A 113,205-nucleotide genomic window follows, 5' to 3' on the forward strand; every position below is an offset into this window, starting at 1 on the left:
GTACCAACCTCAACGCCATTCTTGCGGCCAACACGCTGGCCCAGGTATTGCCCAATTTTGTGCGCAGCCCACTGAACACGCTGGGCCAAGTCAGCGCGCGGCAGGCACCGGTCAGCTTTCCACTGCCCGAGCGGCTGATGGCGAAGCTTGAAGGCGAAGGCGACCTGGAAAACCTGCTGCGTCTGGCAGCCGGGGCCATTTCCAGGTTACAGAGCCACCAACTGTCGAGTCTGGAACAGACCGGCACTACCGCCGATGGCCGCCTGCAAACCACCTGGCAGTTGGAAATCCCTATGCGCACGCTGCAGGACATCGTGCCGTTGCAGGTCAAGTTCCAGCGCGAAGAACCGGCGCCAGACAAAGACCAGCCCGAACGCAAAGACCGCAAAGACCCCAAGCAAATGCTATGGCGCGTCGAGCTGGCATTCGATATGGAGCCGCTGGGGCCGTTGCAGGTCCAGGCACAACTGACCCAGGGCAAACTGTCGAGCCAACTGTGGGCAACACGCCCGTTCACCGCCAGCCTGATCGAAAGCCATTTGGGCAACTTGCGCGAGCGGCTGGTGACTTCGGGGATCAACGTCGGCGACCTCGATTGCCACCTGGGTACGCCACCACGCGGGCCGAAAACCGGACTGGAGCAACGCTGGGTGGATGAAACCGCATGAAGAACTCCAACCCACCGCGCCAGGCGATTGCCCTCAAGTACGACGGCCAGCAAGCGCCGACCCTGACCGCCAAGGGCGACGATGCCCTGGCCGAAGCCATCCTCAAGTTGGCGCGGGAAAATGAAGTGCCGATCTATGAAAACGCCGAGCTGGTAAAGCTGCTGGCGCGCATGGAACTGGGCGACAGCATTCCGGAGGAGTTGTACCGCACCATCGCGGAGATCATTGCGTTTGCCTGGACCTTGAAGGGCAAGTTCCCGGTGGGCTATGACCCGGAAGCGCGGCCTGTGGAGCGGGACGTCACGGAGCGTGGCGACGACTACTGAATAGCCACAGGCACACAAAGGTCCAAATGTGGGAGGGGGCTTGCCCCCGATGGCAGAGTGTCAGTCACCTGATGTGTGGCTGAAGCACCGCTATCGGGGGCAAGCCCCCTCTCCCATTTGGACTTGTGTTCAGTTCAGGACTTCGCTCAGCGGGATGAAATTAACCCGATCACCGAGTGCCAGCGTCGTCCCTTCCAACACCTCCACAAACCCTTCCGCCCACGCCGCGCTGCGCAGCACGCCAGAGCTTTGGTTACGGTAGATGATCGCCTTGCCCTGCTCGATGCGCCCGCGCAGATACTCGCGACGATTGCCCGGTTTCGGCCAGACGAATCCCACCGGGACTTCGAACCGCAACGGCTCCACGTCGGCCACACCTTGGCGACGCAGGATGTAGGGGCGCGCCAACAGTGCGAAAGTCACCAGGGTCGAGGCCGGATTACCCGGCAGGCCGATCACCGGCACGCCACGGAAATGCCCGACCGTCAGTGGCTTGCCAGGTTTGATCGCGAGCTTCCACAGGGCCAGTTCGCCTTCTTCACGCAGGGCGATGCCAAGGAAGTCCGCTTCACCTACCGACACGCCACCGGTGGACAGGATCAGGTCGACACTGCCCAAGCCCGCCAATCGCGTGCGGGTCTGTTCCAAGTCATCCGGCAGGATCCCGGCGTCGATCACTTCACAGCCCATGCGTGAAAGCCAACTGCACAGTACGCGACGATTGCTGTTGTAGATCTGGCCGGGCCCCAGCGGCAAGCCGGGCTCGATCAACTCGTCGCCGGTGGACAGCACGGCCACGCGCGGGCAGCGCACTACATTCAGACGATCACAGCCGAGGGACGCAGCCAGGCCCAGCTCAATCGGGCCCAAGCGCGTCCCGGCTGACAAAACGAGTTCACCGACCGTGGTTTCCTGGCCCTGAGGGCGGATGTTCTGGTCTGCGTGCAGGGGCTCGGTAAAGCTCACGCGCTCATCGGCGTGAACCACGGCATTTTCCTGCATCTCCACGCAATCGGCGCCTTGCGGCACCGGTGCGCCGGTGAAGATGCGCGCGCAAGTGCCCGCGGCCAGAGGTTCAGGCGCCTGACCGGCAAAGATGCGCTGGCTCACCACCAGCGGCTCACCGGTCCAGTCCGCCAGGCGCAGCGCGTAACCGTCCATGGCACTGTTCGGCCACGCCGGCAGGTCGAGGGTGGAGACCAGATCCTGCGCCAATACCCGGCCATCACACTCGGCCAGGGGCAAGGCGTACGGCTCGCGGATCGGCGCAGCTTCGGCCAGCGCCAACAAGTGCTGCAGCGCCTCTTCCACGGGCATCAGCGCGCCGGTCTTGCCAGGCTTACCCACGGGATTCACAAGGCGCGGCCTGTTTCAGGTGCGGGACGAAGTTGCAGGGGCGATGGCGGTTGTCCAACTGCTCGGCAAGAATGCCGTCCCAACCCGTGCGCACCGCATTGGTGGAGCCCGGCAGGCAGCACACCAGGGTGCCATTGGCCAAGCCGGCCAGGGCACGGGATTGCACGGTGGAGGTGCCGATGTCGGCCACGGATATCTGGCGGAACAGTTCGCCAAAGCCGTCGACCTGCTTGTCGAGCAGGCAGCTCACGGCTTCGGGAGTGCTGTCACGGCCGGTGAAACCGGTGCCGCCGGTGATCAGCACCACTTGCACCACGTCTTCGGCAATCCAATGAGCAACCTGGGCGCGGATCTTGTAGAGATCGTCCTTGAGCAGTACGCGCTCGGCCAGGTTGTGCCCGGCGGCGGTGAGGCGGTCGACGAAAACCTGGCCCGAGGTGTCGGTGTCCAGGGTGCGGGTGTCGCTGACGGTCAATACAGCGATATTCAGGGGTACGAAGGGCGCATCAGCCTTGGCTTTCATGGCACGGTCCGGTTGTCGGAGGAACAGCCCGGTGTTATATCACAGGCCCCTATTTACCTGCCGCAGCGGAACCTTTATGTCGTTAGATTCTTCGCCCCTTCCCTGCTCGATTTTGCTGTTATCCGGCGGGCGCGGCCAGCGCATGGGCGGCCAGGACAAAGGTCTGTTGGCATGGCGCGGCCAGCCATTGATCGCCCATCTGCAGCGCTTGGTGCGAGCGTTGACGGATGACCTGATCATCTCGTGCAATCGCAACCAGGACCTCTACGCGCCCTATGCCGACATGCTGGTGAGCGACGACAGCCCGGACTTTCCGGGCCCGCTCGCCGGGATCCGCGCCGGGCTGGCCGCAGCGCGCCATGAGCACCTGCTGATATTGCCGTGCGATGTGCCGGCTATCGACGCGATCCTACTGGCCGACCTGCGTAAGACCGCGCGGCAAAACCCATCGGTGCCCGTGATGGTGCGCCACGGCGAATTCTGGGAACCCTTGATCTGCATCATCCCTACACACCTCAAAACCGAGGTAGAACAGGCCTGGCAAGCCGGCGAGCGAAGCCCGCGCAAGATATTCCTGCAATTGGGCGGCGTGGGGCTGGAGTGCCCGGCGGATGACCCACGGCTGGCAAACCTTAATACGCCGGAGCTGTTACAGCCGAGCTCTGACGTGTCAGAATGAACTTTCGCACAAGGAACTTTGGCGACGCCTTACGCGTCTCAAGGTCAGCAATTAAAAAGTATTCTCTCGGAGACAAACCCATGACTCAACGGACCATCGCCGCTCTCATGCTTGCACTGGGCATCGCCACCCTCGCCGGTTGCGCTTCGCCGACAGTGATCACCCTGAATGACGGTCGCGAAATCCAGGCCGTCGACACCCCTAAATTCGATAAGGATTCGGGCTTCTACGAGTTCGAACAACTGGACGGCAAGCAGACCCGTATCAATAAAGATCAGGTCCGCACCGTTAAAGACCTGTAAGTCTTAGCGTTTGCCTACAAGGCCCGCCTCGCGCGGGCCTTGTCGTTTCCGGGGGTTACCAATCGAGGGTGATCTGGCTGCGAAAACGACGCTCTTCGCCGGTGACCGGGTCGATAAACCGTACGCCCTGGGCCAGCAGCTTGAGCGGGTTGGCGTAATCGTCGACGGCATCCTTGAGCACGTCCGGGTAGAACGGGTCATTGCAGATGCTCGCCCCCAGCGCGGTCATGTGAACGCGCAGTTGGTGCTTCTTACCGGTCACGGGAAACAGGCCGTAGCGCCAGAGATCGCCATTTTTTTCCCGCACCTCCACCGCCGTTTCGGTGTTGCTGGCGCCCTCGCCTTCCTGCATGCGGAAGAAGGGTTCGCCGTCCACAAGGCGACTTTTGTGCACCAACGGGAACGTCAAACCAGGTAAGGCCGGGGCAATGGCTTCGTAGAATTTATCGATCTGGCGCTTGGGGAACAATTGCTGATAGGCCGAGCGGCTGGCGGGGTTGGCCGAGAACAGCACCAGCCCGGCGGTGTGCCGGTCGATACGGTGCAGCGGCACCAGCGACGGATTATCCAGACGGCGAATCAGGCGGCGCAGCAGGGTTTGCTCGACGTACTCTCCGGCCGGGGTCACGGGCAGGAAATGCGGTTTATCCGCGACCACCAAGTGCTCGTCGGCGTACAGGATAGTTTCCTGCACCGGAATCACCTTTTCGTTCGGCACTTCACGGAAGTAGTAAATGCACAGACCTTCCTTGTAGGCGAGGTCCAGCTTGATGGGGCTGCCGTTGATATCCAATACCCGTCCGCGGGCGATGCGGTCCAGCCAGTGCTCACGGCTTATCGCCGGGAAGTGCTCGCACAGGCAATCGAGCACGGTCGCCCAAGGGCCTGGCGGCAAGTAGAGAGTGCTGGCTTGGTGTTGGGACGCGGAAAAACCGGAAGTGGACATGCCGATGCTCGAAGCCTTGAAAAAACCGATGGGCATTATCCCGCACGACGCGGGATTGAGCCTAGGGCGGATCTCAGGCTTTGGCTAATTGCGTGCGCAGGATCGGCGACGCACTGGCCGCTTCGGTGAATTCCTTGAGCCAACGCAGCACATCCACCGCTTCCCAGCGACCGGGATCGTACAAGGCGTAGAGCAAGCCCTGATAACCCACCACATCCAGTTGCTTGTGGTAACCGGCGCGCTGGAACAACGCTTCTATCTCCGCGAAGCAGGTATTGAAATGCACTTTGTTAAAGGGCGTCTTGCCTTCCGTGACCAAGCCATCGAGGCGCAGCTCGTTCACCGCGTCGCGCACGACGTCGGCGGACATGCGATTGACGCTGCTTTTCAGTTGTTCAACATTCACCACGGGCGTTCCCTCTATTCAATCGCTGTACAAACATACAGTAACGTAATAATTGGAAACCCGCCATCGCATAAACGTCAGCGCAGGAAGGCAACGACCTGTTCAGCGTCAAAGGGCCAGTCCAATTCGGCGCCGGTATCCACCCGTCGAAGCACCGGAATCCGCAGCCCATAGAGGTCGGTGAGATCTTGGGGATCGGTGATGTCAACCAGCTCCACCAACAGCCCGTGTTCGACGAGCGGCATGATTTCGGCTTCGGCAATCTCACAAAGATGGCAACCCAGGGTGCCGAACAACTGGCATTCAGGAAGCATGGCGAAAGGACCTGATCAGAAAACAGATCAACATTCTAGGCTTGCGTAAGACCCGTGGCGAGCCGATAAACCCTGACACAGATCAGCATGACGTATAACTGATTCAGCGATTCTCGCGGCTTTTTGCCCGCTCACCCTGCAACGGAGATGCTCGTGTTCGCCAACCTGCTGATCATTTTGGCCTCATCCCTTGTGGTGATTGCGCTATTTCGCCGACTGCAACTGCCGCCCGTTCTGGGCTACCTGTGTGTGGGCCTCGCCGTGGGACCTACAGCGCTGGACTGGGTGAATGACAGCGAAGAGCTACCCGACCTCGCCGAGCTTGGCGTGGTGTTCCTGTTGTTTTCCCTGGGCCTGGAGTTCTCCCTGACAAAGATGCTCGCCCTGCGCCGCGTGGTCTTTGGCCTGGGCAGTTTGCAGGTGCTGGGGTGCAGTGCGCTGCTTGGAGGCTTGTTGATGGCCTTTGGTGTGGCGCCCGGCATCGCGTTGCTGCTGGGTGCGGGCTTGGCATTGTCATCCACGGCCATCGTCAGCAAAGAGCTGACCAGCCTCGGAGAAATCTTCAGCAGCCATGGCCAGAACGCGATTGGCGTGCTGCTGTTCCAGGACGTGGTAGCCGTGTTGCTACTGACCTTGGTGCCCGTGTTTGCCGGCAGCAGCGATCAAGCCTGGTACTGGGCGCTGCCGCTGACGCTGGGTAAAACCGTGTTGCTGTTTGTTGGCCTGCTGCTGGCCAGTCGCTGGTTGTTGCCGCGCCTGTTCCATGAAGTCGCCGCGTCCCACTCGGCGGAGCTGTTTGTGTTGCTTGCACTGGTGATCGTGTTGCTGACCGCCTGGCTCACCCATTTGCTCGGTCTGTCGCCGGCCCTCGGCGCCTTCCTGGCCGGCATGCTGCTGGGCGAAAGCCATTACCGCCATCAGATCGAAGCGGATATCCGACCGTTTCGCGACATCCTGCTGGGGCTGTTTTTCGTCAGTATCGGCATGTTGATCGACCTGCAATTGTTCATCAGCCACAGTCTGCTGATCCTCGGCCTGACCCTCGCGCTGATGCTGATCAAGGGGTGCGTGGTAGCGGTGCTGGTCAAGCTGCGGGGCAGCGACAGCGAAACCGCCTGGCGCAGCGGCTTGGCCCTCGCCCAGGGCGGTGAGTTCTGTTTTGCGTTGATGGCGCAAATGCAGCAAAGCCGGCTGATCCCGGATGAATTCAATGGCTTGCTGCTCGCCGCCACGTTCTGCTCGATGCTGCTGACGCCACTGCTGTTGCGCGCCGCCCCGGCGATTGCCCTGCACCTGCACCGCAAACCCAACCAGCAAGTGCAACTGGAGGAAATCACCGCGCTCAATGCTGAGTTACGCGGCCATGCAGTGATCTGTGGCTACGGCCGTGTCGGGCAGTCCATCGGGCGCTTTCTGCGGCGGGAACAACAAGCCTTTATCGCCCTGGACGACGACCCGGAACGGGTACAGGAAGCCGCCACCGAGGACAGCAGCGTGCATTACGGCGACTGCCGTCGCGGCGCCCTGCTCAGTGCGGTGGGCCTGGAACGCGCGCGGTTGGTGGTCATTGCCGTGGACAACAGCGATGTCGCCCTGGTGGTGTTGAAAGAGGCGCGCCGTATCAACCCTGAGGTGCCGATTCTGGTGCGCACTCGCGATGACAGCCAGTGGGCCGAACTGAAAGCTGCGGGCGCCAGCGAAGTGGTGCCCGAACTATTGGAGTCGAGCCTGATGCTCGCCTCCCACGCCTTGATCCTGCTGGGCCTTCCGGACCACCAGGTACAGGCGCGGGTCGATGAAGTGCGACACAACCGCTATCGCCTGCTGCACGGCTCTTTCACGCCGCCGAACAGCGACGATCAATCCTGACTGACCGCGCCGATCTTGTGGATCGACAGGTCCGCACCGTAATACTCCTGCTCCTGACTCAGGCGCAGGCCACCGACGCGTTTGATCACCCCATACACCAACAGGCCGCCGCCGAACGCGACTGCCACGCCGAGGCCGGTGCCGATCAACTGGCTAACCAGGTTCACGCCACCCAGGCCGCCCAGCGCGGTCTGGCCAAAGATGCCGCAGGCAACCCCACCCCACACACCGCACAGGCCATGCAATGGCCACACGCCCAGCACGTCATCGATCTTCCAGCGATCCTGGGCGGCGATAAAGCACCAGACAAACAGCCCACCGGCGACCACACCGGTGACCAGCGCGCCTACCGGGTGCATCAGGTCGGAACCGGCGCAGATCGCCACCAGCCCGGCGAGCGGGCCGTTATGCAGGAAGCCTGGGTCGTTACGGCCGATCACCAGCGCAGCAACGGTGCCGCCGACCATCGCCATCAACGAGTTGACCGCCACCAGGCCACTGACGCCGTTGAGGGTTTGCGCGCTCATCACGTTAAAGCCGAACCAGCCGACGATGAGAATCCAAGAACCCAGCGCCAGAAACGGAATGCTCGATGGCGCAAAGGCGACCAAGCGTCCTTCCCGATAACGTCCGTTACGCGGGCCCAACAGCAACACCGCCGCCAGCGCCAGCCAGCCGCCCATGGCGTGCACCACGACAGAACCGGCGAAGTCATGAAAGCTGGCGCCAAAGGTGGCGAGCAACCAGGCTTGCAGGCCGAAATTGCCATTCCAGACCATGCCTTCGAAAAACGGGTAGATAAACGCCACGATCAACGCGGTAGCGCACAACTGCGGAGCAAACTTCGCGCGCTCGGCAATGCCGCCGGAGATGATCGCGGGGATCGCTGCCGCAAACGTCAGCAGGAAGAAGAATTTCACCAAGCCATAGCCATGGTCCGCGCTGATCACTGCCGCCGGTTGCATGAAGCTCACGCCGTAGGAGATCCAATAGCCTATAAAGAAATAGGCCAATGTAGAGATGGCGAAGTCGCTGAGGATCTTCGACAGCGCGTTGACCTGATTTTTTTGGCGAACGGTGCCGACTTCCAGGAATGCGAAGCCGGCGTGCATCGCCAGTACCATGACCGCGCCGATCAGGATAAACAGGGTGTTTGAACTGTGGACCAGAGTGTCCACCGCACTTTGCAAATTTTCCATGAAGGTTGGCAGGCCTGCATTAAAGGCAAAAAGCACCAAAGCGGTTCAAGCCACGGTTGCACGCACTAAATTGGCACCGCCGGTACCACCCCTCTTCACAGGGCGTGAACCGCTTTAGCGCAGCGATCAACACAACAGGCTGTTGCCGACAGGGTTTTTCCGCGAGTTTCAGTTATTTAAGGTAAGGTTTTTGATGGCTTGAGGCCTTACCGCCCAGATTCAGCGCAGGCACCCGTGCATGCGCACCAAGGCAAAGCAAAAGCTGTACCACGCAATTGCAGTGAACCTTCACCGACGCCGGTGACTCGAAACCACACGTACCGATCAGCCAATCACGGAGATAACCATGGCCAGAAAAACAGCACAGACAGCCCAAGAGATACTGATGGCGGATTTTCAAACCCTGGTCAGTGATACCGAAAAGCTACTGGATGACACCGCGATCCTGGCGGGTGATCAGGCCGACGAGCTGCGCAGCAAGATTCATGAAAGCTTGCTCAAGGCCCGTGAAACCCTGCAACTGACCGAAGACTCCCTGCGCGAGCGCGGCCAAGCTGCGGTCACCGCTACTGAAGACTACGTACAGGCCAATCCCTGGCAGTCGGTGGGTATTGCCGCTGGCGTGGGCTTTCTGATCGGCCTATTGGCTACAAGGCGCTAACATTATGTCTATCGGCGAAAGCGGCTCGGCCACGGGCGCAAGTTCTACCTCAAGACGCCTGGGCGCGGCCGTTCTAGGCTTGCTGCACAGCCACGTCGAACTGTTCGGCATCGAATTGCAGGAGCAGAAAGCACGCACCGTCAGCCTGCTGCTGTTTGCCGGCTTGGCCTTGGTGTTTGCCCTGTTGTTGCTGGTCGGGTTGTCGACGCTGGTGATGATCCTGGTCTGGGACACCGGCTACCGTCTCACCGGGATCATCTGCCTCTGCTTGTTCTACAGCCTGGCCGCCGCGTTCTGCGGGGTGCGCTTGAAAGCAGCAGTTTTCGATGAGTCCACGCCCTTCCACGCCACGCTTGAAGAGCTGGCCAATGATCGGGAGCGCCTGCTGCCATGAGCATGACTGAGATCCCGCACAACACATCCCGTCGAGAAATGCGCAAGGCACTGATCCGCCTGCGCATGGAAATGCACCGCCAGGAAATCCGTCATGAGTCCCAACAATTGATGGCTCCGCTGCACAAAGTGCGCGACATGCGCCACAACTGGCAGGACAGCCTGGGCATCAAGCACGCGCCGCTGTGGGGCGTGGCGGCGGTGACGCTGATGGGCTTTTTTACCGGGAAGGGTGCCAAGGGCGGCAGTATCAGCAGCGTGACCCGGCTGGTGCGGCTGGGCGCAGGTTTGATCCCGCTGATCAAATTAGCGATGGCAGGTACTTCCCGAAAAGGATGAGCCCTGCTGGCTGCATTCTTGCAAACAGAATCGGCCCGGCCTTCGTCATTGAAGGCCGGGCCTCTTTTTTTCGCTACCTCTCATAAGGAGGTCCTGTGATTGACGGGCAACCGCTCGCCTGCTTCCAGCCGTTTATTGACACTGCCACCGGACGCATTGCCGGCGTCGAGGCCTTGGGTCGCCTGCGCCAGGCTGACGGCAGCTTGCAGTCTGTGGGCCCATTGTTCGCGGACCCGCGCACGCCAGGCACGACGTTGCGACGCCTCGACCGTCAGATCCGCGACAATGCCTTGAGCCGCCTGCATGAAGCCCCCGACGATTGGTTTCTGAGCCTGAACATCTCGCCCCGCTGGATCAACCGGTTGCGTCCGGGCCAGGCCCTGCCGAGCTTGAAACAAATCCACGCCCACGGCGTTGACCCGCAGCGCGTTGTGTTCGAGATCACCGAACTGGGTGGCGATATCCAGCGCTTGGCCGATGTGGTCGCGCGTTATCGCGAGGCCGGTGCGCGTATTGCCATTGATGACTTCGGTGCCGGCTATTCCCAGCTTGACCGGGTGCTGGCATTGCAGCCGGATATCCTCAAGTTGGACATGCGCCTTTTCCAGGAAGCCGCCAAGGGCGGGCCAAGCAGTGACGTCGTGCGGGCGCTGGCGCAGATGGCGGAAAAAACCGGCTGTTGGATCATTGCCGAAGGCGTGGAAACTGAAGCACAACTGAGCTTTGCCCTGGAATGCGGCTCGCGCTATGTACAGGGCTATCTGTTCGCGCAGGCACAGCTGGATTGGTTTGCCACCGACGCCTTCGTGCCACGCTTTGCCCAACTGCGCGCAGCGTACGTCCAGCAGAAGCTGGCAGAGCGTGGACGCATCATGGACCTGCGCCAGCAGTTGGCCGAGCTGATGAAAATCCTCCAAAGCTGGGCCCTGGGCCAGGCACCGCTTAGCCAGTTACCACAATTGCAGGATTTCCCATGGCTGCTGCGCTTTTATCAGTGCGACCGACATGGCACGCAACTCACGCCGAACTTCGAATGGCGCCAGGACGCCTGGCAGGCCGACACGCGTTACCTGGGCCACAACTGGTCATGGCGGCCGTATTTCTATCACCTGCTGGCCGAAGGTTGGGACGAGCGGCGCCTGACCTTGTCGTCGACGTATCGCGACGCCACCACCAACCAGTATTGCCTCACTGCCGGACAATTCTTCGATAACGGTCAGCGCTTGCTGTTAATTGATATCGACGCCGCCGGGTTGTAGATTTTCGCTTGCCCCGCCAAGGTGGAACCGGGAAGCTGGGAGGGTCATTCACCGCACGGAGAGTACCCGCCTTGGATTGGCCTACCCTGCTTACCCGCGAACGGCTTGGAAAGCCCCTGCACAGCCCGGAAGAACTCGGCCGCAGCCCTTTTCACAAAGACCATGACCGCATTATTTTCTCCGGCGCATTTCGCCGCCTGGGCCGCAAGACCCAGGTGCACCCGGTGTCCAGCAACGACCATATCCACACCCGCCTGACCCACTCCCTGGAAGTCAGTTGCGTGGGCCGCTCACTCGGCATGCGCGTCGGTGAAACCCTGCGCAGTGCACTGCCCGACTGGTGCGAACCGAGTGATCTGGGCATGGTGGTGCAATCAGCCTGCCTGGCCCATGACATTGGCAACCCGCCGTTCGGGCATTCGGGCGAAGACGCCATCCGGCACTGGTTCCAACAGGCCGCCGGGCGTGGCTGGCTGGACGACATGAGCAGCGCCGAGCGCAACGACTTCCTCAATTTCGAAGGCAATGCCCAAGGCTTTCGGGTACTGACACAGCTCGAATACCATCAGTTTGACGGCGGTACACGACTGACCTACGCGACCCTGGGCACCTACCTGAAATACCCCTGGACCGCTCGCCACGCCGACGCCCTTGGCTACAAGAAACACAAGTTCGGCTGCTACCAGAGCGAACTGCCGATCCTCGAACAGATCGCCCACAAGCTCGGTCTGCCGCAACTGGAAGAACAACGCTGGGCCCGTCACCCATTGGTCTATCTGATGGAAGCCGCAGATGACATCTGCTATGCCCTGATCGACCTGGAAGACGGCCTGGAAATGGAGTTGCTGGAATACGCCGAAGTCGAGTCGCTGCTGCTCGACCTGGTAGGCGACGACCTGCCGCAGACCTATCGGCAATTGGGATCTCAGGACTCGCGCAGACGCAAGCTGGCGATCCTGCGCGGCAAAGCCATCGAGCATTTGACCAACGCGGCGGCGCGAGCCTTCGTCGAACAGCAGGATGCCTTGCTGGCCGGCACCCTGCCCGGCGACTTGGTGGAGCATATGCACGGGCCGGCCAAACGCTGCGTGCTGGATGCCAAAGACATGGCACGCAAGAAAATCTTCCAGGACAAACGCAAGACCTTGCATGAAATTGGCGCCTATACCACGTTGGAAATACTGCTGAACGCTTTTTGCGGCGCGGCATTGGAGCAGCATGGCGGACGAACGCCCTCCTTCAAGAACCGGCGTATTCTCGACCTGCTGGGTAACAATGCACCGAACCCGGCTTGGCCGTTGCACGCCTCGTTCCTGCGCATGATCGACTTTATCGCTGGCATGACCGACAGCTATGCCACCGAGATGGCGCGGGAAATGACCGGGCGTTCGAGCCCTCAGTAACGTCATTTATCAAGTTGCCTGTTCCCTGAAGAGAATCGCCCTACGACGGGAACAGAGCGGCCTGATCGAATTCGCACAAACTCCCGAGGAATAATCGCTCACGCTCCGGGCAAATCTGGCGAACAGTTCCTACATGCCCTCCATCGACGCTTCACTCACCGTGTGCCCTCTATGCCCAATTACCCCCTTCGAATCCTGTTGGTGGAGGACCATCCCTTTCAACTGCTCGCCACCCAGTGCCTGCTCAAGAGCTTTGGTTTTGAGCAACTGACCCCGGCGGAAAACGCCGGACAGGCAATCCGTTTGATGACGCAGGCCCAAGCGCCCTTCGACATCCTCCTGTGCGACCAGTGTCTGCCCGACCTGCCCGGGCTTGAGTTGATTGAAATCGCCAGTCGCCAATGCTTTATAAAGGCCGCCATCTTGCTCAGCGGGCTTCCCGAGGCAGAACTGTCAGCGCTGCATAACCAAGCCCTTGAACGTGACCTGCCATTGCTCGGCTATTTGCAAAAGCCGTTGAATAAAGATGAACTTGCAGGCTTGATCCATATATTACTCACGCTATAAGTGTAGGAACTTAAACAAACTAGGCCGTCGAAAAGTTTACGTATAAGTGTCGCAAACTCCTTGCAATCACACGCTAACCCATCCCCTTGGGAAACCCTGGCCGCTCGTCTCGCGACGCCTTCACGCCCGGTAGGGCTTTACCTTTTTAATGTAGGAACTTTCCTGTTTTATACCTGCACCCCCTCAAGTTCATGCTTACCCCTCACCTTCTGAGCTAATGTGCCCGCTTTATTTGCACTTGCATGGAATATGATCATGAACACAGTTTTTATTATTGATGACCACCCCGTTATAAGACTGGCCATACGCATGTTGTTGGAGCACGAGGAAAACTTCAAAGTAGTCGGCGAAACGGATAATGGATGCGACGCGATACAAATGGTCCGCGAATGCATGCCGGACCTGATCATCCTGGACATCAGCATTCCTAAACTCGATGGACTCGAAGTGCTTTGCCGATTCAACGCCATGAGCGCTTCGATGAAAACCCTGGTTTTAACGGCTCAATCCCCCACTCTCTTTGCCACACGCTGCATGCGTTCGGGGGCCGATGGTTATGTATGCAAGGAAGGCGATCTGAGTGAACTGATGAGCGCCATCCGTGCCGTACTGTCCGGCTACAACTATTTCCCCAGCCAGGCCTTGAACGCCAACGATGAGAGCTGCAAGGAACTTGAACTGTTCAAGGCCGTTAATGATAGAGAGTTGATGGTATTGCAACTTTTTGCACAAGGCCGAACCAACAAGGAAATCGCAAAAGGCATGTTCCTGAGTAACAAAACCGTAAGCACATATAAAAAGAGGCTGATGCAAAAACTTCAAGCCAAGTCCTTGGTAGAACTTATCGAGTTGGCAAAACGAAACGCGCTAGTGTGAGAAACCGGATGCCCAGGCGTATAAAGGACTATTTGATTATATTGAGTGCCGGCTTGTGCTTCAGCACCGCTGTGCCTGCGACACCTCCAGCGAGCACGGAACATTTCAACCTATTGAGTCGAGCAAGCTCCGTACAGCTGGAAACCCACTTGGACAAGGGCCAGCGCCAATGGCTCCAGAACAAACGCGAACTGGTGCTGGGCACTGCGTTCCCTGACTACCCACCTTTTGACCTCACCTCCAGCGGGCGCGACTATGAGGGACTCACCGCTGATTACGCTGGCTTGCTGGCCATGGCACTGGCCTTGCCGGTGAAAGTGATGCGCTACCCCTCCCGAGAAGCCGCCATTCGTGCCCTCGAAGCAGGGGATATCGACTTACTGGGCTCTTCCAACAGCTTTGAAGCGGCAAAACCTAACCTGATCCTGTCGGAGCCCTATGCCGTGGATCGACCCGTCCTAGTGACCCGCGAAGGCGAAACCCGCAGTCTGAGCGAGGGGTTGGCCGGGATGCGCCTGGCACTGGTCTACCACTATCTACCACTGGCCGAGGTGGAAAAGCTGTACCCCAAAGCCGTCATCCGCGCCTACCCCTCTTACCAAAACGCTTTGAATGCAGTGGCTTTCGACCAGGCTGACGTCTTTCTCGGCGATACCATTTCCACCCACTACATGATCAACAAGGGCTACCTGAAAAACATCCGCATGGCCAACTTCGGCAAACATGAAGCCTATGGGTTCAGCTTCGCAATGCTCCAGGACCAGCAAACACTGTTGAGCATCGTCGACGCGGCACTGAGGGCCGTGCCGACCACCGAACGGGAGGCGATCGCCAAGCGCTGGAGTGCCGGCAGTGACATTCTGCTAACCGACCAAAAGCTGCAATTGACCCCGCGCGAAGAACGTTGGCTAAAGGATAACCCGGTGGTCAAGGTGATCGTGAACCCCACCTTTGCGCCGCTGACGTTCTTCGACAACGATGGCAACTTTCGCGGAATCACCGCTGACCTCCTGGAACTGATTCGCCTGCGCACCGGGTTGCGCTTCGACATCCAGCGCGCGCGTGATGTGGACACGATGATCGAACAGGTCGAGGCCGGCAAAGCAGACATCATTGGCGCTATCGCCCCCAGCGTCGAGCGGGAAGCCCAACTGAACTTCAGTCGCCCCTACCTGGAAAACTCCTACGTAATGTTGACGCGTAAGGACGGCCAGGCACCTACAAGCCTGGAGGAAATGTCGGGCAAACGACTGGCGATCACTCAAGGCAGCCCACTGAAGAAACTCCTGATTGAGCAGTTCCCAAAGATTCAATTAGTAGAAACGGGTGACACCTTCAAATCAGCCGAACTCCTCGTACAAGGCAATGTTGAGGGGGCCGTGAATACTCTGGTAGTCGCCAACTACTTCCTGACCTCGCAGATGTTCCAAGACAAGATTCAAATCAGCTTCAGCATTGGCACAATGCCCGCCACCTTTGGATTGGCAACATCACGCAGCGCCACCGAACTCAGTTCGATCCTCGACAAGGCCTTGCTCAGCGTCGCCCCTGACGAGTTGGGTGTGATCAATAGCCGTTGGCGCGGCTATACCGCCGCCTCCGACAGCTACTGGCGTGACTATCACCAACTGATTGCGCGCATCATCATCGGCACCGGGTTGTTGTTGCTGATTTCACTGAGTTGGAACGCTTACATGCGCCGCCAAATCAGGCACCGGAAAATGGCCGAGCGCGCCCTCAATGACCAGTTCGAGTTCATGCGCGCACTGGTCAATGAAACCCCGCATCCGATCTACGTGCGTGATAACAAGGGACTGTTGCAGACCTGCAACGATAGTTACCTGCAGGTCTTCGACGTCAAGCGCGAAGACGTGATCGGTAAAAGCGCAGTTCAGATCAGTACAGCTCTTGCGGCAGAAGCGGCGCAATATCATGCCGACTATCAACGTGTGGTGGCCGAAGGCAGGCCAATGATCGTGGACCGCACCCTGCATATTCGTGGACAGAAACTGACGATCTACCACTGGATCCTTCCCTACCGCGATTCCGTCGGTGAAGTTCAGGGCATCATCGGTGGCTGGATCGACATCAGCGAGCGACGTCAGCTGTTCGACGAACTTCGCACCGCCAAGGAGCGAGCCGACGAAGCCAATCGCGCCAAAAGCACGTTCCTCGCCACCATGAGCCATGAAATCCGTACGCCTATGAACGCGGTGATTGGCATGCTGGAGCTGACCCTCAAGCGGGCAGACCAGGGCCACCTTGATCGGCCGGCCATCGAAGTGGCCTACAACTCGGCCAAGGATCTGCTGGAGCTAATCGGCGACATCCTGGACATCGCACGTATTGAGTCCGGTCGCCTCAGCCTGGCGCCCGAACGCGTCAACCTGAGGGAGGTGATCGAATCGGTAGTGCGTGTATTCGACGGCCTGGCACGCCAGAAGAGCCTTAGCCTGTTGCTGGAATTCACGCCAGACCTAGAAGATACCGAAGTCCTGATTGACCCCCTGCGCTTCAAGCAGGTGCTGTCCAACTTGATCAGCAATGCGATCAAATTCACTGAACGTGGCCAAGTAAAAATCAAGGTGCATGTATCCAACACTGAATTGGCGCAGCAGATCGAGATGAAGCTGGTGGTGGAAGACACCGGCATCGGCATCAGCCGGGACGATCAAACGCGTCTGTTCGAACCCTTTGCCCAGGCGGACAATTCGGGACATCTGGCCAGGAGCGGTGCGGGCCTGGGGCTGGTGATCTGCCGCAGCCTATGCGCGATGATGGGTGGACAACTAAGCCTGAGCAGCGTGCCTATGGTCGGCACCCAGGTGCATGTGAGCCTGAAGATGAATCGCCTGCAGGCACTGCCGGTAGTCGACGAACTCAAGCCAACAACACCCGCCAGCGTGTCTGTGCTCAATGTACTGGTGGTTGATGATCACCCGGCGAATCGCCTGTTGATGTGCCAGCAACTCGGCTATCTGGGCCACCAGTTCACCGCTGCCCAGAACGGCGCGGCGGGCTTCCAGGCCTGGCGCCAGGAGCACTTCGACTTGGTAATCGCCGACTGCAATATGCCGATCATGAATGGTTACGAGCTGAGCTGCTCAATCCGTGAATACGAGCAACGCGAGAATCTAACCCCTTGTGTGGTACTGGGCTTTACCGCCAATGCCCAGCCAGAAGAGAAAAAACGCTGCGCACAGGCGGGCATGAATGACTGCCTGTTCAAACCTATCAATCTCACGGCGCTGGAGCAGCAACTGGCGAAAATCAGTCCTCAACCCACCGGCCTGATCCAGGACATTGGCAACTTCGAGGCCCTTACCGGTGGCGATCCGCAGATGAGTCGTCTGCTGCTGGAGGAGTTGCTGAGCAGCAGTCGTCAGGATCGCCAGGAACTGGTCGCACTGATGGTTGCGCAGGCATCGCCCCAGGACATCATCGAACAGGCTCACAAGATCAAGGGCGCGGCTAGAATTGTCCAGGCCAGTACGCTGGCCTCGCGGTGCGAAGCCCTCGAACAGGCCTGTGCCCGTGGTGATGACAGGCCCTTGATCGAAATAGGCGTGAAGTCATTGGAAAAGCTGATGTTGGAACTCGAAAGGATGCTGCAAGAGCGGCTTCAAAGACTGGATGGCCAATAAGGGGCGGGTTGCGCCCCTCACTTGATCAGCAGTCGGTCAAGCGGAGGAAAATTGCCGCCAACTGTTCGATTCCGGCCTGATCCTGAGGGGTAAAGCGGGCCAACGACGGGCTATCGAGGTCGAGGACGCCGATCAACTTACCGTCCTTGAGCAGTGGCACGACCAGCTCACTGTTAGACGCGCTGTCACAGGCGATATGTCCCGGGAATGCATGCACATCCTCTACTCGCTGGGTCTGCTGCGACGCTGCAGCAGCGCCGCAGACCCCTCGGCCAAACGGAATACGCACACAGGCGATCTGCCCCTGGAAGGGGCCAAGCACCAGTTCTTCATTGCGATTGAGGTAAAAGCCGGCCCAATTCAAGTCATCCAGCTGGCTAAAGAGGAAAGCGGAAAACTGCGCGCTGTTGGCGATGAAATCGCGCTCATCAGCCAGCAGCGACTCCAATTGGGCACACAGTAGGGCGTAGCCACCGAGACCAGTGCCGGCTTGTTGTAAATCGATCATGGTTGACGCTCCAGTAATTTGAGACCCACCCAGTAACGGGCAAATTGATACGCGCAGCGGCCGTTGCGGTTACCGCGCCCGGTCGCCCAGCGCACCGCGAGAATGTCGAGGGCTTCGTCGCGCTGCCATTGCAAACCGGCCTTGCTCGCTAGCTCACCGATCCAGTGCTCGACCACATCCAGGAAATGCTCTTGGGTGAACGGGTAGAAGGACAGCCACAAGCCAAAACGGTCTGACAAGGCAATCTTGTCTTCCACGGCCTCGCTCGGGTGCAGTTCCCCATCCACCCTCTTCCAGTTGTCGTTGTCACTCTGATTTTCCGGCACAAGGTGACGGCGGTTGGACGTCGCGTACAGCAGCACGTTTTCAGGCGCCTGTTCCAGGGAACCATCCAGCACGCTCTTGAGCACACGGTAGTCGCCCTCGCCAGCTTCGAACGAAAGGTCATCACAAAACAGGATGAAACGCTGCGGCAGCTTGAGCAGTTGCTCAACCACACGGGGCAAATCCGCCAGGTGGTCACGCTCGATTTCGATCAGGCGCAAACCGGCCTTCGCGTGATGAGCGAGCAACGCGCGCACCATGGACGATTTACCGGTGCCGCGCGAGCCCCACAGCAACGCATGGTTGGCGGGCAGTCCATCAAGAAACTGCTGGGTGTTACGCGCCAATGTTTCACGCTGCTTGTCTACACCGATCAGGTCGGAAAGACGCATGTCCAGGCTTACGTCCAGTGGCAACAGAAAACCGCTGCGGCCTTCGCGCTGCCAGCGGGCGGCCAGACAGTGGCTCCAGTCGATGGCTTGGCGTGGCGCGGGCAACAAGGGCTCCAGGCGAGCGAGCACTGCATCGGCTCGCTCCAGAAAGGCATTCAATCGAGAATCCACGATTATTCCTCTGGCAAGTTCTTGTAAAAGATGGCGTATTGGCAACCCTGCGACAGACCGCTTGGGGCTGCGTAAAAAACGGTTCATGCCGGGCAAGCCTAAGCCTGTGGATGTTCAGCTATGCTTGCCGGGCGAAGGGAAACGTGAAGTGGTTCAACACTCGATGGATATCAAGTTCGCCCACCGCTTGTCTTATAAACAAGCCAGATTGACTGTGCTGGTCGGTTTCGTCTTGGGAACCTTGCTCAGCCTGATCCAAATCGGCATTGATTATGCCAGCGAAGACGCATCCATCAACCGTGAAATACGCTCACTGATCGAAATCAGCCATAACCCAGCATCACGTATTGCTTACAACATTGATGCTGAATTGGCCCAGGAACTGACCCTCGGACTGTTGCACTCCCCTGCCATCATTCGTGCGCAGTTGATCGACAACAATGGCGTGGTGCTCGCCGATGTCGACCGGCCACGTAGAGAAAGCACCTACCGGCCTATCAGTGACTTCATGTTTGGCGCCAACCGCCAGTTCGAAGACCAACTGTTCCTGAGCCATATGCCCAACGACCCACTGGGTGTACTGCGTCTGGATGTAGACACCTACGCCTTCGGCAGCCGGTTCCTACACCGCGCCGAGATCACCCTGCTCAACGGATTCGTACGCAGCCTATTACTGACCGGGATTTTGCTGGGTCTGTTCTACGTGATGCTGACCCAGCCGCTGGTGCGCATCATTCGTGAGTTGAGCACTCGCAAGCAGGCCCACCTGGACTGTCCGCCGGGGCATGAAAATGACGAAATCGGCGTACTGGTGAACGTCGCCAACCAGCAATTTGAAAATATGGAAACCGAAATCCAGCAGCGCCGCCACGCCGAAGACCGACTGACGGAATACCTGGGGCAACTGGAAGATATCGTCTCCGCCCGCACACTTGAACTCAAGGCTAGCAACCAGCGACTGACCCAGTCCAACGATGAGCTCGAAACGGCGAAGATGAATGCAATAGGCATGGCTCAGGCTCGGGCAGCCTTCCTGGCGAACATGAGCCACGAAATCCGCACCCCGCTCAACGGCCTGCTGGGCATGATCGCGCTGTCGCTGGACAGCGCGTTGAATGCTGAGCAGCGCCAGCAACTGTCTATCGCCCATGACTCCGGCAAAGTGCTGGTGGAGTTGCTCAACGACATTCTCGACCTGTCCAAATTCGACGCTGGTCAGTTGGAGCTGGAGCGCATCCCGTTCGACCTTGGCGCACTGATTGAAGATACCGCCAACCTCTTGTCGCAGAATGCCGCACCGAGCGTGGAACTGACGTGTTTGATCGACCCGCAGTTCCCGGCCCAAGTGCTAGGTGACCCGACCCGTGTACGTCAGATCGTCAGCAACTTACTGTCCAACGCTCTGAAGTTCACGCGCTTCGGTCGAGTTGATGTGCGCCTGCGCACTTACGACGGCGGCGTGAGCATTGAGGTCTGCGATACCGGCATCGGCATTGCGCAGGAAGCGCAAGTGAAAATATTCCAGCCGTTCACCCAGGCCGGCGCCGGGATCACTCGTCAGTTTGGCGGGACAGGGCTGGGTCTGGCGTTGACTCACAATCTGTGTGAAGCCATGAAGGGACGATTGAGTATCAGTTCAGAGGTAGGCTTTGGCAGCCAGTTCTGTGCGCAACTGCCATTACCTACCCACTTGCCCGCCGTGCAGCCACCGCCTCTCACAGGCAAGGTCGTTGCCATCACCAACATCGGCGGTGGCCTGACCGAGTTGCTCACGACCCTGCTGCCCAGTTGGGGCCTTACCCCCCAATGTTTCACCATGGATGACGACTTGAGCGGGCAAACGCCTGACTTGCTGATTACCGACTGCCCTGAATGTCTGTTCCGTATACGACCGGGCATTACCGCGCCCATCCTGCTGGTGACGGCCTATGGCAATTTCATGCCCAGCGAAGAGGTCGCGGCGTTGGCGCCTTTGCACCAGCAAGCACGCCCCTTGAGCCGCAACGCGCTGTACCAGATTCTTCAGCGCAATTTACGCACCGACATGCACCTGGTTCTTGACCCCATCCAACTGGATGCCGCCCCACTCGCGCATCGCGGCTGCATACTCCTGGTGGAGGACAATCCGGTAAACCAACTGGTGGCCAAGGGCATGCTCAGCAAGCTGGGCTGCGAAGTGATTGTGGCCGCCCACGGTGGTGAAGCACTAAAGTTTCTTGAAGAACAACGCTTCGATATGGTGCTGATGGACTGCAACATGCCGGTGATGGATGGCTACGAGGCCAGCCGGCAGATTCGCCGCAGCGGGCGCTGGCCAGACCTGCCGATTGTCGCGCTGACTGCCAACGCCATGCCCGAAGAACGAGAGCGCTGCCGTGCGGCGGGGATGAATGACTATCTGGCTAAACCGTTCCGCCGCGAAGAACTCAATGCGCTGCTGGACCTGTGGGTGCCTCGGACGACAGCGCTCTGATCTGCGCCAATAACTGATCCAGGCCATCGCGCAAGGTGTCTGCCTGATTCAGATCAACCCCACTGTCGCACAACAGCCGAGTCTTCAGAGCGAGGGCCTGATCACGCAGTTCCACGCCGGTGTCACTCAAGCTCAGATGCACCTCCCGTTCATCCTGGGCACTGCGCCGGCGCCGCACCAGTGAAATCTGCTCCAGCCGTTTGAGCAAGGGTGTCAGCGTGCCCGAGTCGAGCATCAGGCGTTCGCCCAGAGCTTTGACTGTCGGCTGCTCAGGGGCTGCGTCGTGCCATTCCCATAACACCAGCATCGCCAGGTATTGCGGATAAGTCAGGCCCAACTGGTCGAGCATCGGCTTATAAGCGCGGGTCACGGCCCGTGAGGCGGCGTAGAGTTTGAAACACAGCTGGTTATCCAGTGCCAGGGACACGGCGGGCAAGTCGGTCATTTGAGCAGAGCTTCGATCTCTTGGGTAAGGTCTTTTGGCTTGGTGGTAGGGCCGAAGCGCTTGACCACCTGGCCGTCACGGCCGATGAGGAACTTGGTGAAGTTCCACTTGATGCCCTTGGACCCCAACAGGCCCGGCGCCTGTTTTTTCAATTGCACGAACAGTGGATGGGCATCGCTGCCATTGACGTCGATCTTCTTGAACAACGGAAAGCTGACACCGAAATTCAGCTCACAGAACGTTGAGATAGCGCCTTCGTCACCGGGCTCCTGCTTGCCGAACTGATTGCAGGGAAAGCCCAGCACCACCAGGCCCTGGTCTTTGTACTGCTGCCAGAGCTGTTCCAGCCCCTTGTACTGAGGGGTGAAGCCGCACTTGCTGGCAGTGTTGACCACCAGCACGGCCTTGCCGGCGAAATCGGCCAAGGTCTTTTGCTCACCCTTGATGGTGGTGCAAGGGATGCTCAGCAGGTCGTTGCTCATGGCAGTGCCTCGATAAAAGCGGAAAGAAGTAGAAACATAGTAGGCAATTCAATTGTGTGCAATTGAATTGATCAAACTGATGATCCGTTATGGGCGCACGTGGTGAGGGAGAATGCTCCCTCACCACGCAGGCTTAACGCGGGACCAGGTCCAGGCACACCGAATTGATGCAATAACGCAGGCCGGTCGGCGGCGGCCCATCCGGGAACACATGGCCCAGGTGCGCGTCACACTTTGCGCAGGTTACCTCGGTACGGATCATGCCGTGGCTGACATCACGAATCTCGATCATCGCGCTGTCGGCAATCGGCGCGTAAAAGCTGGGCCAGCCGCAGCCGGAGTCGAATTTGGTCGTGGAATCGAACAGCGGCTCATTGCAGCAGATGCAGTGGTAAACGCCGTCGGTCTTGGTGCCGTTGTACTTGCCGCTGAAAGGCCGTTCGGTGCCTTTGAGCCGGCACACGTTGTACTGCTCCGGATCGAGCATGGCCTTCCACTCTTCAACGGTTTTCTGCAACTTTTCCATCGGTACACCTCGGCAACTGAAAAAGCCTGATCTGTGTCTTTTCCATGGATCAGGCGGCACGTATGATTGCGCCTCTTCAAAACGCCAGTCTGGCACCCGCGCTATCGGCATTCAAACGTATTTATGGGTGCGGGCCTCGCAGGATTCGCAGTACGGTAGTGCACACACCGTCTGGATCGTTCATTTTCAGGATCACATCGCCATGCAGGTCAGCAAATCGAACAAGCTCGCCAACGTCTGCTACGACATTCGCGGCCCAGTGCTCAAGCACGCCAAACGCCTGGAAGAGGAAGGTCATCGCATCCTCAAGCTGAACATTGGCAATCCGGCGCCTTTTGGTTTCGAAGCACCGGACGAAATCCTCCAGGACGTTATCCGCAACCTGCCTACCGCTCAGGGCTACAGCGACTCCAAAGGCCTGTTCAGCGCGCGTAAAGCGGTGATGCAGTACTACCAGCAGAAGCAGGTGGAAGGCGTCGGCATTGAAGACATCTACCTGGGCAATGGCGTGTCCGAACTGATCGTGATGTCCATGCAGGCCCTGCTGAACAATGGCGACGAAGTGCTGGTACCGGCACCGGACTATCCACTGTGGACCGCTGCCGTGACACTGGCCGGCGGCCACCCGGTGCACTACCTGTGCGACGAAGGCGCCGACTGGTTCCCGGACCTGGCTGACATCAAGGCCAAGATCACTCCGAACACAAAGGCACTGGTGATCATCAACCCGAACAACCCCACCGGCGCGGTGTATTCCAAGGAAGTGCTGCTGGGCATGCTGGAACTGGCACGCCAGCACAACCTGGTGGTGTTTTCCGACGAGATCTACGACAAGATCCTCTACGACGACGCCGTGCACGTGTGCACCGCCTCCCTGGCACCGGACCTGTTGTGCCTGACCTTCAACGGCCTGTCCAAGTCCTACCGCGTGGCGGGTTTCCGCTCCGGCTGGATCGCCATCTCCGGTCCCAAGCACAACGCCCAGAGCTACATCGAAGGCATCGACATGCTGGCCAACATGCGCCTGTGTGCCAACGTACCGAGCCAGCATGCGATCCAGACCGCTCTGGGCGGCTACCAGAGCATCAATGACCTGGTACTGCCCCAGGGCCGCCTGCTGGAACAACGCAACCGCACGTGGGAGCTGCTCAATGCGATCCCCGGTGTGAGCTGCGTGAAACCCATGGGTGCGCTGTACGCTTTTCCACGGATAGACCCGAAGGTATGCCCGATCCTCAACGACGAAAAGTTCGTGCTCGACTTGTTGCTGTCGGAAAAGCTGTTGGTGGTTCAGGGCACCGCGTTCAACTGGCCGTGGCCGGATCACTTCCGCGTGGTGACCTTGCCGCGCGTAGATGACTTGGACATGGCGATTGGCCGTATTGGCAATTTCCTCAAGACCTATCGCCAGTAGTAGCATGGCGCTGTACGACCGACATTCGGTCGTACGGCGATTATCTGGCAACACTTCTCTGATCTCGCCCTTTTTCTGTATGGCACTTGCCTCTCTCAAGCCACGTACCCCCTATAATTGCAGGGTTGTGAGGCAAAAAGTGGGGCATCTCTGGTGACATTCCTAGTCGGAAAATCCCTTCAAAGCTCTACATTCAGGCTGTAGGACACAGTTTGAAATAGTCGCTCGGTTGAATCACCCCATGCCGCACCTTATATACCCCGCAGTACGCGACATATTAAGCATGAGGAGAACTCTACAACCATGATGCGCATCCTGCTGTTCTTGGCCACTAACCTGGCGGTCGTGCTGATTGCCAGCATCACCCTGAGCCTTTTCGGCTTCAACGGGTTCATGGCGGCCAACGGGGTTGATCTGAACCTCAATCAGCTGCTGATTTTCTGTGCGGTCTTTGGTTTTGCAGGCTCGCTGTTCTCGCTGTTCATCTCCAAGTGGATGGCGAAGATGAGCACCAGCACCCAAGTCATCACCCAACCACGCACTCGCCATGAACAATGGCTGATGCAAACCGTGGAGCAGTTGTCTCAAGAAGCAGGTATCAAAATGCCCGAAGTCGGGATTTTCCCTGCTTATGAGGCCAATGCCTTTGCGACGGGCTGGAATAAGAACGACGCGCTCGTGGCCGTCAGTCAGGGCTTGCTCGAACGCTTCTCACCCGATGAAGTAAAGGCAGTACTCGCGCACGAAATTGGTCACGTAGCCAACGGCGACATGATTACCCTTGCGCTGGTACAGGGTGTGGTCAACACCTTCGTGATGTTCTTTGCGCGAATTATCGGTAACTTTGTGGACAAAGTAATCTTCAAGAACGAAGGCGGTCGCGGCATCGCCTACTTCGTGGCGACCATCTTTGCCGAAGTGGTGCTGGGCTTCCTGGCCAGTGCGATCGTGATGTGGTTCTCGCGCAAACGAGAGTTCCGCGCAGACGAAGCCGGCGCGCGCCTGGCAGGCACCAATGCAATGATCAGCGCGCTGCAACGCTTGCGTTCCGAACAGGGCCTGCCAGTGCATATGCCTGACAGCCTGACCGCCTTTGGCATCAACGGCGGCATCAAACAGGGTTTGGCTCGTATGTTCATGAGCCACCCACCACTGGAAGAGCGTATTGACGCGCTTCGTCGTCGGGGCTGATACCTGGTAATGCAAAAAAGGGGCGATCTGATCGCCCCTTTTTTTGTGGGCACAGTTTTATGCCCGCGCGACTCTGTAGACCCGCTCGTCCAAGCCCGTGACGCCGTCCTGCACGAACTTCCAGCTCTCACCCAGAATGTCTTGCTTCTCGATCACCTGCAGGCTCCAGTGTGCTCCCAACAGTACCTTTACCTCTTCATCCGTCACCGCAAACGGTGGGCCTGCCTTTTGCGTCTGGTCGTAGTCGAGGGTGATCAGCAAACCCTGGCAGCCTGGACGTAGCATGTTGTTCAACTGCTCGGTGTATTGCGAGCGCATCAACGGCGGCAAGGCGATCAGAGCGGCACGGTCATAGACCGCAGTGCAATCAGCCAGAACCTCAGCGTCGAGAGCGAAGAAATCGCCGCACCACACTTCGATCAAATCAGCCTGATACACCGTGAACACACCGCGCTGAGTGATTCGCGGCGTCAGGCTCTGCTCGCTGAAGAAGGCTTCAACCGCCTGTTCTGATAGCTCAACGCCGAGTACCCGATGACCCTGGGTGGCCAGCCACATCAGGTCCAGGCTTTTGCCACACAGCGGCACCAGTACCTTGGCGCCCTCCGCGAGCGCCAACGAAGGCCAATGCCGTTCTAAATAAGGATTAACCTCAGGCAAATGAAAGCCGAGCTGGTTTCTCGCCCAGCGCTCCTGCCAAAACTTGGGCTCCATGGAATCACCTCCGATAATTCGATCAAAACGCGCTAAAACTTATATTAGATTTAGATCAATGATCTGATTGAAGATGGCTACATGTTAACGCTCAGGACTCTTCTTATGTTCCCCAGCCTGTTTATCTCCCACGGTTCGCCCATGCTTGCCCTTCAACCCGGCGCCAGCGGACCGGCTTTGCAACGCCTGGCTGCCGAAATGCCCCGCCCTAAGGCGATAGTGGTGGTATCGGCACACTGGGAAAGCCACGATTTACTGGTCAGCGGCAGCGCCGCACCCGAAACCTGGCACGACTTCGGCGGCTTCCCCCGCGAGCTGTTTGCCGTGCAATACCCCGCACCGGGCAACCCACAGTTGGCGGGAGAGATCGTCGGGCTGCTGCGCGCCGACGGACTGAATGCACGCATCGACGACCAGCGCCCCTTCGACCATGGCACCTGGGTGCCTCTGTCGCTGATGTACCCCGCGGCGGATATCCCAGTCGTGCAGGTATCCTTGCCCAGCCGCATGGGCCCTGCCCTGCAGACGCGAGTCGGGCATGCCTTGACCAGTTTGCGCGAGGAAGGCGTACTGCTGATCGGTTCCGGCAGCATCACGCATAATCTCGGCGAACTGGACTGGCACGCAGGGCCTGAAAGCATCGAACCTTGGGCGCGGGGCTTCCGGGATTGGGTGGTGGATAAGCTCGCTGCCAACGATGAAGCCGCGTTGCACGACTATCGGCGCCAAGCGCCCCACGCCGTGCGCAGCCATCCAAGCGATGAACATCTGTTGCCGCTGTACTTTGCGCGTGGCGCTGGTGGGGACTTCAGCATCGCGCACCAAGGCTTCACCATGGGCGCCTTGGGCATGGACATTTACCGCTTCGGCTAACTCTTTATTGTTAAAACAGCGACGCAAAAAAAATCCCCGAACCAGTCGGGGATTTTTTATGTGTGATCAATCAGCCCAAGGGCGGATCAATCTTCGCGGTAGCGACGCAGCTTCAACTGCTTACCGGCAACGCGAGTGTCTTTCAGCTTGGTCAGCAGCTTCTCCAGACCGTCTTCCGGCAGCTCCACCAGGGAGAAACTGTCACGGACCTGGATACGGCCGATTGCTTCACGTGCCAGGCCACCCTCATTCAGGATAGCGCCCAGCAGGTTCTTGGCAGCGATACCATCACGCGCGCCCAGCGCGGTACGGCAACGAGCACGACCTTCAGCCAATGGAACCGGAGCACGACGCTCACGATCACCACGGTCTGGACGGTCGCCGGTACGCTCTGGACGATCACCGCGTGGCGCGTTGTTCGGTACCAGTGGGCGCTCTTTCTCGATAGCTGCCAGGGTCAGGGCCTGACCGTTTGTAGCCTTGCGCAGCAGGGCAGCAGCCAGGGCACGTGGAGTGCAACCGATATCGGCGGTCAGGCGGTCCAGCAGGTCGCCGTGAGTCGATTCAGCGTCAGCCACCAGAGGCGACAGGCTGTTGGTCAGTTTCTTGATGCGGGCATCGAGAACGGCCTGGGCATCCGGCAGGCGGACTTCGGCAACTTTCTGACCGGTTACGCGCTCGATCACTTGCAGCATGCGGCGCTCACGTGGAGTCACCAGCAGCAGTGCACGACCTTCGCGACCGGCACGGCCTGTACGGCCGATACGGTGAACGTAGGATTCTGGATCGTAAGGCATGTCAACGTTGAACACGTGGGTGATACGCGGAACGTCGAGACCACGAGCCGCTACGTCGGTCGCAACAACGATGTCCAGACGGCCATCCTTGAGGGAGTCGATCACGCGCTCACGTTGGTTCTGGGCAATGTCACCGTTCAGCGCAGCGGCTTTATAGCCTTTGGCTTCCAGGGCACTGGCCAAGTCCAGGGTCGCTTGCTTGGTGCGCACGAACATGATCAAGGCGTCGAAGTCTTCGACTTCCAGCAGGCTCAATACAGCCGAGGTCTTCTGGTCAGCGTGAACCAACAGGTGAGCCTGTTCGATCGCGGTAACGGTCTGAGTCTTGGTCTGGATCTTCACGTGTTGCGGATCGCGCAGATGGCGCTCGGCAATGGCACGGATCGACTGTGGCAGGGTGGCCGAGAACAGTACGGTCTGACGGGTCGGTGGCAGTGCCTTGAAGATGACTTCCAGGTCATCCATGAAGCCCAGCTTCAACATTTCGTCAGCTTCGTCGAGAACCAGGTGGTTCACGGTCGACAGTACTTTTTCGTCGCGACGCAGGTGGTCGCACAGACGGCCTGGGGTAGCCACGACGATCTGAGCGCCATTACGGATGGCTTTCAGTTGCGGGCCCATCGGCGCGCCGCCGTAAACGGCAACAACGGTAACGCCCGGCATTTGCTTGGCGTAGGTTTCAAAAGCGGTTGCTACTTGCAGCGCCAACTCACGGGTTGGCGCCAGGATCAGGGCTTGCGGCTCGCGCTTGGCAGGATCGATGCAGTGCAGGATAGGCAGGGCGAACGCGGCGGTTTTACCGGTACCGGTTTGCGCCTGGCCAATCATGTCTTGGCCGGCCATGATGATCGGGATCGATTGCTGCTGAATCGCCGAAGGTTCTTCGTAGCCGGTCGCAATGACGGCAGCAAGAATGTTCGGGTTAAGATTAAAAGCGGCGAAGCCGCCGGTTTCCTGGGTCATGGGTCTGCCTCTAAGTGCATCCGCAAAGACCCATGCTCCAAAGCTGCGCATGCCGTGTTGAGACTCAAGAGTCGCCCTGGCTGCTTTGTCGGCGGGGATTTGCGAAAACGAATGAATGAAAAAGATTCGTTAAGGAAGAGTCCGCTGTGCGGACATGCAGCCGAAGCTGACTTCGGGGAATTGCGCTACCTAAACGCGGCCCGGTTAAAGGCCGGCGCGCACTATACCGGAAATACTTGAAAAAGGGAGCTTTTTTTATCGCAAAGCACCGATAAACCGTGCTGCGTCACAGTCTTTGCAGATAATCCTGCCAGGGTCTATTTTTCAAAGGCCCGGCCCTGTTGGTCATAAGGCTTAAACGATTCACCCTTAGACCAAGACCTTTGGTCTGAAACCCTTCTCTCCACCCGAGGGCACACCCAATGAATCAAGCCAGCAGCAGCCGCGTCAGCCGTGAACTCCAGGGCCATGTCCTGCTGTTGGGCCTAGACCGGATGGCCAAGCGCAACGCCTTCGACCTGGATTTGCTCAATGAGCTGAGCTTGGCTTATGGCGAATTTGATCGAAACGATGACGCACGAGTGGCCGTAGTATTTGCCCATGGCGACCACTTCACCGCCGGCCTGGACCTGGCCAATGTCAGCGGGGTAATGGCGGGCGGCTGGCAACCGCCGCTGGGAGGCTGTGATCCCTGGGGCGTTTTCGCAGGCCCCAGGGTCAGTAAACCGGTGATCGTCGCCGCCCAGGGCTACTGCCTCACCATTGGTATCGAGTTGATGCTCGCGGCGGATATCAACCTGTGTGCGAGCAATACCCGCTTTGCGCAGATGGAAGTACAGCGTGGGATCTTTCCGTTTGGCGGTGCGACATTGCGCTTTCATCAGATTGCCGGCTGGGGCAACGCCATGCGCTGGCTGCTGACCGGCGACGAGTTCGACGCCCATGAAGCCCTGCGCCTGGGTTTGGTGCAGGAAGTAATGGCCAGTGAAGACCTGCTGCCCCGCGCCATCGAACTGGCCAGTCGCATCGCGCGCCAGGCGCCGCTTGGCGTCCAGGCCACCTTGATGTCGGCCCGCCTGGCGCGTGTGGAGGGCGAAACCGTTGCGGCCGCCGCGCTGCCGCCGATGGTGGATAAATTGCTGAACAGCGAGGATGCCAAGGAAGGCCTGCGCGCGATGGTCGAGAAGCGGCCGGGGCTATTCAAGGGCATTTGAGTCGCCTATACCGACGCCATCGGGGCAAGCTCCCTCCCACATTTGAAATGAGTTCCAAGTGTGGGACGTGCGGTGCGACGATTCGACTCGCCCCCGATGGCGTGGGTACAGGCGACTACGTAGCCGGCCGAATCGCCTTGATCAAGGGCTGCAACGAATACCCCAGACGCGGCGCCAACAACTCAGCCCGAGTAGAAAGGGCATCAAGATCCAGCTCCTGATCCAGCTCCGAAGGGACCAGCAAAATCACATTGCCCTCCTTCACCGGCAGTTCCCAGTAGTGCCGGTGATACAACCCACGCAACAACGCCGCGCCCAGCGGTTTGCCGTCGTCAGTCGCCCACTGATTGATCACCAGCCAGCCGCCGGGGTTGAGTTTCTTCTGGCAGTTTTCCAGGAAGGTCCACGCCAGGTGCCCAACGCCGGGGCCGACATCGGTATAGAGGTCGACGAAAATCAAGTCCGCCGATTCAGCGGTCTCCAGCAACTCCAGGGCGTCGCCGATGCGGATGTACAGGCGCGGATCATCGTCCAGCCCCAGGTACTCAATGGCCAGGCGCGGCACATCGGGGCGCAGCTCGATGGCTTCGACGTCTTCCAGCGGGAGGAACTTGAGGCACGCCTGGGTCAACGTACCGGCGCCCAGACCGAGGAACAAGGCGCTCTCCGGCTGTTCATGGCACAACGCGCCGATCAGCATCGCGCGGGTGTAGTCGTACTCCAGCCAGCTCGGATCTGCAGTGAACACGCAGCTTTGCTCAATGGCGTCGCCGAATTCGAGAAACCGGTAATCGGCCACTTCGAGCACACGGATCATGCCGAAGTCATCATGAACTTCGGCGAGCAGGCGCTCGACACGCTCCTCTGTCATCACTACTCCTAACGGGTTTGCTGTACGGCAAAGGCGCGATTGTCGGCCAACCGGCAGCAGCAGGTCACGCACTAATTGCTGATAACATTGGCGCCCGACCGTCAATCAGCCAATCGAGTTCATGATGAGCCAACCCTGGAGCCCCGACAGCTGGCGCGCCCTGCCGATCCAGCAACAACCCCAGTACCCGGACGCTGCACACCTGTTGCGGGTGGAGCAGAGTCTGGCCAGCTACCCGCCGCTGGTGTTTGCCGGGGAAGCCCGCGAGTTGCGCCGCCAGTTTGCCGAAGTGACCCAGGGTCGCGCCTTCCTGTTACAAGGCGGCGACTGCGCCGAGAGTTTCGTCGAGTTTTCCGCCGCGAAAATCCGCGACACCTTCAAGGTGTTGTTGCAGATGGCGATTGTGATGACCTTCGCCGCCGGCTGCCCAGTGGTGAAAGTCGGGCGCATGGCCGGACAGTTCGCCAAGCCGCGCTCGGCCAACGATGAGACCATCGACGGCATCACCCTGCCCGCCTACCGTGGCGATATCGTCAACGGCATCGGCTTCGACGAAAAAAGCCGTGTACCCGATCCGGACCGCCTGCTGCAGTCGTATCACCAATCCACCGCTACCCTCAACCTGCTGCGCGCCTTCGCCCAGGGCGGTTTCGCCGACCTGCATCAGGTGCACCAGTGGAACCTGGACTTTATCGCCAACTCCGCCCTGGCCGAGAAGTACAGCCAACTGGCAAACCGCATCGACGAGACCCTGGCCTTTATGCGCGCCTGCGGCATGGACAGCTCGCCCCAGTTGCGCGAAACGAGCTTTTTCACCGCCCATGAAGCGCTGCTGCTCAACTACGAACAAGCCTTCGTGCGTCGCGACAGTCTGACCAACGACTATTACGACTGCTCGGCCCACATGCTGTGGATCGGCGACCGCACACGTCAGTTGGATGGCGCTCACGTCGAATTCCTGCGCGGGGTGAACAACCCGATCGGCGTCAAGGTCGGCCCGAGCATGAACCCGGAGGATCTTATCCGCCTGATCGACATCCTCAATCCGAACAACGATCCGGGCCGCCTGAACCTGATCGCGCGCATGGGCGCAGGCAAGGTCGGCGACCATCTACCCAACCTGATCCGCGCCGTGCAGCGCGAGGGCAAGCAGGTACTGTGGAGCTCGGACCCGATGCACGGGAACACCATCAAGGCCAGCAGCGGCTACAAGACCCGCGACTTTGCGCAGATCCTCGGCGAAGTGAAGGAGTTCTTCCAGGTGCACCAGGCCGAGGGCAGCTATGCCGGCGGGATTCATATCGAGATGACAGGGCAGAACGTCACAGAGTGCATCGGCGGCGCGCGCCCGATCACCGAAGATGGCTTGTCGGACCGCTACCACACCCATTGCGACCCTAGGATGAATGCCGATCAGTCGCTGGAGTTGGCGTTCCTGATTGCCGAAACGCTGAAGCAAGTCAAACGCTGAAATTTTAGTTGCCAGAATTGACGCCATCGGGAGCAAGCCCCCTCCCACAGGGAAACGCATTCCAAGTGTGGGAGGGCGCTTGCTCCCGATGGTGCCCTAGAAACCAGCGCCGCCATTGAGCATCGCAAGCCGCAACCGAGCGGCGCTCGGGCGCTGGCAATTGAGCTGTACCTGTTCCAGCCCCAACCAATCGGCCATCTGCCGCAGGTTCAGCGCAAGCGCAAGCATCCCTTCATCATCCAACCCCAGCTCTTCCTCGTGCACCGCATGCACCGCCAAACGCCCGTTGGCGCGCTCCGCTCGCAGGTCCACCCGCGCGGCAATACGTTCGTTGTGCATAAACGGCAGCACGTAATAGCCATACACCCGTTTGTCTTGCGGGGTGTAGATCTCAAGCCGGTAACGGAAATCGAATAGGCGCTCTGTGCGGCTGCGCTCCCAAATCAGCGAATCGAACGGCGACAGCAGCGCACTCACCGATACTTTGCGCGGCACTTTCGGTTCTGGCAGGCAGTAAGCCAGTTGCTTCCAGCCTTGCACCTCGCACGCCAGCAATTGCCCCTCTTCGACCAATTCGGCCAGACGCTTGCGACTATCGGCGGGATCGAGGCGGAAGTAATCACGCAGGTCTTTTTCGGTGCCCACCCCCAAGGCGGTGGCGCTGTGCAACAACAAGCCGCGTTGGGCCTCGGCTTCAGTCAACGGGGCTTGCTTAAGGATGTCGCCAGGGATGACGCGCTCGGGCAAGTCGTAAAGGCGCTCGAAACCACGACGACCGGCAACGGTCACCAGGCCGGCGGCGAACAACCATTCAAGCGCGTGCTTTTCATTACTCCAGTCCCACCAGGGACCTGCGCGCTCTTCGCGGGTGGACAGGCTACCGGCACCGAGGGCGCCCTGTTGTTCGACGGTCTTCAGCACACGCTGAATGATGGACTGCTGCTCCCTTCCGAAACGCGCCATCTGCGAATAGATGCCTTGCCCCTGCTGCGCCCGCGCCATGCGCCAACCCATCAAGGGGTACATCGCCATGGGCAACAGCGAGGCTTCATGCCCCCAATATTCGAAGAGCGAACGCCGCCGGCCCTGGCTCCAAGCGGCCTGCTCAAGCAGTAAAGGAGAATAGCGACCCAGACGGGAAAACAGCGGAAGGTAATGGGAACGCACCACAGCGTTGACCGAATCAATCTGCAATACACCGAGACGCTCGATCAGTCGATTGAGGTGCGCGGACTTGATCTCTGCAGGCGGCTGGCGCCCGGAAAAACCTTGGGCCGCCAGCGCCATGCGTCGAGCTTGCTTGAGGGAAAAAGACTGGTCGGCGGGCATGGGAATCTCCTTGAAGGCGCGCGACCTACCCTACTGCATCCGGAGTCATTTTCGCAGCGGGTCTTCCCAGAAGTGCAGATGGCTCTCCTGCTCCACATCGGCGCGGCTGAGGCCGATGTCCTTGAGCGCTTCATCGCTCATGCTCGCCAGCATTCGGCGCTCTTCGTGCAATGCTTGCCAACGGGCTACGGTTTGAAACAACCCGGCAAACGGCCACTTCGCCATCAACGCAAAACCACTCTGACCTTTCATCTTCTCGCCCTCCCTTGGGGATGACGTCAGTGTGTGCGTGGCACTATGATCAATCCAACGAATGTTTCTTATGCAATACATCTCTGGGATTGATCAATGTCCAGCTACCCAAGCATCGACACTGAAGTGCTGCGCACCTTCGTCGCCATCGCCGACCAAGGCGGTTTTACCCGCGCTGGCGAACTGGTCAACCGCACTCAATCGGCGGTGAGCATGCAGATGAAGCGCCTCGAAGAAGACGTGTTGCAGCGCAAACTATTCGAGCGCGACGGCAGGCAGGTGCGCCTGACGCCCGAAGGCCAAGTACTGTTGGGTTATGCGCGGCGAATCCTGAAACTGCATAGCGAGGTGTTCAACACCCTGCGCGAGCCGCATATGGTGGGGCTGGTACGGATCGGCACGCCGGACGACTACGTAATGCGCTTCCTTCCGGGAATCCTCAAGCAATTTTCCAAAGCGTACCCGCTGATCCAAATCGAACTCCATTGCGAGTCGTCAACGGTGCTGATGCAGCGACGCGACCTGGCACTGACGGTAATCAGCCGCGAACCTGGCAAAGAAATCGGCGAACTGTTACGCACTGAACGGATGGTCTGGGCAGCAGCGCCCTGCTTTTGCGTGGAGGACCACGATGCCGTGCCCCTGGCAGTCTCCGGCGCCGACTGCCTGTACACACAGTGGACCCGCGCCGCTCTGGATGCTTCCGGCCGAGACTATCGCCTGGCGTACCACAGCACCAACGTGGCAGCTATCCAGGCGGTGGTGAGTGCCGGCCTGGCCGCGATGATCTGCATGGAAAGCCTGGTGACTGAAGACTTGCGCGTACTCGGCAGCGACGAGGGTTTCCCACCGCTGCCCTCGATGAACCTGCACTTGCTGCGCAATCCGCAAATCACCTCGCCAATCACCGAGTGCCTGGCCGAGTACATCCTGGAAGGCTTCAGACTTTAAAGGTCAGCATCACCGCACACACCACCAGGAACCCGCAGAACAGGCCACGCAACAGGCGTTCGGGTAATGCGTGGGCAACTTTCACGCCCCAACTGATACTGAGCAGGCCACCGACCGCCAGGGGTATGCCGATCATCCAGTCCACTTCGTGGTGCCAGGCGTAGGTGACGAGGGTCACGCCCGTGCTGGGCAAAGCCAAGGCCAGGGACAAGCCTTGAGCGACTACTTGGGTGGTGCCGAACACACTGGTCAGCACCGGAGTGGCGACCACCGCGCCGCCGACACCAAACAGGCCGCCCATGGAGCCGGATACGGCGCCCAGCACCCCGAGCCAGGGCCAGGAATAACGCATTTGCGCGGTCGGCGGCGCGTTGCGGGTGAACATGCGCAGCAGGTTGTAGCCCGACAACGCCACCAGAAAGGCAATAAAGCCAATCCGCATCGCGCCGGCATCAAGGCCTACCGCCCAGATCGAGCCCAGCCAGGCAAAGCTGAAACCCATAATCCCAAGCGGCAGCGCGTGACGCAGTTCAATTCGGTTGCGCTGGTGGTAACGCCACAGGGCGAGCATCACATTTGGCACTACCATCACCAGCGCGGTGCCCTGAGCAATTTGTTGATCCAGGCCAAACAATACGCCGAGCACCGGGATCGCAATCAGCCCACCGCCAATGCCAAACAACCCGCCCACCGTGCCCAAGGCAGCGCCCAGCACCAGGTAAATCGCTAAATCCCACACCGCTCATTACTCCACAATCCCAGGCTCTGCATGCTACGCAGTCGGCCCTGGCGCGGAAACGCACAGCAACGCACAATGGCTGTGCCAATTTTGCACAAGCACTCAGCCATGAATCCCAATACCCTCACTGATCAGTTGAGCCTGTTTCTAGATGTGCTCGAAACCGGCAGCTTTTCCGCAGCTGCACGCCGCCACCCACTGACGCCCTCCGCGGTGGCGCGGCGCATCGACAGCCTGGAAAGCTCAGTGGGTAGCCGCTTGTTCCAACGCAGCACTCATGCGGTAGTGCCGACGCCCGCTGGCCTGGCGTTTGCCGAGCGGGCGCGGCGGATTGTCAGCGAATTGCAACTGGCGCGCGCCGAAGCGGTGTCCCTGAGCCATGCGCCGGAAGGCTTGATCCGCGTGGATGCGCCCGCGGCGTTTGGTCGACGGCATCTGGCACCGGTGATTGCGGACTTTCTGAAGGTCTACCCCGGCCTGGACGTGCACCTGCATCTGATCGACAGTTTTGTGGATATGCAGGGTGCGCACTTGGGCAAGGTCGATCTGGTACTGCGGGCCGGGCATATCGTCGACACCCGGTTGATCGCCACGCCCTTGGCCAGCATCGTGCGCATCGCCTGCGCCAGTCCCGCCTACCTCAAAAGCCGCGGCACGCCGACCCATCCCCGAGAGTTGAGTGACCATGACGGCTTGGACTGGGATGGCCTGGCGCCGATGTTCGCGTGGCGCTTCGAGTTGGACGGGCGCCGCGCAACCTATCGCCCGCGGCGCATCCGAATGAGCGCCAACAATGCCGAAGCGCTGCTCTCAGGCGCGTTGGCCGGGTTGGGCATCGCCCACCTGCCCACTTGGCTGGCCAGCGAATACCTGGTGCGTGGCGAATTGCTGCCGCTGTTTTGCGAAGATGGCCTACCCAGCCCGGAAACCACCGGAATCTATGCGCTGCGACTGGAACAGCAGGCCAACGCGCGCAGCCGCTTGCTGCTGGAGTACCTCAAATCCCGTTTCAGTCCAGTGCCGCCATGGGATCTGGCGCTACAGAGCGGCCTGGTCTGAGCGCCTGGACCGAATTATCTGGCGCATTAAAGATTTGCCCGCTAGATTTCAGCCCATACACGTTTTTAAGGCACCGCCATGAGCAAAAACCCTGATCCGTGCGAATCCCTGATGCTGAATAACCAGCTGTGTTTCGCCTTGCACTCCACTTCATTGCTTATGACCAAGGTCTACAAGCCTCTGCTGCAAGCTCTCGGCCTGACGTACCCGCAGTACTTAGCCATGATGGTGCTGTGGGAAGAGGACGGTTTGACTGTCGGCGAAATCAGCAGCCGCCTGCTGACGGACCCTGGCTCACTGACGCCACTGCTCAAGCGCCTGGAGGCCGAAGGCCTTCTCAGCCGCACCCGCAGCCGCGAAGATGAACGGGTGGTGGTGGTGGAATTGACTGCCGCGGGACGTGCCTTGCAGGACAAGGCAATGGGTATTCCGCAGTGCATCCTCGGGGCCAGCGGTTTGGAATTGGAGCAGTTGCGCAAGCTGCAAGCTGATCTGATTGCGTTGCGCAGTAACCTGCAAGGCGCCGTTTAGCCACCCTCACGCATTGACTTGCAGCACTCCCCGGAAAACATTTCAAAAATTATCTTGCGCACCAAATATTAGCGCTATACATTTGCCCCACAAACTAATTAGCGCGCAAATATTTTGCGAAACATTAGACCGAGGACGACACCATGCAAACTCTCTACACCGCAGTAGCCACCGCCACCGGCGGACGTGATGGTCGCGCTGTTTCCAGCGATAACATTCTCGACGTTAAGCTCTCCACGCCTAAAGAGCTGGGCGGCGCCGGTGGCCAAGCCACTAACCCGGAACAACTGTTCGCTGCTGGCTACTCGGCCTGCTTTATCGGCGCGCTGAAATTCGTTGCCAGCCAGACCAAACGCAAAATCCCGGACGACGCCTCGATCACTGCCCACGTAGGCATCGGCCAGATCCCCGGCGGTTTCGGCTTGGACATCGACCTGCACATCAGCCTGCCAGGCCTGGCCCAGGATGACGCGCAAAGCCTGGTCGATGCGGCTCACCAAGTCTGCCCGTACTCCAACGCCACCCGTGGCAACGTCGATGTGCGCCTGCATGTAACCGTATGAAAAACACCCGCCCATAAAAAAACCCGACGTGAAGTCGGGTTTTTTTATGGGCGGAGCCAGAATTACTTCTTGGCGCGGCCTTTGTACGAACCGCCTTCGCGGGTGTCGATCTCGATCAGGTCGTCGATTTCGATGAAATCAGCTACTTGCAGCTCGGTACCGTTAGCCAGCTTGGCAGGCTTCATCACCTTGCCCGAAGTGTCGCCGCGAGCGGAACCTTCGGTGTAGGCAACTTTACGCACGATAGTGGTTGGCAGTTCAACGGAAACCAAACGCTCTTCGAAGAAGATCGCTTCGCAGATGTCTTCCATACCTTCTTCCACGAACGGCAGAACGGCTTCGATGTCTTCAGCGTTCAGCTCGTACATGGTGTAGTCAGTGGTGTCCATGAACGTGTAGGTGTCGCCGCTGATGAAGGACAGGGTCGCTTCTTTGCGGTCGAGGATTACGTCGTCCAGTTTGTCATCGGCGCTGTAGACGATCTCGGTCTTGTAACCGGTCAGCAGGTTCTTCAGCTTGGTCTTCATGATTGCGCTGTTACGACCAGACTTGGTGAACTCAGCTTTCTGAACCAGCCAAGGGTCGTTTTCGAGACGGATCACTGTACCGGGTTTCAGTTCTTTACCAGTTTTCATTGCATATATCCGAAATTTGGATGGGATTTACAAAAATCAAGGTGGCGTATCATATCCAACTTTCATAAAACTGTACCAGCGCCGTCGCAAGATCAGCCTGCAAGCCCTGTTCCAGACACCACGTTTCGGCGTGTTGAGTGACTTCCGGCCAGTGCTCCAACAATTTTTTCCACGGCTGTGCCATGTCACCCTCGGTGTTCCAAGCCTGCCAAAGCGCGACCAATGCCGCCTTCGCGGCCGGTGATAAGGCCGCGGTGTACAAATCCAGGAAGGCATCTAGCTTGTCGAGGTGTATGTCTTCGTCCTGGCGGTAGATGTGCCACAGCAACGGGCGCCCCGCCCATTGGGCGCGGACGAACGAGTCTTCACCGCGCACTGCGTTAAAGTCACAGCACCACAGCAGGTGGTCATATTGCTCCTGACGCACGAACGGCAGCACCTGCACGGTCAGAGACTTACGTTGATGAATATCGCCCGCGACGAGCCCTCCTACACCGAGCCAGCGCTGTACGTCACCGAGGATGCGGCCCTCCGGCACCAGTAGATGAGTGGCACGCCCGTCCGTCGATAAGACGTCCAGCCATCCGGCGAGACCAGCGTTTTCGTAGGCAAACAGTGAGAACAGCCGCGCACCATCATGCGGAATCACACCCAAGGTTTGCAGGAATTGTCGCTGCGCAGCGACATCCAGTTGAAACGCGTGACGTTTTTCCAGCAACCCCGCCTCACGGAGCAAACCGCCAGTACCAGGTCGGAAGCCGGGGAAAAAGAAGTACTTCTGTACTCCCTTGAACTTCACCGACGGCAGGCGATGGCAGCCCACCACCCAGTCCTCGGCACTGAGGTAATCCAGGTTCATCCACAACGGCGTGCGCTCACGCTCGGCCATGGCTTCCATATACTCAGGCGGTAACTGGCAGGCGAAAGCGGCAATCACCACATCTCCGGCAGGAGTTGGCGACCATTGGGCTGGCCAGTGGTGTACATCAACGCCCTCCTGCCACTGTTGCTCCCGCTGCACATCCACCTCGGGGCACATGCGTTCGAAGGCCCGCAGGTCATCAACCCACAAGCGCACCTCGCAGCCATGCTCCACCACCAATTGCCGGGCCAGCCGCCAAGTCACGCCGATGTCGCCGAAGTTATCGACAACGCTGCAAAAAATATCCCAGCGGGCTTTCATTCCGGGCTCCAACGCTCAAAGGCTCGATTGTCCGCATAAATGCGCCGATGCAGAAGGCTTGATCGCGATTATTCTGCACAGTGGCTGTGCGACAATCGCCGCTACGCCGCAAATGCCCGCCAGGAGGCCATCATGTCGGATCAATCGTTGTCGCTGCTCAAGCTGTGCATCGCTATCGCCGTGGGTGTATGGCTGGGGTTTATCGCCATTGCGCTGACCACCTGGCTGGCGTCGAGCTACCTGTTCCCGCAAAGCCTTGCGCCGGTGGCGCAGGCAGTCCAGCAATTAGGCAAGCCGACCGTTGTCGCGCCTGAACCCCCCAACCGTATGTTCGAGCAGTACCAGCAGAACCTGCACAAGCAGGAACAGCAACAAGCCCTGGACCAGGCACGTAACAACGCACGTAACCTGTCCAACCCCAAATGCCAGTTCTGGCTGCAACAGGACCAGAACGCGCCCAATGAAAAGAGCCGGGCCAATGTCCTGCAATTCTGCGAATGATCAAGCACAACCATGAATAAGCACGCCGTCCTCCAGTTGATCCTGGAAAAACTCACTGTCGATCTCGATATCGCCCAGCGCGCCGCGCAGACCGCCTACGAAACTGCGACTCACGAAGAGAACATCGCGGAAAACAAATACGACACCCTGGGGTTGGAGGCTTCGTATCTCGCGGCCGGGCAGGCCAAACGGGTCGAGGAAATCAAGCAAGCGCTCGCGCTGTGCCAGAACCTGCAGTTGCGTGCCTACGATGATCAACGAGGCATAGAAGTCGGCGCGCTATTGGGCCTGGAGGACGAGAACAGTCGCCAGCAATGGCTATTCCTGGCGCCTGATGCTGCAGGCTTGAAGGTGGATGTGGTCGGGCAACCGGTGACTGTCATCACCCCGCGCTCGCCCATGGGCAAAAGCCTGCTGGGAAAGTTCGAAGGCGATGAGGTAGAGATTCTGGTGGCAGGCGCCCGGCAACTGTTTACGGTTACCGAGGCCCGATAAACCACTCAGTGGACGGGCAATTCAACGCCGTCGAACAGCTCTTCCAGTTCCTGTTTGTTATGGCACTGGATCGCCTTGGCCATCACTTCGCGGGTCAGGTGCGGCGCAAACTTCTCGATGAAGTCGCACATGAACCCACGCAGGAACGTGCCACGCCGGAAGCCGATCTTGGTCACGCTGGATTCGAACAACTCGCTGGCGTCGAGAACCACCAGGTCTTTGTCGAGGTTGGTGTCGACGGCCATCTTGGCGACGATACCCACGCCTAGGCCCAGACGCACGTAAGTCTTGATCACGTCGGCGTCGGCGGCGGTGAACACCACTTTCGGTGTGAGGCCGCGATGGCTGAAAGCTTCGTCGAGCTTGGAGCGGCCAGTGAAACCGAACACGTAGGTCACGATCGGGTATTCAGCCAGGGCTTCGAGGGTCAGCTTCGGCAGTTTGGCCAACGGGTGCCCCTGCGGTACCACAACGCAACGGTTCCAGCGGTAGCACGGCATCATCACCAGGTCACCGAACAGCTCCAGGGCTTCGGTGGCGATGGCAAAATCGACGGTGCCATCAGCAGCCATCTCGGCGATTTGCATCGGCGAGCCCTGGTGCATGTGCAAGGCCACGTCCGGGTATTGCTTGATGAAATCGCGGATCACCGGAGGCAATGCATAACGCGCCTGGGTGTGGGTGGTGGCGATCGATAGAGTGCCTTTTTTCTCGTTGGAAAATTCCTGAGCGATCTGCTTGATGCTTTCGACTTTACGCAGGATCTCGCCGGCAGTAGTGATGATGCGCTCACCAGCCGGGGTGACACGAGTTAGATGCTTGCCGCTGCGCGCGAACACTTCGACGCCCAGCTCGTCTTCGAGCAGGCGTATCTGCTTGCTGATACCGGGTTGCGAGGTGTACAGGCTTTGAGCGGTAGCGGAAACGTTGAGGTCGTGGTGCGCCACTTCCCAGATGTAGCGCAGTTGTTGAAGCTTCATATGTGTCCCTCAAAGCAGATAGACGCCACGGGTATCAGCGACGGTATATAACTATATTAAAGGTTAGACGGATAAATCTAGAACTTTTTATCGTTTTCTACCGGTCATACGTCATCAATGCGTCGACCTTGTAAGGACGGCACCAAGTAAACCGGCACCGTAGACAGCTGCAGCACCCGTGCCGCGGTACGCCCAAGCGGCGCTGTCGTGCCGGTTGCATGGCTGTGGCTACCGACGATCAACAGGTCGACGGACAGCTTGCGCAGTTGGTCGAGAATCACCTCGCACGGGTCCCCCTGAATCACACGTACCGAGCGGATCAACTTCAAGTCCTGCTCACCCTCCCCCAACTCCTCGCGGAAACTGTCGAGCACCCGCTGCTCGATGGTCGCCATCACCGTGCTAAGCCCTTGGGTCTGCCATTCACTCAACGCCGCTTCATCAAGGTAGCTCTGCAGCACCGATTCGGCGAACAACCCAATAGGCTCGACCGCGTGAATCACATACAGGTCAGCCTTGAACGTTCGCGCCAGCGCCAGTGCATGCTGCATCACATAGGGCGCGTACAGACCGAGGTCCGTGGCGTACAGCATCGAACGAATCATAAAACCTCCTGGACTGCCAGGGTGGAGGAGATTGAATGAGCTTAGCAGCGGCCCTAACTCTCGGCCTGAATCCTCACCTCATTACTGATGCCATGGGGCACGTGCCCCGTGGCCACCACCTCCCTGGCTTTCTCGCAATGACCGGCTTGGTCATCGAAAAATACATCAGCGGCAAACGCTTCCAGAAACGCGGACTTCTCCAGACCGCCAAGAAACAAGGATTCGTCCAAGCGAATATCCCACTCACGCAACGTGCGAATCACCCGCTCGTGAGACGGCGCCGAACGGGCGGTTACCAAAGCTGTGCGGATCGGACAGGCCTCTTCAGGAAACTCACGCTGCAATACGTTCAGCGCGGCCAGAAACCCCTTGAACGGACCGCCGTGCAAGGGCTGGCGCGCCGATTCGCGCTCGCTGGCCTGGAACGCAGCTAACCCGCCGGCCTGGTACACGCGCTCCGACTCATCGGAAAACAACACCGCGTCGCCGTCAAAGGCGATGTGCAGTTCCTCGCTGGAAGCCCGTCTCGGGCCGCCTGACAAAATCGTCGCCGCTGCAAAGCCGGCATCAAGGGCACTGCGCACATCCTCAGCATGGGTCGAAAGAAACAGATGGCAACCAAAGGCGGCCAAATAAGGATAAGGGCTACGCCCTCCTACGAAAGCGGCGCGGGAAATATCCAGGCCGTAGTGCTGAATAGAGTTAAATACGCGCAGGCCAGTGTCGGCACTGTTGCGCGATACGAGCACCACTTCAACCCGGGCACGACCCAGACTGGCGTTGAGGCTCAACAGCTTTTTGACCAGAGGGAAGGCGTCGCCGGGCTCAAGGATTTCTTCCTCGTGTTCGATCTGGTATTTGCGGTAGGCCTCCACCCCTTGAGCGAGATAGACCTTGTGGCTGTCGCTCAGGTCGAACAAGGCCCGCGACGAAATCGCCAGCACCAGTTTGTCGCCTAATCCCTTCGCCATGCATTTCCCCCCTCCCGAATCAGCGGTTATGCCGATCAATAAAACTCAAGGCCTGATACAGCGCCTGCATACGCGGTAATTCGCAGCCCGCGGCTTTGGCGGCTGCCAGAGGGCGAGCATAAATGGCCTCCAGCTCCAGCGGGCGCTTATGTACGTGGTCGTGGTACATGCTCGGCAAGTAATCGTCCATGGTTTCGGTCATAGCAAACATCTGCTCAGCGTAACTCTTGGGGATTTCCTGACCACAGGCGTGGGCACCCTGCACCACTTCGGCCATCAGCGCCTGGATCAGTTGGCGACTGGATTCGTCGGCCATCAGGGCCGTGGTGCCAGTCCCCAACACTACCGAAAGGCCGTTGTAAGGCACGTTCCACACCAGCTTGTGCCAGCGCGCCTGATGCACATTGGCCATGGCCTGGGACTCGATACCAGCCTTATGAAACAACGCGGCGCCTGCCTCGACAATTGCTTTCTGACGAACCTCATCGTTAGCAGCAGAACCGCTGTGATAGCCCAGATTGACCCGGCCCAAGGCTTGATGCTCAACCACACCCGGACCAGAACGGTGCACGCCGATATAGCACAGGCCGCCGAGCAGATGCAGCGACAGCGGCAGGTGTTCTCGCAGGCTGTCTTCTACATCCAGGCCGTTTTGAAGCAGCACCACTTTGGCATCCGGCGCCGCGATTTGGGCAATGGTCGGCGCCAACTCAACATTGCCCGTGGACTTGGTGCCCACCAGCAACCAGTCACACGGCGGCATATCGGCGGCGCGCGCGTAGGCCTGAACCGGGTACAGGTGCAACTTGCCGTGCACCGTGCTGTTGATGTGCAAGCCGTGCTCGCTGACCGCGGCATATTCGCTGCGCAGCAGAAAGTGCACATCGAACCCGGCGCGCGCCAGCATCACACCGTAGAATCCCCCGATGGCACCGGTTCCGATAATGCCAACGCGTGGCGACTGTACTGTCATGGCAAATCCTCTGGAGTACGGATCAACGCTTGATTGATCGCGTCGGCAAGGTCGGCAGATGTAAGACGTGTCTGTAATTGTCCGAGGAATTGACCCTCGCACACGACGAACAACGCGGGCAAATGAAAGATCTGATAGCGTTCAACCGCGCCACCGTTGTGCCCGGCATCCACCCAGCACACACGGTCCACCGGCAAGTGCCACCCTGGCAGTTGCTGGCGCGCCCAACGGCAGCTGGAGCATCCTACGCTGGTGAACACCACGAGCGAAATCCCTGGCAATCCCAGCAATTGCTGGTCAATATCCAGGTCGGTCAATTCCAGTTCCTTCACTATACTGCTGCCACCGCCGTCTACAGGACGGTGCTCGGAGTCCGTGTACATGGGTCGTTTTTTACCTCACCCTGATGATGTCGCTGTCGAGTTAATCCAACGCCCCTCTCCCGCCATACCCCGCCAACGCCTGCTCTCTAACGGCCTGGGTGGCATTGCCTGCAATTGGCCGCGCGCCTGGCGCCAGGGCACGGCCGTTGACCTGCACATTCCATCCCTGGGTGCCACCGCCCGCTACCCAGGATACGTGGCGTGGTGTCGCAAGGTGGAAAACGGCTACCGCGTCGGCATTTCGTTTACCGATGAACCTGCGTTGTTCGGTGCGCGCATGGGCGAACAAGCATGCCGGATAGAGCGCTACTGCCGCCAGCACGAAGATGCTGAGCCTAGCCCTGCGAAAGTCGAAGCCCTGGCCCGCGAGTGGGTGGCGCGACACGCCAGTGACTTCTCCCATGAGGCGTTTGTGCGGCCAGCAGGGGATTAAAGGGGGCTTTGCCCATTGTCGCGGGCCCGTGTTACGCGCTAAGGTTCCTCCCCCCTGCATCCAAATCATGCTGTGCTCCGCCGCACGGGGATAGCTGGCGGCCGGCACCCGTGACCCTGACGAGTAACACGATGGCTGATTTACCGATCAATGACCTAAACGTCGAATCCAACGAGACGCTGATCACGCCCGATCAGCTCAAGCGCGAAATCCCCCTGAGCGACGCTGCCCTGCAGACCGTCACCAAGGGTCGCGAAGTCATCCGTGAGATTCTCGACGGCACCGACCACCGCCTCTTTGTGGTAATCGGCCCATGCTCGATCCATGACCTCAAGGCCGCACACGAATATGCTGAGCGCCTCAAGGTACTGGCGGCAGAAGTGTCCGACACCTTGTACTTGGTGATGCGCGTCTATTTCGAAAAGCCGCGTACCACCGTCGGCTGGAAAGGCTTGATCAACGACCCGTACCTGGACGACTCGTTCAAGATCCAGGACGGTTTGCACATTGGTCGTCAGTTGCTGCTGGACTTGGCCGAAATGGGCCTGCCCACTGCCACCGAAGCGCTTGACCCGATCTCCCCGCAATACCTGCAGGACCTGATCAGCTGGTCGGCCATCGGCGCGCGTACCACCGAGTCCCAGACCCACCGTGAAATGGCGTCCGGTCTGTCATCGGCCGTGGGCTTCAAGAACGGCACCGACGGCGGCCTGACTGTAGCGATCAACGCGCTGCAATCAGTTTCCAGCCCCCACCGTTTCCTGGGTATCAACCAGGAAGGCGGCGTCTCCATCGTCACTACCAAGGGCAATGCCTACGGTCACGTGGTACTGCGCGGTGGCAACGGCAAGCCCAACTATGATTCAGTCAGCGTTGCGTTGTGCGAGCAAGCGTTGAACAAGGCCAAGATCAAGCCAAACATTATGGTCGATTGCAGCCACGCCAACTCCAACAAGGATCCGGCCCTACAGCCGTTGGTGATGGAAAACGTTGCCAACCAGATCCTCGAAGGCAATCAGTCGATCATCGGCCTGATGGTCGAGAGCCATTTGAACTGGGGATGCCAGGCGATTCCAAAAGACCTGGCCGACTTGCAGTACGGCGTGTCGATCACCGATGCCTGCATCGACTGGGCCGCCACCGAAAACACCCTGCGCAGCATGCACGCCAAGCTCAAGGACGTATTGCCGACACGCAAACGCACCTGAACCGCAACTGCACACACAAAAACGCCGGGCTAAGCCCGGCGTTTTTTATTGTCTGCTGATCACTCAGAGCTTCGCGGCATGACGCTGGTGGCGCTCCATGTAGCGTTCGACATAGGAGCAGGAAGGGATCACCGTGTAGCCAGCCTCTTCGGCAAACTTTAAGGCCTCTTCGGTCAACGCCGCCGCAATGCCGCGGCCCCGCAGTGCGTTGGGCACGAAGGTCCGATAGATATCCAGGGTCTGCTTCCCGAGGTCCATATAGGTCAGATAGGCACGATGACCGTCCACATTGGTCTCGAACTGATGACCAGCCTGGTCATGGTGGATGGACAACGCCTCGCTCATCACTACTCCTCGCGGGTCTTGAATTCTGACCCCTACCTTACCGATGTTTTTCCGGCGAAGGAACATCTACGCCACCCCGTGCCGGTTTCGACAACGAGAAAACCTTGAGCGCTAACAACCAGCACGTAGGGAATAGTAGGCACCAATCCTGAAATTGCTCAAGGCGCACTCGTCATCCCCTGCTGCTGGTGGATATAGAAGGGGCCTCGACCAAACACTGGTCGAAAGCCTGAACATTGCCGGCAGTTGAACCTTGAGACGAACAGGCGCTCTTAAAGTCACCTCTACATGAGTAAAAGATGCCCGGCCAAGCAACGCCAAACGCAACGTAAGTGTCGGCCCGAATATATAAATTTTCATCTATATACAAAGCTTAACGCATGCAGGCCGGCCCTTTCAGCCTGGATCCAATCTTCACCCGTATGAAAAAAATTGGACGGTTTTTATACAAACCTCCAAAAGATTAGCCAAAATAGATTAGGTGCGAGAATTTTTTTTGCTTCTTGCGCTACGTCAGTTTACTTACTACAAGTAATGGGTAGTATGTACGCCGGCTATTAGCTCACTCTGAGAAAGTAGCCATTTAATAGAAAGTCCTTGAAGGGGAACACGATGAACAACGTTCTGAAATTCTCTGCTCTGGCTCTGGCCGCAGTTCTGGCTACCGGTTGCAGCAGCGTCTCCAAAGAAACCGAAGCTCGTCTGACTGCAACTGAAGACGCAGCAGCTCGCTCCCAGGCCCGTGCAGACGAAGCCTACCGTAAAGCTGATGAAGCTCTGGCTGCTGCTCAAAAAGCACAACAGACTGCTGACGAAGCTAACGAGCGCGCTCTGCGTATGCTTGAAAAAGCTAGCCGCAAGTAATAATCCCTCGGGATTGTTATCAAGCCGATCCATTTATGGATCGGCTTTTTTATTGTCTGCGATTCGCACCTGAACGCAGGCAATAAAAAGCCCGCCGCAGCGCAAGGCTGTGGGCGGGCTTTTGATCGAGCAGAGTTACTGCTGAAGATCGATCAGCGAGCTGGACGCTATAGGCGCCCCACCTGGCACGCCGATTTCAGTCGGCAAACCATCTTCCGCGGCCACCACATCACGCACCTGATCCCAATTGACCCGCAGGTTATTGGCCAAGTCTTCACGCTTGAGCAAAGCGTTGATCACCGCCGTGTGCTTGTCGACCACCGATGGCGTTCCATCATCATTCAAAGGCGTATGCGCTTCCAGATAGACCTTGCCGCCGCTGCTGCCGAACTTGTAGGCATCGTTGATGATGCGCACCGACGTACCTACCGGCACCATGCCCGCCATCTCCAGCACATTATTGTTGAACATGCGGAAACAGCCATGACTGGTACGTGTGCCAATACCGAACTTCATGTTGGAGCCGTGGATCAGGTAACCCGGTGTGCCCAGGGTGAACTTGAACGGGCCCAGCGGATTATCTGGGCCGGCAGGCACCACGTTAGGCAAAGGATCACCGTTGGCGGCGTGTTCGGCCTTGATCGAAGCCGGCGGCGTCCATGTCGGGTTCGGCGTCTTGGCGATAATACTGGTGTGGGCAATGGGCGAGCCCCAGCCCTCACGACCAATCCCCAACGGGAAGGTGTAGACCACGTTCTGGCCCTTGGGGAAATAATAGAGCCGGTATTCCGCCAGGTTGATCACGATGCCCTCACGAGGCCCCGGCGGCAGGATAAAACGCGTCGGCAGCACGATCTCGGTGCCCGCTCCCGGCAACCAGGCATCAACACCTGGGTTGGCCGCGACCATTTCCGAATAGCCCAGGTCGTAAGTGGTGCCCAGGTCGGCAAAGGTGTCTTCGTACTTGGCCTTGATCACCTGGACCTGGCCGACGATGTCTTCACCCGGAGGTGGCAAGGGCAACTGCAAAGCAGATGCGGAACCCGCCGCACAGAGTGCAGCGAGAGACAGGCAGCAGGTGACGACGGAAAGGCGCGACAACATCCGGAAAATCCTTCGCAGAACGACGTGTAGGTAAAAATCGATTGTATACGTGATGTGAGCTTCTAGCTGCAAGCGTGTCGCGGCCCCTAGAGTTCGAAACGCAGCTCAGGCCAGATCGGCGGTGTGCCGCGCTTTTGGGACTCCAAGATGGCCCGGCACAAGGGGCAAAGGCGCTGGTCCTGGAAAATCGAGCGATCAACCCGCGACCAACGTGGCTGCGCTGGCAGTAACGTGCCGCACAGCGTGCGATCAATGGAGCCGCCCAGTTCCAATTGACGCGCCACTAAATGCACCCGCACTTCCTGGCAGGCGAAGAGATCCAACTGCTCGTCCGGCTCGATCAGTTGGTAGTTAAACAGTGACCAGGCAGGACGCGACATCGGGGGCTCCAGATCGGGGGGGCGCCACCTTAGCCGAAAGCCTGCCAGTAGAAAAGCGTCATAGCAGCGGTTTTAGCGTCGGCCAGACATTTTCCAGCAACTTGCCCTGAGCAGCGACAGCCGGGTGCAGCCCGTCAGCCTGCATCAATTGCGAATTGCCGCCGATTCCTTCAAGGAAAAATGGTACCAAAGGCACCTTTTTCTGCTGGGCGACATCGGCAAATACTTTGGCGAAGGCGTCGACATAACGCTTCCCATAGTTAGGTGGAATCTGCATGCCCAGCAACAGCACCTTCGCGCCGCTGTCCTGGGACTTCTGAATCATCGACGCAAGATTTTGTTGCAATTGCGTAGGGGGCATACCGCGCAGGCCGTCATTGCCACCCAGTTCGATAATCACTACCTCAGGCTTATGCTCTGCAAGGGCCGCCGGCAGCCGCGCGAGACCTCCAGCACTGGTATCACCACTGATGGAGGCGTTGACCACTTTATCGTCGAAACCTTCCTTCTTGAGCCGTTGCTCCAACAAGGCAACCCACCCTTTGCGTGTATCCAGGCCGAAACCGGCACTGATACTATCGCCAACGATCAGGACTGTACCCGCCGCTGCGTTCTGGGCCATGCACATCAAGGCCAGGCCAGCACTCAAAAACCACATTCGCATCGGATTCTCCATGGGCGCAAGCATTCTCACCGCGCGGAACCTTAGCAAAGTGGTTCCCTGCGCGGAAGGTGAACTGACTATCCTGCACGAACTGAGCCTCGAACTGAACAAGGGCGATAGCCTGGCTATCGTCGGCAGCTCCGGCTCCGGTAAATCCACCCTCCTCGGCCTGCTGGCCGGACTCGACCTGCCCAGCAGCGGCGAAGTCACACTCGCCGGACAAGCCCTCAGCCGCCTCGACGAAGACCAGCGCGCACGCATCCGCGCCGAACACGTAGGCTTTGTGTTCCAGTCGTTCCAACTGCTCGACAGCCTCAACGCGCTGGAGAACGTCATGCTGCCGCTGGAGCTGGATGGCCGCAAAGACGCCCGTGAGCGCGCCAAACACCTGCTGGAACGCGTGGGCCTCGGCCAGCGCCTCACACACTCGCCACGCCAACTTTCCGGTGGCGAGCAGCAGCGTGTAGCCATTGCCCGCGCCTTTGCCGCCGAACCGGACGTGCTGTTTGCCGATGAACCCACCGGCAACCTCGACAGCCACACCGGCGAGCGCATCAGCGACCTGCTGTTCGAGCTCAATAAAGAGAGCGGCACGACCCTGGTGCTGGTCACCCACGACGAGCGCCTGGCCCACCGTTGCCGACGCCTGATCCGCCTTGAAGCCGGCCTGATGGTCGCGCCCCTGGAGCCTTGATGGCACGTTTGCCGCTGTTGCGCCTGTTCAGCCTTGCCATGCGTCAATTGCTGCGCGATGCCCGCGCTGGCGAATTGCGCGTGTTGTTCTTTGCCCTGCTGGTGGCCGTGGCCGCCAGCACTGCTATCGGTTACTTCGGTGCACGTCTCAACGGCGCCATGATGTTGCGCGCCACCGAGTTCCTAGGCGCCGACCTTGTACTTGAAGGAAGCTCACCAGCCCGGTCCGAGCAAATCCGCTCCGGGACCGAACTGGGTCTGGATCACGCGCGAGTCGTGGAGTTCTCCAGTGTCATCGCCACAGATAACGGAATCCAGCTTTCCAGTATCAAGGCGGTCAACGAGCAATATCCGCTGCGAGGCGAACTGAAGAGCGCTGCTGCGCCCTTTGGCGATGAAACCCCTGGCGGCGGCCCCAAACCCGGCGAAGCCTGGGTGGAGGCGCGGCTGCTGACGGCACTGGACCTCAAAATCGGCGACAGCGTCGATGTCGGCATGAAAACCCTGCGTCTGGCCCGCGTACTCACCTACGAACCAGATCGCGCCGGCAACTTCTACAGCCTCACGCCAAGGGTGATGATCAACCTGGCAGACCTGGACGCCACCGGCGTGGTCCAACCCGGCAGCCGCGTCAGCTACCGCGAATTATGGCGCGGGCCGCCGGAAAGCACGGTGCTGCAAACCTATCGCGACCTGCTCAAGCCGGGGCTGGCCGCCAACCAGCGACTGCAGGACTCACGCGACGGCAATCAACAGATTGGCGGCGCCTTGGGCAAAGCCGAGCGCTACCTGAACATGGCCAGCCTGGTAGCCGTGCTGCTGGCCGGCGTGGCCGTGGCTTTGTCGGCCAACCGCTTTGCCACCCGACGCTTCGACGCCAGTGCATTGCTGCGCTGCCTGGGACTGTCACGACGCGAAGCCATGTTGCTGTTCAGCCTGCAACTGACCGTACTGGGTTTGCTCGCAAGCCTGGCCGGCGCCCTACTCGGTTGGCTGGCACAGTTCGGCTTGTTCTATTTCCTGCACGACCTGCTGCCAGCGGATGTTCCCCCCGGGGGACTGTTGCCGGCCGTTGCCGGGATCGGCACCGGGCTGGTGGCTCTCGCCGGTTTCGCTCTGCCGCCGTTGGCAGCACTCGGTCGGGTACCGCCGTTGCGGGTGTTGCGCCGCGACCTGCTGCCAATTCCGTCCAGCACCTGGATGGTTTACGGCGCTGCGCTGTTCGCACTGGGCCTGATCATGTGGCGCCTGAGCCTGGATCTGGTGCTGACCTTCGCCCTGCTGGGCGGTGGCGTGGTGGCTGCGCTGGTCCTCGGCGGCTTGCTTTTGCTGCTGTTGCAAAGCCTGCGGCGCCTGCTGGCTCGCGCCTCCCTGCCCTGGCGCCTGGGCTTGGGCCAACTGCTGCGCCACCCATTGGCGGCGGCGGGCCAGTCACTGGCGTTTGGCTTGATCTTATTGTCCATGGGTTTGATCGCCCTGCTGCGCGGCGAATTGCTGGACACTTGGCAAAACCAGTTGCCCAAGGACGCGCCTAACTACTTTGCGCTGAACATCCTGCCGGCCGACAAGGACGCCTTTAGCGCCCGCCTGCTGGAAGTGCAGGCGCAATCAGCGCCGCTGTACCCCGTGGTGCCGGGCCGGTTGATTAGCATTAATGGCGACCCGGTACAGGACATAGTCAGCAAGGACTCCAGCGGCGACCGCGCAGTACAACGCGACCTGAGCCTGACCTGGGCCGCCGACCTGCCACCGGGCAATACGCTGACTGCAGGCTCATGGTGGTCGCAACGACCCACCGAGGATATTCCTGGCGTCTCGGTAGAAGCCAAAGTTGCTGAAAGCCTCAAGCTCAAGTTGAACGATCACCTGGTGTTCACCATTGCCGGGGAAAATCGTGAAGCGCGGGTCACCAGCCTGCGAACCATCAACTGGGATAACTTCCAGCCGAACTTCTTCATGATTTTTCAGCCCGGCACGTTGAAGGACCTGCCGGCCACCTACCTGACCAGCTTCTACCTGGCGCCAGGGCATGACCAACAAATCGTCGATCTGTCGCGAGCCTTTCCGGCGGTTACGATCCTCCAGGTTGAGGCCCTGCTGGAGCAATTGCGCAGCATCCTCGCCCAAGTGACCCTGGCGGTGGAATACGTGCTGTTGTTTGTACTGGCTGCCGGGATGGCCGTGTTGTTCTCCGGTTTACAGGCCACGCTGGACGAGCGCATCCGCCAAGGCGCACTGCTACGAGCGCTGGGCGCGGAACGCAAGTTGCTGGTCAAGGCACGGCGTATCGAGTTTGGCTTGCTGGGCGCCGTCAGCGGTTTGTTGGCGGCATTGGGTACCGAACTGGTGACCTGGGTGCTGTACCATTATGCCTTTGACCTGGTCTGGCACCCGCACCCATGGCTGTTGCTGCTGCCGATCATCGGCGCCGTACTGATCGGTGCCGCAGGAGTATTCGGCACACGCCGCGCGTTGAATGCCAGCCCACTGACGGTATTGCGCGAAGGCTGAAACGCCGATGGCCCGCACTCTTCAAAGACTGCGGGCCATCATTGCCTATTTCACATATTCGATCCCGGTGATCCACCAGCACACTTCGCCACCGGGAGTCTGCACGATGGCCTCATCGTCGACCTCCTTGCGCAACAAGGCACGAGCCATCGGTGAGTCGATAGAAATGTAATCCATCCGGTCATAAATCTCGTCATAGCCGACTATGCGAAAACGCTTGGTCTCTCCCTGCTCGTTTTCAATATCGACCCAAGCACCAAAAAAAACCCTACCTTCCTGCTCGGGCATGTACTCCACCACGCGCATGTCTTCCAGACGCTTGCGCAGGTAACGCACCCGTCGGTCGATTTCTCGCAGCAGCTTCTTGTTGTACTGGTAGTCGGCATTCTCACTGCGATCCCCCAGTGAGGCGGCCCACGTCACCTTGCGCGTGGTATCTGGACGTTTTTCGCGCCACAGATAATCCAGCTCTTTCTTCAGCGCCTCATGACCTTCTTTGGTAATCAGCTTGGTACTCAAACGCATGCATCCCCAGGCAATGTCCATAGATGCCGATAGGCCAGGCAATAACTCCCTGACGTCGGTTCGCTGGGGTTGATGATAAATGAACCCGGGAAAGTAGCCAGGGCAGTCTAACCATCCAGGGTCTGATCCAGCTCAAGCAGCACACCGCGCAAACTCTGGCGTAAACCCGACACTTGCGAAGTCATCACTTTCAGGGCTTCGGTCCGCTGACTCACGGCCAACGATTGGTCATGCAACTGAGTGGTGCGCTGTTCCAATTCGCGGGTCCTTTCATCCAATTGACTCTGCTCTTGCTGCAATCGGGCCTGCCATTGATCAAGGGCTGTTTCGCGTTCCATTGCAGCGAGTTTTTGTTGGGTGAGTTCCTGAGCGACACGAGCAAGGTTGGTCAGCGTACTGTCCACTTCGAACAGGTTGCAGCGGTCTGTTGGCGCCAGTTGCTTTGGCTGCGCCGGAGCGTCTGGCTCATTCATTACGGCTGGTGCAGTCCGCAACACGGTCACCGGTTCATTGATTGGCATCTGCCTTGGCTCTTCTGGCGTCTGTTCATTTACGGGCAACTGGGCAGGCTCGGTTGGGTCCGCGTCCCTGGGAGGCGCACTCATTTTCGACGAGAAGCGAATGGAAGGCACAATCAATGAAGCGCTTTCGATGGGTGGCATCACCGGAGCAGACATTCCCAGGGTGATCACCTTCATCACCAGGGCCTTCTTGATGGTCACCGAATGATGCTCTTCAGGCCTCGCAGGGGGCAGTTTGCACCCTTTCAAATCGAGAAAATGATAAGAAACTTGAGTGTCGGTAACACTGCCGGTCTTAATACCCGACGCTGATGTAAGAATCTGCTTAAAAACTTGCATTGCCACCTGTAAGTCTTCCTTGGACTCTACCCCATCCAGAAAATACCGATCGAGTTTTTTGCGCAGGGTTGCGATATAGACCCTTGAACTCGCCGGCTCTACCTCTTCATCCAAGCTATAAACAAGAAAGTTTGAGGCAATCTGACCAACAGCAAATCCACAGAGCAACGCCCCGTTGACCGGCGTATCTTGGCCATCGCGTTCAAGAACAAGAGTACGTAGAAGCATCATGATAATCAGGTCTCATTAGACATTCGGAAAATCTCTACAACTCCCAGACAAACACTAGGCAGTTAGAGATTACAAACACAAAACAATTGTTCCAGCGACCTGCCTAGCGTGCACGTAGGACTTTTCCTATTAATGCTTATCGGAGTTCCCAAAAACCACTATTGCTCGTATTCTTTTTCAACATCTTCGCCCTGCGCGCACCAGACTAAATGATCAAAATAACCAACCTGATAAAACATCTAAACAAGAAAACAATAATCAACGATTTTTCATTTAGCGCCTGCAAACATGAATGCCTGGGACTATTCGGAGAAAATCCTACAGTTAAAACAGCACTTCTCGATTTAATCTCAGGCTCGACACTCCCCTTCAGCGGACATATCAACATCCAAGGTATCGATACAACCACCCAATCGCATAAAGTAAAAAAGATAGTCGGCTACCAAATTAACAAGTGTGTCAGTCACCCGACGATGCTGGTTAAAGAGTTCCTTGACTACATCGCAGCCATCCGCGGACTTCGCGGCACCGAAAAGCGCGCAAAGGTTGAACAGGCTGCTGCACGATTGGAATTGTCATCGGTGCTCAACGCGCCCCTTGATGCGCTGTCGATCGGCCTTAAGCGCAAAGTCGCCATCGCCCAAGCCATCTTGCACACCCCTACGCTGCTGTTACTCGATGAGCCAACTGAAGGGCTCACACCTGATCAAAAACACAAATTCAGGGCGCTCATCCAGTCGTTGACACAAGACATAACAGTGATCGTCGCCTCCCGCCACTGCGATGAATTGTCCGAGTTCTGTACTCGCGCGCTGGTTATCGCAGGCAATCGCCTGGTGGCCGACACCCCAATGCCCGATTTGCAACGCAACTCCCGTCATTTTCAGGCGGTCACCCTCGCCGCAGACGCTCCGTTGGACTTGTTGGCTCTAGCCGTACTGCCAGGTGTGGCAGGGATCGAAGAGCATCGGCATGCACCCGGTACGGTGACCGTCCTGGCCATGCCGGGACACACCATCTACCCCCACATCAATGCACTCATTGCCCATCGCCGATGGAAAATCAACTCACTGAACCTAGAGCCCGGTCGACTGAGCGATGTGGTTCATCATCTGAGCCGTGAGGCCCGTCTTTGAAACTGCTGCCAGTCATTTTCAAGCGTCAACTTCTCCACTACGCCTGCACACCCGGCACTTATCTGAGCGTTGCCATTTTTTCAGTGCTTTACGTGGCACTCGGGTTGCACATGAGTCCGTGGCCTGAACACGACATCAATACCTTGCAGGTTTTTTTCCAGTTGCACCCTTGGCTATATCTATTATTGATTCCTTCACTCGCGACGCAACTTTGGTCGGACGAATCCAATGCAGGCTTTCTCGACCTGATGAAAACAGTGCCCGTCACGACGCACGAATGGGTTGTTGGAAAATTTCTAGCAGCCTGGGCCGTGGTGGGCATGGCCCTGATGTTGGCGTTCCCCCTCGTCATCATTGCCAACTACATGGGTAATGCAGACAACAATATTATTGCCTCGCAATTTATGTCTAGCTGGCTGCTGGCAGGCAGTTATTTATCTGTCGGATTGTTTATTTTCACACTGCTGCCTCAGCGCACTGTCCTTTTCATACTGACAGTAGGCTTGCTGCTCACCTCCAGCGCTCTTTCTTATTTGCTTGATGCACTAGAGCATCAGGCGCCCATCTGGGCAATAGACAGCCTGGCCTCCCTAAGCCCTTTTTCAAGGTTCAGCGCTATTGACAACGGAAAGTTTACGCTTCGCGACATCCTTTACTTCATTAGTATAATAGTCGCCTTCCTCACAGCCACGACAGTAACCCTCAATTACCGACACCGCTGAGAAGGAAAGCCCTCCATGCAACCTACTCTGCGCACAGGCATTACACTCACTGTCATATTGTTATTATTTCTAGCGTTCAACTTAGTTTGGATAGCGAAAATTCCTGATATTCGATGGGATCTTTCGCGACATAAGGTCCACACCCTCTCCTCACCCGCTAGACAATTACTTTCGTCACTTGAGTCGCCACTGGACTTGTATTACTTCAATACCAATAACGACCCGAAACGAAGCTTCGCCCTAAAGCGCCACGGCAAGCACATAGAAGACCGGTTGCGGGAATACGAAAAAGCAGCGAAGGGTATGATCAATCTGCACCTTATTGATCCCGGATCTTTTTCAGAAGACGCCTACAAAGCCAGGCTTTTCGGTCTCGACGACCAGGCGGGATTTCTGGGGCTGATCGGCACCCGAGCCGGCCACGGAGCGCAACGTATTGAATCATTCAGCCTGGACCGGGAGCCATTGCTCGAATATGAAATCAGCCATCTGATCTATAAGTTGCAGTACCCAGACCGCCCGGTTATCGGACTATTGTCTGGTTTAGCGATGGGAGACTATGCAGGCCAGTTGGTGACGGAAATGCAGCGTCATTTCAACCTGGTCAATCTGGAGGCGACCACCGAGCGCATACCGGAACACGTCAAAACGCTTATGGTCGTGCGTCCTGAAGCGCTGCCCGAACAATCGTTGTATGGGATTGAACAATTTGTGTTGAGGGGCGGTAAATCGATGATGTTTATCGACCCCATGCCTGAGCAAAGTTCGAACATCACGTCCGCCAATACCCGTTTGACAGAGGTGCTTTCCGCTTGGGGCGTAGAGATGCCAGCAGACAAGTTTCTAATCGACCACCGCTACGCGGAATCGGCGGCACCTGAGCTGGGTAAGCTCCCAGTGCAGTATCCGGGCAGATTGAAGCTGCCTCGGCAGGCAATGAACACGCACGACATCAGCACTTGGAAACTGAATACTGTGACGGTATCGAGCAGCGGTGCGCTTTTTCATCGCAAAAAAAGCGGCACCACCCTCACCCAGCTTCTGCAAAGCTCCGGGCAATCCAGGTTGCTGGAAACCAACCGATTTACCTCAGCACATGAGATCGACTCAACGGCCGATAACGCATCCACTCGGGCGCAACACCATGTGATTGCAGCTCGTATAGAGGGGCCAGCCTACTCAGCATTCCCCGATGGCATTAAGGAGCAGCCCGCAGGTTTGCAAAAAGCGGCACAGATCCATGTGGTGGTAGTGGCCGACACTGATTTGCTCACGGATCACATCAATAGCTCAGCGCCTGACAGCAACGCAATCTTTATCTTAAATACGCTGGATAACCTGTCCGCAAGCGATTCACTGGCCAATATCCGCCCGCGCGCACCGATGGACAGATCGAAGAACATGATGGAGCGGATACGCGACAACGCCGAACAAGCCTACGAGCAGAAGGCGACTGAATTGGAACGGCGTCTGTTACGAACGGAACAGGAATGGCAAATGCTGAACCCACCGGCAGCCCCCCTCGGCTCCCAAGCAGTGGACACCACCCCCCAATTGGTGGCGCTCAACAAGGAGCGCCTGCGCTTACCCATGGAATTACACGCTTTGAGGGCTCAGACGCACGCTGAGGTGCATCGCCTGGAGCTCGCGATAAAGCTGTTCGTGACCTTGGCAATCCCGGGCGTGCTCTGTCTAGTCGCTTGGGTGGTTTTTGTAAGGAATAAACGGCGCCGATTACAGGCGAGTGTCGGACTCTCCTGAGCCCTCAACGCCTGGCAATCAGCCCCTGCCGGGCAATACGTGTGAGTTGACGAATCACTTCAGCCGCGTCGCTGGCACTGGGCGCCTGGATAACTGCCAGGTCGAAGCTATTACTCGCAAAACGGGCCAGGGAACCGCCATCTTCGACAAACTGGATCAGGAAAGCCGAAGGCCGCCCGGTGCGACGTGGCCAGCCGTCCAGGTAACGCAACAGCGTGGGCTGGTGCTTACCGCCCAAGAGGATTTTCGGATTGCGTTGAGTAAGGTCCGCAGTGATCGGAGCCAGGCGTATCAGGGAGCGTAGTGCATTCATAGTGTCGTGTCTCTGCCTCAAAAGTCTGCGGGCAGGTGAGAGGCAACACCGAACCAGCGCTTTAGCGGTATTTCGAAGCTGTTTCCTCAGGGGAGAACAGGCTTCTGTCGGGCTGCATCGAGTCCCAGTGGCGCCCCGCAATTAGCTGTTTAAATCGGCGCATGGGCAGCATCCTAGAGAAGCCGGATGGCCGATGTCAAGAATCCCGAGCAACGAAAAGGCCCGCACATGGCGGGCCTCTTCAGGTGTTGTAGAGGGGTCAGTTGGCTATTGCACGGTCGGCAGACAGTTTGCCGGCACCTTCCAGCAGCACTGCCACGGACCCGCCCAACAAGGCTAATGCGAACTCGTAACCGTTGTTGGCCATGAACAGACCGTTATGGATATGCACCGAGAAGATCGCCACCACCGACAGAATGGTCAGGCCCAACGCAGCAGGGCGTACCAGCAGACCGATGATCAGGGCCAGGCCGGCGAAAAACTCGGTTCCACCCGACAGCAGCGCCATCAGGGTACCCGGCGCCAGGCCGATGCTTTCCATCCATTGGGCAGTGCCCGCCAAGCCGTAGCCGCCAAACCAACCGAAGAGTTTTTGCGAACCGTGGGCGGCGAAGATGATGCCAACAACAATGCGCAGGATGGTCAGACCGTAGCCGGCACGAGTGGACAGTAGGCTTTTGATCATTGGGCTCATGGAGTAAATCCTTTTTGAAGTAGGGGTTGGTTGGCCGCTATATTAATCAGTTTAAACAATGATAAAAGCCGAAAAAATACCTGATTAATATCGATAAAATCGATTACTTCCGTGAGGCAATTTTCGGTGCTGGCGGCTCCAGGGACTCACGCTCCCGATCGAACGCCAAGAAGTACTTGTTGACGCTATTAACATAGCTGACGCCGCCCATTCCCACCTGTTCCATGGCAATGCGCTCCACCTGGAAGAACCATTGGTTGGGGTTCAATCCCCGGCGCCTGGCCTCGGTGCGCATACCCTGCACGCGCTCCGGGCCCATGTTGTAGGCCGCGAGTACAAAAGCCATGCGTTCACGCTCGTTGAGCTTGGGGCTGGCGAAGAACTTGCGACGGATCAACGCCAGATAACGCGCGCCCGCCTGCACATTACTGTCGAGACTTTCGATATTGTTGACGCCCACCCGCTGGGCCGCTGAGGGTGTGATCTGCATCAAGCCGGTAGGACCACCGCTGTTGCGCGCGCCAGGATCGAAGGCGGATTCCTTGAAAGCCAGCGCTGCAAGGTTAAGCCAGTCCATGCCCTGCTCGCGGGCATGTTTTTGCAGCACTGGCCGCAGCTTTTCCAGGCGCTGGCGGTCGGCGCGGGCCAGTGGGTTGCGCACCTGGTAGAGGCGTCGATAAATACGTTGAAACGCCACGTCCTGGTCGGAAGGCGTGCGATAGGTCTTGAGAAATCGATCAATACTTGCACGCAGAATCGAAGCGTCCTGGCGAACAAACCAGTATTCATCGCCGGGTTCGCTGATGACGACTTGTTTGTCGAAGCGCAACTTGGGCAGGATCTTCGACCAGCGTTCGGCAATCGGTTTCTCGACAATGGTGAGATGGAAAATCCCCGCCTGCACCATTTCCAGAACGTCCTCCACTGCCAGGGTCGGGTCCACCCATTCCACCTTCACCGGTGGCTGCTTGTGCAGGGCCAGCTTCTGATTGACCTGGCTGATGGCATCCGCTGCCGCACTGCCAGTGGTCAGCGCCAGCGTCCGTCCTGACAGTTGCTCCAACTTGGTAAAACGCCGCTCTCCCTTCACCCCCACCAGCCACAACGGTACCGCGCTGGCAATCGGGCTACTGGTGCTGATCTTGTGAGCAGCCTTCACATCAAGCAACTCGCCAGGAGCAACCAGATCGCCTTCACCACGGGCCAGCGCGCCGAGCAATTGATCCTTGGCCTTGGGGATTATCTTGAGGTTTATTTCCTGGCCATCACGGGCGTGACCGTTGAGGTATTGCTCGAAGGCGCGTAGGCGGTGGTATTCAACACCTATGGCCTGGCCCTGCACTTCGCCGGAACTGTTGCGACTTTGGTTGACCAATACCCGAAGGGTGCGACTTGAACGAATCTCCGCCAAGTCACGGACCTTGCCAGGCTTGGTCACTTCCAGCGGCCCGTCCAGACGCGCAACCGCCGCCAAAGGCAACAGTAACGCCAGGCACAACATAAGCAACGCCGAGGGTCGGATCATCCGCTCTCCGGAAAGAATACTGGCCAACGCGCTCGCGAAAAACGACGCGGTGGAGGTCAGAAACAGAGCGCTTTATGCGCAGGCTTTGCGTGCAACGGTGGCACAGTGCAGGACGTTCAGCCAAACACGATGTCACTTGCGACGTTCAAAGACAGCTATAACTCATTGTAGTTCTTCGTTTTTCTTATAAATCTACAGCTCTGATATGCTTTCCGGCCGCAGGCGGAGATAGCACCATGCAACTCATTGATATCGGCGTCAACCTGACCAACCCCAGTTTCGACGACAAGCACCAGGCCGTTCTCGACCGCGCCTACGCCGCCGGCGTGCAGCAATTGGTACTCACCGGCACCAGCGTCGACGGCAGCGAACAGGCTCTGGAACTGTGCGTCAACCTCGACGAAAGCGGCCAACGCCTGTTCAGCACCGCAGGCATCCACCCCCACTCCGCCAGCGACTGGAACGGCGACAGCGCCCAGCGTTTGCGCGGTTTACTCAGCGAAAGCCGCGTACGTGCCGTGGGCGAATGCGGCCTGGATTTCAACCGGGATTTCTCACCGCGCCCGCAACAGGAAAAAGTCCTGGAAGAACACCTGGCCCTGGCCGTCGAGCTAAAGCTCCCGGTATTTCTCCATGAGCGTGACGCTAACCAACGCCTGCTGGAGATCCTCAAGGACTACCGCGACCACCTCCCCGCCGCCGTAGTGCATTGCTTCACCGGCGAACAGGCGGCGCTGTTCAGCTACCTCGACCTCGATTTGCACATTGGCATCACCGGCTGGATATGCGACGAGCGCCGTGGTACGCACCTGCACCCACTCGTCAAAGAAATTCCCCGGGGCCGCCTGATGCTGGAAAGCGATGCGCCTTACCTGCTGCCGCGCACCCTGCGTCCCAAGCCGAAAAACGGTCGTAACGAACCGGCTTATCTGACGGAAGTACTGCGCGAAGTCGCCCTGCACCGCAACGAAAGCGCGCAAGACTTGGCCGACCACAGCACTGCCTGTTCACGCGCTTTTTTTGGGTTGCCGACCTTGGATTGATGCGGCGCATTGACCCATGTCAAAACCGGTTTTCTGAGTAGCGGCACAATAATGGCACCTTGCCAATGCTGTTTCCGCTATCAGAGAAAACCTTCCATGGGTGCCTGGCTTAGCAATATCTCGCTGAAGTACAAATTCTGGGCCGTCAACGCGGTCGCCTTCATCACCACCCTGCTGCTGGTGCTGTACGCCGTGCAGCTCGAACAACAAGCGCGCAGCACAGCCTCCCAGGTTTCGGCGCAGGCCCAGGGCCGATTGCTGGGGGCCTGGCCAACCAACCAGCCGCTCCCCAAGGACGCGCATTGGCTGACGTTTGCCCGAGGCCAAGTCCCACAGTTGGGCGATTTGGATCTGTCAGCCCTGAGCACCACCACCGGCTGGGTCGAACTCAATCACATGCCGCTGTTTGGTGAAAATCCATTGATAGGCGCTGAAGTCATTGCCCGCCCGGATGGGCAATACATTGGCGTACTTGCCTACGCGCCAAGCTTGAGCCACGTCTTCAGCGACCGCTTCGCTAATTACGCTGTGGCTGTCGCAATCCTGATGCTTGTGATGCTTGGCGCTTCGCAACTGCTGATCCGCTTCCTGCTCAGTCAGCTCAACACGCTCAAGGATGTCATGCTGCACGTGGAGAAAACCGGCGACCTGTCGGCCCGCGTCCCCCTGGCCTGCAAGGATGAAGTCGGCCAGATGGCCAGCGCGTTCAATGCCATGCAGGCTGGCTACCAGCGCGTGGTCAGCACCGTGGCGCGCACCGCTCGGCAACTGGACGAAGGCGCTGCACGTCTGGCCAGCAGCATGAATGAGGTGCAGCACGGCATGCTCGGCCAGCAAAGCGAAACCGACCAAGCCGCCACGGCCATCAACGAGATGACCGCCACCGTCTACCACATCGCCCAACATGCTGGCGCCACGCGAGATTTGTCCCAATCCGCCGACACCCTCGCCGGTAGCGGCCAGGAAGTGGTGACTCGGGTAAGACACTCGATTGCCGGACTCTCCAGCGGCGTGCAACAAACTGCCGTAATGATCCAGAAGCTTGCTGAAGACAGCCAGAAAATCAACGGTGTGGTCAGCGTGATTCACAGCATCACCGAACAGACCAACCTGCTCGCCCTCAACGCCGCTATTGAAGCCGCCCGCGCTGGAGAAATGGGCCGTGGCTTCGCAGTCGTCGCCGACGAAGTGCGCAATCTGGCCAAGCGCGTGCAAAGCTCCACCGACGAGATCACCCGTATGGTTTCAGCGCTGCAAGCCGGTACCCGCGACGCGGTGGACTTTATGCAGGAAAGCTCGTTCAAGGCCGACGACTGCGTGCAACAAGCCCAGGAAGCCGGTGCCGCACTCGCCGAAATCACCGATGCCGTGGCGCAGATGCGTGAAAGCAACACTCAAATCGCCGTTGCCGCCGAACAGCAAAGCCATGTGGCCGAAGAGATGAACCGCGCAGTGGTCAGTATCCGCGATGTGACCGAGAACACCGTGCACCAAACCGTGGATTCGGCAACGACCAGCAATGAACTGGCGACGTTGGCAGGGGAGTTGAGCAAGGCGATTGGGCAATTGAAACTGTAGGACTGGCTATGAGCCCCATAGCGAGCCCCAATTCGCCCACGCGCCCGCCCCCACCTAAACTCTCTCCATGTTGTTTCAACGGACAGAGGAATCACCATCATGGGCAAACGTCATCCCAATCTCCGCGCCTGGCAATGGCATAGCTACCCGCAGAAGCACCAGCACCCAACGAACCTGGCCTTGAACCTGATCGCCGTGCCGCTGTTTATCGTTGGCTTTCTGTTGATCGTTTCTGGGGCCTTTAGTCTGAGCCTGGCCAGTTTCGCCGTTGGCGTAGTCGGCATTCTGGCCGGCCTGGCATTGCAGCGTCATGGTCACAGCCTGGAAGCCCAGATGAGTCAGCCGTTCAGTGACCGCAAACATGCGGTGAGCGCCTGGTAATTGAGCAGTTCGTGACCTCTGCGCGCGTTGTGTCAAGCAGTGGCGGGTGGCGCGCCTGGCGCCAGCGCCATCTGCACTGATGCTTAAGCGAATACCACAACAGTCTGGCGGCTGATAGCAATCAATCCGCCAGTAGGGCTCCACAGCGCAGCGGCAGCATGGCCGTAGCCGTCGCGGGCGTGTTCGATGTTGACGCAGTACTGGCACCAATCGAGGGTGGTCAGATCCTGCAACGGTTGGATGAATTCGATGGTCCAGGTCAGGGTGCTGCCCGGTGCCGGTTTCTTCAGGTGCGGCAGCAATGCCGGCGGCCAGGCGTCGACCAGGGCGAGGATATGCGCCTCGGTCAACGGCTCTTCTTTCACATCCCCACGCAAGCGAACCCAGCCCCCCATTTCGCGGGACTTATTACCGGTGAATGGCAGGCCGCCAACGCTCCAGCGCATTGCCAAGTGACGCATAAATTCAGGCGTCACGCCCTTGATATAGGGCAACTCCTGGCACTCGTCCCAGTGTTTGAACACCGGCGCCGCGTCGCTTGCCACATCTATCTCTGACTCACGGGATGCGCCAAAACTGGCTTGCACCAGGGTCGCCACTTCACCGTTCTGAACGACGCGGCCTAGCAACTGACTGACTGCCTTGCCTTCGCGCAACACTTCGACTTGATAACTGGCGGGCACATCGGGCGCCACCGGCCCCACGAAGGTTATTGCCAACGACCGCAATGGTCGATCCGCAGGCACTTGGGCACGCAGTGCTTCGTATTGCAAAGCGGCGACCAGCCCGCCAAACGTCGCGCGACCTTGGGCCCATTCAGCGGGGATGGTGACATCCAGCGGGTGGCTACGGGCAGCGTCGAGCAAATCACTAAAGCGCATGGCGACCTCAGGTCAAAGGAAACAGATGAGGGATCTTAACCATCGTGCAGGTGAGGTACAGCGCGTATTCCGGCCAAAAACCGGACCGATTCAGAAACAATCCGCGCTGAGCTTGTCCAGCACCCGATCCGCCTGTCCCTCGGATTTAGCCATGGTTTTGTGCCATACCGCCACACACGGTTGCAGATCCGCTTGATGTTCAGCCTGGGCCAGCCACTGCCAGCAGTCATGCCAATCGCCCAGGACACCTTGGGCTTTCTTCAGGCGCGACATGGCATTAGCGGGCAGTTTGTCCAGTTCCGGATACGCCTCGGCCGCATAACGCACGCGCTTGATCAACAAACGCAGACGGTGGCGATCATGGCCGGGATCCTTGAGGGCTTCACCGAGGGTTTTCCATTGCTTGGCCAGACGCTTCTCGATGCGCGAGCGCAGGCCTTTGAGCAATTTCTGATGTTGGGAGGCGCGAATAAAGCGTGGGAAAGCATCCAGAATCTGCAGCAAGTGCGCCAACTCCGGACTTTGCGCTACCTGGCGATACGCATCGGGCTGTAGGCGCAGACGCCGATCTGCCGCTTCGTGATGACCATGCTGATGCAGATAAGCAGCCAGCACTTCACGATCACGCAGGGGGGTGGTCAATCGGCCAACGGTGCTGGCAGCCAATTCGAGCTGTTCGACGCCTGGCAACCCACGCAAGGGTCGCAACAGGCTGCGCAGGCGCCGCACGGTGGTGCGCAAGTCATGCAGCGCTTCATCGTCGGTGACGGCGGCGAGGCGAGCCTGGCAGCTCAGCAACCCTACTTCCAGGCCAATGACCTGAGCGACTAACTGATCAACCAACGCTGACATCCTGCCCCCGCCTTTTGATGAAAAATCCTACTTGCTGCCCATGGCTCAACGCCCGGCGCGCGACTCACGAATATAGAACCGTGCCTTCTCAGCCTTGTTGGAGCAGCCTTCAAACGCTTCAAACTGTTGCTGTGTCTTCGCACCGGTCAAGAGGGACAACGCCTTGGAATAGCTGACGGTACCGGCGAACCCTTCGGCCTTGGCCAGGTCCAGTTCTTTCCAGGCAGCGTCCAATTGCGCGCCGCAACTATCGCGGTAAGCGGTTTTCCCGGCACAACCGGCCAGGGCCAACAGAATCACAGGCACACACATCCAGGCTTTCATCAATGACACCTCAAAATAAAGAAAAACAGTCGTACGGTTGTAGACGTTGCCTACAACAAAAAGTGCCTTGTCCTTAGCCTGAAATCGATAGTACCTATTGCCAGAGCATACCCGAGCCTACTCGCTATTCTGGAAAAATATTACGCAGTTCAGCGAAGATTGAAGCGGCCCCCTCAATGGGTGCATTGTGAGGACCTGCCGATCAAAGGATATGGACCATGAAGAAACGTGTTGCCTTGGTGCTGGGCTCCGGTGGAGCCCGGGGCTACGCCCATATCGGGGTGATCGAAGAAATCGAACGGCGCGGCTATGACATTGCCTGTATCGCTGGCTGTTCCATGGGCGCGGTGGTGGGTGGGATCTACGCCGCGGGCAAGCTGGACGAGTATCGAAACTGGATTGAAAGCCTTGATTACCTCGACGTGCTGCGTCTGGTGGACGTGAGTTTTCGCCTGGGAGCGATTCGTGGCGAGAAGGTCTTCGGACAGATCCGCAAGATCGTCGGCGAGATCAATATCGAGGAGCTGCGCATTCCCTACACGGCCGTGGCCACCGACCTCACCAACCAACAGGAAATCTGGTTTCAGGAAGGCTGTCTGCACCAGGCCATGCGCGCTTCGGCCGCAATTCCCAGCCTGTTCACCCCAGTGATGCAAGGTAACCGCATGCTGGTGGACGGCGGCCTGCTTAACCCACTGCCTATCGTGCCGGTGGTGTCGAGCCATTGCGACTTGATCATCGCAGTCAACCTCAACGCCACCAACCAGAAACACTACCAATTGCCGGTGATCCAACGTCCGCCGGCGTTCAAGAGCCGCTTCAACAGCTTGGCGAAATCACTCGGCTCGCACCTGCCGTTTCGTCGTAAGCAAGCCGAGCAGTTAATGAAGCTGGAGCAGGAAGCGTTGCAGGCCCAGGCGGCCGAGATCAACCCTTGGCTGGATTCGGCTGAGCCCGAGTCCCAACAACCCGCCGCTGCGCCGGAAAAACCCGGGGCGCCGAAGTCGGCGACCGGTTCGTTCATCATTGATAACGTGGGGCCGGCGTCGTTGCTGGACCTGATCAACCAGAGTTTTGAGGTGATGCAGACGTCATTGGCTCAGTACAAAATTGCGGGTTATCCGCCGGATGTATTGATCAACGTGCCGAAGCGGGTGTGCCGGTTTTTCGAGTTCTACAAGGCGCCGGAGTTGATCGCTTTGGGGCGCGAAATTGCCAGCGATACGTTGGACCGCTATGAAAGTGAACAGCCCTGAGTGCTTCGACAGGCGCCAGACTCTAACCGCCTAACAACCGATACCCGACCCCCGCCTCGGTCACGATAAAGCGTGGCTGAGTCGGATCATCCGCCAGTTTCTGGCGCAGATGGCCCACCACAATCCTCAGGTAGTGACTGTCCTCGGTATGGGTCGGCCCCCAGATATCCTTGAGCAGTTGCTGCTGGGTGATCACCCGTCCTGAGTGCCGCGCCAACTGCGCCAACACGGCATATTCCTTTCGAGTCAGCGCCACTTCGACACCGTCCAGCAGCACACGGCGATAGGCCAGATCGACCGTCAGCGGGCCGAAACTCAACGCCGCTTCCTGCGCCTCACCTGCGGGCGCCTGGCGCAGGAGCGCGCGAACCCTGGCGAGAAACTCCTGGATTCCAAAAGGCTTGGTCACATAGTCATTGGCGCCGCCGTCGAGGGCTTGGACCTTTTGCCCTTCGCTGGCGCGCACCGACAGCACCAATACCGGCACCGTCGACCACTCGCGAAACTCACGCAGCACTTGCTGGCCGTCCATGTCCGGCAAGCCTAGGTCGAGCACCAGCAAGTCCGGCTTGCTCAAGGCCGCCTGGGCCAAGCCTTCGTTTCCGGTGCCCGCCTCGATCACTTTGTAACCCTGGGAGGCCAGGCTGATGCGCAGGAACTTGCGGATCTGCGGTTCGTCATCAATGACCAAAATCGTCGCGGTCTGGCTCATGGTGTCCCATCAAAATCCGTGGAGAAAAGAGGGTAGCTCACGACTCAGGCTCCAGGCCAGGCTGTGCAGGCAATGGAAGGAACAAGGTGATGCAGGTGCCGCGCCCTTCAATGCCATCGGCCACGCTGATATGCCCACCGTGCGCCCCAACCATCCCCTGGCAGATCGCCAAACCCAGGCCGGTGCCCTGCCCGCCCCGATCACCGCGCGCAGCGGTGTAGAACATATCGAAAATCTTCGCGCGCTCATCCTCGGGGATGCCCGGCCCCTCATCGGCTACCGCGAAAAACAGTTGCTTATCCGACACGCCGGCACTCAATTGCAAACGTCCCTGAGGGGGTGAAAAGCGTGCGGCGTTCTCCAGCACATTGACCAGCGCCTGTTCGATCAGCGCCGCATGCACATACAGCAACGGCAGCTCAGGCGGCACCTCGGTGCTCACCTGCAATGGCGCCAGTACCGCACGCAAACGGCCAAGGGCGCTGCCGACGATATCGCCCGGCGACACCCAATCACGCGCCAGCTTGAGGGCGCCATGGCCCAAGCGAGTCATGTCCAACAGGTTCTGGATATAGCGATCGAGACGCTCGGCCTCATCACGCGTGCCTTCCAGTAATTCGCGACGGTCCTCCAGGGGAATGGCTTCACCCAACGCCAGCAGGCTGTCGATACTGCCGCGCATGGACGTCAGCGGCGTACGCAAATCGTGAGACACCGACGCAAGCAAGGCACTGCGCAGTTGCTCGGTTTCGCCGTGCAGGCGTGCGGATTCTAGCTCCTGCGCCAACTGCGCACGGGCCAGGGCCTGGGCCAGAGGCTGACTCAGAGCAGTTAGCAAGCGGCGGCGCTGACCGCTCAACGCCTGGCCCGGTTTGGCACTGACACCGAGCAAGCCCAGCGGACCTTCCTCGCCCGACAACGGCCACCACCACCAGCGCCCAAACGGCAACGTGCCGGTGCCCATGCCCGCGGGTTGGTCATGTTGCCAGGCCCAATCGGCGGCGGCGCGTTCGGCTTCGCTGAAGGTCAGCGGGCCGCCGGTTTCGATCTTCCAACCACCCTGTCCATCGCGATTGACCAGGCACAGGTCCAGGTCGTTCCAACCTTCAAGGTGATGGGCCGCCGCGCTGACCACGGCCTGGCGATCGGTGGCGGCGGTGAGTTTGCGTGACAGGTCAAGCAGCTCGCTGGTTTCCTCCTGGGTATCGCGCAACGCCTGCAATTGTCGACGCTGACGCGCCGCGAGGTTGCCGGTGAGCGCTGCCATCAGCAGGAAGAACAGCAGGGTCAGCACATCTTCTTCACGCTGGATGGAGAAGGAAAAATTCGGCGGAATAAACAGGAAGTCGTAGGTCAGAAATGATAAAGCCGCGCAGACCAGGGACGGCCCCAGGCTACTGCGCACCGCGACCAGCAATACGGCAGCAAGAAACACCAGCGAGATATTCGGCAACGGCAACACACTGGACACCGCCCAGGCCACGCCGGCAGCAATCACCGTCGCCACCACTGCCAAAAAGTAGTCGAACCACACCAGCCCGCGGACCTGCGGCAAGCGCGGCGCCGCGGGAATATCGTCACTGTCGAGCACGTTGATTTCCAAGCCGCGCGCATTGCGCAGCAAACGCGCCGCCAGGCCTCCACCGAATAAACGACGGCGCCAGCGCATCCGTGACTGTCCCACCAACACCAGGCTGGCGCGGCGTTCGCCGGCGTGCTGGATCAAGGTTTTGGCCACCTCCCCCGCCCGTAGCAACACGACTTCCCCGCCGAGACGTTCGGCCAATTGCTGGGCGTTTTGCAGGCGCAGACGCGACTGCTCATCCCGTGCCCGGCCGTTATCGATATGCACCAGGCTCCACGGCAAATGTCGACGCTGCGCCACACGACTGGCATGCCGCACCAGGCGTTCGGCCTGCGCGTCGCCATCCACACCCACCAACAAGCGGCCGCGCACCGCCGGCGCGGCCTGGCCGAGCTGGCGATAGCCCTGGGCCAAGTCGTCATCGACATGGGCTGCGGCCGTCTGCATCGCCAGCTCGCGCAGGGCCATCAGGTTGGTCTGGGTGAAAAACGCATCGATGGCCGCACGGGCCTGTTCCGGAACATAGACTTTGCCGTCGCGCAGGCGCTCCAGCAGCTCGCGGGATGGCAGGTCGATCAGCAGCAGTTCGTCGGCCTCTTGCAGTACCCAGTCCGGTAGCGTTTCACGCACCTGCACGCCGGTGATCCCGCGCACTTGGTCGTTGAGGCTTTCCAAGTGCTGAACGTTGACCGTGGTAAACACGTTGATGCCCGCAGCGAGCAGTTCCTGAATATCTTGCCAGCGCTTTTCATGGCGGCTGCCGGGCGCGTTGCTGTGGGCCAGTTCGTCCACCAGCACCAGCTTGGGCTTGGCGGCGAGCAGGCCGTCGAGGTCCATTTCTTCGAGCATCACACCGCGATATTCGCTGCGCAGCAACGGTTGCTGTGGCAGGCCGGCGAGCAAGGCTTCGGTCTCGGCGCGGCCGTGGGTTTCCACCACACCGGCGACCAACTTGACGCCTTGGCGCAGTTGGGTGTGGGCCGCCTGCAGCATGGCGTAGGTCTTGCCTACGCCGGGTGCGGCACCGAGGAAGACTTTGAGCCGGCCACGACCATTACGGGGTAGATCGGCTAGCAGGGCATCGGCGCGGCCGGAGTCGCTCATGCGGGCAGTGTCCTTCAGGTGATGATGTAGTCGGGCAAGTGAAGATCAACTGTGGGATCAGAGTTTTTCCAGCGCCATGTTCAGCGCCAGTACATTCACTACCGGTGGCCCCACCAATGGGCTTTCGATGTGCTCATCCAACAGCCGTTGCAAGGTCGACACCGGCACATTCCGCGCCGCCGCTACCCGCACCAGTTGATAGGCAATCGCCTGGGGTGGCAAGTGTGGATCAAGACCGCTGCCAGAGGTAGTCAGCGAGGCCAAAGGTACCGGGCCCTGACCTGGCACCAGCTGTTTATTTGCGTCATCGAATACGCGGGTGGCTAACGCTGGGTTACTCGGGCCAAGGTTACTGGCGCTGCTGGACACCGTCGCAAAGGCGCCCGCCGATGGACGCGGGTGAAACCAGCTGTCGCCGGTAAAATCCTGGGCGATCAGGCTGGACCCGCGCACCTTACCATCGGCGTCGCGTACCAGGCTGCCGTTGGCCTGATCGGGGAATGCCACCTGGGCGACGCCGGTCACCACCAATGGGTAGGCGACGCCGGTGATCAGGGTCATGAGCACTAAAAGGCTCAGGGCTGGACGGATGATGTTGGACATTTCAGGTTCCTCAATTCGTTGGATACAGCGACCTTGGTCGCAGTGGGGCTGCTTCGCAGCCCAGCGCGGGGCAAGCCCGCTCACTACAAGGTCTGGCTTATACGAGGTGCAGGGCGGTCAACAGCATGTCGATGGCCTTGATACCCACGAACGGCACCAACAACCCACCCAAGCCATAGATCAACAGGTTGCGCCGCAGCAACGCCGCTGCACTCGCTGCCTGCACGCGCACACCGCGCAATGCCAACGGGATCAACACCACGATGATCAACGCGTTAAACACAATGGCCGACAGGATCGCGCTCTGCGGACTCTGCAAGTGCATGACGTTGAGCACGCCGAGTTGCGGATAGATCGAGGCAAACAGCGCCGGCAGAATCGCAAAGTATTTGGCCACATCGTTGGCGATTGAAAAGGTGGTCAGCGCGCCACGGGTCACCAGCAATTCCTTGCCGATCTGCACCACGTCCAGCAGCTTGGTAGGGTCGCTGTCGAGGTCGACCATGTTGGCGGCCTCACGGGCGGCTTGAGTGCCGTCGTTCATCGCCATGCCCACGTCGGCCTGCGCAAGTGCCGGGGCGTCGTTGGCGCCGTCGCCGCACATTGCCACCAGGCGCCCGTCGTTCTGCTCATGACGGATACGTGCGAGTTTTTTCTCTGGCGTGGCTTCGGCCAGCACGTCATCCACGCCCGCCTCAGCGGCGATCGCAGCAGCCGTCAGCGGGTTGTCGCCAGTGACCATCACGGTGCGGATGCCCAGTTTGCGCAGCTCGGCGAAACGTTCGCGGATGCCGGGCTTGACCACGTCCTTCAAATGAATCGCACCAAGCAGCTTGCCATCGGCGCACACCAGCAAAGGCGTGCCGCCGCTCTGGGCGATCTTGTCGATTTCCCGCGACAGCGCAGGTGCAAGGTCTTGACGCTGCTGGCCGATAAATGCCAGCAGCGAATCCACCGCGCCTTTGCGGTACACGCGGCCCTGGTAGTCAACGCCGGACAAGCGGGTTTCAGCGCTGAACGGCACGGCGGTCAACTCGTCCTGGGAAGGCTCGGCCTGAGGGTGCAAGGCGCGCAGGTATTCAACGATGGATTTGCCTTCCGCCGTGTCGTCCGCCAGGGACGCGAACAGCGCGCCTTCGGCCACCTCGCGACCGCTGACCCCGGGCGCCGCGACCACCGCCGCACACCGGCGATTACCAAAGGTGATGGTGCCGGTCTTGTCCAACAGCAACACATGTACGTCCCCGGCGGCTTCCACCGCGCGGCCAGACTTGGCGATCACATTGAGGCGTACCAGGCGGTCCATGCCGGCAATGCCGATGGCCGACAACAAGCCGCCAATGGTCGTGGGAATCAGCGTCACAAGCAGTGCGACCAGAAACACCAACGGCAAGCTGCCATTGGCGAAGTGGGCGAACGGCTGCAACGTTACGACCACCAGCAGGAAGATCAGCGTCAGGCCGATCAGCAGGATATCCAGCGCGACTTCATTGGGGGTCTTCTGGCGCTTGGCACCTTCTACCAAGGCAATCATGCGGTCCAGGGTGGACTCACCGGGGTTGGCGGTGATGCGAATCATCAGCCAGTCCGAGACCAGCCGGGTGTTGCCGGTGACGGCCGAGCGGTCGCCGCCAGACTCACGGATCACCGGGGCGGATTCGCCAGTGATCGCCGCTTCGTTAACCGCCGCGATGCCTTCGATCACCTCGCCGTCACCGGGGATCATTTCCCCTGCGGCAACCCGCACCACATCACCCTTACGCAGGCTGGTGGCCGGCACGACCTTGAAGCTGCCATCGGCTTCCTTGCGCCGTGCACTCAGACCTTCACTGCCTGCCTTGAGGCTGTCGGCGCGAGCCTTGCCTCGCCCTTCGGCCAAGGCTTCGGCGAAGTTGGCGAACAGCACGGTGAACCACAACCACACGGCGATCTGCACGGCAACGAAGGTCGGCACGGAAGTGTCGGGCACGAAGCACAGCACCGTGGTGAGGATCGCAGTCAGTTCGACCACCAGCATCACCGGCGAGCGTTTCAGTTCGCGCGGGTCCAGCTTGACGAACGCCTGGACCAGCGCCGGGCGCCACAGAGCAGAGATAGCGGTTTTGGCAGGCTCCTGGGGTTTGACCGGGGCCGCGTTTTTTGCAGGCATATTCATGTTCATATCCCTTCTCAGAAGCCCATGCTCAAGTGTTCAGCGATAGGACCCAGCGCCAGCGTCGGCAGGAAAGTCAGGCCGCCCACCAGCAAGATGGTTACGGTCAACAGAGTCACGAACAGCGGGCCGTGGGTGGGGAAGCTGTTCTGGCCAATCGGTGCGCTCTTTTTCATCGCCAGGCTGCCGGCCAGGGCCAGTACCGGCAGGATGTAGCCAAAGCGACCGATCAGCATGCCCAGGCCGAGCATCAGGTTATGGAACGGCGTGTTGGCACTGAAGCCGCCAAACGCAGAGCCGTTGTTGGCACTGGCGGAGGTGTAGGCATAAAGCAACTGGCTGAAGCCATGGGGGCCAGGGTTGCTGATAGCGCCGGCCGGGCCTGGCAGGCTGGCGGCAATGGCGCCGAGCACGAGCACGCCAACTGGCATCACCAGCAAGGTCACGACGAGCAACTGTACTTCCTTGGCCTGGAGTTTCTTGCCCAGGTATTCCGGCGTACGGCCGATCATCAGGCCAGCCAGGAACACCGCGATCAACACGTTAAGCAACATCCCGTACATACCGGCGCCGACGCCGCCAAAGATCACTTCGCCGACCATCATGTTGACCAGCGCCACCATCCCGCTGAGGGGGCTGAGGCTGTCCTGCATGCCGTTGACCGAACCGTTGGACGCCGCGGTGGTGGTCACTGACCACAGCACCGTGCCAGTGGTGCCGAAGCGCGCTTCCTTGCCTTCCAGCGGCGCGGTTTGCTCTACGGCCGGGTTGTTCAGGGTCGGATTGGGCTGATACTCGGACCACAGTGAAGTCGCGCCGCCGATCAGGAACAGCGCCAGCATGCAGCCAAGAATGGCGCGGCTTTGGCGCAGGTCTTTGACGTAATGACCGAAGGTGAATACCAACGCCACCGGAATCAGGATGATGGACGCCACCTCAAACAGGTTGGCCCAGGCAGTCGGGTCTTCAAAGGGATGCGCCGAGTTGACGCCGAAAAAACCACCGCCGTTGGTGCCCAATTGCTTGATCGCAATCTGGCTGGCCGCCGGGCCCAGGGGGATCACCTGATCCACGCCTTGCATCGTCACGGCATCAACGTAATGGGCGAACGTCTGCGGCACGCCCTGCCACACCAGGAACAACGCCAGCACCAGGCACAACGGCAACAGGCCGTAGAGGGTAGCGCGGGTCATATCGACCCAGAAATTCCCCAATGTCTGGGCAGATTTGCGACCGATCCCACGGCACAAAGCGACCAGAACTGCCAGTCCAGTGGCCGCACTGACGAAGTTCTGCACCGTCAGGCCAGCCATCTGGCTGAGGTAGCTCAGTGACGCCTCACCGCTGTAGGACTGCCAGTTGGTGTTGGTCATGAAACTGACCGCAGTGTTGAAGGCCAGCGTCCACTCCTGCCCCGGCAATTTCTGCGGATTGAGCGGGAGATAGTCCTGGAACATCAGGATCGCGAACAACAGCAGGAAACCCGCGAGGTTGAATGCGAGCAACGCCAGCATGTACTTCTGCCAGCTCTGCTCCTGCTGCGCGTCGACACCCGACAGGCGATAACAGGCTTTTTCGACAGGCCCGAGCACCGGGCTCAGCCACGTGCGCTGGCCTTCCATCACCTTGTAGTAGAACCGCCCCAGGAACGGTGCCGGCACCAATACCACGGCAAAGAAGGCGATGATCAGCCAATAGTCATAACTGTGCATGGCCAGCTCCTAGTTCCGATCCGCGCGTAACAGCGCAACCATCAGATAAATAAACAGCGCCACGGCCAATAGCAGTGACACTCCGTCCAGAACACTCATGGAAGTCTCTCCGTTCAGCGGCGAGTGCCGCGTGTGGGGCAATTGTCCGCAGGAGTGGCGTAAAGGAACGAGTGCGAGGGTGCGGGCGGGGCGTAAAGAAGGCGTAAAGAGTGGCTTTATGCGGGGTTTACACTGCGGGTTTCCAGCGTCTGGGCGGGCGCTATCCGGAGCAAGCCCCCTCCCACACTTGACCGAGTTGTCATGCCGAGCGCCAGTCAACCTGTGGGAGGGGCTTGCTCCCGATAGCGTCGGCACCGTCACCGCCGCACCTATCTGGTGCAACACCGGCAAATTTCAAACGCCAAACCATCCCCCAGACGACAGTTGCACGCCTTTACGACAATGATTCTCAAGCTGGCATGGCCGCTGCAACACCTTGAATCATTCCAAACCGTTCAGGGAGCAACACATGAACACACAACTCAAACCCACCCTAGGCACCCTGCATTTATGGGGCATTGCCGTCGGGCTGGTGATCTCCGGTGAATACTTCGGCTGGAGCTATGGCTGGGGCGTGGCCGGAACCTTGGGCTTCCTGGTGACCTCGTTGATGGTCGCCGCAATGTACACCTGCTTTATCTTCAGTTTCACCGAGCTGACCACCGCGATTCCCCATGCTGGCGGACCGTTTGCCTACAGCCGTCGTGCATTTGGGGAGAAAGGCGGTTTAATCGCCGGTCTTGCCACCCTGATCGAATTTGTCTTCGCGCCGCCTGCCATTGCCTTGGCCATCGGCGCTTATCTGAATGTGCAGTTCCCTGCGCTGGACCCGAAGCACGCTGCCGTCGGTGCCTATATCGTGTTCATGGGCCTGAACATCCTTGGCGTGAAACTCGCCGCGACCTTTGAACTGGTGGTGTGCGTGCTCGCCGTCGCAGAGCTGCTGGTATTTATGGGCGTGGTCGCTCCGGCATTCAGTTTCAGTAACTTCGCCCTGAATGGATGGGCCGGTTCCGATACCTTTGGCGCCCCGGCGATTGCCGGGATGTTTGCCGCAATTCCGTTCGCGATCTGGTTCTTCCTTGCCATCGAAGGCGCAGCCATGGCGGCTGAAGAAGCGAAGGATCCGAAGCGCACCATTCCGAAGGCCTACATCAGCGGCATCCTGACCTTGGTGATCCTGGCCATGGGCGTGATGTTCTTTGCCGGCGGAGTGGGTGACTGGCGCACCCTGTCGAACATCAACGACCCGCTGCCGCAGGCCATGAAAACCGTGGTGGGCGAAAGCTCCGGCTGGTTGCACATGTTGGTGTGGATCGGCCTGTTTGGCCTGGTAGCGAGCTTCCACGGCATTATCCTGGGCTACTCGCGCCAGTTCTTCGCCCTGGCCCGCGCCGGTTACTTACCGTCTTTCCTCGCCAAACTGTCGCGTTTTCAGACACCGCACCGGGCCATAATCGCCGGCGGTGTGGTCGGCATCGCCGCCATCTACAGCGACGGTCTGATCAACCTGGGCGGCATGACTCTGACTGCAGCGATGATCACCATGGCGGTTTTCGGCGCCATCGTCATGTACATCATGAGCATGCTCAGCCTGTTCAAACTGCGTAAAACCGAACCGCTGCTGGAACGCACCTTCCGCGCGCCGGGTTACCCGATCGTGCCAGGCATTGCGTTGGTGCTGGCGGTGGTGTGCCTGGTGGCCATGGCGTGGTTCAACACGCTCATCGGCTTGATCTTCCTGGGCTTTATGGCGGTAGGTTTCATCTACTTCCAACTGACCGCACAAGACCGTGCCGATGCGCCAGCGGACGCAATGTTGACTGGGCTCTAAGGTTTACGAGGCAGAACGGGCTTACACTGAACTACTCAGAAAGCCCGTAACTCAAAGCAGTTATTACCGTGGGAAAATTCTCCCACAGCAATCTGCCTCAAGGAGAGCCTTATGCCGTGGTATGCGTGGTTGATTATGGTGGTCGCGATTGGGTCGATCGTCGGTGGGCTTATGATGCTGCGAGACAGCGCCAACAAGGTGGAACTCACCGACGAGCAACGCAAACGCGTGGCCGAACGCAACGCCCAGGCGGACGCCAAGGATTCTCAGGATCGCTAGTTAGGCTTACTCCCAATCCGCCTTGGCAATATGCAACCCGTGCTGCCCCTTGTAGGCAGCACGCTCCGGCTGGCTCCAGCCGCTCAGCAATTGATCCTCCAACTTGTAGATCTCTACGCCCAGCGGACGACATACCGTCAGCGGATCCTGTGCGTCCGGCCCCCACATCGGCAGCGACAGATCTCCACCCGGGCAGGTCGACAGTGCACACAGCAAATCAATCTCCGCAAAGAACTCCAGGTAATCCCCCTTCTGCGCCGGACACGCCTTCATGAAGTACATGTCGTCGTGATTCAGGCCGGTGCACTGGAAAATATTCAACACGTCATGCACGTCGAATTCCGTAAGACCGTGGGGCAGCACCGCGCGAGTGAGGTTCGAATGGCAGTGGTGATGGAAATCCTCACCGGTCAGCATCCGGTTCACGTAGGGATCGCAGCGCGTGCCGAGTAAGTCGTGGAGGCGCCCGCCGTGCTCGTCGATACCATAACTGGCCAGGCTGTCATCGGTGATGGTCACCAACGGTCGCAGAAACGGCAGGTTCGACCACAATCGGTCATGGGTGCTGACATGGGCGCCCTGCAATTGGCGGGTGCGCGCCGCCCAAAGACGTTCCCGCGGGTCGTGGGCGTTCCAGACATTAAAGTCACCCACCTGCGGGCCCACTGGCGTAGTAACACGAAACACATGCCCCGCCGGCACCTTCCAGGCCCTGCCTGTTCGAATAGGCACCTCAAACTGTTCGATCAAGGTGCGTTGATCCGCCCGGTCACGAATGCGCTCGTAAAACGCCGTGTCGACCTGCAGCGCCGAGCCTTTGCTGACCTGATAAGCGGCCGGATAATCTTTGTACATGGTGCACATCCTCGATCAGGGGTGGGTAAACAACGCCAACGACAGGCGTTCGGAATCTTCCAGGTACAGGCTCATCGCCTCCCCTGCCGCGTGTTTGTTCGCCTGGACCAATAACGCGTAAATCTCGCGGTCACGCTCAAGCCAAGGTGACTGAAAACGCTGCTCATCGGGCGCCGCACAAAACACGAGGCGTAGCTGGGCGATGACCCGGGCGAAAAACTCATCGAACAAGGGGCTGCGCATCAACCCGACGATGTGCTGATGGAACAACAAACTGTGGGTGGCCACGGCACGCCAATCTTCGCGCTCACGGGCCAGGGTGGTGGCGTCGATGGCGTTTTGCATGCGTTCAGATTGATCGTCCGTCAACGCTTTGCTTTGTGCGATGGCCTGCAATTCCAGTGTGCGGCGGACAACAAACAGATCGCGAACTTCCTCCCGCTCCAATCGCCGGACCATCACACCCTTGTTGCGCACATAACGGGTCAAGCCCTCCTGCCCCAAACGGTGGAGGGCTTCGCGAATCGTATTGCGCGACGCACTGTAGGCCGTGACCAAATCCGCCTCGACCAGGGCCATACCCGGCAACAACCGACCGCTGATGATGTCGGCACGCAGCTCCAAAGCAATCTGGTCTGCTAAAGACATATTGGGTGTCATCATCGCCTCATGATTGTTGAACAATCTTCTGTCTGGAGGTAATCACGTTTCATGCCAACCTCCAGAACGGGCGATATGGGTATAAAAAGTTAAGGTTGGTTAAAATGCCAGCCTGTGGCTGGGGCCGCCTTATACGTTATTTACAACACCACAAAACCCAAACTCACCCATGCATCATCAAGGAAGCGCCCGGCCTTCACAGATCAGCTGCGGACCTGAACGCCCATCGCGACAACCTGTTCAGTCAGCAAAGACCGCTGGATGCATTTGTCGACAACTACCTGTCGGAACGGCACATGTCCTGCCCCGGACCACGGCTTCCCGCTGCCAACAATGTTTTCCGAGATAGATCTGAGCGACCAGCCCAGTGCGATACCGAACCCTCTCGACGTAAGACTTGAGCAAATTGAAACGGCGCTGGGAGATGTGCGTTGCGGCGCAGAGAGGCTGGGGAAGATGTCGACACTGGTAGGCGCATAAGTCCTTGCCAGGAGTGTCGAAGACCCGCAATTGCTGAGGTGGAACATAGACGTGGTGCGGGGGAACGTGAAGCGCGGAACTAACAGAAGAAAGAGGCCGATCAATGACCGGCCCCTTGGAGCTTAGTTGATCACCAGCCTGTCGCGGTTCTTCTCCAACAGCGCCTTGCCGATACCCTTCACTTCCAGCAACTCATCCACCGCCGTGAATGGGCCATTGCTTTCGCGGTAGGCGATGATTGCCTTGGCTTTGGCAGCGCCAATACCGAACAGATCCCGACGCAGGGTCTCGGCGTCTGCGGCGTTAAGATTGACCTTGGCGGATTGCTCGGCCTTGGCCATCTGAGCGCTGATAGGGGTTGGGGCTTCAGGCTTGATGGAAGGGGCTGCGGTGCTGGCGACGGAGAGGGTTGTAAGAACGGCGAAAATCAGCGAAGAGATGTAGGTGTTCTGCATTGGTGACGCTCCATGACATCGTTGAAAGAAAAGCAGCTTTTCCGAAGCTGCTTTTCAAACGTAGGTGATGTTGGAAATTCGTCAAAAACGGTTGAGTAACAGAGTATTAAATCAAGGCTCGAGACGGCGTTGCTGGTAAATCCAATCGACAATCTCTCCGTCTGGGGAGTAGCCGCTGACGGTGTCGCGCAGGAGTTGACGGACGCGGGCGTAGTCGTCTTGATCCACGGCAGCCAATAAGTCCGAGAGCTTGCCTTTAAGCACTTCCCAAGACAGATGATCTTCGTTGGCGCTCATGATCATGGGGTGTTGAGTGGCGACCACGTTGTCGCCGATGAGTAACTCTTCGTAAAGCTTTTCGCCGGGGCGCAGGCCGGTGAACTCGATCGAGATGTCACCTTGAGGGTTCTCGTCAGAACGCACACTGAGCCCGGATAGATGCACCATCTTTTTTGCGAGCTCGACAATTTTCACCGGCTCGCCCATGTCCAACACGAATACATCCCCACCCTGCCCCATGGACCCAGCTTGAATGACCAGTTGGGCCGCCTCCGGGATCGTCATGAAATACCGCGTGATTTTCGGATGGGTAACCGTCAGGGGACCACCGGATTTGATCTGTTTGTGAAACAACGGAATGACTGAGCCCGAGGAGCCCAGCACGTTGCCGAAGCGAACCATAGTGAAGCGGGTTTTGTTGACGCGGGAGATATTCGCCTTATCGCCGAACAATACCGGGGCGAGTTCTCGACTCAGGGCTTGCAGCGTCAATTCCGCCAGCCGTTTGGTGCTCCCCATGATGTTAGTTGGACGTACGGCCTTGTCAGTCGAAATCAATACAAAGTTGGCCACACCAGACTGAAGTGCAGCTTGCGCCGTATTGAGTGTGCCAATGACATTGTTCAACACGCCTTCAGCGATATTGTGCTCTACCATCGGCACATGCTTGTAAGCAGCTGCATGATAGACAGTGTCTACATGCCAGGTTTTCATAACATCGAGCAACTTGCCTTGGTTACGTACTGAACCGAGTATCGGCAAAAGTTTTACCGGCAAAGATTCGCGAGCAATACGTTGTTCCAACTCAGACAAAATGGTGTACAGGTTAAATTCGCTATGGTCGAACAATAATAACGTCGTAGGTTTTAGGGATATAATCTGCCGGCAGAGTTCTGAACCAATTGACCCACCTGCCCCCGTAACCAGTACAACTTGACTTTTAATACAGTGTTCAAGCAGTTCGCCTTGGGCTGGGATTGCATCACGTCCTAGCAAGTCTGCAATATCGACCTCCTGGATATCGTCGACCTTGACGCGTCCGCTGGCCAGATCCATGAAGCCGGGAACACTGCGAACGTGCAGAGGGAAACCTTCAAGAAAGGACAGGATTTCACGCCGCCGACCACGATTGGACGAGGGGATGGCCAAGAGAATTTCCTGAACACCTGTCGCGTCGATCATTTGTTGAATATGCCGGGGTTTATAAACATGCAAACCCGAGATAACACGATCAGAAATCCCGGGATCGTCGTCGATAAACGCCACAGGACGCATTACACGCCCCATGCGCAATGCGGCGACCAATTGGTTACCGGCAGACCCAGCACCGTAGATAGCGACTTTGATCAAGCCGTCATCACGATTTGTAAACGGCACATGCTGGGTGGCGGTGAACCAATCCCCAAGGAAATATTGACGCATCCCCAGGCGCAGGCCGCCAATCATGATCAGGCTTAGCCACCAATAATTGAAAACAATCGAACGCGGGACGACGTTCTGATGGTTGCTATACCAGTAAACCACCAGCGCCAGGATCAACGATGACAGGCTGACTGCTTTGATGATCGCGATCAGCGCATCATTACCGAAATAACGCATAACCGCCCGGTACATACCGAATCGCACAAACAAGGGAATGGCAACGATAGGTGCAGCAATGAACAGCCATAAATGCTGTCTGACCGGATTGATCATCTCGTCGATGCCCAGGCGCACGACAAAAGCCATCCACAACGCGGCCCACACCACCACGATGTCAGTCAGCACCTGTAGAACGCGCTTATAACGCCTTGGTAGGCCAAGTAGCAGCGTGCGCAGCCGATCCATCCTTACTCTCCAAAGTTACATCTGCCTGAAAAAAAAGGCAGGGGTGGCCTCACTATCAGACTACCTTAATTCGCATCTGCGCCTTAATGACAATCAGGGCGTATTGGCTGGCTCTAAAGAACCCGCATTAAACTTTATTGCCAACCAGACCAACGGTACATAACCAACAACCAAGCCTAGAACCCCATCTAAATCAAGCAACACTACAGCCAGGGCCACCGGAAGGAGCCAGAAAATATTAATACACGCAACAGCCAGCGTGACCGGCCGGTGCCTGCCGATCTGCCGGGAAGCAAACTGATAGGCGTGACTGCGATGCGCTTCGTAAACCTTGTCCCCACGCAACAGCCGACGTATCAACGTAAAGGTAGCATCGACAATAAACACACCCAGCATTATCAGCCATGCCCAGAACAACTGAGGCGATATAAGACACGCCTGTAAAGAAAACGCCCCCAGTATGATGCCGATAAAACCACTCCCTGCATCGCCCATGAAGATTCGCGCAGGAGGGAAGTTCCAATACAAAAAACCTACTACCGCCATGCTGAACACCAGCGGCGTCCAGACCAGTTGTGCATGCCCCGCCACGCCATAAACGACACACATTCCCAGGCAAGCACACAACGCCTCGATGCTTGCAATACCATCGATACCGTCCATGAAGTTGTAGAGATTTAGTAACCACACCAAATAAAGCACAGCCAGGAAGTTGCCTAGCCAACCCAGGTCAATCAAATGCCCGAAGATCTTTAGCGGCGCCAGGCCTTGAAGGAAAAACAATACCCATACCGCTGCAAGGAAATGGCCAAGCAAGCGCCAGCGCGCTGCGATATGCCCGTGGTCATCCATGAACCCCAGAACGGCAACGCCCAGGCCAGCCCCCAACATGCCCCACGCCCATGACCAGGGAATAAGGTCCGCAAAAGCGAGCACAGGCACAGCAGCGAGAAAGCTGATCACAATCGCGACGCCACCGCCTCTGGGCGTGGGTACTGAATGTGAGCTACGGGCGTTCGGAGTATCGATCAAGCTTGCTGACAATGCATAACGGCGCAGCTGCCACGTCAACAGAAGGGAAATGCCCGCCAGGACAGGGAGCAACCAGAGAAAATTCATCGTTTATTCGAATCCAGATAATGTCGAGCTGCACCATTCAGAGCTTGATCAACGCTGACACGAGGTGCCCACCCCAACAGCGAGCGGGTCTTGCGAATATCGACCTGCAGCGTTCCGCACAGGCGCTGAGAGAGCCCCGACATGCGGAATAGCTTAGCGACGAACGTCAAAAAGCGCGAAGGAATGGGAATCAAGCGGGCGGGTGCGTGTAATGCATGTGCCAACCTGCGCAATAGTTCAGTCGTAGAAAGGTCTTCACCGTCACTGACGAGAAAGACTTGATTGCTGGCAGCAGGGTGATCCAGGCAAGTAACAATCAGATCCGATACGTTTTCAAGCGCGACAAGGCTGCGTTTGTTATGTATGGCGCCCAAAGGCAACGGGATTCCCTTGGACAGAAAACGCATCATGTTCAAAAAGTTTGCTTTTACTCCGGGGCCATAGATAAGCACTGGCCGGATGATGACGACATCCATCTCGACGGCCTCAGCGAGTTGTAGAAGCCCCTTTTCGGCTTCCCATTTAGACAGGCCATACGCGTCAGCCGGGTTCGGCTCATCATCGGCGCAGAACGGTGTGCCAGCCGGCGACACTTCACCGTTGACCTTGATCGAACTGATAAAGACAAAACGGCGAACGCCGGCGGCGGCGGCCTCCCTTGCCAGGTGCAAGGTAGCTTTAACATTGATGTCACGAAAAGCTTGTAGCGGATCAGCAGAATCGTCGGTCGTTATGTGCACACGAGCAGCGCAGTGGACAACAACATCCACACCCGCCAATGCCTGCCCCCACGCGGTCGTCGAATCAATATCGCCCATGACATGGGCCGAAACGTCGCTATCTAACCTTGTCGCGGCGGTACGCACGGAGGCAGACAGGCGATACTTCTTATCTGATTGCAAACGGCGGATCAGATCTTTACCCAAAAAACCGGTAGCTCCGGTAATAAAGATATGGTCCATCAGTTTTTTGTCCCCGAGCGCTTTAGGTATTCCAGCAATTTGAATGGAATTTTACTCAGCACCATAAGCAAGTTGGTGTATATCCCATTACGCTTGCACGCCAGAACAATTTCCCGATTTAGTTTCAGACTACTTTTTATACCGGAGGTACTGACGCCGCCCGAGCGCATGCGAATCAGGACCTTATCAATATGCGAAAATCTGAGTTTTTTAATCAGGAGCAGGCGAACAAACATCTCGTAATCTGCGGAGATGGCGTACAACATGGAATAAGCACCAACGTCGGCGTAAGCCTCTTTGCGTACAAATGTACCTGGATGGGGAGGCATCCACCCAAACCGCAGCTTCCACGAGCGAAAATGTGAAGCGCTATAGACACGCGTGACCCGCTGCAAGTCCTCAGGATTTACAAAAACAACATCACCAAAGACGAGCGCACTTTCTGGATTCAGACGAAACGCGGCTGCAACGCTCTCTAACGATGTAGGACTTTCATAGAAATCGTCGGAGTTGAGAATGCCGATAACATCACCCGTGGCCAACGCGATACCTTTGTTCATAGCGTCGTATATGCCGCGATCCGGCTCACTCACGATGGTTGCGATAGACGCAGCATATTCACCAACAATACCCATCGTATTGTCCTTTGAACCACCATCTATAACTATATATTCGACATTCAAATACGTCTGAGCCAATACGGACTCAATAGTATCCCTGATCGTTTTTTCGCTGTTGTAGGAGACCGTGATAATCGAAATTTTCAACACATCAACCCTTTACACGGCCGTAAACATCTTCAAACCGGACAATATCATCCTCTCCCAAGTAAGATCCCGACTGAACCTCAATCAGTTCTAGCGGAATGATTCCAGGGTTCTCCAGTGCATGAATCTGTCCAATAGGGATAAATGTAGATTGGTTCTCGGTAACCAAATACGTCTTATCACCATTAGTCACGCGAGCAGTACCGCTGACAACCACCCAGTGCTCCGCGCGGTGATGGTGCATCTGCACTGAGAGCTTCTCGCCTGGTTTTACGGTAATTCTTTTAACCTGATAGCGCTCCCCACTATCAATAGAGTCGTAAAAACCCCAAGGGCGATAGACCTCGCGATGGTCGGTATGCTCGTGGCGTTTGCCCGCCTTGAGTTGATCAACGATCTTCTTAACTTCCTGAACTTGATCTTTGTGTGCGACGAGGACTGCGTCCTTGGTCTCCACGATAATCAGGTCGTTTACACCAACAGTGGTGACCAAACGATGTGTGGCATGAACGTAGCTGCCGGAGGTTTTCTCAGACAACACGTCACCTTTGAACAGATTACCGTCTGCATTTTTCTCGCCTGCCTCCCAAAGAGCAGACCAGGACCCGATATCACTCCAGCCGGCATCTAAAGGAACCATGACGGCGTCTGAAGTCTTCTCCATCACTGCGTAGTCAATGGAGACATCAGGGCTGGTCGCGAAAATGGCACTGTCGACCCGAGTAAAATGCATATCTTGTTGCCCACCCGCCAAGGCTTCCCGACATACCGATACAATTTCCGGTTGAAATTTTTCCAACTCCTGAATATAGCGACTGGCTCGAAACATGAACATGCCGCTATTCCAGAAGTAATCGCCCTGAGCGAGGTAGGACTGAGCGGTAACCAAGTCAGGTTTTTCAACGAAACGACTGACCTTGAACCCTCCCGATCCAACAGGCGCACCCAGCTGAAGATAGCCATACCCCGTCTCAGGGCACGTAGGCGTAATGGCGAAGGTGACCAACTTGCCAGACTCCGCCAGCGCAAGCGCCGTAGCGATGCTTCTCTGGAACGCCTCGACATCTTGAATCAAGTGATCAGCCGCCAAGACGAGCATGATTGGATCATCCTGCTCAGCGAGTGCCTGCAGGGCTGCCAGTGTAATAGCTGGGGCAGTGTTGCGGCCTACCGGTTCAAGGATGATGTTCGCGTCGTCCAGACCCAACTGCCGAAGTTGTTCGGCAGCCAGAAAGCGATGATGTTCGTTGCAAATCAATCGCGGCGCCCCATGCTCAAGCCCATCAAGGCGCTTGATAGTGGCCTGGAGCATCGTCATATCGGCATCCACCAAGGGGAGAAACTGCTTGGGGTTCAACTGACGGGAGAGTGGCCATAGCCGGGTACCTGAGCCACCCGCCATGATTACTGGAAGAAACATTCAAACATCCTTAAGGCCGAGATCGACGCCGCAACATAAGCGCGCTCACTAATAGCCACTAAAAGTGGACCAGGTCAACGCCTGAAACCTGAACTTTACGGTGCCGGCGCCATTTGAAAAAAATGCGCAAGCCGACGAGCCACCCCCAAGCAACAAAGGCTAGCGCGAGCGAGCGTGCAAGGCGTTCTCGGAGAACCAGGCGTATGCGTCGCGAAGCCCCTCTTCGAGGCTGATGCTCGCACGCCACCCCAATCGCTCAAGACGCGAAACATCCATCAGCTTCCTTGGCGGCCCGTCTGGCTTTGTGCTGTCAAAGCTTAGGCGCCCCTTGAACCCGGTAACCTTCGCGATGGTTTGAGCCAGTTCGCGAATGGTGCAGTCTTCGCCCGTACCTACGTTGATATGAGAAAGCATCGGTTGGGTATAGGCGCCATACTGGTTCTGATCCAACTCCATGACGTGGACCGACGCACTGGCCATATCATCCACATGCAGGAATTCACGCATCGGCGAACCACTACCCCATATAACAACCTCTTCAACGCCTTCTTCGACTGCATCGTAAAAGCGACGCAAGAGTGCGGGTATTACATGGGAGTTCTGCGGGTGAAAGTTGTCATTAGGACCGTACAAGTTAGTAGGCATAGCACTGCGATAATCGCGTCCATATTGGCGATTATAACTCTCACATAGTTTGATCCCGGCAATCTTCGCAATGGCATAAGGCTCATTGGTAGGCTCAAGCGTTCCCGTCAAGAGCGCCTCTTCAGGCATCGGTTGCTTGACGTTAATGGGATAAATACACGACGAACCGAGGAATAGCATTTTTTGCACGTCGTGCTGATGCGCAGCATGGATGACGTTTGCCTGCATCATAAGGTTTTCGTAGATAAACTCAGCCGGGTAGGTGTTGTTCGCATGAATGCCCCCCACCTTGGCAGCGGCCATATAGACTTGCTCTATCTTGGTCTCAGCAAAAAAATTCATTACCGCAAGCTGGTCCAACAGATTCAATTGAGCCCTGTCGCGGGTCACAATATTGGTGTAACCCAACGCTCGCAGGCGTCGAACAATGGCCGAACCTACCATCCCCTTGTGGCCAGCAACAAAAACACATTCGCTCAATTGACGTGACATATTAATTCTCCAACGACACCGGCAAATCGTAACCATGATTCTTCAGCAGCGCGTGACGCTGGGCGACTTTCAAGTCTTCGCGAACCATTTCAGCACACATCTCCTGGGCGGTAATTTCTGGCACCCAACCCAGCTTTGTTTTCGCTTTGGTAGGGTCGCCAAGCAGCGTTTCAACTTCAGCAGGGCGGAAATAGCGCGGGTCGACACTAACCAGTACATCTCCGACTTTCAGCGCAGGTGCCTTGTCGCCAACAATAGATTCCACGATGCCCCGCTCATCTACGCCAGTGCCCTCAAAACGCAAGGTCAGTCCCAGTTCAGCGGCAGACCAGCGAATGAACTCACGCACCGAGTACTGAACGCCGGTTGCGATAACAAAATCTTCAGGAACATCTTGCTGCAGCATCATCCATTGCATACGAACATAGTCTTTCGCGTGACCCCAATCGCGAAGCGCATCCATGTTGCCCATGTAGAGACACTGCTCAAGCCCCTGAGCAATATTTGCCAAACCACGAGTGATTTTACGGGTCACGAAAGTCTCACCACGTCGTGGTGACTCGTGATTGAAAAGAATCCCGTTACATGCGTGCATGCCATAGGCTTCGCGGTAATTAACCACGATCCAGTAGGCATAAAGTTTGGCAACGGCGTACGGCGACCGTGGATAAAAAGGGGTGGTTTCCTTTTGTGGGGTCTCTTGTACCAAGCCATAGAGTTCAGAGGTGGAGGCTTGGTAGAAACGGGTTTTTTTCTCAAGCCCAAGCAAACGAATGGCCTCAAGAATTCGCAGCGTACCCATCGCATCTACATCAGCAGTGTATTCCGGCGACTCAAAGCTCACAGCCACATGTGACTGTGCTCCCAGATTGTAAACCTCGTCGGGCTGAACTTCCTGAATAATACGGGTCAGGTTCGACGAGTCAGTAAGGTCCCCGTAATGCAAGATAAAACGCTGATTATCAACATGCGGATCCTGATAGATATGATCAACACGCTGCGTATTGAAGGACGATGCGCGTCGTTTGATGCCGTGAACTTCATAGCCTTTTTCCAGCAAAAGTTCAGCCAAGTACGAGCCATCTTGGCCAGTGATCCCAGTAATTAACGCTTTTTTCAGGGTCATATCTACGTCCTAAAATTCTTAGATTTACTATTAAATCGCATTTAACATGCTGGTAATGACGTCAGGCATCGTCGACTGGGCTTTCCACCCCAAGACCTGCTCGGCCTTAGCGGGGCAAGCTCGACTGACCAATAGATCAGTAGGCCTGAAAAATTCAGTGGATTGATCGACATAAGCCTTCCAATCGAGGCCCAACTGTGTAAACGCCTCAGCAACAAAGGTTTCAAGCGTATGGGTTTGACCCGTGGCTATCACAAAATCGCTCGGCTCATCACACTGCAGCATCCTCCACATCGCATCGACATACTCTGAGGCGGCCCCCCAATCTCGAGCGATATCCAGGCGTCCAAGAGTTAATCGTTCATCAGAGCCAGCAGCAATTCGTTTCGCTGTCGTTACAATTTTTTGTGTTACAAATCTAGAGGGGCGCAATGGAGATTCGTGATTAAACAAGATCCCTGTACAGGCGAAGAGATTATAAGCTTCACGATAGTTATCGACCAACCAGAACGCCGAAGACTTAGCCACTGCATAAGGGCTACGAGGGTGGAACGCCATCCCCTCAGCGGCGGGCTCACCGTTGGTATCCCCAAAACACTCACTTGATCCTGCTTGATAAAAGCGAATCGGACGCTCTGTCATCCGGCAGGCCTCAAGCATATTGAGCGTACCCAAGGTAATACTCTGGATCGTTTCGGCGGGCTGCTCAAAGGACAAACCAACCGACGACTGCCCCGCCAGATAATAGACTTCATCAGGCTGACTGCGCTTAAGAGCCATGAAAACGCTTCGAAAGTCTTCAGGCACCATCGACAGCAGTTTCACCCGAGGAAAGATATCCAGTCGCTTGAGGTTGACGAATGAAGATCCCTGCGCATCCCGAGAAGTACCCCAGACGGTATAGCCCTTGCTAAGCAACAGCCTCGCGAGATAAGCACCATCCTGGCCGCTCACACCGCAAATCAGGGCGGTTTTTTCTGAGTATTCCAAAGTATTACCTTTGTAATGAATTATAGATCGATAGTGTTTCCTGGCCACACCGCTGCCATGAGAAATGGTTTAAGCGCTCAAGACCGAGCCCCACCAACCTCGCAACTTCGCTGTCAGAGTAAACCACTCTCTCTATCGCCACAGCCATTTCGTCATCATTACCGGGGTCAAAAAAAGCCCCCGCATTGCCGATGATCTCAGGCATGGAACTGGTGCTGCTGCTGACAACAGGACAAGAGTGCGCCATTGCCTCTAAAGGTGGAAGACCGAAGCCCTCATAAATAGAAGGATAAACAAAGGCCTTTGCACCCTCATAGAGCTGCCCCAGCAACGCATCATCACCGCCGATCTGCCGCACCTGACCCGCACTAAAACCAAGACTTTGCATCAACGCCTGTTCGTCTTGAGAAAACTCTCCGCCGCCAAAAGCGACAATATCAAAATCGGACTTTAATCGCTTGGAGCGTGCTACGGCACGGAGCAATCCGGCGAAATTTTTGTAAGCGTAGCGTGCGCCCACATACAGCAAATAGGGCCTGGGCAAATCGCAATATTTTTTATCTGAAACTTTTTTAAATTGCTCAAAGCCTAAATGAACGACTGACAACTTACTCTCGGGGACTGCAAACAACCGCATAAGGTCCTGACGTGTGCTTTCCGAAATGCAAATAACGTGATCAGCACGCTCGACAGCCTGCTGCTTGAGCGCGGTCGTTTTATCTTGAGATGAAAAGCTTTCGGGATACAATTCATGGATCATATCGTAAACCGTTAGTACGACCGGGCACTTCTCCGAGATAAAACTTGGGCGGCGACTGTAATAGGTCTCATGCACTATCTGAGGCTGCCAACGACTCATTTCCGACCGCCCTTTAAGGCGGTTGTAAGCGAGTATCAGCCGAGCCGTATGAGGCGGGTATTTTTCCATCCAGCGGCCACGAACAATTCCCTCGGGTAACTCCTTCAGATAGGCATTGCGATGAAGAGGTGAGAAAATACCCACATCATTACCCGCGCCAACCATCTGCTCGGCGATACGAGCAAAATAACGAGAGATCCCCCCATAATTTTGCAATGAGAATATTTGGTGATCGAACGCAACTCGCATATATCTGTTCCCGAAAGAAAACAAAGCCCAATCTGTTTAAAATCGAGCTTGCATTGCATTAAATTTCGAACGACTACTTATCAAAGTAAGCCTATCATTTATGTAAAACCTATATCACACCGCATTTCGCCAAGTTATCTTTCGAATATCAAGACTAAAAACAAACAAACGAAGTGCCACTGCAATATAAGTTATCCCTAGCGACAACAACATCACAACGGGATTATCGATAGCGAGTAGATCAAAAACGCCTTTAAAAAAATAGAGTAGCGAAACCGAAATAACCAACGGAATAAAAATGGCGTCTATGTACCAGGTCTTCGCAGGTTTAATATTTAACTTCTTAAAGACAATCGGAGGACAGAAGGTAAAAAAACCGATATTCAATAATAGCCAAGGCCAAGCACTGCCCGCCAAGCCATAAGAGGCAGCCAAATAATACGTTAATGGAACCACAAGAACGGCAGCTATAAAGTTTTGCCAGACGCTGAAACGCGTCCATCCGTGAGCTAATTGCAATGCATAAGGCATATTCATGAATGAATGAATCATGGTGCCGAGAACCAGTATCATCAAGGGCCCACTCGCCGCAGCGGCGATATGTTGATCCTGCGTCCATAACGAAAGCACCTGATGACTGTAAAATGCAATCCATACAGAAAACGGTATTACCAACATCGACAGTATTTGACTCGCCCTAATATAATAGCCAAATGCCTCTACGGCACTACCAGAAGCAACAGATGCCACTATCTTCGGGTAATAAGCATTGAAAACTGGAGATATAAGCCTGAAAGCGATCGTACCCAGCGTCCAAGCTAGCATGTAATAACCAAAATCTGTTAATGACAACGTCTTTGACAAAACTATCTTATCCGCTTGCATAAGTAGAAACGCAAGTGCATTCGTCGCCCCTACTCCCACTGCAAAACCTCGAAGGCGGCGAAGCGTATCAAGAGAGAAAGAAACAGAATCCGTCCAGCCTGCCAACTCGTGAATGAGTTGAATACGCAAAATAAAAACAGTCAAAAGATTTATTACGCACTGCCAAATAAAAAACCATTCAACCGTTGGAGAAACCAGCCACAAGACCAACACCGTTCCACCCGAACGGAAAGTCGCAAAGATGGAAGTTGCAATATTTAATTCAACCTGCTTTTGAAGACCTGTAAGAGCACCATAGTAAAATGCTATAGGAAACTGAAGAACAAGCGCCCCACCCATTACTCTTAACGATTGAGTCACAGAATCCAGCTTATCAGGACTTATATCCAACCAATAATTGGAAATCAGCGGCGCTAACAATATCACCACCGCACCAGCAGTGAGTGCAATACCCCAAAAAACCCACTCAACACTTCTCAACAATAGAATAACTTTTTTCTTTTCCAGCGACGAAGCCGACTCATAAACAGAGGCCTCTTTAGTTGCCACAGCACCAAATCCGCCATCAAGCATCGACATAGCAGAAGATAGAATTACGAAAAAGCCTATTAACCCGTAACCCTCAATACCAATAAACTTAAGATACAAGGGTACGAAACAGATACCCATAAGAGCAGCCCAACCCTGCCCCAAAAAATTTGCCGCTACATTTTTAAGAACGCTATTCATGCGGCATAACCCTTTAACACATAAATCTTACTTCAAAAAAACTCATCCTAGAAACCATTCGATTATATTTACTGATAAATAATGGCTCTAGAAATACAATTATATAGTCAACGCTGGCTCTGAAAGCCTCTACCCATGAACGCTTACAAGAAGCTACTAGGTCCGACAGCGGGATTCAAGACCGCCACGAACAAATCTTCAGCAACACCAATAACTTTAGCATGATCTTGACACACTGAAAAGTCTTGAGAAATTACAGAATTTGAAATTCAAGGGCTCTCCGGCGCAAGCACAGTAAAGTTTCGTTATTCGACGATCAAACCAGCCCATACTCAGGCGCTGGATAAAGACGCTATAAACATTCAGAAAACCAAAAACATGAACGAATCTTAGAACGTAACCCAACGCAATATCGGCCAGCTAAGTTATTAATTGGCCGAGGAATTCTTTAGCCATGACAGCGTCTTTTTAATACCTTCCTGCTTATCCACAACAGGATAAGAATTTGACTTCTCGGCTGGAGAACAATCGACGACATTATCAGTTGTCATATTCTTCAGACGAAAACTAGTAAACGGAAATCTCAATCCTACTGAGTTACAAACATCACCAATCAACGCCAAGAAATAGAAAAAAAACATCGGTGCTTTAACTGGACGTCTAACGCCCGCAAGCGATGCGATACTCAAACTCCATTCATCAACATTCAAAGGCTTCGCATCACCTATGTAATAATATTCGACCGCATTATTTGGCTGCTGAGAAATTGAAATCATCTGATTCACACAGTTTTCAACATATCCATACGTCTTTGTACTCGATTTTTTGCCAATTCTAATATATCGACCAGCAAGTACTATATCAAAGAAGTTACGGTACGGTTCTCCGAACCAAGGCCCCCAAATAGATGTAGGCCTTACAATAGAACATCTAGGCATGCGATCAATCCATCTCTTAACAATGCACTCCCCCTGGACCTTACTCTCCCCATAAACTGTAGTTGGGGAAACATCCTCTATTGACGATGGTATGTGACCTGCTTTACAAACCAACATACTGGAGGCGAAAACTGCATGCTTAACGTAGTCCACCGAAGACAGTACCGAGCACAAGTTCTCGACACCTACAATGTTTTCGGGATAATCGTCCAAACTTTTGCCCCGGAGATCTGTACGTGCTGCGAGGTGAAAGACATAATCCGGCTTAAACGAATCAAAAGCCTCTCTGACACTATCCACATCACAAATATCGCAGGAGAGATGAACATCAAGATTATTTAAATTTCTAGGCTGAGCCACATCCAAGCTTAGAACCTTATATCCTAATATCTTTAACCGACACACCAGGTTAGTCCCTATAAAACCGGACCCACCTGTAACCAGAACTTTGACATTAGTCACGCGTTAGCTCCTCATAAACTTCAAGATAGTTCGATGCCATTGTAAAAGAACTATATTTTTCACAAGCAACACTCAGAACAACCGAGCCTTTTGACTCTTCGGCCAAACTTTGCACAACCGCAGCATTAAGACCGACAATATCATCTAGTTTAAAAAAAGAAACCGCATCTTCATCAAAAAGCTCGCGAAAGATTGGAATATCAGAGCACACTATTTTCTTTGAGTGGAGAGCCGCTTCAATCAGAGCAAGCCCAAAGCCTTCAGAACGAGAAGGCATCGCAAATATATCAAAAAAAACATTGCACTGATGTGCATAGGGAATTGAAGAAATAAAAACACAGCGACTATCGACGCCTAGAGAAACACTAAGATCCTGTAAGATATTTTTCTCTGGACCGTCACCAATAACCACAAGCCCCAGCCTGGTATTAAGAGCCAACAATCTCACTAACTGATCGACACCTTTTGTTGCGGTGAGCACACAGTACGTACCTAACAAAAAATCAACCTTGCTTTTCAGATTATTTATCTCAGCGGCACACCAATCTTCGATCAATTCATAATTAACAACGATATCTCTACCATTGTAGACCCGAGATAGTTTTTTGTTATATGAAAACCTAGAGTAGTACTGCATAGAATGATCACTTAACACGACAAGGCGGTCATGCCTCGTCCAGCAAACATTCCAAACGAAACTAAACACAACGGAAACAAATTTATTGTAATGAAAATAAAGCTCCTTCTCTACGTAATTATGCAGCGTACTCACGTAGCGAACACTCGAAAAGAATGATTTATTTTTAAATACAAATGCATCAGCCCTCAAGAGATGGGAATGAACTATGTCATAACCCGAAAAATCAAATTTTTTATAAAAACTCACTCGCTCGAATCTTACGCCTTCCAAAAAACCTATATCGACACGCTCATCAAAATAAAGAACGGTGACATCGTGCCCACGACGAAGCATCTGCTCGCACAATTGCAAGGCTACTAGAATAGGGGCCTTATTGACGATTGCAGGAACCACATAGCAGATTTTCATTTCTTCACAATCCCACCATAAATGGACAGCAGTTTCATTACTCCACGATCACCCAAAACACAGCTCATCAAAAAAATAACCAACCGTTTTATGAAAATTCCGTCAACTAGATACAACGGAGTTAATGCCAACTCTTTTCGAAGCCTAAAATTTTCACGAATGATCGACATCATCAAGCTTGGCTTATTACTGAGCCCTCCCACTCGGTGGGACACGATAGAGAAAGGATAGAACCCTGCATCGCTACCGACGAGAGCGCGTAAAATAAAATGATAGTCACCTATTACCTTATAATTCTCATTAAACCCGCCGATTTTCTCAAACAAGGATACATGATGAAAACAACCAGGATGACGAATGGTCATCCTCTTGGATAAATCATTTTTTGCCTCACTCCAAGGAACTCCAACCTCATCAATCAAGCCGCCAGATTGATCGACGAGTATATTTCTACCGTAAACCAACCTCAAACCCTGCCGATCCGCGGCGTCAAGATATTCAAGCACGGAGGATAACGCGGACGGAGAGCTGAAATAGTCATCACTGCCCATAAACACTATCCATTCAGCATTCACCTGCTTCAATGCTTTATTCCAGGCGCTATATACTCCAGAGTCTTTTTCACTGGAGAATCGGACGAAGTCATATTCACTTAAAATCGCCAGCGTATCGTCAGTGCTACCGCCATCCTGAACATACAAATCTACATCTTCAAAATCTTGCGCTTGAATGCTATCTAAACATTCGCGCAGCGTACGCCCACTATTATAAGTAGCAATAACAATCCCGATTTTAGCCTTAGCCATTACTACTCGCCCCAATTAATGTGTGCCGATTGCGCCGGAAGCCTTAACTCGCAACGCAACAGCTTGACAGTACACCCGATCATAAAAACCAGTTATTATCATAAAAAAGACAAAATGGTATTTATAAAAATACATAACATTACCAAACGAGCCAACTACGACAAATGCTATTAAAAAAGCCCTCGCCACCGAATCTTTGTTTCTCAGATAGCTGTAAAGAATCAACGCCAGAAAAAAAATAACGCCTAGGACCCCAGTCTCTAGCGCGGCACTTAATAAAAAATTATGCGCAGGATAATTTATCCCAGAGGAAGCGAATATTACTTGGCGCTCTGTACCAATCCCATATCCATGTGGATTACTAATAAATGCTTGCAATGCCGTGCTATACAGGGCTTCTCGTGTCGAATCAAATTTAGCAAGATTTAAGCCATAGCCCGCTATTAAGCCACCAACTGCCAAACACACAAAAAACAAATACGACATCTTTAATTTCGAAAAACAAAAAAAGACGAGAGCTATTAAAATGGCAAGCAGGTCTCCCTTGGACAAAAGCATTATCGAAGGCAACAGCATAAAAGCAGAGAGTAAAACATATACTTTATTTCTAGTCACCTGTAATTTTAACAAGTTAAGATAGATCGACAACAGCAAAATCGTACCGACGGTATTTATATGCACACTTAAAAAAGTGGTTTTTCCATTAAAAAAGTCTTTGTAGTACTGCTGATTATCCAACAGCAGATCAAAAGAATAGTCAAGTATAAAAATGAGATAGAAGACTATACATAAAGCGAAGACTGGCCCCCAACTGGCAATACCGTCAAGCATCTTCACTCTTTCGCCGTCAGACATCATTGACACAACAACAATGATTAATACGATCTGAAGCAGGCGAAAATAAACCTGATAATTAATTACAAGACCGCTATCCAATATAGCCAGAGCACCATAAGCTAAGTATAGAAATATAAGACCACAATATACCAGCGGTCTAAACGCTATGCCTCGAGTACAAAATAAAATAACAAAAATGCATACAAGCAAAATCTCATCAAACTTATAGTTCACACTACCAACGCTTAAAATCTTCAACGGGAAGACAATTAAGACACCGAGTATATAACATAAGTATTTCACACAGACCTGCCGTGGATCGGTAAGTACGTAAATGTATGAATTTCGCTCATCGTTGAGTGAGTCAATAGCACTCCAGTATAGTACTCAGCTATTACTTTCATAATCCATTCGCAGACAGCAGTGGCCCACCTACTCATAAAATCTGAATTGACTAGCCTTGTTCCTATCATATAGTTCTCAACTTACTGACTCTGGCAGGCTTTTCATGATATTGAGCACACCAGGTCATAGCACTGGGTCTTGAAGATTCGATGCTGAGCGCTCGTCATTGCCATGCCCTGCCACTCAGCCCCACTCACTGACGCAACAGCGAGAGAACAGGCGCCCGTGAGTGACCTCAAGGAGCAGGGCTTCAATTTTGACAACCAGCCAGTTCAGCCAGCAGCAGTGATTCATTCGTTACCAGAGAAATGCCAACCCGATAAAATTGAAAACTGTGCAGATCAATAACTGGACTCAGCTCCGATTACTCTGAGAAGGCCAATTATTATAGTGCAAAACCTTTTATTCAACACAGAGCAACTACATTCGCAAAAGTTCTGAACTTACTGTAAGAATTATCTGAGCAGCTATAGCGAAAATTACGGCAGTGCACCGTACGCAAATCGGAACAGGGAGAGGCTAGAGCGCGTAAAATTTGAGGATGACGGGCCCATTCAAACCAATTAACAACCAGCTACTTCCAGATGGCTTAAGCTCAGGATCAGCTAAGATGCCAGCCACATACCGAAGGACACTCCGCGTCCCCCCCTCATAAGTGCTTGGCCGTACCAAGGTCACGCGGCGCAGCGCTTCGCTTAAACAGGCCTAAGAATGGACCGATTAACATGCCGATAATCAACGCAAATACAACAAACACGGCTACTGGGGCCTCACCGGTAGACCAACCAAAGAATGAGAGCACAACAGCCTGCTGATTTTCCAAAACAAACCCAACGACTGCAAAGGTAATGACCATTAAGACCACACCTAAAAGAATCCGTAATATTCTAGCCATAGCGTTCGCCTCCATAACAATAGATAGCCGAGTCAGACGCCGTCTTCCTCGTCTTCATTCACCCTATCCCTCAACTCCTTGCCCGGCTTGAAGTGAGGCACGAATTTCCCATCAAGGCTGACTGACTGGCCCGTCTTTGGATTACGACCTACACGAGGCGCACGATAGTGCAGCGAAAAGCTCCCGAACCCACGAATCTCAATACGATCCCCAGTGGCCAGGCACTGAGACATTTGCTCAAGCATGGTCTTGATAGCCAACTCAACATCTTTGGATGAGAGCAGCCCTTGGTGGGTGACAATTCGTTCGATCAACTCCGACTTCGTCATATTTTTCCCTTCTTTTTCAAGCAGCTAGGAAAAGCGCTTCGAAGGTTTTAGCATGACTTGATGAATTTGAACAGCCCATGTTTCAACTTATCTCCTGGCTGAATAAACATAAGTATCGAACAAGTAACGCGTCTAATTGCAGATCACAAGCATCGTGCGGGTGACAGCTCCAGCCGGGTTCAAGCCGAAAAAATAGTCGCCCTCTTCGTCCTTGGCGTCGCTTGACCGGGTGATGACCTTGTAGCCCTGCATCTTGCATTCGCGAGCGGCGCGCTGTTCGCACTTATCCCAATGATTACCAAGGCCAGAGCAATCGACCTCGATGCCGCTGACACCGCGCCTAGCGTGAGTTTTAGCGCTAGTGACAGAGCAGCCGACAAGCATTACCAATGCGAGCATCACGACAAGCTTGTTCATTGAGATCCTTATTCCGGGCGTGCTTTTTTCAAGGCTATAGTGACTCTGACACTGAGCCGCGCGCCTTGGTTCTCGTTTGTTAAATCAACAAATTCCAGGCACAAAAAAGGGCGACCGAAGTCGCCCTTTTTATAGCGTTACAGAACTTAGTTCTGCTTAGCCATTGCTTCGCGCAGCAGGGAGGCCATAGTGGTCTCGCCGGTTGCAGCTTCCGGAGCCGATTTCAGGCTCTGGATTGCTTCTTTCTCTTCCACTTCATCTTTCGACTTGATGGAGAGTTGGATCACGCGGCTCTTGCGATCAACGCTGATGATCTTGGCTTCTACTTCCTGACCTTCTTTCAGAACGTTGCGCGCGTCTTCAACGCGGTCACGGCTGATTTCGGAGGCTTTCAGAGTCGCTTCGATATCGTCGGCCAGAACGATGATGGCGCCTTTGGCGTCAACTTCTTTCACAGTGCCTTTAACGATTGCGCCTTTGTCGTTCTCTTGAACGTACTCGGAGAACGGATCGCTTTCCAGTTGCTTGATACCCAGGGAGATACGCTCACGCTCTGGGTCAACCGACAGGATAACGGTGTCCAGCTCGTCGCCCTTCTTGAAACGACGAACAGCTTCTTCGCCAACTTCGTTCCAGGAGATGTCGGACAGGTGAACCAGGCCGTCGATGCCGCCGTCCAGACCAATGAAGATACCGAAATCGGTGATCGACTTGATGGTGCCGGAGATTTTATCGCCCTTGTTGAACTGGCCAGAGAAATCTTCCCATGGGTTAGATTTGCACTGCTTGATGCCCAGGGAGATACGACGACGCTCTTCGTCGATGTCCAGAACCATAACTTCCACTTCGTCGCCGACTTGTACGACTTTCGAAGGATGGATGTTCTTGTTGGTCCAGTCCATTTCGGAAACGTGTACCAGGCCTTCCACGCCTTCTTCCAGCTCAGCGAAGCAGCCGTAGTCGGTCAGGTTGGTAACACGCGCGGTAACGCGAGTGCTTTCTGGGTAGCGAGCTTTGATAGCAACCCATGGATCTTCGCCCAGCTGCTTCAAGCCCAGGGAAACGCGGTTACGCTCACGATCGTACTTCAGAACCTTTACATCGATCTCGTCGCCAACGTTGACGATTTCGGAAGGATGCTTGATACGCTTCCAAGCCATATCGGTAATGTGCAGCAGGCCATCGACGCCACCCAGATCGACGAATGCGCCGTAATCGGTGAGGTTTTTGACGATACCTTTGACTTGTTGGCCTTCCTGCAGGGATTCCAGCAGAGCTTCACGCTCGGCGGAGTTCTCTGCTTCCAGAACGCTGCGACGGGAAACGACAACGTTGTTGCGTTTCTGGTCGAGTTTGATGACCTTGAATTCGAGTTCTTTGCCTTCCAGGTGCGTGGTGTCGCGCACAGGACGAACGTCGACCAAAGAACCTGGCAGGAACGCACGGATGCCGTTAACGTCGACAGTGAAGCCGCCTTTAACCTTACCGTTGATAACGCCCTTGACCACTTCTTCAGCTGCGAAGGCTGCTTCGAGAACAATCCAGCATTCAGCGCGCTTGGCTTTTTCACGGGACAGCTTGGTTTCACCGAAACCGTCTTCAACCGAGTCCAGAGCAACGTGAACTTCGTCACCGACATTGATTGTCAGATCGCCAGCATCGTTGTAGAACTGTTCCAGCGGGATCAGAGCTTCAGACTTCAGACCAGCGTGAACGGTTACCCAGCGAGCTTGGTAATCGATATCAACGATAACACCGGTGATGATGGAGCCTGCCTGAAGGTTCAGGGTTTTTAGGCTTTCTTCAAAGAGTTCCGCAAAGCTTTCGCTCATTTTAATTCCTGTTGATAAGGGCGAAGAATACGCCCATCTCCACACCCCAGACGGCGTGGGTCAGTTTCAGTTAAAAGAAGCCACCGCAGGACTATGACTGGTCCCCTGCGGCCTTCTTGATCACCCGGCGATATCGCGAATGGCGATTTCACTCAAGATGCGTTCCAGCACCTGCTCGATGGACAACTCCGTGGAATCCAACTGTATGGCATCAGCCGCCGGCTTTAGCGGGGCTACTGCACGCTGGGTATCACGCTCATCGCGTGCACGGATCTCATCTAGCAGACTCGACAGACTAACACCATCGACTTTGCCCTTCAACTGCAAGTAGCGGCGGCGAGCTCGTTCCTCGGCGCTGGCCGTCAGGAAAATCTTCAGCGGTGCCTCGGGAAACACTACAGTACCCATGTCGCGACCATCGGCCACAAGGCCCGGCGGCTCCTGAAAAGCCCGCTGACGCTGCAGCAGCGCGTCACGCACAGCTGGGAGCGCGGCAACCTGGGATGCCCAGGAACCGACTTGCTCGTTGCGCAAATCATCCGTCACATCATCCCCTTCCAGGATGATGCGCTGGGGATGACCTTCCGTCGCCCCGACGAACTGCACATCTAGGTGCGCCGCCAGCAGCTTCAGGGACTCTTCATTGGTCAGGTCTACGCCATGGTTGCGTGCGGCAAACGCCAGCAACCGGTACAGCGCGCCGGAATCCAGCAGACACCAACCCAGGCGCTTGGCCAGGATGCCGGCGATGGTGCCTTTGCCCGAGCCGCTTGGCCCGTCGATGGTAATCACCGGTGCTTTGATATTCACAATTGAGCCTCTTGGGCAACACGGATGCCGACTTGGGCACACAGTGTAAGAAAATTCGGAAAGGACGTAGCAACATTGGCGCAGTCGCGGATACGGATCGGCGCAGTCGCCCTCAGGGACGCTACGCTGAACGCCATGGCAATCCGGTGATCGCCATGGGCATGGACTTCACCACCGCCCATCAGGCCACCGTCAATGATAATCCCATCAGGGGTAGCTTCACACTTCACGCCCAGCGCGAGCAGACCGTCGGCCATCACCTGGATACGGTCGGACTCCTTCACGCGCAACTCCTGAGCCCCACGCAAAACGGTCCGACCTTCAGCGCAGGCCGCCGCAATAAACAACACCGGAAACTCATCGATGGCCAACGGCACGAGCGCTTCCGGGATCTCGATACCCTTCAGAACCGCAGCACGCACACGCAGGTCTGCGACAGGTTCTCCACCGACTTCGCGCTGGTGCTCCAGGCTGATATCTGCCCCCATCAGCCGCAGGATATCAATCACCCCGGTACGGGTAGGGTTGATGCCGACATGTTCCAGCAATAACTCGGAACCCTCGGCAATCGACGCAGCCACCATAAAAAACGCCGCCGAGGAAATATCCCCCGGCACCTCAATACGGGTAGCAGTCAGCGTATGACCCGACTCAACCGCTGCGGTAGCACCCTGCACCCTCACGGGATAGCCAAAACCGCGCAACATGCGCTCGGTATGATCGCGAGTAGGTGCTGGCTCGGTCACTGCGGTCTTGCCTTTGGCGTATAGCCCGGCCAGCAACAAACAGGATTTGACCTGGGCGCTGGCCATCGGCAACACATAGTCCAAACCTTTGAGCGACTGCCCACCACGAATGGTCAGCGGTGGACGTCCTTGCGGCCCGGTTTCGATCACTGCGCCCATCTCCCGCAGCGGCTTGGCCACGCGGCTCATTGGGCGCTTGGACAACGACGCATCGCCAGTCAACACGCTGTCAAAGCTTTGCGCTGCCAGCAAGCCGGACAACAGCCGCATGGACGTGCCCGAGTTCCCCAGGTAAATCGGCCCCGGCGCCGGCTTCAAGCCATTCAAGCCCACGCCATGAATGGTCACGCGCCCATGGTGCGGACCTTCAATGACCACTCCCATGTCACGAAACGCCTGCAAGGTCGCCAGAGCATCTTCGCCCTCAAGGAAGCCTTCGACCTCGGTCACGCCGTCGGCCAATGAGCCCAACATGATTGACCGATGAGAAATCGACTTATCGCCCGGCACACGGATGCGCCCGCTCAAGCGGCCACCCGGGTTGGCGACAAAGGTCAACTCGTCGGCGTTCACAGCGGTTTCCACATAGGCCCGGCGCGCCAGGATCTTGCTGAAATGCTCACGCGCCACCCGCGCACGGGTGAACACGCCCAACAATTGATGACCATCACCCGCATCCACTGCATCGCGCAGGGCGTCGAGATCACTGCGGAAAGTGTCCAGAGTACGCAACACCGCTTCGCGATTGGCGAGAAAGATGTCGTGCCACATCACCGGGTCGCTGCCGGCAATTCGCGTGAAATCGCGGAAACCACCGGCTGCGTAGCGGAAAATATCCAAGTTCTCATTGCGCTTGGCCAAAGAGTCCACCAGACCAAATGCCAGCAAATGCGGTAAATGACTGGTTGCCGCTAGCACTTCGTCATGGCGCTCGACTTGCATATGCTCGACGTCCGCCCCCAACTCACGCCAGAGACGATCCACCACCGCCAACGCAGCGGGATCGGTTTGCTCCGACGGCGTCAGGATCACTTTATGCCGACGGAACAACTGCGCATTGGACGCCTCCACCCCGCTCTGCTCGGAACCAGCAATCGGGTGGCCCGGTACGAAGCGCGCGGGCATCCCGCCAAATGCCAGTTGCGCCGCGCGCACCACATTGCCTTTGGCACTGCCGACATCCGTGAGAATCGCCTGCCCCAAGTCCATACCCGCCAACAACGCCAGCAACTTCTCCATGGCCAGGATCGGTACCGCTAGCTGGATCACATCCGCGCCATGACACGCGAGCGCCAAGTCCGCTTCACAGCGGTCCACCACGCCCAGCTCAACCGCTAGCTTGCGCGATTGAGGGTCCAGGTCGACGCCGACCACTTCACCGCATAGCCCACTTTCACGCAGGCCTTTGGCGAAGGAGCCGCCGATCAACCCCAGGCCGACCACCACCAGGCGACCGATCATAGGCACAGCAGGTTGCAATGCAGTGACATCAACCACGAGCCAGAACCTTGGCCAGCGCTTCCAGGAAGCGGCTGTTTTCAGCCGGCAAGCCGATGGTGATGCGCAGGTGGTTGGGCATGCCGTAGTTAGCCACCGGACGCACGATCACACCTTCGCGCAACAGACCCTGGAAAACAGGCGCGGCCACTTGGCCGAGGTCGACGCAGATAAAGTTGCCCTTGGACGGAATCCAGCCCAGGCCCAACTCACGCAAGCCTTCCTGCAACTGCAGCATGCCGTTTTCGTTGATGCGCCGACCTTCTTCCAGGTACTCGGCATCCTTCACCGCCGCACAAGCCGCCGCCAAGGCGAGGCTGTTGACGTTGAACGGTTGGCGTACTCGGTTCAGCACATCAGCTACCACCGCCGTGGACAGACCATAGCCAACCCGCAGCGAAGCAAGGCCGTAAGCCTTGGAGAAAGTGCGCGACACCAGCAGGTTCGGATACGCCGCCAGGAAATCCAGGCCGTCCGGCAGGTCGCTGCCTTCTGCGTATTCGATGTAGGCCTCGTCCAGCACGACCAACACGTGCTCGGGCACATCCTGCAGGAATTCGTTGAGCGCCTGCTCATCGAACCAGGTACCCGTCGGGTTATTCGGATTGGCGATGAACACGACGCGGGTCTGGGCGTCGATTGCTGCCAGCATCGCTGGCAAGTCATGCCCCCAATCCTTGGCAGGAATCACGCGCGCGTCAGCACCGACGGCCTGAGTGACAATCGGGTAAACCGCGAACGCATGTTCACTGAACACCGCATTCAGGCCTGGCGCCAAGTAAGCGCGACCGACCAGCTCAAGGATGTCGTTGGAGCCGTTACCCAGGGTCACTTGGTTCAGATCGACCCGGCACTTTTCCGCCAACAACGACTTCAGGGCGAAGCCGTTGCCATCCGGGTAACGGGTCAGCTCGGCCAGTTCCTCACGAATCGCCGCCAGCACTTTGGGGCTAGGGCCCAGCGGGTTCTCGTTGCTCGCCAGCTTGACGATCTTCGACGGATCCAGGTTCAACTCACGCGCCAGCTCGTCCACAGGCTTGCCCGGAACGTAAGGCGACAGTTGTTGCACGCCCGGCTGAGCCAGGGCGAGGAAGTTGCCACTCATGTTAACGCCTCACAAAACCGCTTTCGGGTAAGAGCCCAGCACCTTGAGCGCCACGGCCTCTTGACTGATTTTCTCCAGCACACCTTTGACCAGCGGGTCGCGGTGATGGCCGATGAAATCGATAAAGAACACGTATGTCCATTTACCGCTGCGCGAAGGACGAGTCTCGATGCGCGTCAGGTCAATCCCGTTGTCGTGAAACGGCACCAGCAGTTCATGCAGCGCGCCAGGCTTGTTGCTCATCGAGACGATGATCGAGGTCTTGTCGTCGCCGGTCGGCGGCACTTCCTGGCTGCCGATCATCAGGAAGCGCGTGGAGTTGTCCGGACGGTCCTCGATTTTTTCGGCTAGACGCGTCAAGCCATAAAGACCTGCGGCCATATCACCGGCAATCGCCGCCGAGTTCCACTCACCTTTGACACGCTTGGCCGCTTCGGCGTTGCTGGATACCGCCACGCGCTCGACATTCGGGTAATGGGCATCCAGCCACTTTCGGCACTGGGCCAGGGACTGGGCGTGGGAATAGATGCGGCTGATGCTGTCGGTCTTGGTGTTCTCGCCCACCAGCAGGTGATGGTGGATACGCAGCTCGACTTCGCCGCAGATCACCATGTCGTGCTCAAGGAAGCTGTCCAGGGTGTGGTTGACCGCGCCTTCAGTGGAGTTTTCCACTGGCACCACGCCAAAATTCACCGCACCGGCCGCCACTTCACGGAACACTTCGTCGATGGCCGCCATCGGCTTGCTGATCACAGCGTGGCCGAAGTGCTTCATGGCCGCCGCCTGGGTAAACGTACCCTCAGGACCGAGATAAGCAACCTTCAGCGGCTGCTCAAGCGCCAGGCACGACGACATGATTTCACGGAACAACCGCGCCATCTCTTCGTTGCCCAGCGGCCCCTTGTTACGCTCCATCACGCGTTTGAGCACCTGAGCTTCACGCTCGGGGCGGTAGAACACCGGCACTTCGCCTTCAGCGAGGGACGCCATCTTCACCCGTGCCACTTCCTGGGCGCACCGCGCACGTTCACTGATCAGCTCCAGGACTTTCTCATCCAGGCTGTCAATGCGTACACGCAGGGCCTTGAGCTCTTGTTCAGACATTAGCCGTGTTCCTTTTCGAACTCTGCCATGTAGGCAACCAGCGCATTGATCGCGTGGATGTCGACAGCGTTATAGATGGAGGCGCGCATGCCACCCACCGAACGGTGGCCCTTGAGGTTCAACAGGCCGCGCGCGTCGGCACCGGCCAGGAATGGTTTGTCCAGACGGTCGTCAGCCAGGCGGAACGGCACGTTCATCCACGAGCGGTCGCTTGGATTGATGGGGTTGCTATACAGGCCGCTGGCGTCAATGAAGTCGTACAGGGTGCGCTTCTTCTCTTCGTTGAGCTTGCCCATGGCGGCGACACCGCCCTGCTCTTTCAGCCACTCGAATACCAGGCCGGACAGGTACCAGGAGAACGCCGGCGGGGTGTTGTACATCGATCCGTTGTCGGCTGCGACCTTGTAGTTGAGCATGGTCGGGCACAGCGAACGGGCGCGGCCCAGCAGGTCTTCACGAACGATGTTAACCAGGATGCCACTTGGACCGATGTTCTTCTGCGCGCCGGCATAGATCATGCCGTACTTGGACACATCGATAGGCCGCGAGAGGATGTCCGAGGACATGTCGCACACCAGCGGAACGTCGCCGACTTCCGGCACCCAGTCGAACTCCAGGCCGCCAATGGTTTCGTTCGCGACGTAGTGCACGTAGGCCGCATCCTTCGACAGCTTCCATTCGTTCTGACCTGGGATGGCGAAGTAGTCGTAGGGCTTAGCGGTGCCGGCGACGTTGACGTGACCGTAGCGCGAGGCCTCTTCAATAGCCTTCTGCCCCCAGATACCGGTGTCGATGTAGTCGGCAGTGCCGTCTTCCGGCAGCAGGTTCAGCGGGATCTGGGCGAACTGCTGGCTCGCGCCACCCTGCAGGAACAGCACTTTGTAATCGGATGGAATGCCCAGCAAGTCGCGCAGATCCTGCTCGGCCTTTGTAGCAATGGATACGAACTCATCGCTGCGATGGCTCATTTCCATCACGGAGAGGCCTTTTCCATGCCAGTCGAGGAGTTCACCCTGCGCACGCTGCAGGACTGCTTCAGGAAGCGCCGCGGGACCGGCACAGAAGTTATAGGCTCTCTTGCTCACATCCAATCTCACTCTGATCTGGTGGGGTGGTGCAATAAATCGGGATTTCAATATTTCACAAGGGACAAACAACAAGGGGGCGAATCTTCATCCGCCCCCTTTGTGTCCGCTTATTCCTGCGGTTCTTCTTCGTCTGCGGCAGCATCGAGGGTTGGCTCGTCGACGATATCATCGCCACTCGCCATGACCTCACCTGCGAACTCGGCATCGGCCTCGTCCAGCTCTTCGCCTTCAACTTCCGATGGTTCCTGGACACGCTCCAGGCCTACCAGTGTCTCGTCGCTGGCCAGCTTGATGAGCGTCACGCCTTGGGTGTTGCGACCCAGGCTCGACACTTCAGCCACACGGGTACGTACCAGGGTGCCCTGGTCGGAAATAAGCATGATCTCCTCGCCGTCGAGCACCTGTACCGCGCCGACCAGACGGCCGTTGCGATCGTTGCTGACCATGGCAATAACGCCCTGGCCACCACGTTTGTACTCCGGGAACTCGCCGATGGCCGTACGCTTGCCATAACCACGCGCCGAAGCGGTGAGGATCTGGCTGCCTTCTTCCGGGATCAGCATCGAAATCAGCTTCTGCCCTTCCGGCAGACGCATGCCGCGCACACCGCGGGCGGTACGGCCCATGGCGCGAACGTCGGATTCCTTGAAGCGCGTAACCTTGCCGCCGTCGGAGAACAGCATGACTTCACGCTCGCCATCGGTGATGGCCGCGCTGATCAATACGTCGCCTTCGTCCAGCTCCAGGGCGATCAGGCCCACGCTGCGCTGGCGGCTGAAGGATTCGAGCGGGGTCTTCTTCACGGTGCCTTTGGCAGTTGCCATGAAGATGAAGTGACCTTCGGTGTATTCGTCTACCGGCAGCATGGTGGTGATGTATTCATCACTGTCCAGTGGCAGCAGGTTGACCAGCGGACGACCACGGGCGGCGCGGGACGCTTCCGGAATTTCGTAGGTTTTGAGCCAGTACACCTTGCCCTTGCTGGAGAACAGCAGCAGCGTGGTGTGGCTGTTGGCGACCAGCAGGTGAGCGATGTAGTCCTCATCCTTCACGCCAGTAGCCGATTTACCTTTACCGCCGCGACGCTGGGCCTGGTACGCAGCCAATGGCTGGGTCTTGGCATAGCCGCCGTGGGAGATCGTAACCACGCGCTCTTCTTCCGGGATCATGTCACCCAGGGTCAGATCAAGACGGGCATCGAGGATTTCGGTGCGGCGCACGTCGCCGTATTCGGCGCGGATTACTTCCAGTTCTTCGCGGATCACTTCCATCAGGCGCACGGCGCTGTTGAGGATGCGGATCAACTCGCCGATCTGGTTGAGAATTTCCTGGTACTCGGCCAGCAGCTTCTCGTGCTCAAGGCCGGTCAGACGGTGCAGGCGCAGTTCCAGGATAGCCTGGGCCTGTTCCGGCGACAGGAAGTACTTGCCGTCACGCAGACCGTATTGCGGGTCCAGTGTCTCCGGGCGGCACGAGTCAGCACCGGCACGTTCAACCATCGCCACGACGGCGCTGGATTCCCACGGCATCTTGATCAGCGCTTCTTTCGCTTCCGATGGTGTCGGCGAGGCTTTGATCAGGGCGATAACCGGGTCGATGTTCGACAGCGCAACCGCCTGGCCTTCCAGAATGTGGCCACGCTCGCGGGCCTTGCGCAGTTCGAATACGGTACGGCGGGTCACTACTTCGCGACGGTGACGCACGAAGGCTTCCAGCAGATCCTTGAGGTTCAGGATGCGCGGGCGGCCGTCGATCAGGGCAACCACGTTGATACCAAACACGCTTTGCAGCTGGGTCTGGGCATAGAGGTTGTTGAGGATCACCTCAGGCACTTCGCCACGACGCAGCTCGATCACTACGCGCATACCGTCTTTGTCGGATTCGTCGCGCAGCTCAGTGATGCCTTCGAGTTTCTTCTCTTTAACCAGCTCGGCGATCTTTTCGATCAGACGCGCCTTGTTCAACTGGTAAGGGAGCTCGGTGATGACGATTTGCTGACGGCCACCGACCTTGTCGATGTCTTCGATCATCGAGCGGGCGCGCATGTAAATGCGGCCACGGCCGGTGCGGTAGGCTTCGATGATGCCGGCGCGACCGTTGATGATCGCGGCGGTCGGGAAGTCCGGACCCGGGATGTACTGCATCAACTCATCGACGGTCAGCTCAGGGTTGTCGATGAGGGCCAGGCAACCGTCGATGACTTCACCGAGGTTGTGCGGCGGGATGTTGGTCGCCATGCCCACGGCGATACCGCTGGAACCGTTGACCAGCAGGTTGGGGATCCGGGTAGGCATGACAGCCGGGATCATTTCGGTGCCGTCGTAGTTCGGCACCCAGTCCACGGTTTCTTTGTGCAGGTCAGCCAGCAGCTCATGCGCCAGCTTGGTCATGCGCACTTCGGTGTATCGCATGGCAGCGGCGTTGTCGCCGTCGACGGAACCGAAGTTACCCTGGCCGTCTACCAGCAGGTAGCGCAGGGAAAACGGCTGGGCCATACGTACGATGGTGTCGTACACCGCAGTGTCGCCGTGAGGGTGATACTTACCGATCACGTCACCGACAACACGGGCAGATTTCTTGTACGGCTTGTTCCAGTCGTTACCCAGCTCGCTCATCGCGAACAGCACACGCCGGTGCACGGGCTTCAAGCCATCGCGCGCATCAGGCAGTGCCCGACCGACAATTACGCTCATCGCGTAGTCGAGGTAGGACTGTTTCAGCTCGTCTTCGATATTGACCGGGAGGATTTCTTTGGCCAGTTCGCCCATGAGAAGCCTGATTCCTTTTTCGGGTGAAACCTCGTCACATCCATATGGGACGAACGAAGCTCGCCGCTGCCGACAGAGTGCCTGACAACGACTTACGACAAATCAACGAGTTATGACACGGATCTGCACGTTATAGGCAACCCCTCGGGGCGGCCCTGGAAACCGCCGGATGTTATCACAATCGCCGCCACGCACCTATCCCCCTGATGCGCATGGAGACTAGTAATTTGACGGATGACAGGCTTGAGGGGGACGAGAGGGGCTCAGAGATGGGGTGGTGCTTTTTTTTGAGGGCGGATCCGAGGGTTTTATTGACTTTCAGGGCCAATCGGGGGCAAGCCCCCTCATACATTTTGACTGTGTTCGCCATTCAAGTGTGGGAGGGGCTTGCCCCCGGTAGCCATTTCACAGACACCGCAACCCTCAATGCAACCGCTTACGGCACATCAGCTTGGCCAATTTCGCCGTATCCGGCCGCTCAACCACGCCCTTCTCAGTCACAATCACATCAATCAGGTCGGCCGGAGTCACATCAAATACCGGGTTAAACGCATTAACCTCCAGGCGCTTCCCGTTGACCTCCAGCAGCTCACCGGGATCGCGCTCTTCCAACGCAACATCTTCGCCAGTGGCCATCATCAGATCCAAGGTCGAACTCGGTGCCACCACCATAAACCGCACGCCGTGATGCATGGCACACACCGCCAACTGGTATGTGCCGATCGTGCTGACCACATCTCCATTGGCCGCAATACAGTCAGCCCCGACGATCACCCAGGTCACGCCTTTGGTCTTGAGGATATGCGCGCCCGCCGAGTCGGCATTGACCGTGACAGGGATGCCCTCGCCCGCCAATTCCCAGGCCGTCAGCCGCGAACCTTGCAGCCAGGGCCGGGTTTCATTGGCATAGACGTGTTCAACCAAGCCTTCCAAGAAGGCCGCACGCACAACCCCGAGGGCCGTGCCGACACCGCCCGTCGCCAACGCGCCGGCATTGCCATGGGTTAGGATCGCCTGGGCGTTACCCTGGTGCTTGCGAATCCGCTCAACGCCCAACTGCGCCATCACAAGGTTGGCTTCGCGGTCACTTTCATGGATCGCGATGGCCTCTGCTTCCAGGACTGCCAGCGGATCGGCGTGCATCTTGATGCGATCCAGGCGATCGCGCATGCGCTTGAGGGCCCAGAACAGGTTCGACGCTGTGGGACGAGTATCGGCCAGCAGCGCGTAATCTTCCTCCCACGCAGCCTGCCAGTCTTCGCCCTCGGCCATACGATCACGGGCGGCCAGTACCAAGCCATAGGCCGCACTGATACCGATGGCCGGCGCACCACGCACCACCATGGCGCGAATGGCGGCAGCCACGTCGTCGACCGTGGAGCAGGCCACCCAGTTTTCCTGGGACGGCAAGGCACGCTGATCGAGCAGGTGCAGCGTGCCATCACGCCAATCGATGGCCTTCACTTTCTCCGCTGCCAACAGTCGGTCGCGCATCCCTTACTCCGCACTCATGAACAAAAGCCGCCGATTATAGCGATCCGCCAGCCAGGACGCTCGGGTATACTTCGCGCTTCTTTTATAGCTGCCCGGGAAGAAGCCTGCGATGACCTCCACTGCCGCCCCGCTCGACTTACTGCTACTGCCAACCTGGCTGGTACCTGTCGAACCTGCTGGCGTGGTGCTCAAGGAACATGGCGTGGGCATCCGGGATGGGCGCATTGCCTTTATCGGGCCGCGGGCCGCTGCCTTGAAGCTGTCAGCCACTGAGGTGCGCGAACTGCCGGGGATGCTGCTCAGCCCAGGCCTGATCAACGCCCACGGGCACGCGGCGATGAGCCTGTTTCGCGGCCTGGCCGATGACCTGCCCTTGATGACCTGGCTGGAAAAACACATCTGGCCCGCCGAAGCCAAGTGGGTCGATGAAGCCTTCGTGCGTGATGGCACCGACCTGGCCATCGCCGAGCAACTCAAGGGCGGCATCACTTGCTTCTCCGACATGTACTTCTACCCCAAGGTCGCCAGCGATTGCGTGCACAACAGCGGCATGCGTGCACAGATCGCGATTCCGATCCTCGACTTCCCGATTCCCGGCGCCAGTACCGCCGATGAGGCGATCCGCCAGGGCATCGAGCTGTTCGGCGACCTCAAGCACCACCCGCGCATCAAGATTACGTTCGGCCCCCACGCGCCCTATACCGTGTGCGATGCCAACCTTGAAAAGATTCGGGTGATCGCCGAAGAGCTGGACGCCGCGATCCATATGCACGTGCACGAAACCGCCTTCGAGGTGCAGCAAGCCGTCGAACAGACCGGCGAACGCCCGCTGGCACGCTTGGGCCGCCTCGGATTACTGGGGCCGCGCTTCCAGGCCGTTCATATGACTCAAATCAGCGAGGACGACCTGGCTTTGCTGGTAGAAAGCAACACCAGCGTTATCCATTGCCCGGAATCCAACCTTAAACTGGCCAGCGGCTTCTGCCCGGTGGAGCGTCTGTGGCAGGCTGGGGTCAATGTGGCCATCGGCACCGATGGCGCTGCCAGCAACAATGACCTGGACCTGTTGGGCGAAACCCGCACCGCTGCGATGCTGGCCAAGGCCGTCGCCGGCTCGGCCACCGCGCTGGACGCGCACCGTGCATTGCGTATGGCTACGCTCAACGGTGCGCGGGCCATGGGCCTGGAAAGCGAGATTGGCTCCCTGGAAGTGGGCAAGGCGGCGGATATGGTCGCCTTCGATCTCACAGGGCTGGCGCAACAACCGATCTACGATCCGGTCTCACAGCTTATATATGCCACCGGGCGCGATTGCGTGAAACACCTTTGGGTCGCCGGCAAGCAGTTGCTCGACGATCGGCAACTCACCCGCATGGATGAACAACAGTTGACCGCCACGGCCATTGCCTGGGGAAAACGCATCAGCGGGCACACCGAATAACGCTGGCTCTGAACCTGAGTGTTCAGGACCGACAAACCGATTTATCAGATTTAGAGGATTCACCATGAGCAACGTCGACCACGCAGAAATCGCCAAGTTTGAAGCCTTGGCCCACCGCTGGTGGGACCGCGAAAGCGAGTTCAAACCCCTCCACGACATCAACCCGCTGCGGGTCAACTGGATTGACGAACGCGTCAACCTGGCCGGCAAGAAGGTGCTGGACGTCGGCTGCGGCGGCGGCATCCTCAGCGAAGCCATGGCCCAGCGCGGCGCCACGGTGATGGGGATCGACATGGGTGAAGCGCCGCTGGCCGTGGCACAACTGCACCAGCTGGAGTCCGGCGTGAACGTGGAATACCGCCAGATCACAGCCGAAGACCTGGCTGAAGAGATGCCCGAGCAGTTCGACGTGGTCACCTGCCTTGAGATGCTTGAGCACGTACCGGATCCCTCCTCGGTGATCCGCGCCTGCTTCCGCATGGTCAAGCCCGGCGGCCAGGTGTTCTTCTCCACCATCAACCGCAACCCCAAGGCCTACCTGTTCGCGATCATTGGCGCCGAATACATCATGAAGCTGCTGCCGCGCGGCACCCATGACTTCAAGAAATTCATCCGCCCGTCCGAGCTGGGCGCCTGGAGCCGCCAGGCCGGGCTGACCGTCAAGGACATCATCGGCCTGACCTACAACCCGCTGACCAAGCACTACAAACTGGCCAGCGACGTTGACGTCAACTACATGATCCAGACCCTGCGCGAGGAGTAAGCCTGTGAAGTTGCGAGCGGTTCTCTTCGATATGGACGGTACCTTGCTGGACACCGCGCCGGACTTCATCGCCATCTGCCAGGCCATGCGCGCCGACCGCGACCTGGCGCCGATCAACCCGCAGCATATTCGCGATGAAATTTCCGGCGGTGCGCGGGCGATGGTCGCCGTGACTTTCTCGATGGACCCGGAGTCACCGGGCTTTGAGGAACTACGCCAGGAATTCCTGGAGCGCTACCTGAAGGACTGCGCGGTGCACAGCAAGCTGTTCGACGGCATGGCCGAGCTTCTGGAAGACATCGAGAAGGCCAAGCTGGTCTGGGGCGTCGTCACCAACAAGCCGTTGCGCTTCGCCGAACCAATCATGCAGCAGTTGGGCCTGGCCGAGCGTTCGGCCCTGCTGATCTGCCCGGACCACGTGACAAACAGCAAGCCAGACCCGGAACCGATGATCCTGGCGTGCAAGATGCTCGGCCTGGACCCGGCCAGCGTGTTGTTCGTGGGCGATGACCTGCGCGACATCGAGTCCGGCCGCGATGCCGGCACGCGCACGGCGGCGGTCAGCTACGGCTATATCCACCCGGACGACAACCCACGCCACTGGGGCG

The 113,205-nt window shown here is 57.3% G+C and carries 111 protein-coding genes and 1 pseudogene (2 of these 112 only partly in view); 42 read left to right on the forward strand and 70 right to left on the reverse strand.

The window, feature by feature from the left end:
• Positions 1 to 668, forward strand: the final stretch of a protein-coding gene (gene fliK, locus ACKZ62_RS19840; protein ID WP_122680111.1) for a flagellar hook-length control protein FliK. Its footprint begins 910 nt before the window's first position; only the last 668 of its 1,578 coding nucleotides appear in the window; the start codon falls outside the window, past its left edge; its stop codon occupies positions 666 to 668.
• The gene (locus ACKZ62_RS19845; RefSeq protein ID WP_095184239.1) at positions 665 to 994 is read left to right on the forward strand and encodes an EscU/YscU/HrcU family type III secretion system export apparatus switch protein; all 330 of its coding nucleotides are present in this window, start codon (positions 665 to 667) and stop codon (positions 992 to 994) included. Before fliK ends, ACKZ62_RS19845 begins: the two co-directional genes overlap by 4 nt.
• Before the next feature lie 129 nt (positions 995 to 1,123).
• Here the strand turns inward: ACKZ62_RS19845 and ACKZ62_RS19850 are convergent, their stop codons facing one another.
• Both ACKZ62_RS19850 and moaB read right to left on the reverse strand, forming a co-directional pair.
• Entirely contained in the window at positions 1,124 to 2,350 is a 1,227-nt protein-coding gene (locus ACKZ62_RS19850; RefSeq protein WP_447095705.1) for a molybdopterin molybdotransferase MoeA, read from the reverse strand.
• Positions 2,334 to 2,873 (reverse strand): molybdenum cofactor biosynthesis protein B, encoded by a 540-nt coding sequence (moaB, locus tag ACKZ62_RS19855; RefSeq protein ID WP_032889090.1) that lies wholly within the window; start codon positions 2,871 to 2,873, stop codon positions 2,334 to 2,336. Before moaB ends, ACKZ62_RS19850 begins: the two co-directional genes overlap by 17 nt.
• A 76-nt stretch (positions 2,874 to 2,949) precedes the next feature.
• Here moaB and mobA point away from each other — a divergent pair, with 76 nt between their 5' ends.
• Together mobA and ACKZ62_RS19865 are read left to right on the forward strand one after the other, a co-directional pair.
• Entirely contained in the window at positions 2,950 to 3,552 is a 603-nt protein-coding gene (gene mobA, locus ACKZ62_RS19860; RefSeq protein WP_447095706.1) for a molybdenum cofactor guanylyltransferase MobA, read from the forward strand.
• An 80-nt stretch (positions 3,553 to 3,632) separates the two neighbouring features.
• On the forward strand, positions 3,633 to 3,854 hold the full coding sequence (locus tag ACKZ62_RS19865) for a YgdI/YgdR family lipoprotein (protein ID WP_032889086.1): 222 nt from the start codon (positions 3,633 to 3,635) through the stop codon (positions 3,852 to 3,854).
• Between the two features lie 55 nt (positions 3,855 to 3,909).
• Here ACKZ62_RS19865 and ACKZ62_RS19870 read toward each other — a convergent pair whose 3' ends face one another.
• From ACKZ62_RS19870 to ACKZ62_RS19880, 3 genes are all read right to left on the reverse strand, one after another.
• On the reverse strand, positions 3,910 to 4,800 hold the full coding sequence (locus tag ACKZ62_RS19870) for a pseudouridine synthase (RefSeq protein ID WP_442116798.1): 891 nt from the start codon (positions 4,798 to 4,800) through the stop codon (positions 3,910 to 3,912).
• Between the two features lie 73 nt (positions 4,801 to 4,873).
• Positions 4,874 to 5,209: a hypothetical protein gene (locus ACKZ62_RS19875; RefSeq protein WP_032889084.1), complete on the reverse strand. Its 336-nt coding sequence runs from the start codon at positions 5,207 to 5,209 to the stop codon at positions 4,874 to 4,876.
• 74 nt (positions 5,210 to 5,283) lie between these two features.
• Complete coding sequence (locus tag ACKZ62_RS19880; RefSeq protein ID WP_095184236.1) at positions 5,284 to 5,520, reverse strand: glutaredoxin family protein; 237 nt, start codon at positions 5,518 to 5,520, stop codon at positions 5,284 to 5,286.
• A gap of 147 nt (positions 5,521 to 5,667) precedes the next feature.
• On the opposite strand from ACKZ62_RS19880, the gene ACKZ62_RS19885 reads away from it, so the two are divergent.
• Complete coding sequence (locus ACKZ62_RS19885) at positions 5,668 to 7,389, forward strand: cation:proton antiporter (protein WP_447095707.1); 1,722 nt, start codon at positions 5,668 to 5,670, stop codon at positions 7,387 to 7,389.
• Here ACKZ62_RS19885 and ACKZ62_RS19890 read toward each other — a convergent pair.
• On the reverse strand, positions 7,380 to 8,588 hold the full coding sequence (locus ACKZ62_RS19890; protein ID WP_447095708.1) for an ammonium transporter: 1,209 nt from the start codon (positions 8,586 to 8,588) through the stop codon (positions 7,380 to 7,382). The genes ACKZ62_RS19885 and ACKZ62_RS19890 overlap by 10 nt on opposite strands.
• A 346-nt stretch (positions 8,589 to 8,934) precedes the next feature.
• On the opposite strand from ACKZ62_RS19890, the gene ACKZ62_RS19895 reads away from it, so the two are divergent.
• From ACKZ62_RS19895 to ACKZ62_RS19930, 8 genes are all read left to right on the forward strand, one after another.
• Positions 8,935 to 9,249, forward strand: a complete 315-nt coding sequence (locus ACKZ62_RS19895) for an ElaB/YgaM/YqjD family protein (RefSeq protein ID WP_032889079.1) — start codon at positions 8,935 to 8,937, stop codon at positions 9,247 to 9,249.
• A gap of 4 nt (positions 9,250 to 9,253) precedes the next feature.
• On the forward strand, positions 9,254 to 9,643 hold the full coding sequence (locus tag ACKZ62_RS19900; protein WP_032889077.1) for a phage holin family protein: 390 nt from the start codon (positions 9,254 to 9,256) through the stop codon (positions 9,641 to 9,643).
• Positions 9,640 to 9,981, forward strand: coding sequence for a hypothetical protein (locus tag ACKZ62_RS19905; protein ID WP_032889075.1), 342 nt, complete (start codon positions 9,640 to 9,642; stop codon positions 9,979 to 9,981). Before ACKZ62_RS19900 ends, ACKZ62_RS19905 begins: the two co-directional genes overlap by 4 nt.
• Before the next feature lie 95 nt (positions 9,982 to 10,076).
• Positions 10,077 to 11,240, forward strand: a complete 1,164-nt coding sequence (locus ACKZ62_RS19910) for an EAL domain-containing protein (RefSeq protein WP_095184234.1) — start codon at positions 10,077 to 10,079, stop codon at positions 11,238 to 11,240.
• Positions 11,241 to 11,311: 71 nt separating this feature from the next.
• Positions 11,312 to 12,643, forward strand: coding sequence for a deoxyguanosinetriphosphate triphosphohydrolase (locus ACKZ62_RS19915; RefSeq protein WP_032889071.1), 1,332 nt, complete (start codon positions 11,312 to 11,314; stop codon positions 12,641 to 12,643).
• Between the two features lie 171 nt (positions 12,644 to 12,814).
• Positions 12,815 to 13,210 carry a response regulator gene (locus tag ACKZ62_RS19920; RefSeq protein WP_081797772.1) on the forward strand — a complete coding sequence of 132 codons (396 nt, stop codon included), beginning with the start codon at positions 12,815 to 12,817 and terminating at the stop codon, positions 13,208 to 13,210.
• Positions 13,211 to 13,465: 255 nt separating this feature from the next.
• Positions 13,466 to 14,086, forward strand: a complete 621-nt coding sequence (locus tag ACKZ62_RS19925) for a response regulator transcription factor (protein WP_032889068.1) — start codon at positions 13,466 to 13,468, stop codon at positions 14,084 to 14,086.
• Between the two features lie 8 nt (positions 14,087 to 14,094).
• Positions 14,095 to 17,730 carry a transporter substrate-binding domain-containing protein gene (locus ACKZ62_RS19930; protein ID WP_447095709.1) on the forward strand — a complete coding sequence of 1,212 codons (3,636 nt, stop codon included), beginning with the start codon at positions 14,095 to 14,097 and terminating at the stop codon, positions 17,728 to 17,730.
• Between the two features lie 25 nt (positions 17,731 to 17,755).
• Here ACKZ62_RS19930 and ACKZ62_RS19935 read toward each other — a convergent pair whose 3' ends face one another.
• Positions 17,756 to 18,238 carry a free L-methionine (R)-S-oxide reductase MsrC gene (locus ACKZ62_RS19935; RefSeq protein WP_032889067.1) on the reverse strand — a complete coding sequence of 161 codons (483 nt, stop codon included), beginning with the start codon at positions 18,236 to 18,238 and terminating at the stop codon, positions 17,756 to 17,758.
• On the reverse strand, positions 18,235 to 19,125 hold the full coding sequence (locus ACKZ62_RS19940) for an ATP-binding protein (RefSeq protein WP_032889064.1): 891 nt from the start codon (positions 19,123 to 19,125) through the stop codon (positions 18,235 to 18,237). Before ACKZ62_RS19940 ends, ACKZ62_RS19935 begins: the two co-directional genes overlap by 4 nt.
• A gap of 163 nt (positions 19,126 to 19,288) precedes the next feature.
• Here ACKZ62_RS19940 and ACKZ62_RS19945 point away from each other — a divergent pair, with 163 nt between their 5' ends.
• Positions 19,289 to 21,598, forward strand: a complete 2,310-nt coding sequence (locus ACKZ62_RS19945) for a hybrid sensor histidine kinase/response regulator (protein ID WP_032889297.1) — start codon at positions 19,289 to 19,291, stop codon at positions 21,596 to 21,598.
• On the opposite strand, the gene ACKZ62_RS19950 is transcribed toward ACKZ62_RS19945, so the two are convergent.
• The 3 genes from ACKZ62_RS19950 to msrB form a co-directional block, all read right to left on the reverse strand.
• Positions 21,552 to 22,043, reverse strand: coding sequence for a MarR family winged helix-turn-helix transcriptional regulator (locus ACKZ62_RS19950; protein ID WP_032889061.1), 492 nt, complete (start codon positions 22,041 to 22,043; stop codon positions 21,552 to 21,554). The two genes, ACKZ62_RS19945 and ACKZ62_RS19950, sit on opposite strands and share 47 nt — an antisense overlap.
• The gene (locus tag ACKZ62_RS19955) at positions 22,040 to 22,525 is read right to left on the reverse strand and encodes a glutathione peroxidase (RefSeq protein ID WP_032889060.1); all 486 of its coding nucleotides are present in this window, start codon (positions 22,523 to 22,525) and stop codon (positions 22,040 to 22,042) included. Before ACKZ62_RS19955 ends, ACKZ62_RS19950 begins: the two co-directional genes overlap by 4 nt.
• Before the next feature lie 133 nt (positions 22,526 to 22,658).
• Entirely contained in the window at positions 22,659 to 23,051 is a 393-nt protein-coding gene (gene msrB / locus ACKZ62_RS19960) for a peptide-methionine (R)-S-oxide reductase MsrB (RefSeq protein ID WP_032889057.1), read from the reverse strand.
• Positions 23,052 to 23,253: 202 nt separating this feature from the next.
• Between msrB and ACKZ62_RS19965 the strand changes: the two genes are divergently transcribed.
• Both ACKZ62_RS19965 and htpX read left to right on the forward strand, forming a co-directional pair.
• Positions 23,254 to 24,465, forward strand: coding sequence for a pyridoxal phosphate-dependent aminotransferase (locus ACKZ62_RS19965; RefSeq protein WP_032889055.1), 1,212 nt, complete (start codon positions 23,254 to 23,256; stop codon positions 24,463 to 24,465).
• 303 nt (positions 24,466 to 24,768) lie between these two features.
• Positions 24,769 to 25,656 (forward strand): protease HtpX, encoded by an 888-nt coding sequence (htpX, locus tag ACKZ62_RS19970; protein WP_032889053.1) that lies wholly within the window; start codon positions 24,769 to 24,771, stop codon positions 25,654 to 25,656.
• 57 nt (positions 25,657 to 25,713) lie between these two features.
• Here htpX and ACKZ62_RS19975 read toward each other — a convergent pair whose 3' ends face one another.
• Positions 25,714 to 26,370 (reverse strand): thiopurine S-methyltransferase, encoded by a 657-nt coding sequence (locus ACKZ62_RS19975; protein WP_122680118.1) that lies wholly within the window; start codon positions 26,368 to 26,370, stop codon positions 25,714 to 25,716.
• A 105-nt stretch (positions 26,371 to 26,475) separates the two neighbouring features.
• Between ACKZ62_RS19975 and ACKZ62_RS19980 the strand changes: the two genes are divergently transcribed.
• On the forward strand, positions 26,476 to 27,243 hold the full coding sequence (locus ACKZ62_RS19980) for a DODA-type extradiol aromatic ring-opening family dioxygenase (RefSeq protein WP_032889047.1): 768 nt from the start codon (positions 26,476 to 26,478) through the stop codon (positions 27,241 to 27,243).
• Between the two features lie 86 nt (positions 27,244 to 27,329).
• Here the strand turns inward: ACKZ62_RS19980 and ACKZ62_RS19985 are convergent, their stop codons facing one another.
• Positions 27,330 to 29,003, reverse strand: a complete 1,674-nt coding sequence (locus ACKZ62_RS19985) for a DEAD/DEAH box helicase (protein ID WP_027606997.1) — start codon at positions 29,001 to 29,003, stop codon at positions 27,330 to 27,332.
• Positions 29,004 to 29,425: 422 nt separating this feature from the next.
• Between ACKZ62_RS19985 and ACKZ62_RS19990 the strand changes: the two genes are divergently transcribed.
• A complete protein-coding gene (locus ACKZ62_RS19990; protein WP_447095710.1) occupies positions 29,426 to 30,217 on the forward strand; it encodes a crotonase/enoyl-CoA hydratase family protein in 792 nt (263 codons plus the stop codon).
• A 115-nt stretch (positions 30,218 to 30,332) separates the two neighbouring features.
• Here the strand turns inward: ACKZ62_RS19990 and ACKZ62_RS19995 are convergent, their stop codons facing one another.
• A complete protein-coding gene (locus ACKZ62_RS19995) occupies positions 30,333 to 31,088 on the reverse strand; it encodes a spermidine synthase (RefSeq protein ID WP_032889040.1) in 756 nt (251 codons plus the stop codon).
• A gap of 124 nt (positions 31,089 to 31,212) precedes the next feature.
• Between ACKZ62_RS19995 and ACKZ62_RS20000 the strand changes: the two genes are divergently transcribed.
• On the forward strand, positions 31,213 to 32,559 hold the full coding sequence (locus tag ACKZ62_RS20000) for a class II 3-deoxy-7-phosphoheptulonate synthase (protein WP_032889037.1): 1,347 nt from the start codon (positions 31,213 to 31,215) through the stop codon (positions 32,557 to 32,559).
• A gap of 96 nt (positions 32,560 to 32,655) precedes the next feature.
• On the opposite strand, the gene ACKZ62_RS20005 is transcribed toward ACKZ62_RS20000, so the two are convergent.
• Positions 32,656 to 33,888, reverse strand: coding sequence for a winged helix-turn-helix domain-containing protein (locus tag ACKZ62_RS20005; protein ID WP_447095711.1), 1,233 nt, complete (start codon positions 33,886 to 33,888; stop codon positions 32,656 to 32,658).
• Positions 33,889 to 33,933: 45 nt separating this feature from the next.
• Positions 33,934 to 34,140, reverse strand: coding sequence for a DUF1127 domain-containing protein (locus ACKZ62_RS20010; RefSeq protein WP_032889032.1), 207 nt, complete (start codon positions 34,138 to 34,140; stop codon positions 33,934 to 33,936).
• Between the two features lie 96 nt (positions 34,141 to 34,236).
• Between ACKZ62_RS20010 and ACKZ62_RS20015 the strand changes: the two genes are divergently transcribed.
• Positions 34,237 to 35,091: a LysR family transcriptional regulator gene (locus tag ACKZ62_RS20015; protein WP_032889029.1), complete on the forward strand. Its 855-nt coding sequence runs from the start codon at positions 34,237 to 34,239 to the stop codon at positions 35,089 to 35,091.
• Here ACKZ62_RS20015 and ACKZ62_RS20020 read toward each other — a convergent pair.
• A complete protein-coding gene (locus ACKZ62_RS20020) occupies positions 35,081 to 35,830 on the reverse strand; it encodes a TSUP family transporter (RefSeq protein ID WP_122680123.1) in 750 nt (249 codons plus the stop codon). The two genes, ACKZ62_RS20015 and ACKZ62_RS20020, sit on opposite strands and share 11 nt — an antisense overlap.
• A 108-nt stretch (positions 35,831 to 35,938) precedes the next feature.
• Here ACKZ62_RS20020 and ACKZ62_RS20025 point away from each other — a divergent pair, with 108 nt between their 5' ends.
• The 3 genes from ACKZ62_RS20025 (at position 35,939) to ACKZ62_RS20035 (ending at position 37,983) form a co-directional block, all read left to right on the forward strand.
• Positions 35,939 to 36,889 carry a LysR family transcriptional regulator gene (locus ACKZ62_RS20025; RefSeq protein WP_032889023.1) on the forward strand — a complete coding sequence of 317 codons (951 nt, stop codon included), beginning with the start codon at positions 35,939 to 35,941 and terminating at the stop codon, positions 36,887 to 36,889.
• A 78-nt stretch (positions 36,890 to 36,967) separates the two neighbouring features.
• Positions 36,968 to 37,420 carry a MarR family winged helix-turn-helix transcriptional regulator gene (locus ACKZ62_RS20030; RefSeq protein ID WP_032889020.1) on the forward strand — a complete coding sequence of 151 codons (453 nt, stop codon included), beginning with the start codon at positions 36,968 to 36,970 and terminating at the stop codon, positions 37,418 to 37,420.
• A gap of 143 nt (positions 37,421 to 37,563) precedes the next feature.
• The gene (locus ACKZ62_RS20035; RefSeq protein WP_010176159.1) at positions 37,564 to 37,983 is read left to right on the forward strand and encodes an organic hydroperoxide resistance protein; all 420 of its coding nucleotides are present in this window, start codon (positions 37,564 to 37,566) and stop codon (positions 37,981 to 37,983) included.
• A gap of 62 nt (positions 37,984 to 38,045) precedes the next feature.
• Here the strand turns inward: ACKZ62_RS20035 and ACKZ62_RS20040 are convergent, their stop codons facing one another.
• The gene (locus ACKZ62_RS20040; RefSeq protein ID WP_032889016.1) at positions 38,046 to 38,618 is read right to left on the reverse strand and encodes an elongation factor P; all 573 of its coding nucleotides are present in this window, start codon (positions 38,616 to 38,618) and stop codon (positions 38,046 to 38,048) included.
• Positions 38,619 to 38,667: 49 nt separating this feature from the next.
• Complete coding sequence (gene earP / locus ACKZ62_RS20045) at positions 38,668 to 39,801, reverse strand: elongation factor P maturation arginine rhamnosyltransferase EarP (protein WP_447095712.1); 1,134 nt, start codon at positions 39,799 to 39,801, stop codon at positions 38,668 to 38,670.
• 132 nt (positions 39,802 to 39,933) lie between these two features.
• On the opposite strand from earP, the gene ACKZ62_RS20050 reads away from it, so the two are divergent.
• Both ACKZ62_RS20050 and ACKZ62_RS20055 read left to right on the forward strand, forming a co-directional pair.
• Positions 39,934 to 40,302, forward strand: coding sequence for a hypothetical protein (locus ACKZ62_RS20050; protein WP_099601460.1), 369 nt, complete (start codon positions 39,934 to 39,936; stop codon positions 40,300 to 40,302).
• Positions 40,303 to 40,314: 12 nt separating this feature from the next.
• Entirely contained in the window at positions 40,315 to 40,797 is a 483-nt protein-coding gene (locus ACKZ62_RS20055) for a GreA/GreB family elongation factor (RefSeq protein ID WP_447095713.1), read from the forward strand.
• 5 nt (positions 40,798 to 40,802) lie between these two features.
• Here the strand turns inward: ACKZ62_RS20055 and cysB are convergent, their stop codons facing one another.
• The 5 genes from cysB to ACKZ62_RS20080 all read right to left on the reverse strand — a co-directional run bounded on the left by cysB (position 40,803) and on the right by ACKZ62_RS20080 (position 44,709).
• Entirely contained in the window at positions 40,803 to 41,777 is a 975-nt protein-coding gene (gene cysB, locus ACKZ62_RS20060) for an HTH-type transcriptional regulator CysB (RefSeq protein WP_003189876.1), read from the reverse strand.
• Between the two features lie 104 nt (positions 41,778 to 41,881).
• Entirely contained in the window at positions 41,882 to 42,382 is a 501-nt protein-coding gene (locus ACKZ62_RS20065) for a universal stress protein (protein WP_032889006.1), read from the reverse strand.
• A gap of 53 nt (positions 42,383 to 42,435) precedes the next feature.
• A complete protein-coding gene (locus ACKZ62_RS20070) occupies positions 42,436 to 43,353 on the reverse strand; it encodes a 5'-nucleotidase (RefSeq protein WP_032889004.1) in 918 nt (305 codons plus the stop codon).
• A gap of 19 nt (positions 43,354 to 43,372) precedes the next feature.
• The gene (locus ACKZ62_RS20075) at positions 43,373 to 44,326 is read right to left on the reverse strand and encodes a putative 2-dehydropantoate 2-reductase (RefSeq protein WP_032889002.1); all 954 of its coding nucleotides are present in this window, start codon (positions 44,324 to 44,326) and stop codon (positions 43,373 to 43,375) included.
• Positions 44,323 to 44,709, reverse strand: coding sequence for a YbbN family protein (locus ACKZ62_RS20080; RefSeq protein WP_032889000.1), 387 nt, complete (start codon positions 44,707 to 44,709; stop codon positions 44,323 to 44,325). The genes ACKZ62_RS20075 and ACKZ62_RS20080 overlap by 4 nt, the downstream gene beginning before the upstream one ends.
• On the opposite strand from ACKZ62_RS20080, the gene ACKZ62_RS20085 reads away from it, so the two are divergent.
• Positions 44,708 to 45,142, forward strand: coding sequence for a PilZ domain-containing protein (locus ACKZ62_RS20085; RefSeq protein ID WP_447095714.1), 435 nt, complete (start codon positions 44,708 to 44,710; stop codon positions 45,140 to 45,142). The two genes, ACKZ62_RS20080 and ACKZ62_RS20085, sit on opposite strands and share 2 nt — an antisense overlap.
• A gap of 131 nt (positions 45,143 to 45,273) precedes the next feature.
• The gene (locus ACKZ62_RS20090) at positions 45,274 to 46,350 is read left to right on the forward strand and encodes a 3-deoxy-7-phosphoheptulonate synthase (protein WP_032888996.1); all 1,077 of its coding nucleotides are present in this window, start codon (positions 45,274 to 45,276) and stop codon (positions 46,348 to 46,350) included.
• A gap of 63 nt (positions 46,351 to 46,413) precedes the next feature.
• Here the strand turns inward: ACKZ62_RS20090 and ACKZ62_RS20095 are convergent, their stop codons facing one another.
• Positions 46,414 to 46,695: a GNAT family N-acetyltransferase gene (locus ACKZ62_RS20095; protein WP_003189869.1), complete on the reverse strand. Its 282-nt coding sequence runs from the start codon at positions 46,693 to 46,695 to the stop codon at positions 46,414 to 46,416.
• Between the two features lie 612 nt (positions 46,696 to 47,307).
• Between ACKZ62_RS20095 and oprI the strand changes: the two genes are divergently transcribed.
• Positions 47,308 to 47,559 carry an outer membrane lipoprotei OprI gene (oprI, locus tag ACKZ62_RS20100; protein ID WP_003172710.1) on the forward strand — a complete coding sequence of 84 codons (252 nt, stop codon included), beginning with the start codon at positions 47,308 to 47,310 and terminating at the stop codon, positions 47,557 to 47,559.
• Between the two features lie 135 nt (positions 47,560 to 47,694).
• Here oprI and ACKZ62_RS20105 read toward each other — a convergent pair whose 3' ends face one another.
• The 3 genes from ACKZ62_RS20105 to ACKZ62_RS20115 all read right to left on the reverse strand — a co-directional run bounded on the left by ACKZ62_RS20105 (position 47,695) and on the right by ACKZ62_RS20115 (position 49,707).
• On the reverse strand, positions 47,695 to 48,663 hold the full coding sequence (locus ACKZ62_RS20105; RefSeq protein WP_032888994.1) for a L,D-transpeptidase family protein: 969 nt from the start codon (positions 48,661 to 48,663) through the stop codon (positions 47,695 to 47,697).
• An 86-nt stretch (positions 48,664 to 48,749) separates the two neighbouring features.
• Complete coding sequence (locus tag ACKZ62_RS20110; RefSeq protein WP_010211879.1) at positions 48,750 to 49,043, reverse strand: hypothetical protein; 294 nt, start codon at positions 49,041 to 49,043, stop codon at positions 48,750 to 48,752.
• A 58-nt stretch (positions 49,044 to 49,101) separates the two neighbouring features.
• Complete coding sequence (locus ACKZ62_RS20115; RefSeq protein ID WP_032888992.1) at positions 49,102 to 49,707, reverse strand: arylesterase; 606 nt, start codon at positions 49,705 to 49,707, stop codon at positions 49,102 to 49,104.
• A 10-nt stretch (positions 49,708 to 49,717) separates the two neighbouring features.
• On the opposite strand from ACKZ62_RS20115, the gene ACKZ62_RS20120 reads away from it, so the two are divergent.
• Together ACKZ62_RS20120 and ACKZ62_RS20125 are read left to right on the forward strand one after the other, a co-directional pair.
• Positions 49,718 to 50,401: an ABC transporter ATP-binding protein gene (locus tag ACKZ62_RS20120; protein WP_447095715.1), complete on the forward strand. Its 684-nt coding sequence runs from the start codon at positions 49,718 to 49,720 to the stop codon at positions 50,399 to 50,401.
• A complete protein-coding gene (locus ACKZ62_RS20125) occupies positions 50,401 to 52,911 on the forward strand; it encodes an ABC transporter permease (RefSeq protein ID WP_447095716.1) in 2,511 nt (836 codons plus the stop codon). The genes ACKZ62_RS20120 and ACKZ62_RS20125 overlap by 1 nt, the downstream gene beginning before the upstream one ends.
• A 45-nt stretch (positions 52,912 to 52,956) precedes the next feature.
• On the opposite strand, the gene greB is transcribed toward ACKZ62_RS20125, so the two are convergent.
• The gene (gene greB / locus ACKZ62_RS20130) at positions 52,957 to 53,430 is read right to left on the reverse strand and encodes a transcription elongation factor GreB (RefSeq protein ID WP_048729176.1); all 474 of its coding nucleotides are present in this window, start codon (positions 53,428 to 53,430) and stop codon (positions 52,957 to 52,959) included.
• A gap of 113 nt (positions 53,431 to 53,543) precedes the next feature.
• Positions 53,544 to 54,527, reverse strand: a complete 984-nt coding sequence (locus ACKZ62_RS20135; protein ID WP_032888986.1) for a hypothetical protein — start codon at positions 54,525 to 54,527, stop codon at positions 53,544 to 53,546.
• Positions 54,528 to 54,736: 209 nt separating this feature from the next.
• On the opposite strand from ACKZ62_RS20135, the gene ACKZ62_RS20140 reads away from it, so the two are divergent.
• The 3 genes from ACKZ62_RS20140 to ACKZ62_RS20150 are packed head-to-tail and all read left to right on the forward strand — an operon-like array spanning position 54,737 to position 58,146.
• Positions 54,737 to 55,663, forward strand: a complete 927-nt coding sequence (locus ACKZ62_RS20140; protein ID WP_447095717.1) for an ATP-binding cassette domain-containing protein — start codon at positions 54,737 to 54,739, stop codon at positions 55,661 to 55,663.
• Positions 55,660 to 56,385, forward strand: coding sequence for an ABC-2 transporter permease (locus ACKZ62_RS20145; RefSeq protein WP_099601454.1), 726 nt, complete (start codon positions 55,660 to 55,662; stop codon positions 56,383 to 56,385). The genes ACKZ62_RS20140 and ACKZ62_RS20145 overlap by 4 nt, the downstream gene beginning before the upstream one ends.
• Positions 56,386 to 56,400: 15 nt before the next feature.
• Positions 56,401 to 58,146: a Gldg family protein gene (locus tag ACKZ62_RS20150; protein WP_447095718.1), complete on the forward strand. Its 1,746-nt coding sequence runs from the start codon at positions 56,401 to 56,403 to the stop codon at positions 58,144 to 58,146.
• A gap of 4 nt (positions 58,147 to 58,150) precedes the next feature.
• Here the strand turns inward: ACKZ62_RS20150 and ACKZ62_RS20155 are convergent, their stop codons facing one another.
• The 3 genes from ACKZ62_RS20155 to ACKZ62_RS20165 form a co-directional block, all read right to left on the reverse strand.
• A complete protein-coding gene (locus ACKZ62_RS20155; protein ID WP_447095719.1) occupies positions 58,151 to 58,459 on the reverse strand; it encodes a class I SAM-dependent methyltransferase in 309 nt (102 codons plus the stop codon).
• 259 nt (positions 58,460 to 58,718) lie between these two features.
• Positions 58,719 to 59,153, reverse strand: coding sequence for a DoxX family protein (locus ACKZ62_RS20160; protein WP_032888975.1), 435 nt, complete (start codon positions 59,151 to 59,153; stop codon positions 58,719 to 58,721).
• 103 nt (positions 59,154 to 59,256) lie between these two features.
• Positions 59,257 to 60,678, reverse strand: coding sequence for an MltF family protein (locus ACKZ62_RS20165; protein WP_442116767.1), 1,422 nt, complete (start codon positions 60,676 to 60,678; stop codon positions 59,257 to 59,259).
• A gap of 236 nt (positions 60,679 to 60,914) precedes the next feature.
• Here ACKZ62_RS20165 and ACKZ62_RS20170 point away from each other — a divergent pair, with 236 nt between their 5' ends.
• From ACKZ62_RS20170 to ACKZ62_RS20180, 3 genes and pseudogenes are all read left to right on the forward strand, one after another.
• Positions 60,915 to 61,721, forward strand: coding sequence for a TatD family hydrolase (locus tag ACKZ62_RS20170; RefSeq protein WP_122752689.1), 807 nt, complete (start codon positions 60,915 to 60,917; stop codon positions 61,719 to 61,721).
• A gap of 96 nt (positions 61,722 to 61,817) precedes the next feature.
• Positions 61,818 to 63,299 (forward strand): methyl-accepting chemotaxis protein, encoded by a 1,482-nt coding sequence (locus ACKZ62_RS20175; protein ID WP_447095720.1) that lies wholly within the window; start codon positions 61,818 to 61,820, stop codon positions 63,297 to 63,299.
• Positions 63,300 to 63,398: 99 nt separating this feature from the next.
• A pseudogene (locus ACKZ62_RS20180) lies at positions 63,399 to 63,760 on the forward strand (terminase).
• Between the two features lie 3 nt (positions 63,761 to 63,763).
• Here ACKZ62_RS20180 and ACKZ62_RS20185 read toward each other — a convergent pair.
• The 3 genes from ACKZ62_RS20185 to ACKZ62_RS20195 all read right to left on the reverse strand — a co-directional run bounded on the left by ACKZ62_RS20185 (position 63,764) and on the right by ACKZ62_RS20195 (position 65,737).
• Complete coding sequence (locus ACKZ62_RS20185) at positions 63,764 to 64,561, reverse strand: acyl-CoA thioesterase (protein ID WP_442116766.1); 798 nt, start codon at positions 64,559 to 64,561, stop codon at positions 63,764 to 63,766.
• A 90-nt stretch (positions 64,562 to 64,651) separates the two neighbouring features.
• Positions 64,652 to 65,413 (reverse strand): CHAD domain-containing protein, encoded by a 762-nt coding sequence (locus tag ACKZ62_RS20190; protein ID WP_447095721.1) that lies wholly within the window; start codon positions 65,411 to 65,413, stop codon positions 64,652 to 64,654.
• Positions 65,414 to 65,458: 45 nt separating this feature from the next.
• Positions 65,459 to 65,737 carry a hypothetical protein gene (locus ACKZ62_RS20195; RefSeq protein WP_032888964.1) on the reverse strand — a complete coding sequence of 93 codons (279 nt, stop codon included), beginning with the start codon at positions 65,735 to 65,737 and terminating at the stop codon, positions 65,459 to 65,461.
• Positions 65,738 to 65,955: 218 nt separating this feature from the next.
• Here ACKZ62_RS20195 and ACKZ62_RS20200 point away from each other — a divergent pair, with 218 nt between their 5' ends.
• Positions 65,956 to 66,993, forward strand: coding sequence for a patatin-like phospholipase family protein (locus tag ACKZ62_RS20200; RefSeq protein WP_032888962.1), 1,038 nt, complete (start codon positions 65,956 to 65,958; stop codon positions 66,991 to 66,993).
• Between the two features lie 22 nt (positions 66,994 to 67,015).
• Here the strand turns inward: ACKZ62_RS20200 and ACKZ62_RS20205 are convergent, their stop codons facing one another.
• The 6 genes from ACKZ62_RS20205 to kdpF form a co-directional block, all read right to left on the reverse strand.
• Positions 67,016 to 67,705, reverse strand: a complete 690-nt coding sequence (locus ACKZ62_RS20205; protein WP_032888961.1) for a response regulator — start codon at positions 67,703 to 67,705, stop codon at positions 67,016 to 67,018.
• A gap of 37 nt (positions 67,706 to 67,742) precedes the next feature.
• Positions 67,743 to 70,394 carry a DUF4118 domain-containing protein gene (locus tag ACKZ62_RS20210; protein WP_122680138.1) on the reverse strand — a complete coding sequence of 884 codons (2,652 nt, stop codon included), beginning with the start codon at positions 70,392 to 70,394 and terminating at the stop codon, positions 67,743 to 67,745.
• A gap of 57 nt (positions 70,395 to 70,451) precedes the next feature.
• Positions 70,452 to 70,997, reverse strand: a complete 546-nt coding sequence (gene kdpC, locus ACKZ62_RS20215; RefSeq protein ID WP_095184208.1) for a potassium-transporting ATPase subunit KdpC — start codon at positions 70,995 to 70,997, stop codon at positions 70,452 to 70,454.
• 97 nt (positions 70,998 to 71,094) lie between these two features.
• On the reverse strand, positions 71,095 to 73,152 hold the full coding sequence (kdpB, locus tag ACKZ62_RS20220; RefSeq protein WP_177326448.1) for a potassium-transporting ATPase subunit KdpB: 2,058 nt from the start codon (positions 73,150 to 73,152) through the stop codon (positions 71,095 to 71,097).
• 14 nt (positions 73,153 to 73,166) lie between these two features.
• Entirely contained in the window at positions 73,167 to 74,861 is a 1,695-nt protein-coding gene (kdpA, locus tag ACKZ62_RS20225) for a potassium-transporting ATPase subunit KdpA (RefSeq protein ID WP_032888953.1), read from the reverse strand.
• 9 nt (positions 74,862 to 74,870) lie between these two features.
• Positions 74,871 to 74,960, reverse strand: coding sequence for a K(+)-transporting ATPase subunit F (gene kdpF, locus ACKZ62_RS20230; protein WP_447095722.1), 90 nt, complete (start codon positions 74,958 to 74,960; stop codon positions 74,871 to 74,873).
• A gap of 409 nt (positions 74,961 to 75,369) precedes the next feature.
• Here kdpF and eat point away from each other — a divergent pair, with 409 nt between their 5' ends.
• Together eat and ACKZ62_RS20240 are read left to right on the forward strand one after the other, a co-directional pair.
• Positions 75,370 to 76,734 carry an ethanolamine permease gene (gene eat, locus ACKZ62_RS20235; protein ID WP_095184207.1) on the forward strand — a complete coding sequence of 455 codons (1,365 nt, stop codon included), beginning with the start codon at positions 75,370 to 75,372 and terminating at the stop codon, positions 76,732 to 76,734.
• A gap of 111 nt (positions 76,735 to 76,845) precedes the next feature.
• Complete coding sequence (locus tag ACKZ62_RS20240; protein WP_081797766.1) at positions 76,846 to 77,013, forward strand: DUF2897 family protein; 168 nt, start codon at positions 76,846 to 76,848, stop codon at positions 77,011 to 77,013.
• A gap of 6 nt (positions 77,014 to 77,019) precedes the next feature.
• On the opposite strand, the gene ACKZ62_RS20245 is transcribed toward ACKZ62_RS20240, so the two are convergent.
• The 28 genes from ACKZ62_RS20245 to mtnA all read right to left on the reverse strand — a co-directional run bounded on the left by ACKZ62_RS20245 (position 77,020) and on the right by mtnA (position 110,393).
• A complete protein-coding gene (locus ACKZ62_RS20245) occupies positions 77,020 to 77,868 on the reverse strand; it encodes an urea carboxylase-associated family protein (RefSeq protein WP_095184206.1) in 849 nt (282 codons plus the stop codon).
• Positions 77,869 to 77,883: 15 nt separating this feature from the next.
• A complete protein-coding gene (locus tag ACKZ62_RS20250) occupies positions 77,884 to 78,528 on the reverse strand; it encodes a GntR family transcriptional regulator (RefSeq protein ID WP_095184205.1) in 645 nt (214 codons plus the stop codon).
• A 602-nt stretch (positions 78,529 to 79,130) separates the two neighbouring features.
• Positions 79,131 to 79,463, reverse strand: a complete 333-nt coding sequence (locus ACKZ62_RS20255) for a ComEA family DNA-binding protein (RefSeq protein ID WP_032888945.1) — start codon at positions 79,461 to 79,463, stop codon at positions 79,131 to 79,133.
• 111 nt (positions 79,464 to 79,574) lie between these two features.
• On the reverse strand, positions 79,575 to 81,569 hold the full coding sequence (locus ACKZ62_RS20260) for a polysaccharide biosynthesis protein (RefSeq protein ID WP_447095723.1): 1,995 nt from the start codon (positions 81,567 to 81,569) through the stop codon (positions 79,575 to 79,577).
• A 93-nt stretch (positions 81,570 to 81,662) separates the two neighbouring features.
• Positions 81,663 to 82,688 (reverse strand): MraY family glycosyltransferase, encoded by a 1,026-nt coding sequence (locus ACKZ62_RS20265; protein WP_032888941.1) that lies wholly within the window; start codon positions 82,686 to 82,688, stop codon positions 81,663 to 81,665.
• Positions 82,685 to 83,650 carry a UDP-glucose 4-epimerase family protein gene (locus ACKZ62_RS20270; protein WP_447095724.1) on the reverse strand — a complete coding sequence of 322 codons (966 nt, stop codon included), beginning with the start codon at positions 83,648 to 83,650 and terminating at the stop codon, positions 82,685 to 82,687. The genes ACKZ62_RS20265 and ACKZ62_RS20270 overlap by 4 nt, the downstream gene beginning before the upstream one ends.
• Positions 83,650 to 84,417 carry a glycosyltransferase family 2 protein gene (locus ACKZ62_RS20275; protein ID WP_122755859.1) on the reverse strand — a complete coding sequence of 256 codons (768 nt, stop codon included), beginning with the start codon at positions 84,415 to 84,417 and terminating at the stop codon, positions 83,650 to 83,652. Before ACKZ62_RS20275 ends, ACKZ62_RS20270 begins: the two co-directional genes overlap by 1 nt.
• A 4-nt stretch (positions 84,418 to 84,421) precedes the next feature.
• The gene (locus ACKZ62_RS20280) at positions 84,422 to 85,837 is read right to left on the reverse strand and encodes a mannose-1-phosphate guanylyltransferase/mannose-6-phosphate isomerase (RefSeq protein WP_095184201.1); all 1,416 of its coding nucleotides are present in this window, start codon (positions 85,835 to 85,837) and stop codon (positions 84,422 to 84,424) included.
• Positions 85,838 to 85,996: 159 nt separating this feature from the next.
• Entirely contained in the window at positions 85,997 to 86,974 is a 978-nt protein-coding gene (fcl, locus tag ACKZ62_RS20285) for a GDP-L-fucose synthase (RefSeq protein WP_447095725.1), read from the reverse strand.
• 1 nt (position 86,975) lies between these two features.
• Positions 86,976 to 88,100: a GDP-mannose 4,6-dehydratase gene (gene gmd, locus ACKZ62_RS20290; protein WP_032888934.1), complete on the reverse strand. Its 1,125-nt coding sequence runs from the start codon at positions 88,098 to 88,100 to the stop codon at positions 86,976 to 86,978.
• A gap of 30 nt (positions 88,101 to 88,130) precedes the next feature.
• Positions 88,131 to 89,090 carry a GDP-mannose 4,6-dehydratase gene (locus ACKZ62_RS20295; RefSeq protein ID WP_095184200.1) on the reverse strand — a complete coding sequence of 320 codons (960 nt, stop codon included), beginning with the start codon at positions 89,088 to 89,090 and terminating at the stop codon, positions 88,131 to 88,133.
• A 4-nt stretch (positions 89,091 to 89,094) separates the two neighbouring features.
• Positions 89,095 to 90,198: a glycosyltransferase family 4 protein gene (locus ACKZ62_RS20300; RefSeq protein WP_181639703.1), complete on the reverse strand. Its 1,104-nt coding sequence runs from the start codon at positions 90,196 to 90,198 to the stop codon at positions 89,095 to 89,097.
• A gap of 114 nt (positions 90,199 to 90,312) precedes the next feature.
• Positions 90,313 to 91,812 (reverse strand): oligosaccharide flippase family protein, encoded by a 1,500-nt coding sequence (locus ACKZ62_RS20305; protein WP_447095726.1) that lies wholly within the window; start codon positions 91,810 to 91,812, stop codon positions 90,313 to 90,315.
• Positions 91,813 to 92,240: 428 nt separating this feature from the next.
• Entirely contained in the window at positions 92,241 to 93,212 is a 972-nt protein-coding gene (locus ACKZ62_RS20310; RefSeq protein ID WP_122752680.1) for an NAD-dependent epimerase/dehydratase family protein, read from the reverse strand.
• A complete protein-coding gene (locus ACKZ62_RS20315; protein ID WP_447095727.1) occupies positions 93,205 to 94,260 on the reverse strand; it encodes a glycosyltransferase family 4 protein in 1,056 nt (351 codons plus the stop codon). Before ACKZ62_RS20315 ends, ACKZ62_RS20310 begins: the two co-directional genes overlap by 8 nt.
• Positions 94,257 to 95,066 carry a glycosyltransferase family 2 protein gene (locus ACKZ62_RS20320; protein WP_181639699.1) on the reverse strand — a complete coding sequence of 270 codons (810 nt, stop codon included), beginning with the start codon at positions 95,064 to 95,066 and terminating at the stop codon, positions 94,257 to 94,259. The genes ACKZ62_RS20315 and ACKZ62_RS20320 overlap by 4 nt, the downstream gene beginning before the upstream one ends.
• A 15-nt stretch (positions 95,067 to 95,081) precedes the next feature.
• Positions 95,082 to 96,137 carry an O-antigen ligase family protein gene (locus tag ACKZ62_RS20325; protein WP_447095728.1) on the reverse strand — a complete coding sequence of 352 codons (1,056 nt, stop codon included), beginning with the start codon at positions 96,135 to 96,137 and terminating at the stop codon, positions 95,082 to 95,084.
• 820 nt (positions 96,138 to 96,957) lie between these two features.
• The gene (locus ACKZ62_RS20330; protein WP_095184193.1) at positions 96,958 to 97,203 is read right to left on the reverse strand and encodes a lipopolysaccharide assembly protein LapA domain-containing protein; all 246 of its coding nucleotides are present in this window, start codon (positions 97,201 to 97,203) and stop codon (positions 96,958 to 96,960) included.
• A 32-nt stretch (positions 97,204 to 97,235) separates the two neighbouring features.
• Entirely contained in the window at positions 97,236 to 97,532 is a 297-nt protein-coding gene (ihfB, locus tag ACKZ62_RS20335) for an integration host factor subunit beta (protein WP_032888918.1), read from the reverse strand.
• Positions 97,533 to 97,664: 132 nt separating this feature from the next.
• Complete coding sequence (locus ACKZ62_RS20340) at positions 97,665 to 97,949, reverse strand: hypothetical protein (RefSeq protein WP_032888916.1); 285 nt, start codon at positions 97,947 to 97,949, stop codon at positions 97,665 to 97,667.
• A gap of 146 nt (positions 97,950 to 98,095) precedes the next feature.
• Positions 98,096 to 99,781: a 30S ribosomal protein S1 gene (gene rpsA / locus ACKZ62_RS20345; RefSeq protein ID WP_027604177.1), complete on the reverse strand. Its 1,686-nt coding sequence runs from the start codon at positions 99,779 to 99,781 to the stop codon at positions 98,096 to 98,098.
• 120 nt (positions 99,782 to 99,901) lie between these two features.
• Entirely contained in the window at positions 99,902 to 100,591 is a 690-nt protein-coding gene (gene cmk / locus ACKZ62_RS20350; protein ID WP_003172653.1) for a (d)CMP kinase, read from the reverse strand.
• The gene (locus ACKZ62_RS20355) at positions 100,588 to 102,798 is read right to left on the reverse strand and encodes a bifunctional prephenate dehydrogenase/3-phosphoshikimate 1-carboxyvinyltransferase (RefSeq protein WP_447096972.1); all 2,211 of its coding nucleotides are present in this window, start codon (positions 102,796 to 102,798) and stop codon (positions 100,588 to 100,590) included. The genes cmk and ACKZ62_RS20355 overlap by 4 nt, the downstream gene beginning before the upstream one ends.
• Before the next feature lie 28 nt (positions 102,799 to 102,826).
• On the reverse strand, positions 102,827 to 103,939 hold the full coding sequence (hisC, locus tag ACKZ62_RS20360) for a histidinol-phosphate transaminase (RefSeq protein ID WP_032888914.1): 1,113 nt from the start codon (positions 103,937 to 103,939) through the stop codon (positions 102,827 to 102,829).
• 9 nt (positions 103,940 to 103,948) lie between these two features.
• A complete protein-coding gene (gene pheA / locus ACKZ62_RS20365) occupies positions 103,949 to 105,043 on the reverse strand; it encodes a prephenate dehydratase (protein WP_003172650.1) in 1,095 nt (364 codons plus the stop codon).
• Positions 105,043 to 106,128: a 3-phosphoserine/phosphohydroxythreonine transaminase gene (gene serC, locus ACKZ62_RS20370; RefSeq protein WP_032888912.1), complete on the reverse strand. Its 1,086-nt coding sequence runs from the start codon at positions 106,126 to 106,128 to the stop codon at positions 105,043 to 105,045. The genes pheA and serC overlap by 1 nt, the downstream gene beginning before the upstream one ends.
• A 110-nt stretch (positions 106,129 to 106,238) precedes the next feature.
• Positions 106,239 to 108,899, reverse strand: coding sequence for a DNA gyrase subunit A (gene gyrA, locus ACKZ62_RS20375; protein WP_095184190.1), 2,661 nt, complete (start codon positions 108,897 to 108,899; stop codon positions 106,239 to 106,241).
• Positions 108,900 to 109,322: 423 nt separating this feature from the next.
• Positions 109,323 to 110,393, reverse strand: a complete 1,071-nt coding sequence (mtnA, locus tag ACKZ62_RS20380) for an S-methyl-5-thioribose-1-phosphate isomerase (RefSeq protein ID WP_099601430.1) — start codon at positions 110,391 to 110,393, stop codon at positions 109,323 to 109,325.
• Positions 110,394 to 110,502: 109 nt separating this feature from the next.
• Between mtnA and ACKZ62_RS20385 the strand changes: the two genes are divergently transcribed.
• From ACKZ62_RS20385 to mupP, 3 genes are all read left to right on the forward strand, one after another.
• Positions 110,503 to 111,834: a TRZ/ATZ family hydrolase gene (locus tag ACKZ62_RS20385; protein WP_099601429.1), complete on the forward strand. Its 1,332-nt coding sequence runs from the start codon at positions 110,503 to 110,505 to the stop codon at positions 111,832 to 111,834.
• 64 nt (positions 111,835 to 111,898) lie between these two features.
• Positions 111,899 to 112,597, forward strand: a complete 699-nt coding sequence (gene ubiG, locus ACKZ62_RS20390) for a bifunctional 2-polyprenyl-6-hydroxyphenol methylase/3-demethylubiquinol 3-O-methyltransferase UbiG (RefSeq protein ID WP_017734479.1) — start codon at positions 111,899 to 111,901, stop codon at positions 112,595 to 112,597.
• Between the two features lie 4 nt (positions 112,598 to 112,601).
• Positions 112,602 to 113,205, forward strand: the 5' portion of a protein-coding gene (mupP, locus tag ACKZ62_RS20395; RefSeq protein ID WP_032888903.1) for an N-acetylmuramic acid 6-phosphate phosphatase MupP. It continues 68 nt past the right edge of the window; the window shows 604 of its 672 coding nt (coding positions 1-604); the start codon lies at positions 112,602 to 112,604; its stop codon lies beyond the right edge, outside the window.

The sequence above is a fragment of the Pseudomonas sivasensis genome (assembly GCF_052938085.1).

Excerpts from the sequence above, each read along its gene's own strand:
- ACKZ62_RS20175 (WP_447095720.1), top strand. The coding sequence starts at position 61,818 with ATGGGTGCCTGGCTTAGCAATATCTCGCTGAAGTACAAATTCTGGGCC.
- ACKZ62_RS20330 (WP_095184193.1), bottom strand. The coding sequence starts at position 97,203 with ATGGCTAGAATATTACGGATTCTTTTAGGTGTGGTCTTAATGGTCATT.
- ACKZ62_RS19945 (WP_032889297.1), top strand. The coding sequence starts at position 19,289 with ATGGATATCAAGTTCGCCCACCGCTTGTCTTATAAACAAGCCAGATTG.
- ACKZ62_RS20000 (WP_032889037.1), top strand. The coding sequence starts at position 31,213 with ATGAGCCAACCCTGGAGCCCCGACAGCTGGCGCGCCCTGCCGATCCAG.
- ACKZ62_RS20320 (WP_181639699.1), bottom strand. The coding sequence starts at position 95,066 with ATGGCTAAGGCTAAAATCGGGATTGTTATTGCTACTTATAATAGTGGG.
- ACKZ62_RS20280 (WP_095184201.1), bottom strand. The coding sequence starts at position 85,837 with ATGTTTCTTCCAGTAATCATGGCGGGTGGCTCAGGTACCCGGCTATGG.
- ACKZ62_RS19865 (WP_032889086.1), top strand. The coding sequence starts at position 3,633 with ATGACTCAACGGACCATCGCCGCTCTCATGCTTGCACTGGGCATCGCC.
- ACKZ62_RS20245 (WP_095184206.1), bottom strand. The coding sequence starts at position 77,868 with ATGTACAAAGATTATCCGGCCGCTTATCAGGTCAGCAAAGGCTCGGCG.
- rpsA (WP_027604177.1), bottom strand. The coding sequence starts at position 99,781 with ATGAGCGAAAGCTTTGCGGAACTCTTTGAAGAAAGCCTAAAAACCCTG.
- ACKZ62_RS19975 (WP_122680118.1), bottom strand. The coding sequence starts at position 26,370 with ATGGAGCCCAAGTTTTGGCAGGAGCGCTGGGCGAGAAACCAGCTCGGC.
- gyrA (WP_095184190.1), bottom strand. The coding sequence starts at position 108,899 with ATGGGCGAACTGGCCAAAGAAATCCTCCCGGTCAATATCGAAGACGAG.
- ACKZ62_RS19935 (WP_032889067.1), bottom strand. The coding sequence starts at position 18,238 with ATGATCGATTTACAACAAGCCGGCACTGGTCTCGGTGGCTACGCCCTA.
- ACKZ62_RS19845 (WP_095184239.1), top strand. The coding sequence starts at position 665 with ATGAAGAACTCCAACCCACCGCGCCAGGCGATTGCCCTCAAGTACGAC.
- ACKZ62_RS20120 (WP_447095715.1), top strand. The coding sequence starts at position 49,718 with ATGGGCGCAAGCATTCTCACCGCGCGGAACCTTAGCAAAGTGGTTCCC.
- ACKZ62_RS19880 (WP_095184236.1), bottom strand. The coding sequence starts at position 5,520 with ATGCTTCCTGAATGCCAGTTGTTCGGCACCCTGGGTTGCCATCTTTGT.
- gmd (WP_032888934.1), bottom strand. The coding sequence starts at position 88,100 with ATGACCCTGAAAAAAGCGTTAATTACTGGGATCACTGGCCAAGATGGC.
- ACKZ62_RS20075 (WP_032889002.1), bottom strand. The coding sequence starts at position 44,326 with ATGACAGTACAGTCGCCACGCGTTGGCATTATCGGAACCGGTGCCATC.
- ACKZ62_RS20115 (WP_032888992.1), bottom strand. The coding sequence starts at position 49,707 with ATGCGAATGTGGTTTTTGAGTGCTGGCCTGGCCTTGATGTGCATGGCC.
- ACKZ62_RS20300 (WP_181639703.1), bottom strand. The coding sequence starts at position 90,198 with ATGCGAGTTGCGTTCGATCACCAAATATTCTCATTGCAAAATTATGGG.
- ACKZ62_RS19955 (WP_032889060.1), bottom strand. The coding sequence starts at position 22,525 with ATGAGCAACGACCTGCTGAGCATCCCTTGCACCACCATCAAGGGTGAG.
- ACKZ62_RS20265 (WP_032888941.1), bottom strand. The coding sequence starts at position 82,688 with ATGAATTTTCTCTGGTTGCTCCCTGTCCTGGCGGGCATTTCCCTTCTG.
- ACKZ62_RS20105 (WP_032888994.1), bottom strand. The coding sequence starts at position 48,663 with ATGTTGTCGCGCCTTTCCGTCGTCACCTGCTGCCTGTCTCTCGCTGCA.
- ACKZ62_RS19930 (WP_447095709.1), top strand. The coding sequence starts at position 14,095 with ATGCCCAGGCGTATAAAGGACTATTTGATTATATTGAGTGCCGGCTTG.
- ACKZ62_RS20140 (WP_447095717.1), top strand. The coding sequence starts at position 54,737 with ATGATCAAAATAACCAACCTGATAAAACATCTAAACAAGAAAACAATA.
- ACKZ62_RS19890 (WP_447095708.1), bottom strand. The coding sequence starts at position 8,588 with ATGGAAAATTTGCAAAGTGCGGTGGACACTCTGGTCCACAGTTCAAAC.
- ACKZ62_RS19895 (WP_032889079.1), top strand. The coding sequence starts at position 8,935 with ATGGCCAGAAAAACAGCACAGACAGCCCAAGAGATACTGATGGCGGAT.
- ACKZ62_RS20250 (WP_095184205.1), bottom strand. The coding sequence starts at position 78,528 with ATGACACCCAATATGTCTTTAGCAGACCAGATTGCTTTGGAGCTGCGT.
- ACKZ62_RS20255 (WP_032888945.1), bottom strand. The coding sequence starts at position 79,463 with ATGCAGAACACCTACATCTCTTCGCTGATTTTCGCCGTTCTTACAACC.
- ACKZ62_RS20095 (WP_003189869.1), bottom strand. The coding sequence starts at position 46,695 with ATGAGCGAGGCGTTGTCCATCCACCATGACCAGGCTGGTCATCAGTTC.
- hisC (WP_032888914.1), bottom strand. The coding sequence starts at position 103,939 with ATGAGTGGCAACTTCCTCGCCCTGGCTCAGCCGGGCGTGCAACAACTG.
- ACKZ62_RS20125 (WP_447095716.1), top strand. The coding sequence starts at position 50,401 with ATGGCACGTTTGCCGCTGTTGCGCCTGTTCAGCCTTGCCATGCGTCAA.
- kdpA (WP_032888953.1), bottom strand. The coding sequence starts at position 74,861 with ATGCACAGTTATGACTATTGGCTGATCATCGCCTTCTTTGCCGTGGTA.
- ACKZ62_RS20030 (WP_032889020.1), top strand. The coding sequence starts at position 36,968 with ATGAGCAAAAACCCTGATCCGTGCGAATCCCTGATGCTGAATAACCAG.
- ACKZ62_RS19905 (WP_032889075.1), top strand. The coding sequence starts at position 9,640 with ATGAGCATGACTGAGATCCCGCACAACACATCCCGTCGAGAAATGCGC.
- ACKZ62_RS19870 (WP_442116798.1), bottom strand. The coding sequence starts at position 4,800 with ATGTCCACTTCCGGTTTTTCCGCGTCCCAACACCAAGCCAGCACTCTC.
- ACKZ62_RS19950 (WP_032889061.1), bottom strand. The coding sequence starts at position 22,043 with ATGACCGACTTGCCCGCCGTGTCCCTGGCACTGGATAACCAGCTGTGT.
- ACKZ62_RS20090 (WP_032888996.1), top strand. The coding sequence starts at position 45,274 with ATGGCTGATTTACCGATCAATGACCTAAACGTCGAATCCAACGAGACG.
- htpX (WP_032889053.1), top strand. The coding sequence starts at position 24,769 with ATGATGCGCATCCTGCTGTTCTTGGCCACTAACCTGGCGGTCGTGCTG.
- mobA (WP_447095706.1), top strand. The coding sequence starts at position 2,950 with ATGTCGTTAGATTCTTCGCCCCTTCCCTGCTCGATTTTGCTGTTATCC.
- ACKZ62_RS20210 (WP_122680138.1), bottom strand. The coding sequence starts at position 70,394 with ATGAGCGACTCCGGCCGCGCCGATGCCCTGCTAGCCGATCTACCCCGT.
- kdpF (WP_447095722.1), bottom strand. The coding sequence starts at position 74,960 with ATGAGTGTTCTGGACGGAGTGTCACTGCTATTGGCCGTGGCGCTGTTT.
- eat (WP_095184207.1), top strand. The coding sequence starts at position 75,370 with ATGAACACACAACTCAAACCCACCCTAGGCACCCTGCATTTATGGGGC.
- ACKZ62_RS20015 (WP_032889029.1), top strand. The coding sequence starts at position 34,237 with ATGTCCAGCTACCCAAGCATCGACACTGAAGTGCTGCGCACCTTCGTC.
- mtnA (WP_099601430.1), bottom strand. The coding sequence starts at position 110,393 with ATGCGCGACCGACTGTTGGCAGCGGAGAAAGTGAAGGCCATCGATTGG.
- ACKZ62_RS20240 (WP_081797766.1), top strand. The coding sequence starts at position 76,846 with ATGCCGTGGTATGCGTGGTTGATTATGGTGGTCGCGATTGGGTCGATC.
- ACKZ62_RS20010 (WP_032889032.1), bottom strand. The coding sequence starts at position 34,140 with ATGAAAGGTCAGAGTGGTTTTGCGTTGATGGCGAAGTGGCCGTTTGCC.
- earP (WP_447095712.1), bottom strand. The coding sequence starts at position 39,801 with ATGAAAGCCCGCTGGGATATTTTTTGCAGCGTTGTCGATAACTTCGGC.
- ACKZ62_RS20205 (WP_032888961.1), bottom strand. The coding sequence starts at position 67,705 with ATGAGCCAGACCGCGACGATTTTGGTCATTGATGACGAACCGCAGATC.
- ACKZ62_RS19985 (WP_027606997.1), bottom strand. The coding sequence starts at position 29,003 with ATGACCCAGGAAACCGGCGGCTTCGCCGCTTTTAATCTTAACCCGAAC.
- cysB (WP_003189876.1), bottom strand. The coding sequence starts at position 41,777 with ATGAAGCTTCAACAACTGCGCTACATCTGGGAAGTGGCGCACCACGAC.
- ACKZ62_RS20150 (WP_447095718.1), top strand. The coding sequence starts at position 56,401 with ATGCAACCTACTCTGCGCACAGGCATTACACTCACTGTCATATTGTTA.
- ACKZ62_RS20155 (WP_447095719.1), bottom strand. The coding sequence starts at position 58,459 with ATGAATGCACTACGCTCCCTGATACGCCTGGCTCCGATCACTGCGGAC.
- ACKZ62_RS20315 (WP_447095727.1), bottom strand. The coding sequence starts at position 94,260 with ATGAAAATCTGCTATGTGGTTCCTGCAATCGTCAATAAGGCCCCTATT.
- moaB (WP_032889090.1), bottom strand. The coding sequence starts at position 2,873 with ATGAAAGCCAAGGCTGATGCGCCCTTCGTACCCCTGAATATCGCTGTA.
- ACKZ62_RS19925 (WP_032889068.1), top strand. The coding sequence starts at position 13,466 with ATGAACACAGTTTTTATTATTGATGACCACCCCGTTATAAGACTGGCC.
- msrB (WP_032889057.1), bottom strand. The coding sequence starts at position 23,051 with ATGGAAAAGTTGCAGAAAACCGTTGAAGAGTGGAAGGCCATGCTCGAT.
- ACKZ62_RS20050 (WP_099601460.1), top strand. The coding sequence starts at position 39,934 with ATGTCGGATCAATCGTTGTCGCTGCTCAAGCTGTGCATCGCTATCGCC.
- ACKZ62_RS20085 (WP_447095714.1), top strand. The coding sequence starts at position 44,708 with ATGGGTCGTTTTTTACCTCACCCTGATGATGTCGCTGTCGAGTTAATC.
- ACKZ62_RS19965 (WP_032889055.1), top strand. The coding sequence starts at position 23,254 with ATGCAGGTCAGCAAATCGAACAAGCTCGCCAACGTCTGCTACGACATT.
- ACKZ62_RS19920 (WP_081797772.1), top strand. The coding sequence starts at position 12,815 with ATGCCCAATTACCCCCTTCGAATCCTGTTGGTGGAGGACCATCCCTTT.
- ACKZ62_RS20165 (WP_442116767.1), bottom strand. The coding sequence starts at position 60,678 with ATGATCCGACCCTCGGCGTTGCTTATGTTGTGCCTGGCGTTACTGTTG.
- ACKZ62_RS19995 (WP_032889040.1), bottom strand. The coding sequence starts at position 31,088 with ATGACAGAGGAGCGTGTCGAGCGCCTGCTCGCCGAAGTTCATGATGAC.
- ACKZ62_RS20080 (WP_032889000.1), bottom strand. The coding sequence starts at position 44,709 with ATGTACACGGACTCCGAGCACCGTCCTGTAGACGGCGGTGGCAGCAGT.
- ACKZ62_RS20385 (WP_099601429.1), top strand. The coding sequence starts at position 110,503 with ATGACCTCCACTGCCGCCCCGCTCGACTTACTGCTACTGCCAACCTGG.
- ACKZ62_RS20195 (WP_032888964.1), bottom strand. The coding sequence starts at position 65,737 with ATGAAAGCCTGGATGTGTGTGCCTGTGATTCTGTTGGCCCTGGCCGGT.
- ACKZ62_RS20305 (WP_447095726.1), bottom strand. The coding sequence starts at position 91,812 with ATGAATAGCGTTCTTAAAAATGTAGCGGCAAATTTTTTGGGGCAGGGT.
- ACKZ62_RS20170 (WP_122752689.1), top strand. The coding sequence starts at position 60,915 with ATGCAACTCATTGATATCGGCGTCAACCTGACCAACCCCAGTTTCGAC.
- ACKZ62_RS20340 (WP_032888916.1), bottom strand. The coding sequence starts at position 97,949 with ATGAACAAGCTTGTCGTGATGCTCGCATTGGTAATGCTTGTCGGCTGC.
- ACKZ62_RS20110 (WP_010211879.1), bottom strand. The coding sequence starts at position 49,043 with ATGTCGCGTCCTGCCTGGTCACTGTTTAACTACCAACTGATCGAGCCG.
- ACKZ62_RS20270 (WP_447095724.1), bottom strand. The coding sequence starts at position 83,650 with ATGGACCATATCTTTATTACCGGAGCTACCGGTTTTTTGGGTAAAGAT.
- ACKZ62_RS19900 (WP_032889077.1), top strand. The coding sequence starts at position 9,254 with ATGTCTATCGGCGAAAGCGGCTCGGCCACGGGCGCAAGTTCTACCTCA.
- ACKZ62_RS20190 (WP_447095721.1), bottom strand. The coding sequence starts at position 65,413 with ATGTCAGCGTTGGTTGATCAGTTAGTCGCTCAGGTCATTGGCCTGGAA.
- oprI (WP_003172710.1), top strand. The coding sequence starts at position 47,308 with ATGAACAACGTTCTGAAATTCTCTGCTCTGGCTCTGGCCGCAGTTCTG.
- ACKZ62_RS20160 (WP_032888975.1), bottom strand. The coding sequence starts at position 59,153 with ATGAGCCCAATGATCAAAAGCCTACTGTCCACTCGTGCCGGCTACGGT.
- ACKZ62_RS20005 (WP_447095711.1), bottom strand. The coding sequence starts at position 33,888 with ATGCCCGCCGACCAGTCTTTTTCCCTCAAGCAAGCTCGACGCATGGCG.
- ACKZ62_RS20070 (WP_032889004.1), bottom strand. The coding sequence starts at position 43,353 with ATGGCGAAGGGATTAGGCGACAAACTGGTGCTGGCGATTTCGTCGCGG.
- ACKZ62_RS20185 (WP_442116766.1), bottom strand. The coding sequence starts at position 64,561 with ATGCGCTTTAGTGATTTGCTCGACGCTGCCCGTAGCCACCCGCTGGAT.
- ACKZ62_RS19885 (WP_447095707.1), top strand. The coding sequence starts at position 5,668 with ATGCTCGTGTTCGCCAACCTGCTGATCATTTTGGCCTCATCCCTTGTG.
- ubiG (WP_017734479.1), top strand. The coding sequence starts at position 111,899 with ATGAGCAACGTCGACCACGCAGAAATCGCCAAGTTTGAAGCCTTGGCC.
- ACKZ62_RS20025 (WP_032889023.1), top strand. The coding sequence starts at position 35,939 with ATGAATCCCAATACCCTCACTGATCAGTTGAGCCTGTTTCTAGATGTG.
- ACKZ62_RS20035 (WP_010176159.1), top strand. The coding sequence starts at position 37,564 with ATGCAAACTCTCTACACCGCAGTAGCCACCGCCACCGGCGGACGTGAT.
- ihfB (WP_032888918.1), bottom strand. The coding sequence starts at position 97,532 with ATGACGAAGTCGGAGTTGATCGAACGAATTGTCACCCACCAAGGGCTG.
- ACKZ62_RS20055 (WP_447095713.1), top strand. The coding sequence starts at position 40,315 with ATGAATAAGCACGCCGTCCTCCAGTTGATCCTGGAAAAACTCACTGTC.
- ACKZ62_RS20260 (WP_447095723.1), bottom strand. The coding sequence starts at position 81,569 with ATGGATCGGCTGCGCACGCTGCTACTTGGCCTACCAAGGCGTTATAAG.
- pheA (WP_003172650.1), bottom strand. The coding sequence starts at position 105,043 with ATGTCTGAACAAGAGCTCAAGGCCCTGCGTGTACGCATTGACAGCCTG.
- kdpC (WP_095184208.1), bottom strand. The coding sequence starts at position 70,997 with ATGTCCAACATCATCCGTCCAGCCCTGAGCCTTTTAGTGCTCATGACC.
- ACKZ62_RS20355 (WP_447096972.1), bottom strand. The coding sequence starts at position 102,798 with ATGATCGGTCGCCTGGTGGTGGTCGGCCTGGGGTTGATCGGCGGCTCC.
- fcl (WP_447095725.1), bottom strand. The coding sequence starts at position 86,974 with ATGTCACGTCAATTGAGCGAATGTGTTTTTGTTGCTGGCCACAAGGGG.
- kdpB (WP_177326448.1), bottom strand. The coding sequence starts at position 73,152 with ATGAATATGCCTGCAAAAAACGCGGCCCCGGTCAAACCCCAGGAGCCT.
- ACKZ62_RS19980 (WP_032889047.1), top strand. The coding sequence starts at position 26,476 with ATGTTCCCCAGCCTGTTTATCTCCCACGGTTCGCCCATGCTTGCCCTT.
- ACKZ62_RS20200 (WP_032888962.1), top strand. The coding sequence starts at position 65,956 with ATGAAGAAACGTGTTGCCTTGGTGCTGGGCTCCGGTGGAGCCCGGGGC.
- ACKZ62_RS19990 (WP_447095710.1), top strand. The coding sequence starts at position 29,426 with ATGAATCAAGCCAGCAGCAGCCGCGTCAGCCGTGAACTCCAGGGCCAT.
- ACKZ62_RS20040 (WP_032889016.1), bottom strand. The coding sequence starts at position 38,618 with ATGAAAACTGGTAAAGAACTGAAACCCGGTACAGTGATCCGTCTCGAA.
- ACKZ62_RS20065 (WP_032889006.1), bottom strand. The coding sequence starts at position 42,382 with ATGATTCGTTCGATGCTGTACGCCACGGACCTCGGTCTGTACGCGCCC.
- ACKZ62_RS20135 (WP_032888986.1), bottom strand. The coding sequence starts at position 54,527 with ATGATGCTTCTACGTACTCTTGTTCTTGAACGCGATGGCCAAGATACG.